This is a genomic window from Phaeobacter sp. 11ANDIMAR09 (assembly GCF_001294455.1).
GTDB lineage: Bacteria > Pseudomonadota > Alphaproteobacteria > Rhodobacterales > Rhodobacteraceae > Pseudophaeobacter.
Genome location: NZ_LIKT01000022.1, coordinates 1 through 82,303 on the forward strand (window position 1 = coordinate 1; position 82,303 = coordinate 82,303).

At 56.4% G+C, this 82,303-nt stretch carries 77 protein-coding genes and 2 tRNA genes; 33 read left to right on the plus strand and 46 right to left on the minus strand.

Annotated elements, in window-relative coordinates:
* Positions 1-395: 395 nt before the first annotated feature.
* On the minus strand, positions 396-782 hold the full coding sequence (locus AN476_RS16670; protein WP_157063787.1) for a helix-turn-helix transcriptional regulator: 387 nt from the start codon (positions 780-782) through the stop codon (positions 396-398).
* 170 nt (positions 783-952) lie between these two features.
* On the opposite strand from AN476_RS16670, the gene AN476_RS23585 reads away from it, so the two are divergent.
* On the plus strand, positions 953-1,159 hold the full coding sequence (locus AN476_RS23585; RefSeq protein ID WP_083464374.1) for a helix-turn-helix domain-containing protein: 207 nt from the start codon (positions 953-955) through the stop codon (positions 1,157-1,159).
* 180 nt (positions 1,160-1,339) lie between these two features.
* On the opposite strand, the gene AN476_RS16675 is transcribed toward AN476_RS23585, so the two are convergent.
* The 3 genes from AN476_RS16675 to AN476_RS16685 all read right to left on the minus strand — a co-directional run bounded on the left by AN476_RS16675 (position 1,340) and on the right by AN476_RS16685 (position 3,763).
* Positions 1,340-2,503 carry a tyrosine-type recombinase/integrase gene (locus AN476_RS16675; protein ID WP_054462740.1) on the minus strand — a complete coding sequence of 388 codons (1,164 nt, stop codon included), beginning with the start codon at positions 2,501-2,503 and terminating at the stop codon, positions 1,340-1,342.
* 487 nt (positions 2,504-2,990) lie between these two features.
* Positions 2,991-3,067: transfer RNA gene (locus tag AN476_RS16680), tRNA-Arg, on the minus strand.
* A 126-nt stretch (positions 3,068-3,193) separates the two neighbouring features.
* Positions 3,194-3,763 (minus strand): DUF882 domain-containing protein, encoded by a 570-nt coding sequence (locus AN476_RS16685; protein ID WP_054462741.1) that lies wholly within the window; start codon positions 3,761-3,763, stop codon positions 3,194-3,196.
* A 357-nt stretch (positions 3,764-4,120) separates the two neighbouring features.
* Here AN476_RS16685 and AN476_RS16690 point away from each other — a divergent pair, with 357 nt between their 5' ends.
* Genes AN476_RS16690 through AN476_RS16705 form a run of 4 tightly spaced genes read left to right on the plus strand, consistent with a single transcriptional unit; the run spans position 4,121 to position 8,412 of the window.
* The gene (locus tag AN476_RS16690) at positions 4,121-5,746 is read left to right on the plus strand and encodes a murein L,D-transpeptidase (protein WP_054462742.1); all 1,626 of its coding nucleotides are present in this window, start codon (positions 4,121-4,123) and stop codon (positions 5,744-5,746) included.
* Between the two features lie 46 nt (positions 5,747-5,792).
* On the plus strand, positions 5,793-6,866 hold the full coding sequence (gene lpxD / locus AN476_RS16695) for a UDP-3-O-(3-hydroxymyristoyl)glucosamine N-acyltransferase (RefSeq protein WP_054462743.1): 1,074 nt from the start codon (positions 5,793-5,795) through the stop codon (positions 6,864-6,866).
* A 48-nt stretch (positions 6,867-6,914) separates the two neighbouring features.
* The gene (locus AN476_RS16700) at positions 6,915-7,172 is read left to right on the plus strand and encodes an acyl carrier protein (RefSeq protein WP_054462744.1); all 258 of its coding nucleotides are present in this window, start codon (positions 6,915-6,917) and stop codon (positions 7,170-7,172) included.
* Between the two features lie 31 nt (positions 7,173-7,203).
* A complete protein-coding gene (locus tag AN476_RS16705; RefSeq protein ID WP_054462745.1) occupies positions 7,204-8,412 on the plus strand; it encodes a beta-ketoacyl synthase in 1,209 nt (402 codons plus the stop codon).
* Positions 8,413-8,550: 138 nt separating this feature from the next.
* Here AN476_RS16705 and AN476_RS16710 read toward each other — a convergent pair whose 3' ends face one another.
* Positions 8,551-9,156, minus strand: a complete 606-nt coding sequence (locus tag AN476_RS16710; protein WP_054462746.1) for an invasion associated locus B family protein — start codon at positions 9,154-9,156, stop codon at positions 8,551-8,553.
* Between the two features lie 618 nt (positions 9,157-9,774).
* Between AN476_RS16710 and AN476_RS16715 the strand changes: the two genes are divergently transcribed.
* On the plus strand, positions 9,775-11,319 hold the full coding sequence (locus tag AN476_RS16715; RefSeq protein WP_054462747.1) for a helicase HerA-like domain-containing protein: 1,545 nt from the start codon (positions 9,775-9,777) through the stop codon (positions 11,317-11,319).
* Between the two features lie 123 nt (positions 11,320-11,442).
* Here the strand turns inward: AN476_RS16715 and AN476_RS16720 are convergent, their stop codons facing one another.
* The 7 genes from AN476_RS16720 to AN476_RS16745 all read right to left on the minus strand — a co-directional run bounded on the left by AN476_RS16720 (position 11,443) and on the right by AN476_RS16745 (position 18,166).
* Positions 11,443-12,765 carry a branched-chain amino acid ABC transporter permease gene (locus AN476_RS16720; protein WP_054462748.1) on the minus strand — a complete coding sequence of 441 codons (1,323 nt, stop codon included), beginning with the start codon at positions 12,763-12,765 and terminating at the stop codon, positions 11,443-11,445.
* On the minus strand, positions 12,762-13,772 hold the full coding sequence (locus AN476_RS16725; RefSeq protein WP_054462749.1) for a branched-chain amino acid ABC transporter permease: 1,011 nt from the start codon (positions 13,770-13,772) through the stop codon (positions 12,762-12,764). The genes AN476_RS16720 and AN476_RS16725 overlap by 4 nt, the downstream gene beginning before the upstream one ends.
* 3 nt (positions 13,773-13,775) lie before the next feature.
* A complete protein-coding gene (locus AN476_RS16730; protein WP_054462750.1) occupies positions 13,776-14,489 on the minus strand; it encodes an ABC transporter ATP-binding protein in 714 nt (237 codons plus the stop codon).
* 87 nt (positions 14,490-14,576) lie between these two features.
* The gene (locus tag AN476_RS16735) at positions 14,577-15,362 is read right to left on the minus strand and encodes an ABC transporter ATP-binding protein (RefSeq protein WP_054462751.1); all 786 of its coding nucleotides are present in this window, start codon (positions 15,360-15,362) and stop codon (positions 14,577-14,579) included.
* A 96-nt stretch (positions 15,363-15,458) separates the two neighbouring features.
* On the minus strand, positions 15,459-16,652 hold the full coding sequence (locus AN476_RS16740) for an ABC transporter substrate-binding protein (protein ID WP_054462752.1): 1,194 nt from the start codon (positions 16,650-16,652) through the stop codon (positions 15,459-15,461).
* 171 nt (positions 16,653-16,823) lie between these two features.
* A complete protein-coding gene (locus tag AN476_RS22900; protein ID WP_157063788.1) occupies positions 16,824-17,003 on the minus strand; it encodes a hypothetical protein in 180 nt (59 codons plus the stop codon).
* A 164-nt stretch (positions 17,004-17,167) separates the two neighbouring features.
* Positions 17,168-18,166, minus strand: a complete 999-nt coding sequence (locus tag AN476_RS16745; RefSeq protein WP_054462753.1) for a GlxA family transcriptional regulator — start codon at positions 18,164-18,166, stop codon at positions 17,168-17,170.
* Between the two features lie 195 nt (positions 18,167-18,361).
* Here AN476_RS16745 and AN476_RS16750 point away from each other — a divergent pair, with 195 nt between their 5' ends.
* Positions 18,362-19,738, plus strand: a complete 1,377-nt coding sequence (locus AN476_RS16750; RefSeq protein WP_054462754.1) for a class II 3-deoxy-7-phosphoheptulonate synthase — start codon at positions 18,362-18,364, stop codon at positions 19,736-19,738.
* Between the two features lie 179 nt (positions 19,739-19,917).
* Here the strand turns inward: AN476_RS16750 and AN476_RS16755 are convergent, their stop codons facing one another.
* Complete coding sequence (locus AN476_RS16755; RefSeq protein ID WP_054462755.1) at positions 19,918-20,733, minus strand: PAS domain-containing protein; 816 nt, start codon at positions 20,731-20,733, stop codon at positions 19,918-19,920.
* Positions 20,734-20,980: 247 nt separating this feature from the next.
* On the opposite strand from AN476_RS16755, the gene AN476_RS16760 reads away from it, so the two are divergent.
* The 10 genes from AN476_RS16760 (at position 20,981) to phoB (ending at position 30,847) form a co-directional block, all read left to right on the plus strand.
* Entirely contained in the window at positions 20,981-21,877 is an 897-nt protein-coding gene (locus AN476_RS16760; RefSeq protein WP_054462756.1) for a YicC/YloC family endoribonuclease, read from the plus strand.
* 19 nt (positions 21,878-21,896) lie between these two features.
* Positions 21,897-22,538, plus strand: coding sequence for a guanylate kinase (gmk, locus tag AN476_RS16765; protein WP_054462757.1), 642 nt, complete (start codon positions 21,897-21,899; stop codon positions 22,536-22,538).
* Positions 22,535-23,056, plus strand: coding sequence for a gamma carbonic anhydrase family protein (locus AN476_RS16770; RefSeq protein WP_054462758.1), 522 nt, complete (start codon positions 22,535-22,537; stop codon positions 23,054-23,056). Before gmk ends, AN476_RS16770 begins: the two co-directional genes overlap by 4 nt.
* Positions 23,057-23,161: 105 nt before the next feature.
* Positions 23,162-24,205: a cell wall metabolism sensor histidine kinase WalK gene (locus AN476_RS16775; protein WP_054462759.1), complete on the plus strand. Its 1,044-nt coding sequence runs from the start codon at positions 23,162-23,164 to the stop codon at positions 24,203-24,205.
* A 414-nt stretch (positions 24,206-24,619) separates the two neighbouring features.
* Entirely contained in the window at positions 24,620-25,675 is a 1,056-nt protein-coding gene (locus AN476_RS16780) for a substrate-binding domain-containing protein (protein WP_054462760.1), read from the plus strand.
* 106 nt (positions 25,676-25,781) lie between these two features.
* Positions 25,782-27,260 (plus strand): phosphate ABC transporter permease subunit PstC, encoded by a 1,479-nt coding sequence (pstC, locus tag AN476_RS16785; RefSeq protein ID WP_054462834.1) that lies wholly within the window; start codon positions 25,782-25,784, stop codon positions 27,258-27,260.
* A complete protein-coding gene (pstA, locus tag AN476_RS16790) occupies positions 27,260-28,612 on the plus strand; it encodes a phosphate ABC transporter permease PstA (RefSeq protein ID WP_054462761.1) in 1,353 nt (450 codons plus the stop codon). Before pstC ends, pstA begins: the two co-directional genes overlap by 1 nt.
* A 14-nt stretch (positions 28,613-28,626) precedes the next feature.
* A complete protein-coding gene (gene pstB, locus AN476_RS16795) occupies positions 28,627-29,424 on the plus strand; it encodes a phosphate ABC transporter ATP-binding protein PstB (protein WP_054462762.1) in 798 nt (265 codons plus the stop codon).
* Positions 29,425-29,443: 19 nt separating this feature from the next.
* A complete protein-coding gene (gene phoU, locus AN476_RS16800; protein ID WP_054462763.1) occupies positions 29,444-30,154 on the plus strand; it encodes a phosphate signaling complex protein PhoU in 711 nt (236 codons plus the stop codon).
* 3 nt (positions 30,155-30,157) lie between these two features.
* Positions 30,158-30,847, plus strand: coding sequence for a phosphate regulon transcriptional regulator PhoB (gene phoB / locus AN476_RS16805; RefSeq protein ID WP_054462764.1), 690 nt, complete (start codon positions 30,158-30,160; stop codon positions 30,845-30,847).
* 94 nt (positions 30,848-30,941) lie between these two features.
* On the opposite strand, the gene AN476_RS16810 is transcribed toward phoB, so the two are convergent.
* Positions 30,942-31,856: a LysR family transcriptional regulator gene (locus AN476_RS16810; protein ID WP_054462765.1), complete on the minus strand. Its 915-nt coding sequence runs from the start codon at positions 31,854-31,856 to the stop codon at positions 30,942-30,944.
* 110 nt (positions 31,857-31,966) lie between these two features.
* Between AN476_RS16810 and AN476_RS16815 the strand changes: the two genes are divergently transcribed.
* The 3 genes from AN476_RS16815 (at position 31,967) to AN476_RS16825 (ending at position 36,692) form a co-directional block, all read left to right on the plus strand.
* Positions 31,967-33,187 carry an acyl-CoA dehydrogenase gene (locus tag AN476_RS16815; protein ID WP_054462766.1) on the plus strand — a complete coding sequence of 407 codons (1,221 nt, stop codon included), beginning with the start codon at positions 31,967-31,969 and terminating at the stop codon, positions 33,185-33,187.
* A 762-nt stretch (positions 33,188-33,949) separates the two neighbouring features.
* On the plus strand, positions 33,950-35,698 hold the full coding sequence (locus AN476_RS16820; protein ID WP_157063789.1) for a SulP family inorganic anion transporter: 1,749 nt from the start codon (positions 33,950-33,952) through the stop codon (positions 35,696-35,698).
* 226 nt (positions 35,699-35,924) lie between these two features.
* The gene (locus AN476_RS16825) at positions 35,925-36,692 is read left to right on the plus strand and encodes an SDR family oxidoreductase (RefSeq protein ID WP_054462767.1); all 768 of its coding nucleotides are present in this window, start codon (positions 35,925-35,927) and stop codon (positions 36,690-36,692) included.
* Positions 36,693-36,725: 33 nt separating this feature from the next.
* On the opposite strand, the gene AN476_RS16830 is transcribed toward AN476_RS16825, so the two are convergent.
* The 10 genes from AN476_RS16830 to AN476_RS16875 all read right to left on the minus strand — a co-directional run bounded on the left by AN476_RS16830 (position 36,726) and on the right by AN476_RS16875 (position 47,610).
* The gene (locus tag AN476_RS16830; protein ID WP_054462768.1) at positions 36,726-37,589 is read right to left on the minus strand and encodes an acyl-CoA thioesterase II; all 864 of its coding nucleotides are present in this window, start codon (positions 37,587-37,589) and stop codon (positions 36,726-36,728) included.
* 19 nt (positions 37,590-37,608) lie between these two features.
* Positions 37,609-39,564, minus strand: coding sequence for an acetoacetate--CoA ligase (locus AN476_RS16835; RefSeq protein WP_054462769.1), 1,956 nt, complete (start codon positions 39,562-39,564; stop codon positions 37,609-37,611).
* On the minus strand, positions 39,561-40,772 hold the full coding sequence (locus AN476_RS16840) for a serine hydrolase (RefSeq protein ID WP_054462770.1): 1,212 nt from the start codon (positions 40,770-40,772) through the stop codon (positions 39,561-39,563). The genes AN476_RS16835 and AN476_RS16840 overlap by 4 nt, the downstream gene beginning before the upstream one ends.
* A gap of 29 nt (positions 40,773-40,801) precedes the next feature.
* A complete protein-coding gene (locus AN476_RS16845) occupies positions 40,802-41,569 on the minus strand; it encodes an enoyl-CoA hydratase/isomerase family protein (RefSeq protein ID WP_054462771.1) in 768 nt (255 codons plus the stop codon).
* A 189-nt stretch (positions 41,570-41,758) separates the two neighbouring features.
* A complete protein-coding gene (locus tag AN476_RS16850) occupies positions 41,759-42,787 on the minus strand; it encodes a phosphotransferase family protein (protein WP_054462772.1) in 1,029 nt (342 codons plus the stop codon).
* Positions 42,788-42,798: 11 nt separating this feature from the next.
* Positions 42,799-43,449 carry a histidine phosphatase family protein gene (locus AN476_RS16855; RefSeq protein WP_054462773.1) on the minus strand — a complete coding sequence of 217 codons (651 nt, stop codon included), beginning with the start codon at positions 43,447-43,449 and terminating at the stop codon, positions 42,799-42,801.
* A gap of 2 nt (positions 43,450-43,451) precedes the next feature.
* A complete protein-coding gene (locus AN476_RS16860) occupies positions 43,452-44,447 on the minus strand; it encodes a nitronate monooxygenase family protein (protein WP_054462774.1) in 996 nt (331 codons plus the stop codon).
* Between the two features lie 44 nt (positions 44,448-44,491).
* A complete protein-coding gene (locus tag AN476_RS16865) occupies positions 44,492-45,307 on the minus strand; it encodes an SDR family NAD(P)-dependent oxidoreductase (RefSeq protein WP_371257361.1) in 816 nt (271 codons plus the stop codon).
* A gap of 12 nt (positions 45,308-45,319) precedes the next feature.
* Positions 45,320-46,435 carry an acyl-CoA dehydrogenase family protein gene (locus AN476_RS16870; RefSeq protein WP_054462776.1) on the minus strand — a complete coding sequence of 372 codons (1,116 nt, stop codon included), beginning with the start codon at positions 46,433-46,435 and terminating at the stop codon, positions 45,320-45,322.
* Positions 46,436-46,440: 5 nt separating this feature from the next.
* Entirely contained in the window at positions 46,441-47,610 is a 1,170-nt protein-coding gene (locus AN476_RS16875; protein ID WP_054462839.1) for an acyl-CoA dehydrogenase family protein, read from the minus strand.
* 171 nt (positions 47,611-47,781) lie between these two features.
* Here AN476_RS16875 and AN476_RS16880 point away from each other — a divergent pair, with 171 nt between their 5' ends.
* The 3 genes from AN476_RS16880 (at position 47,782) to AN476_RS16890 (ending at position 50,146) form a co-directional block, all read left to right on the plus strand.
* Complete coding sequence (locus AN476_RS16880) at positions 47,782-48,777, plus strand: NADPH:quinone oxidoreductase family protein (RefSeq protein WP_054462777.1); 996 nt, start codon at positions 47,782-47,784, stop codon at positions 48,775-48,777.
* A 161-nt stretch (positions 48,778-48,938) separates the two neighbouring features.
* The gene (gene aroQ, locus AN476_RS16885) at positions 48,939-49,391 is read left to right on the plus strand and encodes a type II 3-dehydroquinate dehydratase (RefSeq protein ID WP_054462778.1); all 453 of its coding nucleotides are present in this window, start codon (positions 48,939-48,941) and stop codon (positions 49,389-49,391) included.
* Positions 49,391-50,146 (plus strand): LuxR family transcriptional regulator, encoded by a 756-nt coding sequence (locus tag AN476_RS16890; protein ID WP_054462779.1) that lies wholly within the window; start codon positions 49,391-49,393, stop codon positions 50,144-50,146. Before aroQ ends, AN476_RS16890 begins: the two co-directional genes overlap by 1 nt.
* A gap of 200 nt (positions 50,147-50,346) precedes the next feature.
* Here AN476_RS16890 and AN476_RS22905 read toward each other — a convergent pair whose 3' ends face one another.
* The 6 genes from AN476_RS22905 to AN476_RS16915 form a co-directional block, all read right to left on the minus strand.
* Positions 50,347-50,526 (minus strand): hypothetical protein, encoded by a 180-nt coding sequence (locus tag AN476_RS22905; RefSeq protein WP_157063790.1) that lies wholly within the window; start codon positions 50,524-50,526, stop codon positions 50,347-50,349.
* A 181-nt stretch (positions 50,527-50,707) separates the two neighbouring features.
* Positions 50,708-51,583, minus strand: a complete 876-nt coding sequence (gene tsf / locus AN476_RS16895) for a translation elongation factor Ts (protein WP_054462780.1) — start codon at positions 51,581-51,583, stop codon at positions 50,708-50,710.
* A gap of 90 nt (positions 51,584-51,673) precedes the next feature.
* A complete protein-coding gene (gene rpsB / locus AN476_RS16900; RefSeq protein WP_054462781.1) occupies positions 51,674-52,429 on the minus strand; it encodes a 30S ribosomal protein S2 in 756 nt (251 codons plus the stop codon).
* Between the two features lie 157 nt (positions 52,430-52,586).
* Complete coding sequence (locus tag AN476_RS16905) at positions 52,587-53,414, minus strand: 1-acyl-sn-glycerol-3-phosphate acyltransferase (protein ID WP_054462786.1); 828 nt, start codon at positions 53,412-53,414, stop codon at positions 52,587-52,589.
* Positions 53,415-53,422: 8 nt separating this feature from the next.
* A complete protein-coding gene (locus tag AN476_RS16910; protein WP_054462788.1) occupies positions 53,423-54,178 on the minus strand; it encodes a GNAT family N-acetyltransferase in 756 nt (251 codons plus the stop codon).
* Between the two features lie 107 nt (positions 54,179-54,285).
* On the minus strand, positions 54,286-54,468 hold the full coding sequence (locus tag AN476_RS16915) for a DUF3553 domain-containing protein (RefSeq protein WP_054462790.1): 183 nt from the start codon (positions 54,466-54,468) through the stop codon (positions 54,286-54,288).
* A 27-nt stretch (positions 54,469-54,495) separates the two neighbouring features.
* Between AN476_RS16915 and AN476_RS16920 the strand changes: the two genes are divergently transcribed.
* Positions 54,496-55,092 carry a histidine phosphotransferase family protein gene (locus tag AN476_RS16920; RefSeq protein ID WP_054462792.1) on the plus strand — a complete coding sequence of 199 codons (597 nt, stop codon included), beginning with the start codon at positions 54,496-54,498 and terminating at the stop codon, positions 55,090-55,092.
* Between the two features lie 146 nt (positions 55,093-55,238).
* Here the strand turns inward: AN476_RS16920 and AN476_RS16925 are convergent, their stop codons facing one another.
* From AN476_RS16925 to AN476_RS16955, 7 genes are all read right to left on the minus strand, one after another.
* Positions 55,239-56,504 carry a glutamate-5-semialdehyde dehydrogenase gene (locus AN476_RS16925; RefSeq protein WP_054462796.1) on the minus strand — a complete coding sequence of 422 codons (1,266 nt, stop codon included), beginning with the start codon at positions 56,502-56,504 and terminating at the stop codon, positions 55,239-55,241.
* A gap of 99 nt (positions 56,505-56,603) precedes the next feature.
* Positions 56,604-57,710, minus strand: a complete 1,107-nt coding sequence (gene proB, locus AN476_RS16930) for a glutamate 5-kinase (RefSeq protein ID WP_054462797.1) — start codon at positions 57,708-57,710, stop codon at positions 56,604-56,606.
* Positions 57,698-58,732 carry a GTPase ObgE gene (gene obgE / locus AN476_RS16935; protein ID WP_054462799.1) on the minus strand — a complete coding sequence of 345 codons (1,035 nt, stop codon included), beginning with the start codon at positions 58,730-58,732 and terminating at the stop codon, positions 57,698-57,700. The genes proB and obgE overlap by 13 nt, the downstream gene beginning before the upstream one ends.
* A 126-nt stretch (positions 58,733-58,858) precedes the next feature.
* Positions 58,859-59,395 carry a GNAT family N-acetyltransferase gene (locus AN476_RS16940; protein WP_054462801.1) on the minus strand — a complete coding sequence of 179 codons (537 nt, stop codon included), beginning with the start codon at positions 59,393-59,395 and terminating at the stop codon, positions 58,859-58,861.
* A 255-nt stretch (positions 59,396-59,650) separates the two neighbouring features.
* On the minus strand, positions 59,651-59,920 hold the full coding sequence (gene rpmA / locus AN476_RS16945) for a 50S ribosomal protein L27 (RefSeq protein ID WP_009808305.1): 270 nt from the start codon (positions 59,918-59,920) through the stop codon (positions 59,651-59,653).
* Positions 59,921-59,931: 11 nt separating this feature from the next.
* Entirely contained in the window at positions 59,932-60,486 is a 555-nt protein-coding gene (gene rplU, locus AN476_RS16950; RefSeq protein WP_054462804.1) for a 50S ribosomal protein L21, read from the minus strand.
* Between the two features lie 254 nt (positions 60,487-60,740).
* A complete protein-coding gene (locus AN476_RS16955) occupies positions 60,741-61,571 on the minus strand; it encodes a DUF2059 domain-containing protein (RefSeq protein ID WP_253279922.1) in 831 nt (276 codons plus the stop codon).
* Positions 61,572-61,714: 143 nt separating this feature from the next.
* Between AN476_RS16955 and AN476_RS16960 the strand changes: the two genes are divergently transcribed.
* Positions 61,715-61,804 (plus strand) — tRNA-Ser (locus tag AN476_RS16960).
* A 110-nt stretch (positions 61,805-61,914) separates the two neighbouring features.
* Here the strand turns inward: AN476_RS16960 and AN476_RS16965 are convergent.
* Complete coding sequence (locus AN476_RS16965) at positions 61,915-62,862, minus strand: LysR family transcriptional regulator (protein WP_054462809.1); 948 nt, start codon at positions 62,860-62,862, stop codon at positions 61,915-61,917.
* Positions 62,863-62,963: 101 nt separating this feature from the next.
* On the opposite strand from AN476_RS16965, the gene AN476_RS16970 reads away from it, so the two are divergent.
* Positions 62,964-64,187, plus strand: coding sequence for an NADH:flavin oxidoreductase/NADH oxidase family protein (locus AN476_RS16970; RefSeq protein WP_253279920.1), 1,224 nt, complete (start codon positions 62,964-62,966; stop codon positions 64,185-64,187).
* A 441-nt stretch (positions 64,188-64,628) separates the two neighbouring features.
* Here AN476_RS16970 and AN476_RS16980 read toward each other — a convergent pair whose 3' ends face one another.
* The 3 genes from AN476_RS16980 to AN476_RS16990 are packed head-to-tail and all read right to left on the minus strand — an operon-like array spanning position 64,629 to position 66,946.
* Positions 64,629-65,687 carry a methyltetrahydrofolate cobalamin methyltransferase gene (locus tag AN476_RS16980; protein ID WP_054462813.1) on the minus strand — a complete coding sequence of 353 codons (1,059 nt, stop codon included), beginning with the start codon at positions 65,685-65,687 and terminating at the stop codon, positions 64,629-64,631.
* Positions 65,688-65,690: 3 nt separating this feature from the next.
* Positions 65,691-66,623 (minus strand): methylenetetrahydrofolate reductase, encoded by a 933-nt coding sequence (locus tag AN476_RS16985; protein ID WP_054462845.1) that lies wholly within the window; start codon positions 66,621-66,623, stop codon positions 65,691-65,693.
* A 26-nt stretch (positions 66,624-66,649) separates the two neighbouring features.
* Positions 66,650-66,946 (minus strand): virulence factor, encoded by a 297-nt coding sequence (locus tag AN476_RS16990; protein WP_054462815.1) that lies wholly within the window; start codon positions 66,944-66,946, stop codon positions 66,650-66,652.
* A gap of 311 nt (positions 66,947-67,257) precedes the next feature.
* Here AN476_RS16990 and AN476_RS16995 point away from each other — a divergent pair, with 311 nt between their 5' ends.
* Positions 67,258-68,370, plus strand: coding sequence for a Ppx/GppA phosphatase family protein (locus AN476_RS16995; protein ID WP_054462816.1), 1,113 nt, complete (start codon positions 67,258-67,260; stop codon positions 68,368-68,370).
* Positions 68,371-68,436: 66 nt separating this feature from the next.
* Complete coding sequence (locus AN476_RS17000) at positions 68,437-69,174, plus strand: RlmE family RNA methyltransferase (RefSeq protein ID WP_054462847.1); 738 nt, start codon at positions 68,437-68,439, stop codon at positions 69,172-69,174.
* Positions 69,175-69,182: 8 nt separating this feature from the next.
* On the opposite strand, the gene AN476_RS17005 is transcribed toward AN476_RS17000, so the two are convergent.
* Positions 69,183-69,362, minus strand: coding sequence for a hypothetical protein (locus AN476_RS17005; protein WP_054462817.1), 180 nt, complete (start codon positions 69,360-69,362; stop codon positions 69,183-69,185).
* Between the two features lie 167 nt (positions 69,363-69,529).
* Positions 69,530-70,387 (minus strand): YihY/virulence factor BrkB family protein, encoded by an 858-nt coding sequence (locus tag AN476_RS17010; protein ID WP_054462818.1) that lies wholly within the window; start codon positions 70,385-70,387, stop codon positions 69,530-69,532.
* Positions 70,388-70,558: 171 nt separating this feature from the next.
* Here AN476_RS17010 and AN476_RS17015 point away from each other — a divergent pair, with 171 nt between their 5' ends.
* From AN476_RS17015 to AN476_RS17025, 3 genes are all read left to right on the plus strand, one after another.
* Positions 70,559-71,215, plus strand: coding sequence for an ABC transporter ATP-binding protein (locus AN476_RS17015; protein ID WP_054462819.1), 657 nt, complete (start codon positions 70,559-70,561; stop codon positions 71,213-71,215).
* On the plus strand, positions 71,212-73,644 hold the full coding sequence (locus AN476_RS17020; protein ID WP_054462821.1) for an FtsX-like permease family protein: 2,433 nt from the start codon (positions 71,212-71,214) through the stop codon (positions 73,642-73,644). Before AN476_RS17015 ends, AN476_RS17020 begins: the two co-directional genes overlap by 4 nt.
* Positions 73,645-73,708: 64 nt before the next feature.
* Positions 73,709-74,686 carry a lipocalin-like domain-containing protein gene (locus AN476_RS17025; protein ID WP_083464376.1) on the plus strand — a complete coding sequence of 326 codons (978 nt, stop codon included), beginning with the start codon at positions 73,709-73,711 and terminating at the stop codon, positions 74,684-74,686.
* A 41-nt stretch (positions 74,687-74,727) separates the two neighbouring features.
* Here the strand turns inward: AN476_RS17025 and AN476_RS17030 are convergent, their stop codons facing one another.
* The 3 genes from AN476_RS17030 to AN476_RS17040 form a co-directional block, all read right to left on the minus strand.
* Positions 74,728-75,174, minus strand: coding sequence for a universal stress protein (locus AN476_RS17030; protein ID WP_054462824.1), 447 nt, complete (start codon positions 75,172-75,174; stop codon positions 74,728-74,730).
* Complete coding sequence (locus tag AN476_RS17035) at positions 75,171-78,272, minus strand: TRAP transporter permease (RefSeq protein WP_157063791.1); 3,102 nt, start codon at positions 78,270-78,272, stop codon at positions 75,171-75,173. Before AN476_RS17035 ends, AN476_RS17030 begins: the two co-directional genes overlap by 4 nt.
* A 148-nt stretch (positions 78,273-78,420) precedes the next feature.
* Positions 78,421-79,386, minus strand: coding sequence for a TAXI family TRAP transporter solute-binding subunit (locus AN476_RS17040; protein WP_054462826.1), 966 nt, complete (start codon positions 79,384-79,386; stop codon positions 78,421-78,423).
* A 953-nt stretch (positions 79,387-80,339) separates the two neighbouring features.
* On the opposite strand from AN476_RS17040, the gene mtnA reads away from it, so the two are divergent.
* Positions 80,340-81,455: an S-methyl-5-thioribose-1-phosphate isomerase gene (gene mtnA / locus AN476_RS17050; RefSeq protein WP_054462828.1), complete on the plus strand. Its 1,116-nt coding sequence runs from the start codon at positions 80,340-80,342 to the stop codon at positions 81,453-81,455.
* 4 nt (positions 81,456-81,459) lie between these two features.
* Entirely contained in the window at positions 81,460-82,122 is a 663-nt protein-coding gene (locus AN476_RS17055; protein ID WP_054462833.1) for a class II aldolase/adducin family protein, read from the plus strand.
* Positions 82,123-82,303: the final 181 nt, after the last annotated feature.

An 82,303-nucleotide genomic window follows, 5' to 3' on the forward strand; every position in this document is an offset into this window, starting at 1 on the left:
TGCGCCCAGAAACCGCAACAGCGCGGGGTTCTTGAGTTTGGTGTTCATTGGATGGCTCCCTTGTGGCGGTGATGCCATCCGTTATGTCGGTGTTGGTCGGTGAGGTGTGATAGTCAAAGCGATTGAAAAAATCTCATAAAAAGCAATATCTTATCATTCAAAGATGATGTTTTTCAGAACTGAGAAAAGTAATCATTTTTGAGATTTTTTCTCAGTTTTGTATATGTCGCAACAGCTCCAGCTCCCCCAAGATACCGACATTGGTTCGACCTATTTGATGGTGGATAAAGGACAGGAGCCGCATTCTCGCAGCTGTTCAATTCAGTTTGCGAGGTGTGACATGTCTAAGAACGAGCTTCTGCAAGTACTAGAAAGGCTGAGCGCCATAGAGGCCTTCAGTCTCCATTCTTACCTTCATCAGAAATCTGTAGGTCCGGGAACTTCTCGCGAAGGAAGTCCAGCGCTTCGCGTGCCTGATCTTCCCCCATGCTCTGAACCATCCCAAAAAGATCATTTCGAATAACTGACATGGGGTTTTCAGCATCAAGCATGGCCACGCTGTTTAACCCGAGAACTCGGCAAATGCTTTCAAGAGTGCTGTACTTCGGCTGGGTTTCACTCCGCAAAAGTGTGTTCACCGCATTTTTGCTCAGCCCGGCAGCAAGGGATAGAGGCGAGTCTTTCCACCCCTTGTAGGCCATAATCGCCCTGAGGTTTTGTTTGCGTTTCTTCCAAATGCGTTTTTGCCCCAAATCGTCTGATACGGTCATGGGATCTACCAATTGTTGCTCCTATACCCTTTGTTGGTACAAGGATTGGAGAATTCTGTCTCCTGCAAAATTACCAGAAAAACACATAATTGCATTGCAAATGGGTAAAATACCAATACATTGGTATTAAGCAACCCTAGGTAGATTTCCCTATTCCGATCTTGTCAACGAGAGTCAGGAAAATGAATGCCACAAGTCCCATCCATGAGTTTGAAGGAAAAACCCTAGGACATGCCATCCAAGAGGTTGAACGGCACTACTTCTGTTATTGCCTAAACAAAGCAAATGGAAACAAAGCCAAAGCGGCCCGTGTGGCAGGCCTATCGTACCAAACCTTCATCCGAAAACTCGGATTACTTGAGCTAAGGATAACCTATCATGCAGAGTGAGCGTGAAAAGCGGTTCCGAAAAACCTTGGAAGGGGCAGCTCAACTGGTGGCGCGCTACGGAGACGAGTTCCTGCCGGTCTTTATCCGCCTTGAACAGGAAGTCCAGGAGATGGAAAGACGCAATTCAGCGATGGAGCGGGCGAGGGCGCTTGCCAAGAAACTGGCCGATGAAGAAAGGCCTCAAAGAGCAATCCGCTCCAAGGCCTCGCGGCGGCCCGCCAGTGCGCCACCATCGCCATAGTTCGGGCGTTTGTACTCATGCCCCAGAATGTCAGCGCGGACCCGATCATCCACCTTTGCTTGTAGCAATGCGTTTTCTATGTAGTGCCGGATCGAATAGGCTACGTGTTTAGGTGTCTCTTTCAGGCCATTGTTTTTCATATATTTATTGATCACTGAGGACCAGGAATTTGCCTTGTGGCGATACCGCAGAATGCCACCGCGCTCTGAGATCCTCCGGGCGGCTTCAAGCGAAACGCCGACCAGTGGAATATCCCGTTCGGTATGCTCTACTTTCAGTTCCCGGCCGTTCTCTGTCACCCGTAGAAAGGGGATGTTGTCCGTCAGCACGTAGTCCTCAAGCGCGGCATCGGTGATTTCGCTGGGCCTTAGCCCGGTGTTGATAGTCATCAGGAAGATGTCCCTTGCCTCATCATTCATGCCGTCCAATGCACCGGGGTGCAGGAGGTGGTCTCTGACCCATTCCCGCGAAAACGCCGGTGTCTTGGTCTTGTGTTTGCCACGCACCTCAAAGCGCAGTTTGCGAAACGGGTTTGGTAGATCCACCTCTTTAAGCGTGGTCCAGGTGTTCCACATCTCTGACAGGTGGCCGATGTCCTTGTTTGCCGTGCCTGGGTCCATCCCGTTCTGGACGCGCTCGGCCCACCATTCGCGGAACTTCAGCGCGTCGTTTCGCGTGATCTGGTCAATGGGCATCGGGATCGGGTTTCGGCGCCCGTCTTTGGGGGCCACCAGTTGCAAAAAATTGGCTACGGCCTTGTCGCGCGGGTTCTTCCAGCGCTTCAGTTGTTGAACGGTTTTCTTGGTGTGCCTGGTCCGGGTCAGACTATAGTAGTCGTCTCTAAGTTCGGTGAGGGTCGGCATAGTTTCTGGCACAGTGCCAAGAACAGCTTGGGCGGCCACCTTGCTGGTGAAATTCTCCCCCGTTACCGCAAGCGTGCGTTTAACCAGGTGTTCGGCATCACCAGAAGCAAGCGTCACTACAGCGCGGTAAGGGTATCCTCTGGCCTGCGCCAAGGTCTTTGATGCATCATAGTGGGCGCGGGCGCTCTCATGGTCGCTGGCGGCGAGGGCTTCCCATTCAGCCAGTCGGGCGGCCTCCACCTGGATAGCTTTCGCTTTAGCCTCCGATAGGCTATCCGTGTGTAGAGCTTGACGGACGTGTGTAAGTGGTTTTCCGGTAGCGCCCAAGACGAAACGTGAAAAACGCTTTGGAACACGTTTCACCCAGTAGTATCGGCCACGGTCTAAGGTGATGCCCAATCCATCCCCCTCAATCTTTCAAGCCAAGCAGGTAGAAGACTGCGTGGATTTTTGACCAATACAAGAACCCGCCCACAACTACCATGTAGGCATAACAAAGCGGCGTAACCAAGGGATGCATCCACCGAGGTAGCTGGGGGCCTTCGCCAATCTGGTGTTTCTGGCTCACTACAAATTTCCCACGAAATGTTACGGGATTTGTTACGGGATTTGTTACGGGATACGCCCTTTTAGAGCAAGTTAAAGCACCGCAAACGCTTCAAGGCGTTGAATTTAATAAGTAAAAATGAAAAGGCTCGACGATAAAAACGTCGAGCCTTATGAATTCTGGCGCACCTGAGAGGATTCGAACCTCTGGCCTCTGCCTTCGGAGGGCAGCGCTCTATCCAGCTGAGCTACAGGTGCTGATCTAGGGGCGGTATAGCCGTCAAGCGGCTGAGCTGCAATGGCAAATCTGATCAGTTTGCAAAAATCCATCAGGGCCGAAAAGCAGCGGTTGGTCGGAGGGAAAACCGGCCATCTCCGTGCGGATCACCCGTTCCAACTGCGTACGACACCACAGTCCATGTGAACAAAATTCGAGCCTCGATATTTGCCTACGCCACCTGCGCGGCAGGCTTTGGCGGCATTGGCCATCTGGCTGACTGAGCGGGAGGAAAGGCGCAGATCAGCGGCCTGACCACGCATATGCAGCGAATTCTTTGCGACTCCGCGTGAGCGACTGCGCAGCATGGCGTTGGTCTGTGGGCTGCGATACCCCGACAACATCATGTAGGGTTCGGTCACATCCAACAGGTTGTGCGAGGCCGCCATAATGTCGATGGTGCGCAGATCCATAGATTTGACCTGATCGGTCCGCCAATCGCGCATGAAATAATTGACCTCTTTCACAGCGTCTTTGATGTAGTCGCCGTCGATCCAGTAGATCATATCGATACGTTCGCCCGTACGGCCCGAGAACATGCGGATACGGCGGATATCGCCGCCGCCCCGCAGAAAACCTGCTGCCTTGGAGAAAGTAGGAGCCGCTGCCACAGTCGTTGCTGCGAATGCACCCAAAAGTGCCCGGCGGGTCATGCCCGTCTTTGTAAGTTCTGCCATGTCTTAACTACGCCATCCCGAACGTGTTTAATCCTGCCTATGCCCGATGTTACAGGCCTACTGCGCTTGTTACCTGCCGAAGGTATGGCACAAGGGGAATCAATAACCAAGGTCCGTTTTGCCTGTGTTCAATTTGCCGAGGATTTTCGGCAAAAAACTGCGCAAACGGGGACAAGAGGTTAATTTTTCCCCTAAGAGTAGCGTCGATTACTCTGTTTATGCGACCGCATCGCATCAAAGTCACACTGACATAGCTTGGTTTCGCAAACGTGAATGGACATTATGGATTGTCTTTCATCAATAATTCATAGAGCTGCTAGCATTGTTACCCTTCATCGCCGTTGAGGACTTATAAATATGACCAAAAGCAATTTCCCGAGCCGCGCTGCACGCCTCAAATGCGGGCTTTTTGCCTTGGCCTTGGGGGGACTTGGCTCCTTTGGTTCTGCGGATATGGCCTCTGCGCAATCGACAGCCTTTCGCCAGGCAGTTGCTGAGACCGCTTCGGTTAACGATGATGTTGCGCAATTTTATCGCAATACGACCTATTCCCCTCTTTGGACGGGGGATGACGACACCTCGAGCCTGCGTCGCGCGGCATTGCTGCATGCTCTGGAAGAGGCTTCGGCACATGGTCTGCCCGATCAATCCGGCACCGCAGCTGCCCTGGTAGAGCAGATGCGCAATGCCAAGACTGCGCGTGAATTTGGCAAGGTCGAAGCCGCACTTAGCGCCGCCTTTGTTAACTATGCCGCAATGGTTCAGACGGGCATGTTGACGCCTTCCAGCATTGACAGCGGCATGGTCCGTAAGCGGCGCGATCATGACGGGGCAGCGGCCCTGGCCGGGATGCGCGACAATCAACCCTTTGCCTATCTGCGCACGCTGGTTCCGGCCTCGCCACAATACCGCGCCCTCATGCGGGAAAAGCTGCGGCTTGAGCAGCGGCAAGCGGCGGGTGGCTGGGGACCAACGGTTCCGGGCAAGAAACTGGAACCCGGCGATACCGGCAGCGCCGTTGTCGCCCTGCGGAACAGGCTCATCGCCATGGGCTACATGCAGCGCAGTGCTACGGCCAGCTATGACCGCGATATGGAGCGCGCCGTTGAAAGCTTTCAGTCTGATCACGGGTTGGAAGTTGACGGTGTGGCCGGCGGCGGCACGCTCAAAGAAATCAACCGCCCGGTCCGCGATCGCCTGAAATCCGTGATTGTCGCGCTGGAGCGCGAACGTTGGTTGACGCCAGAGCGCGGAGAACGACACATTCTGGTGAATCAGACCGATTTCACCGCCAAGATCATCGACAACGGCGATGTTACCTTTGAAACCCGGTCGGTTATCGGCAAAAATGTACATGATCGCCGCTCCCCCGAGTTTTCGGATGTCATGGAGCATATGGTCATCAATCCAAGCTGGCATGTCCCACGCTCGATCATCACCAAGGAATATCTGCCTCAGCTGCGCAACAACCCCAATGCGGTGAGCCATATTCAGATTACTGACAGTCGGGGCCGGGTGGTTAATCGCGGGTCGGTTGATTTCTCGCAATACACCGCCCGCAGTTTCCCCTTTGCGATGCGCCAGCCGCCCAGCACCCGTAACGCTTTGGGACTGGTGAAGTTCATCTTCCCCAATAAATACAATATCTATCTGCATGACACGCCGCAAAAGAGTCTGTTCCAACGGGAAGTGCGGGCCTTCTCTCACGGCTGTATCCGTCTGGCTCAGCCCTTTGAGTTCGCCTATGCGCTTTTGGCCAAGCAAACCGAAGATCCCTATGATTTTTTCCACCGGATTTTGAAATCCGGCCAGGAAACCAAGGTAGACCTGATCAAACAAGTGCCTGTTCACATTATCTACCGAACCGCCTATGTGTCCAACAAAGGCCGGGCCGAGTTCCGCCGGGATGTCTATGGACGTGATGCAAAAGTCTGGGCTGCACTGGAGCGGGCCGGCGTATCACTGACTGACGTTCAGGGGTAGAATTCTGGGGCCCGATCAGGAGCTTGAGCCGGAAAGGGTCCCAAATATGTACACAGTTCGCGAGATCGCCGAGGCCATTGGTGTCGAAGCTCAGGGAGACCTGGAGCTGAAGATCGCCCGCGCCGCCGAACCACAGGATGCCGGGCCGCAGGATCTCGCCATGGCCACCTCTGCCAAATATGCAGAAGGGCTGTCCAAAGGAGCAGCACAGGTGGCCTTGCTGTGGGAGGGCGCCGATTGGCAGACCATGGGGCTGAAGGCTGCGCTCTTTGCGCCACGACCGCGCATGGCCTTGGGGAGCGTCTCTGTCCTGTTGGACAAAGGGCAGGGATTTGCTGCTGGCATTCATCCTTCTGCTGTGATTGATCCCAGTGCCGAATTGGGCGAGGGCGTTTCCGTTGGACCGTTGAGCATCATTGCAGCAGGGGCCAAAATTGGCAGGGGTTCGGTGATTGGCCCCCATTGCTACATCGGCGCAGAGGTGGAAATTGGCGCCGAAGCCCAGCTTCGCGAAATGGTTTCAATTGGGGCGCGGGCGCGTATTGGCGACCGGTTTCGAGCGCAGCCCGGTGCCCGTGTCGGCAGCGATGGGTTTTCCTATGTCACCCCAGAGGTTTCCGGCGTGGAAAATGTCCGCAAAACTGTAGGCGATCAGGGCGACGCCAAACGACAAAGCTGGCTGCGCATCCATTCGCTTGGGGCCGTGCGCATCGGCGACGATGTGGAACTGGGCGCCAATTGCACCATCGACAATGGCACCATTCGCGACACCGAGATCGGCTCGGGCAGCAAGTTGGACAATCAGGTGCACGTCGGACACAATACTCGCATCGGGCGCGACTGCCTGCTCTGTGGCCAAAGCGGCCTCTCCGGATCTGTCGAGATTGGCAACAACGTTGTCTTGGGCGGCCAATGTGGCGCAGCCGATAATATCTTTATCGGGGATGGCGTGATTGCCGGCGGCGGCACCAAGATTTTGTCCAATGTGCCAGCGGGGCGGGTTGTGATGGGCTACCCTGCGGTCAAAATGGAAACCAATACTACGATGTACAAAGCCCAGCGGCGCTTGCCGCGTTTGATGAAGGATATCGAAAACCTGAAAAAGGCTGTTTTCAAATAGGGTTTCACCCGCTACATCTGCCGAGACATCACAGATCAGGGGGCCAAAATGAGCACTCAGGACAAGGTCATTGCAATCGTCGCCGAACAGGCGCTGCTTGAGCCATCGGATGTAACCCTAACCAGCACCCTGGAAGATCTTGGGATCGACAGCATGGGGCTGGTGGAGTGCATCTTTGCCATTGAAGAGGAATTTGACATCTCAATTCCTTTCAACTCCAACACACCGGAAGACAGCGATTTCGACATAACGAATGTTGCGACCATCATCGCCGGGATTGACAAACTCGTGTCACAAAACTCGTGATATCTGCGGCTGACTCACTGGGGAAGCATTCATGAAACGCGTTGTCATCACCGGAGCAGGGACCATCAATGCCCTGGGCCATTCCGTTGCCTCAACATTTGAAGCCATGCGCGAGGGGCGCTGCGGGATTGGCAAGCTGGAGTTTCGCGACGTTGAGCGGCTGTCCATTCGCATTGGCGGCCAGGTGCGCGGGTTTGAGGCCGAAGGGCGCTTTAACCGCCAGCAAATGAGCCTCTACGATCGGTTCACCCAGTTCACGTTGATCGCCGCCAAAGAGGCCATTGAGCAGTCAGGGCTCGAATTCCACGGTGAGCTTTCAGCCAAATCCGGTGTTGTCCTAGGCACGGCCGGGGGCGGTGTTTCAACCTGGGATGACAACTATCGCTCGGTCTATGAGGATGGGAAAAACCGGGTGCACCCCTTTGTGGTTCCCAAGCTGATGAACAATGCGGCCGCCAGCCATGTTTCAATGGAGTTCAACCTCAAAGGGCCCAGCTTTACGGTTTCCACTGCCTGTGCTTCATCCAATCACGCCATGGCTCAGGCCTATCAGATGGTGCGTTGTGGCATGAGCCCGGTGATGATCACGGGCGGCTCTGAATCCATGTTATGCTTTGGTGGTGTCAAAGCCTGGGAAGGGTTGCGCGTCATGTCCAAAAAGGCGTGCCGCCCCTTTAGCGCCAACCGCAATGGTATGGTTCAGGGGGAGGGCGCAGGTATCTTTGTCTTTGAAGACTATGATCACGCCCAGGCGCGCGGCGCGGATATCCTGTGTGAAGTCCTGGGCTTTGCCATGTCTTCGGATGCGTCAGATATTGTGATGCCCAGCAAGCAGGGGGCAGCCCGCGCCATCTCGGGCGCTTTGAAGGATGCGGGCATTGACCGGGAGCGGGTCGGCTATATCAACGCCCATGGCACCGGCACGGTTGCCAATGATAAGACGGAATGCGCTGCGGTGGCTGATGTCTTTGGCCCCCATGCGGATCGGCTGATGATGTCTTCAACCAAATCCATGCATGGGCACCTGATTGGCGGCACCGGCGCGGTGGAGCTGCTGGCCTGTATCATGGCGCTCAAAGATGGCGTCATTGCGCCGACCATCGGCTATGAAGAGCCCGATCCGGAATGCGCCCTGGATGTGGTGCCCAATCAGGCGCGCGAAGTGCGGGTCGATGTGGCGCTCTCCAATGCCTTTGCCTTTGGCGGCCTAAATGCTGTGCTGGCTCTGGGCCGGATCTGACCCAAGCGCACTGCGGCATCTCCCAGCACTTTCCAAGTAATATAGAAAAAGGCCACCCCAGGATCTTTTCCTCGGGTGGCCTTTCTAAATTTCAGGGTCTCGGCAGCGCTTGTAGGCCTGCCTATTGGGGACATCCCCTTATTGTTTGACCACATCCACAACGTTGAAGCCGGCGGTAAAGCCTTTGAGCGACATCTTCATTTCAACCAGCTGATCCGGCGCAGGGGCAGGACGCAGGGACAGGGTGGCCTCACCGCCAGCTTTGAAGGTGTCCACATCCGCCTGTGTCAGCCCGATTTGAGCGATACAGCCAAGCGGGTTGCAGAAGGAGTAGTTATAGCGTTTTCCAGGGGCACCATCGACGGAAATGGTCAGCGCTGCTGGTAACAGGGTTTCCAGGGGAACAATAATGGTTGCGCCGGCAACAGCCTGACCACCGGGCTGATCAATCCGGAACAGCGAAACCTCGGCCATCGGGTTGCCCTCTGGATCCGTCAGAATTTGCAGGAGGGAGCAGGGATCGGTTTCAGCTTCGGTTTTGACGCAGGCCAGATCCCAGTCGCCATGGGTTTCCTTTGCATAGCGTTCGCCAAGCTTTGGAGTGCCATCATCAACAGGCTGACCCAGGTCCAATACCTGATCTGCAGTGGGTTCGGTCTGTTCGGTTGTGCTTTCCTGGGCTGACAAAGAGCTCGAAACCGCCAAAAGGGCGGCCAGGGTGAAGGGCGTAAGGGACTTGATCATGAATGCCTCATTATTCTCAGGTCGTTTGCTAAGCCTTTACCATGTTGCCACATGGGTGTCAGGTCACAATCCTATAACGGGCCAGAAATCGGCAAGGAATTGTATGCAAGTTTAGTAACAAGTGAACTGCTTGGAACAAAAGCAAAAAAGGAAGCTCTCCGGCTTCCTTTTTTGTTTGGTTCTCCCCGTCGGACTGGCCGACTTAGTTATTGATTAGGACGTTACGAAAGGCCTGTGCTCGGGTCAACATGGAATAGTAAAAAAATGTGACGCTCCGCGCCTTTACCTGGTTTTTTTTTATTTTGACCCATCGGCAGGCTTTCAAGGGGCGGGTTTGGACCCCTGCAGCGGAGAGGAAGCGTGAAAAACCAGCAAAAAGCGACCTGAGGGCCTTTCAGGGAGGCTGTTAAAAAAAGGGCCGTGCCTAAGGCACGGCCAGTCTGACAGGGAGGAAATGCTCATCACGATCTCGATAAGAGAGGACGAGCATGATATTGATCGCATGTAAAAGTTAATATTCAGTTTTCAAGGGGTCTCCCTGGAAGCCGCAGCATCCGGGGGGATTCCGGGTGAGAGGTTGCCGGGGCCCCTTGTGATTTTGGCGGGCAAAGGAAGACCATGACGGATAAGATTTTTATTGGCGGCGGCGGCGAAGGCTATAGCGAGCCACAGGAGATGAGCTTCAAATACGCCAACCGCCATGGGTTGATCGCTGGGGCCACGGGCACGGGAAAGACGGTGACCCTGCAAATCCTGGCCGAGAGCTTTTCCCAGGCAGGGGTGCCGGTGATCCTGGCGGATGTCAAAGGGGATCTTTCCGGATTGGCTAAGCCCGGAACACCCGACCATAAGCTGCATGATGCCTTTGCGGGACGGGCAGAGACAATCGGCTTTGACTCGTATCACTATCACAGCTGCCCGGTCACGTTTTGGGACCTGTTCGGACAGCAGGGCCACCCGGTTCGTACTACCGTTGCCGAGATGGGACCTTTGTTGCTGGCACAATTGCTGGAGTTGAGCGAGGCCCAGGAAGGGATCCTAAACATCGCCTTTCGACTTGCGGATGAACAGGCCTTGCCCTTGCTGGATCTCAAAGACCTGCAGGCGCTGCTGGTCTGGATTGGCGAAAATCGGGGCGCGCTGTCACTGCGCTACGGCAATGTCTCCCCGGCCTCAGTAGGCGCGATCCAGCGCCGTCTCTTGGTGTTGGAAAACCAGGGAGGGGCAGATCTCTTTGGCGAACCTGCCCTAGCGCTTGAGGATCTGATGCGCCAGGACGGTGACGGGCGGGGCATGATCAATATTCTAGCCTCCGATAAGCTGATGGCCGCGCCGAAGCTCTATGCCACTTTTCTGCTCTGGCTGCTCAGCGAGCTGTTTGAAGAACTGCCTGAGGTTGGTGATCCGGAAAAACCGCGTTTGGTGTTCTTTTTTGACGAGGCGCATTTGCTGTTTGAGGATGCGCCCAATGCGCTGGTCGACAAGGTGGAACAGGTGGCACGGCTGATCCGCTCCAAAGGGGTTGGCATTTATTTCATCACCCAGAACCCTGGTGACGTACCGGAGGATATTCTGGGACAGCTCGGCAATCGCATCCAGCATGCGCTGCGCGCCTTTACCGCACGCGACCGCAAGAACCTGAAACTGGCGGCCGAGACCTACCGCGAAAACCCGCGCTTTTCCACCGAGGACGCCATCCGGGAGGTGGGCGTTGGCGAAGCGGTGACCTCGATGCTGCAAAAGAAAGGCGTGCCGGGCATTGTCGAGCGCACCCTGATCCGCCCGCCCAGCAGCCAGTTGGGGCCTCTGAGCAAGGCGGAACGCGGCGAAATGCTGCGGACATCTGATATGGCAGGGAAATACGACAAACCCATTGATCGCCATTCCGCCTATGAGATTTTGCTGGAACGCACCAGTAAGGCGGCAGAGGAAGCGGAAGCTGCCGAAATCAAGGCGGAAGAGGCACCAGAACCCATGGCACGCGAATTCAATGCTGCGCGGCGCTTTTCCGGCTCCCGCATTCCCCGCTCGTCATCGCGCATACATAGGCCAAGAGACACCTTTGCCTCAGCAATGTCAGAGGCGGTGATCAAAGAACTGAAAGGCACCACGGGGCGACGTCTGGTGCGTGGCATCCTGGGCGGGTTGTTCAAAGGACGGTAACAGAATAGGGGGCTGACAAATGCCAGCCCCCTATGGGTTCCGCCTTCGGCGGGATATTTTTGGCCAAATGAAACGGAGGCCAAACGAGAAGGGCCGCTCAAAATCTTGAGCGGCCCTTTTTGATTACTTTTCCGGGATCAAGCCACGGGGGCTGAAACGCAGCACCAGGAGCAGGATCAATCCCATGGTGAAGAGGCGCATATGGGCCGCATTCTCCATCAGATGGCCGCGCAGGAAACTGCCTTCCTCAAGGCCGGAGGTCAGTAAGGTGATCAGCTCGAGGCTCATGGGTTCAACCTTGATCCAGAGGAACCAGATCAGGAAACCGCCAAGTACCGAGCCAAAGTTGTTGCCGGACCCGCCAACAATGACCATCACCCAGATCAGGAAGGTGAAGCGCAGCGGGTTATAGGTGCCCGGTGTCAATTGCCCATCCAGGGTGGTCATCATGGCGCCAGCAATGCCGCAGATGGCAGAACCAAGTACGAAGATCTGCAAATGGCGCTTGGTGACGTTTTTGCCCATCGCCCGAGCCGCGACCTCATTGTCGCGAATGGCTCGCATCATCCGGCCCCAGGGGCTTTTGAGGGCCATCTGTGCCATCCAGAGAAGTGCGATCAAGACGATCGAAAACAACACTGCATAGCCCAGCTTGACGTAAAGGGTCGAGCCCAGGACCGGATCCATTCCCAGGCTGGCAAACCACTCGACATAGGCCGGGTCGTTTTGCAGATCGACCTCATAGGGCACAGGACGGGGCAGGCCGACGACGTTCTTCACGCCGCGTGACAGCCAGTCCTCGTTCTTGAGGATGGCGATGATGATCTCGGCAATACCAAGTGTGGCAATCGCCAGATAGTCCGACCGCAACCCCAGTGCGGTTTTACCGATCAGCCAAGCGGCGCCAGCTGCGAGTAGGCCTCCAACAGGCCAAGACAGGATCACCGGCCAGCCAAGACCGCCGAGGTTTCCAGAAATCGCCGGAGAGATCTCCTCGATTGCTTCAATTGAGGGATCAAACAGAGCGCGGTAGATCAGGAAACCCACCACAAGAATGGCCAGAACCAAAAAATTGCGCAGGCGGCCTTTGGGAAGGACTCGGGTTACTGCAACGGCAGAGATCACTGTCAGCGCCCCCATGACCATCGCCATCAGCACGCCCGGCCCCCCGGCGCTCCAGGCGCCTGGGGTGGGCGGTGTGGCAGTCAGGACAACAGCCAGGCCGCCAAGAGCGGTGAAACCCATAATGCCCACATTGAACAACCCGGCAAATCCCCACTGCAGATTGACCCCCAGCGCCATGATGGCTGAAATCAACCCCATGTTGAGGATAACCAGAGATGAGTTCCAGGAACCCGAGAAAAAGCTCCAGTCGGTGAGGCCTTCGAGCAGGATCAGCAGCGCAATAGCCGCAAACATCAAGCTGTGTTTCATGGTGTCAGTCATACCGATTTCCCCTTGAAGAGCCCTGTTGGCTTGAACAGGAGGACGATGATCAGGATCGCAAAAGAAACCGCAAATTTATAGTCGGTGCTCATCAATTGTACCAACCCATCCGGGTCGAGATTGTCCGGCATCAAATACCGCAGAACTTTCTTCCAGGCGTAGGTAATCGTGACCTCGGAAAAGGCGATGATAAACCCACCTGCGATGGCGCCCTGAGGGCTGCCCAACCCACCGACGATTGCTGAGGCAAAGATCGGCAGCAGCAGTTGGAAATAGGTAAAGGGCTTAAAGCTCTTGTCGAGCCCGTAGAGCACCCCTGCGATGGTGGCCAGTGTCGCAACGATCAACCATGTATACATCACCACGCGTTCCGGGTTGATGCCAGACAGCAGTGCCAGGTCCTCATTGTCGGAATAGGCGCGCATAGATTTGCCGGTGCGGGTCCGGTTGAGGAACCAAAACAGCAGTGCCACCACCACAATGGCCGTCACCACGGTGATACCTTGAGTGGTCTTGATCGCCAGACCTTCACGCAGGCCGGTCATCTCCTTAAAGGCGCGAGCCTTGATGATGAAGCGCTCACCATCGGCAAAACGCTGATCACCTGGCCCAATGATAAAGCGCACCAAGCCGTTCATCATGAACATCACCCCCAGTGACACCATAACAAAGACCACAGGCTTGGCCTTTTGGTCGCGATAAAACCGATAGACAGTACGGTCGGTTACCAGCACCAATGCCATCGCTGCCAGAATGCCAAAGGGGAGGGCCAGCAGCGCTGTTGGCAGGGGCCCAAAACTGACGCCCCAAGACTGAAACAACCAGGTGAACAGAATGGTCATCATGGTGCCAAAAGCCATGGTATCACCATGGGCAAAGTTGGAAAACCGCAGGATGCTGTAGATCAGCGTCACACCCAGCGCGCCAAGCGCCAGCTGACTACCATAGGCCACGGCCGGAATCATTACAAAGTTGGTAAGCGCCACAATGGCGTTGAGTACATCCATCGGTCAGCCCCCCAAGAAAGATTTGCGGACTTCGGGATCAGCCAAGAGCTCTTGTCCGGTGCCTGTATAGGCATTGCGCCCCTGCACCAAAACATAGCCTTTGTCAGCGATCTCAAGCGCTTGTTTCGCGTTCTGCTCGACCATCAGGATCGGCAGACCCGTACGGGCCACTTCGATGATGCGGTCAAACAGCTCATCCATCACAATGGGGGAGACGCCCGCTGTGGGTTCATCCAGCATCAGCACTTTGGGCTGGGTCATCAGTGCGCGACCTACGGCCACCTGCTGTCGTTGACCACCAGAGAGCTCACCGGCCGGCTGGTTGCGCTTGTCACGCAGGATCGGGAACAAATCATAGACCTGCTCCATGGTGCCCGTGATATCATCGGTGCGAATAAACGCCCCCATCTCCAGGTTCTCTTCCACCGTCATCGAGGTGAAAATATTACTGGTCTGGGGCACAAAACCCATGCCCTTGATCACCCGGTCCTGCGGGCTCAGCTTGGTGATATCTTCACCCCCTAATCGGACCGCGCCCGAGCGCACATTCAACATTCCAAAAACCGCCTTCATGGCGGTAGACTTGCCCGCTCCATTGGGGCCCACAATCACGGCAATCTCGCCGGGATTAACAGCAATGGTACAGTCATGCAGAATATCCGGCCCTTTGCCGTATCCTCCGGTCATGCCGTCACCAATCAAAAACGGTTCAGACATGCGCACCTCCCTGCATCATCTTTCCACAAATATTCCGGGGGAGCCGCGCAGCGGCGGGGGCAGAGCCCCAATTCATAGATGCTGCCATCAGGCCTTCTCCAGCTTGTCTTTGTTTTTCAAGCCGGTCCCCAGATAGGCCTCAATCACCTGTTCATTGGCTTTGATCTCACCCAGGGTGCCTTCGGCCAATTTCTTGCCTTCGGCCATACAGATCACCGGATCACAAAGCCGACCAATGAATTCCATATCATGCTCAATCACCACAAAGGTATAGCCGCGCTCTTCATTCAGGCGCTTAATGGCATCGGCAATGGTATAAAGCAGGGTTCGGTTTACCCCGGCGCCAACCTCGTCCAAAAATACGATCTTGGCATCCACCATCATGGTGCGGCCCAGTTCCAGCAGCTTTTTCTGGCCACCCGACACTTCGCCGGCCCGCAGATCCGCGATATGGCTGATGGTGAGGAACTCCAGAACCTCATCCGCCTTGGCCCGCAGGGCGCGCTCTTCATCGGCAATGCGTTTGCGGCCAAACCAGGTGTTCCACAGGCTTTCACCCGATTGCGCACCCGGCACCATCATCAGGTTCTCGCGGCAGGTCATCGAGGAAAACTCATGCGCGATCTGGAAGGTGCGCAGCAGACCTTTGTGGAACAACTCATGCGGCGGCAGGCCGGTGATGTCTTCACCATCCATAGTCACGCGACCAGAGGTTGGCTCAAGCACGCCAGCAATCACATTGAAAAGAGTAGTTTTTCCGGCACCATTTGGCCCGATCAAACCGGTTATGGACCCCTTGGCGATTTCCAGCGAAGCACCGTCAACCGCATGGAACCCGCCGAAGTGCTTATGCAAATCCTCGACGACGATCATATCATTATCCCCTGCCACTATTTTGCGGCTTTCTGAATTTGGAACAGCCCGGGCAAAACCCGGGCTGATCAGTGTTACATGGATCCGAAGGCCAGATTAGCGGAAACGCACGGTGACGTTTTTGCCGTCCTGAACTTCGATTTCACGATAGGAACCAGCACTTTCACCGGGGCCAATCAGCTCAACGCCGGTGGCACCTTGATAGTTGATGTCCTTGCCGGCTTTGATCAGCTCAAGCGCCTTGCCAAGCTCGCCGGGGTTGATTTCTTCACCAGGCGCATTGGCCACATCCATGATCTTGGCGCCATAATCGGCTGGATCTTTGGAGTTTGCCGCCTGCATCGCCAGCATGATCAGCGCAGCCGCATCATAGGATTCAGCCGAATATGCCGAGGTGCCGTCAAAGCCCAGATCTTTGGCCTGGTTGGCATAGATTTCCGCACCAGCGCTGTCGGAGCCTGCGATCTGGCCGTAGGAGCCGTTCAGGTCGGGACCAACATTGGTGGGCAGGCTGTCGCCAATCATGCCACCGGGCAGACCAAAGGTGTCAAAGGCGCCAGAGTCCAGCGAAGACTGGATGATGCCCAGGCCACCCTGATCCAGATAGCCGGCAACAACCAGCAGATCACCACCAGCTGAGGCCAAGGATGCAACCTCGGCAGAGTAGTCGCCCTTGCCATCTTCATGCGCGGCCACGATGGTCACTTCACCACCCTGTGCTTCAAAAGAGGTTTGGATTGCATCTGCCAAGCCCTTACCAAAATCGTTGTTGGTATAGGTCAGGGCGATGGATTTAATGCCGCGCTCTTTCAGGATTTCCGCCATAACCTGACCTTCACGCGCATCAGAAGGTGCGGTGCGGAAGAACAAGCCGTTGTCTTCCATCGAGGACAGACCAGGCGAAGTGGCGGAAGGCGAAATCATCACCATGCCGTTTGGAATGGCAACATTCTGCAGGATGGCGCCGGTCACACCGGAGCAGTCACCGCCGACGATGCCGTTCACGCCTTCGGCGACCAGTTTTTCGCCATTGGCTACGGCCAGACCATTGTCGATACAGCCAGTGTCAGCACGCACGGGAGTCACAGTGGCGCTGTCGAGAAGCATGCCAGATTTGGTGACTTCTTCCATTGCCAGCTCGGCACCCGAGGCCATGGCAGGGGCCAGAGATTCAATTGGACCGGTGAACCCAAACAGCACGCCAAGCTTGACTTCTTTGCCGTGGCCACCCGCATAGGAGGTGCCGGCTGTCAGAGCGAGGGCTGCAGTGGCCATCATAAGTTTTTTCATCATTTTTCTCCCAGATTATTGGAACAAGTTCTGTTCATAGAGGAACCCTAGGCAAGGTGGTTTAAAAAGAAAAGTCCCCTTGGCCCGTGACATCCTCCCAATGTCCACTTGCTCTGTGTTTTTGGACCTGCGCTGTTTTGCAGGCCAGATGAGGCGGATGCTCTACAGGGTTCAAAGCCCGAGGGAAAGAAACAATGTCGTTTTTGTCGCAGCCTCGCGGCCTTGTTTTTTCGCCAAACTGCGTGCCTCCACCACATAAGTGGCGCGGACGAATTGGGTGCGCAAACCAGGCATTGATACAAGTATTTGAAGCTTAAAGGATTTTTTATTGATAAAAATCTGGCGGTTCAACAGAGCACCAAGCCTAGGTTGGCACAGAGGTCAAAAAGAGACGACACAGTAAATGTTGAACAGGTGGCAGACGAAAGCACGCCGAATGCCGAAAAAGCCAGAAAGCCGATCCGCTAGGGAGAGAATCGCCCAGGAGAATCAGAGACTTTCTAGCAGTTTGAGAATCACTGTTGGCCGGACTTGCTACCGCGTTCGCGATAGGGGGTGGTGTCGTAATGGGCCCGGTAGCATTTGGAAAAATGCGATGGCGAGGCAAAGCCGCAGGCGAGAGCCACATTGATAACGCTCATATCGGTCTGCATGAGGAGGTTTCGCGCCTTTTGCAGCCGCAACTCCATGTAATAGCGCTTGGGGCTCCGGTTCAAATAGCGGCGGAACAGGCGCTCCAACTGACGGGTGGACATGCCGACATCCTGGGCCAGGATCGAGGGGCTGATAGGCTCCTCGATATTGGCTTCCATCATTTGGATGACCATCGACAGTTTTGGATGGCGCACACCGATACGGGTTGGAATAGACAGGCGCTGAGTGTCCTGATCCGTGCGGATGGAGGAATAGATCAGCTGGTCTGCCACCGCATTGGCGAGATCCTCGCCCTGGTCATTGGCCAGAAGTTTTAGCATCAAATCAATCGAGGAGGTGCCACCCGCAGTGGACATTCTATTGTTATCAATCACAAAAACAGATTTTGTGAGGGTGACTTCCTCAAATTCTTCGGCAAAGCTATCGATGTTTTCCCAATGAATTGTCGCCCGCTTCCCATCCAGCAGTCCAGCTTTGGCCAAGACATAAGAGGCCGTGCAGAGACCGCCGATCATTACACCTTTGCGCGCTTCGCGGCGTAGCCAGGCCAAAAGCTTTTTGCTTGTTGCGCCCTGAACGTTCACCCCGGCACAGACCAGAACGGTATCGTCTCGCTGCAGGTCCCCCAGATCTCCGTCAACGGCAAAAGTGGTTCCGGCAGAGCAGGTCACGTTTTCGCCCCCTTCCCCCAGGAGGGTCCAGGAATAGGCTTCACGACCTGCCATACGATTTGCAATCCGCAGACATTCAACAGCTGACGCAAAGGACAACATTGAGAATTTGTCTAGCAAAACAAATACATATCTTTTGGTGGGTCCGGTTTCTTTTGAGAGATCGACCGGTTTTGTGTGGGTTTGCATTGGGCACATCCTTGGCAATATTTGAATGCACCGGGAGAGACTTAACCTTAAGTCAGCCCCGCGTGAGACCTGAAAACCGTGATCATAGGTTTGCGTCGGGGTCAAGAGGGGCAAATCTAAACTGGTCAGCACGAGTGCGTTTTTGTATAGGTGGCATCCGTTCTACTATTAAGACCTCTTATGCGGAGAAAAGCTATGAGTGAGTGGCAAAAAGCAGCCTGGCGCAACAAACCCCGCGTGCAGATGCCCGACTATACCGACGCTGCGGCCCTGGGGGCCGTCGAAGCGCAGCTTTCCAACTATCCGCCGCTGGTCTTTGCTGGTGAAGCACGGCGCTTGAAGCAGCATCTTGCAGCCGCGGGTCGCGGCGAGGCGTTCTTGTTGCAGGGCGGAGACTGCGCCGAAAGCTTTGAACAGTTCAGTGCCGATGCCATTCGTGACACCTTTAAGGTGATGCTGCAGATGGCCATGGTTCTGACCTATGGCGCCAAAGTTCCGGTGGTCAAGGTGGGGCGTATGGCGGGGCAATTTGCTAAACCCCGCAGCGCGCCAACCGAGACCCTGGATGGGGTGGAACTGCCCAGCTACCGCGGGGACATCATCAACGATCTTGGCTTTACTGAAGCCTCGCGTATCCCTGATCCCAAGCGCATGTTGCAAGCCTATACCCAGGCGGCCGCCACAGTGAACCTGCTGCGCGCCTTTTCAACTGGTGGCTATGCAGATGTGAACCAGGTGCATGCCTGGACCCTGGGCTTTACCGAAGGTGAAAAAGCGCAGAAGTACCGTGAGATGGCCAATCGTATCACCGATACGCTTGATTTCATGAAGGCCGCGGGCGTTAACAATGATGCGTCCCATGCGTTGCAAACTGTTGAATTCTACACCAGCCACGAAGGGTTGTTGCTGGAATATGAAGAGGCGCTGACCCGTCTGGATTCGACCTCTGGGAAATGGTTGGCTGGATCCGGCCATATGCTGTGGATTGGGGATCGCACCCGCCAGCCTGATGGCGCCCATGTGGAGTTCTGCCGTGGGGTGCTCAACCCCGTTGGCATGAAATGTGGCCCAACAACCAGTGCCGATGACCTGAAGGTACTGATGAAACGCCTGAACCCGGAGAATGAAGAGGGCCGTCTGACGCTGATCGCGCGCTTTGGCGCCGGTAAAGTGGCTGAGCATCTACCGCGTTTGGTCAAGGCCGTGGAAGAAGAGGGGGCCAAGGTCACTTGGGTCTGTGATCCGATGCACGGTAATACCATCAAATCTTCCACGGGGTACAAAACCCGTCCCTTTGACAGCGTGCTGCGCGAAGTTCAGGATTTCTTTGCGGTACATAGCGCCGAGGGCACCATTCCGGGCGGCGTCCATTTTGAGATGACGGGTCAGGATGTCACCGAATGCACCGGCGGTGTGCGCGCGGTGACGGACGAAAACCTGAGCGATCGCTATCACACCGCTTGTGATCCGCGTCTCAACGCCAGCCAGTCGCTGGAACTGGCGTTTCTGGTGGCCGAAGAGCTGTCGGACCTGCGCAACAAACGCCGGGCACGGAGCGCAGAAGCCAGCTAAGCCATTGCTGAAATAGACAAAACCCGCTCCAGATTTCTGGGGCGGTTTTTCTGTTTGGCGCTATGCTTGCGAACCTTGCGGTGTTCACCGCCCTGACGCATAGGGAAACGCCCCGGGAGTTCTTCCGCGGGGCGTCATTGCTAGACTATGACCAAATAGACTAGAAATAGGCTAAAATTTTAGGAAACGGGCGTGTCATCACGGCTGGAAACCAGGCGCAGATGTGACCCTTTTGATTTACTTTTGGGATCCGAGCGCGCGGTATCACGGGCCGGTTTTGCCGACTTGCGACTGGCCAGATCACGGGCCTCTTGCAAGATGGATGTCTCTGTCGAGATCCGCGACTGCAGCTCCGCAAATTCTGGGTTTGGCGTATTCACATCATCGGTGCCGCGGGATTTGGATTTGAATTCAGTGTCATCCGTAGCTTTGCCAATAGCGCGCATCTCGATCGAAGTGATGGAAAACCGCTGCGAGGTCTTGGTTGGATTGCCTTCCGAGACAAAGACCCCAAGCGCGCGGCTCACATCGCCCAGATCACTGCGCAGGGGCAGCAACAACATACGGGCTTCACGACGGCCCCGCAGGCGGGATCCTTCGGTCTGCATCTCGATTTCGATGATGGCCGGGGCTTCGAACATATGCTCAAGCGCCGCGCTCATTTGCTTGCGGGCGTCCGGGGTGAAAAAGGCGGTGATTGGCATGCCGCGCACTTCCATACCCGCCATTTCATTGACTTTTTGACCGGCCAGACGGAAACGGGCGATGCCGGGGGCAACACGTTCCAGAATGAAGGTCTGGGACAGGATGTTTTCCAACCCGCGCGGATCAATCTGCGAACGGCTGGGAATGTCGTCGCCACGGCGCAGCGCAGTCCAGTAGGCCTCAGCCTGACGCATGGGGGAGACCGGAACGGTGTTGCGGAAATTCGTCATGGGAACCACCTTGTTGTGACCCTTGTCCTGGCTGGTATTCTTGCTGTCGCCAAAAAACATGTGCTTTTCCTTACGTTGTCCGGTGCAAAACCATCTGATACGCAACACGGTCTGTCGACTGCCTTATTCGTACCGTTTAGATGGTTACCTTGCAGTTAACATGCCATAATATTATTCAAATTTGGACTAAAACTTAAAGCAATGGTTAACGCTTCTGGATGAGGACCTATCCTTTTGCGTTTTTCGCCACTACGGACACTGTTTTTGGCTCCATTTCACCGCAATTTGGCTGCATAAGGACAATTTGATGAAAATTCGAAGCATGACGGGCTTTACCTCGGGACAGGGCAGTCTCGGGGCGCATAGTTGGAGCTGGGAAATGCGTTCGGTCAATGCCAAGGGGCTGGATCTGCGGCTGCGGGTGCCCGACTGGCTGGAAGGGCTGGAAGTACATCTACGCAAAGCTCTGGGCAAAGAACTGGCACGGGGCAATGTCTCTTTGGGGCTGCGCATCAGCCGCGGCGAGGAGGGGGCTTCGAAGCTAACCCTGAACAAGCCGCTGCTCGCTTCGGTGCTGACAGCCCTGGCAGAGGCTGAGGCCCTGGCGCAATCTGCAGGGGTGGATCTGTCTGTCACATCCGGCGCAGATCTTTTGTCCATTCGTGGCGTATTGGAGGCCTCGGCAACGGAGGATGACCCAGCGCCACTGGTCGAAGCGCTGAAAAAGGAATTCGAAAGCCTTGTGTCTGATTTCGTTCAAATGCGTGCAGCTGAGGGGGCAGCCCTGGAGAAGGTACTGCGCGATCAGCTGGCCGAAGTGGACCGCCTGACCCGTCTCGCGGCGGAACGGGCCGAAGCCCGCAAGCCGCTGATGGCAGAGGCCCTGAAGGCCAACCTTGCCAAGGTGATGGAAAACACCGAGGGCGCCGATGCCAACCGGGTGGCGCAGGAACTGGCCATGCTGGCCGTGAAATCCGACATCACCGAAGAAATAGACCGGCTCGCAGCCCATGTCAGTGCCGCAGAGGAGCTGTTATCCAGCGGCGGCGCCGTCGGGCGCAAGTTTGACTTCTTGATGCAGGAATTCAACCGCGAGGCAAACACGCTCTGTTCAAAAGCGTTCAACAGTGACTTGACCTCGGTCGGTCTAGAGTTGAAAGCAGTGATCGACCAGATGCGCGAGCAAGTGCAGAATATTGAATAACTCCAAAGGAGAAGACCTGATGGCAGATCGGCGCGGCCTTTTGATCATCCTGTCCTCGCCCTCCGGCGCGGGCAAATCCACCCTGGCCAAGCGGCTGCGCAACTGGGACGACAGTATTTCCTTTTCTGTCTCGGCCACCACCCGCAACCCGCGACCGGGCGAGGTGGATGGGCAGGACTATCATTTTGTCTCGGTGGATGATTTCAAATCCGCCGTCACTGAAAATGATATGCTGGAACATGCCCATGTGTTTGGGAATTTCTACGGCTCGCCAAAAGGGCCTGTACGGGACGCCATTGAAGATGGTCGGGACGTGTTGTTTGACATTGACTGGCAGGGGGCCCAGCAGATCCGCAATTCGGAGCTGGGCCAGCACACGCTCTCGATTTTCCTGCTGCCGCCCTCAATCACCGAGCTGCGCCGCCGGTTGGAAAGTCGGGGCCAAGACGATGCCGATACCATCATGCGGCGGATGGAAAAGAGCTGGGATGAGATCAGCCATTGGGGCAGCTATGATCACGTATTGATCAATGATGATCTGGATGCCACCGAAGACGCGCTGAAAACCATCATCACCTCTACCCGTCTGCGCCGTATTCAGCAGCCGCAGCTGACAGATCACGTGCGCGCGCTGCAAAACGAATTTGAGGACATGTCATGACCCTATATGCTCTTGGAGACAACCAGCCGCAGCTGGATGCCGACACCTGGGTGGCCCCGGATGCCAATCTGATTGGCAAGGTGGTGCTCGAAGCTGGCGCTTCGGTCTGGTTTGGCTGCACCATTCGCGCAGACCATGAAGAAATCCGTATTTGCGAGGGCGCAAATGTGCAGGAAAACGTGGTCATGCATATTGATGCTGGCTATCCGCTGACCGTGGGCAAAAATTGCACCATCGGTCACAAGGTGATGCTGCATGGTTGCACCATTGGCGAAAACAGCCTTGTCGGGATGGGCGCAACCGTGTTGAACGGTGCCAAGATCGGCAAAAACTGTCTCATTGGGGCAGGGGCCTTGATTACGGAAAACAAGGTGATCCCCGACAATTCGCTCGTGATGGGCGCGCCGGGTAAGGTGGTGCGCGAGGTCTCGCCTGAGCAGGCCAAGAACCTGACCCTCAGCGCGCTTCACTATCAGGAGAATATGCGCCGGTTCCGCGATGAGATGCGCCCGGTCTAAGCCTTGCCTGCTCTGGAAACTACTGGACCTGTGGGCGGCTATGGGTGCCATATGGCGTTTACATTCGCCTGTTAGGAGAGCTGAATCACAGGTGGAGGTCCGGGTATGAAACAAGAGGTGATCGCAGGTTTTCTTGAGGCTATGCCTCAGGCGAGTGTCCTGGTGGACCAGACCGAACGGTTCATCGGTGCCAATAGGCTTGCGCTCGAACTGCTTGGCGCCCAGATCATGGGGCGCCATTTTGCCACCATCCTGCGCCAGCCCAATGTGGCCGGAGCCATTGAAAAATGTCTGGAGGATCGCGGCAATCGGACCGCCCGGCATCTGTCCAACGATGGGGCGCAGGATACCACCTATGAGGTGTCACTGCGCTATGTCGGCGGTATTGGCGCGGTTGAGGGAGGGGCGGTGCTGGTCAGCTTCACCGATGTCACCGAACGCGAGCAAGCCAATCAGATGCGCCGGGATTTTGTTGCCAATGTCAGCCATGAATTGCGCACACCGCTCACCGCACTGATGGGATTTATTGAAACCCTACGGGGCGCGGCGCGCGATGATGCTGACGCGCGGGATCGTTTTCTGTCGATCATGGAGGCAGAGGCCAGCCGGATGAATCGCTTAGTGGGCGATCTCTTGTCTCTCAATCGCGTTGAGAGCAAAGAGCGTATTCGCCCGCGCGAAGAGATGGATCTGGTGGCGCATCTGGCCTCGACGCTGAAAACCATGCAGCCGCTTGCCGAAGCGGGCAAAGTCACACTCAAGTTCGCCCCGCCCCTTGATCCAGTTATGATCATCGGTGATCCCGATCAATTGTTGCAGGTCTTTATCAACCTGGTGGAAAACGCGATTAAATATGGCGGCAACGAGGTCGAAATGACCGTGGAACTGCTGGAGCGTGACCCATCCCTGCGTAGCGCAGCGGTTCGGGTTCGGGTCATCGACAATGGCCCCGGTATTGATCCGATTCACTTGCCACGGCTGACAGAGCGGTTTTATCGCGCCGACAGTCACCGCTCGCGTGAGATGGGCGGAACCGGATTGGGGCTGGCCATCGTCAAACATATCATCAATCGCCATCGCGGCCGACTAAAGGTGGAGAGCGAGCTGGGAACGGGAACCTGTTTTGCTGTCACTCTTCCCCTGACCTGATGACTCAGCCTGACTTGGTCGCATCTGACTTGGCTTGACCACGCCCATTTCACATTCCACCTTGAACAAGTGTTGCTGACGGGTGCAGCGCCGATCCCCTGTTCTGACTCAGAAGGCCGCCGGTGTCCTTTGCCAAAATCGCAGATCTTTGAGGTCTCACGCTCAGCGCATCCACCCCCGCAGGCCAAGATGAGCAAATGACCCTGCCAAAGCCCGTTTAGGAACCCCCGGTTTTTTGAGGTTGGCGGCAAAGAGGTTAATATCGGGGCTGGTTTTGTGACAAAATTCGTCATAATCCCCACTTTGTCACACGCCTGTTACATAGGCGTCACAAAAGCCTCATGTCCGCCTCTTAGGAGGAGCGCATGATCATCACGAGATGGTCTCACATCTTAATCTCTCATGGAGACACCCATGTCCTTTGTGAAACTGACCGCTTCTGCCCTGACAATTGCTGCTGCCACTGCGACTGCTGCCACCGCACGTGACCAGGTTCAGGTTGCAGGTTCTTCGACTGTTCTTCCCTATGCTTCCATCGTAGCCGAAGCCTTCGGTGAAAACTTCGACTTCCCAACACCTGTTGTTGAATCCGGCGGCTCTTCTGCTGGTCTGAAGCGTTTCTGTGAAGGCGTTGGCGAAAACACCATCGACGTTGCCAATGCTTCGCGCGCCATAAAGGAAAAAGAAATCAAAGCCTGCGCCGAAAACGGTGTCACCGACATCATCGAAGTGCGCATCGGCTATGATGGCATCGTTTTTGCCTCTGACATCAAGGGCAATGAATTTGCCTATACCCCAACCGACTGGTTCCTGGCTCTGTCCGACGAGATCCTGGTTGACGGCAAAATGGTTCCAAACCCAAACAAGACCTGGGCTGACGTGAACGCGTCCTTCCCCGCTCAGGATATCCAGGCCTTTATCCCAGGCACCAAGCACGGCACCCGTGAAGTGTTTGAAGACAAAGTGATCCTGGCAGGCTGTGAAGCCACCGGCGCATTCGAGCACCTGCTGGCCCATGCCGCTGGTGACACGCCTAAAGCCCAGAAAAAAGCAGCTGAAAAAGCCTGTATCGCTCTGCGCACCGATGGCGTTTCTGTCGACATCGACGGCGACTACACCGAGACCCTGGCCCGCATCGAGAGCAACAAAGACGGTATCGGCGTCTTTGGTCTGGCCTTCTACGAGAACAACACCGACAAACTGCAGGTTGCAACCATGTCCGGTATCGTTCCTTCGACTGAGAGCATCGCCACCGGTGAATACCCTGTGTCGCGTCCACTGTTCTTCTACGTGAAGAAAGCCCACATCGGCGTGATCCCTGGCCTGAAAGAATACGCTGAATTCTTCATCTCTGATGAGGTTGCCGGCCCCGATGGCCCACTGTCCGAATACGGCCTGGTTGCCGACCCAGAACTGAGCCAGACTCAGGACGCGGTTGCCAATGAAGCCACCATGGGCGGCAACTCCTAAGAGCCCCCAGCATATCGCAATTGGCTGGGGCGGATCATCCGCCCCAGTCGTGTTTCTGGACCAGATCCAGCCCGTCTTTTTCGCTGCTGTCACACCGGAGCTTTTGATGCCACTATTCTGGCTTGTCGTTGTTTTGCTGGCGCTTACAGCGCTTGGCTTTTGGTTTGGGCGCCGACGCGCCTTGGCCTCGGCGCAGGGGAACCCGCGCCATTTGCACTCTCTGCCCGTCTACTACGGCGCAAATGTCGCCATGAGCATCGCCATTCCAGCCCTGCTGACGCTGATGGTCTGGCTCCTGGCGCAGCCTCTGCTGATTGAAAACCGGGTTTCCGGTCTGATCCCCCAGGAACTGATCCCCGAGAGCACCAGCGTTGGCTTGGTAATGAGCGATGTACGCCGTCTGGCCGAAGGGTTGGATGAGGCCGTTTTGCAGAACGTTATGACCCAGCAAGAGGCCCGGAGCCTGGACGCGTCGACAAGTGATGTTCGCGCGCTTCTGGGCTCGGTCGGGGTCGCTCTGGGATCCGAAGTCCGCCCTGAAGTTCTGGAGGCCGCGCAGCAATATCGGCAGCTGTCGCGCACAGGGGGCAACGCGATGACCCTTGTTTGCCTGCTTCTGGCTGTGGTCGGCTTTGGCCTGTCCATTCGCCGCACCCACAAGGACTTTCGTGCGCGTAATGTGGTTGAGCGCGGGGTTCTCGCCCTGTTGATCCTGGCCGCCTCCCTGGCGATCCTCACCACAATCGGTATCGTATTGTCGATGCTGTTTGAGACCGTGAATTTCTTTGGCTTGCATGCCTGGACCGATTTCTTCTTTGGCAGCACATGGGCGCCCAACTTCCGCGGCGACAGCGAGCTGTCGATTCTGCCACTGCTTTGGGGAACACTCTATATTTCCGCCATTGCGCTGCTCGTCGCGGTCCCTGTTGGCCTGTTTGCAGCGATCTACCTGTCAGAATACGCCAGCCCAGCGGTGCGCTCCTTTGCCAAACCCTTGCTGGAGATCCTGGCCGGCATTCCGACCATCGTTTATGGTCTCTTTGCACTGCTCACTGTTGGGCCGCTGTTGCTCAAACTTTTTGGTCAGGGTGACAACGGCATTCTGGGGCTTTCCTGGATGACCGGAGCGACCTCGGTGCTGACCGCAGGGGTGGTGATGGGCATCATGCTGATCCCCTTTGTGTCCTCACTGTCGGATGACATCATCAACGCGGTGCCACAGTCTCTGCGCGATGGCTCGCTTGGGCTTGGCGCAACGCCTTCGGAAACCATTCGTCAGGTGGTTCTGCCAGCGGCGCTACCAGGCATCGTTGGAGCCATCCTGCTGGCGGCGTCGCGCGCAATTGGCGAGACGATGATCGTTGTGATGGGGGCCGGGGCGATTGCCAAGTTTTCGGCCAACCCCTTTGAATCAATGACCACAATCACCACACGCGTTGTCAGCCAGTTGACCGGTGACACCGATTTTGCCAGCCCCGAAACGCTGGTTGCCTTTGCCCTCGGGCTTTCCCTCTTTGTCCTCACACTGGGCCTCAATGTCCTGGCGCTCTATATCGTGCGCAAATATCGGGAGCAGTACGACTAATGACCGATTTTAGCCCAACCCCGGATCAACCGGCTGTGGCGCAGAACTCGCTGCTGACCCAGTCCAAAAGAACCATCAAACGTAACTCTGCAGAAGCGCGCTTCAAGGCCTATGGCATTGCCGCCATTGGTATTGGTCTGGTGATGCTTTTGGTGCTGGTCACGACGATCTTTGGCCGTGGCACCGGTGCTTTTCAGCAGACATTCATCACCGTGAATGTCGAACTGCTGGAGAGCAAGCTGGACAAGAATGGTGAGCGGAATATCGAAGACATCAAACGCGTAACCACCTTTGGCTATGCCCCCTTGATCAAATCTGCCATGCAGACGGCCGTTGCGGATCTAGGCATCGAGACCAGCCTCAAATCCAAACATATGGCTGGCCTGTTGTCCAAGAATGCGGTGGCGCAGCTGCGCGCCTATGTTCTGGCCAATCCTGAGAAGATCGGAGAAACGATCGAGTTCCGCTTTCTGGCCCAAAGCCGTGTAGACGGTTACCTCAAAGGTCGGGTCTCGCGGGACAGCATCGAAAACGACAAGAACATCTCGCCAGAGCAATTGGACCTGGTCGATGCGCTGGTTGCCGCCGGTGTGATTGAGAAGACCTTCAATCTTGACTTCATCACTGGTGCTGATGCCTCGGATCAGCGGCCGGAAGCGGCTGGCATGGGGGTTTCCATGCTTGGTTCCTTCTTCATGATGCTGGTTGTCCTGGCGCTGGCGCTGCCTATTGGGGTGGCTGCATCGATCTACCTGGAAGAGTTTGCACCCAAAAACTGGATCACCGATGTGATCGAGGTGAATATTGCAAATCTCGCAGCTGTGCCCTCAATTGTATATGGTATCCTGGGTCTGGCTGTTTTCATCAACTACATGCATCTGCCGATGTCGGCACCTCTGGTTGGTGGCTTGGTTCTGACCTTGATGACACTGCCAACGATCATCATCTCAACCCGGGCAGCCCTAAAGGCGGTTCCACCGTCTATCCGTGACGCGGCTCTGGGGGTAGGGGCCTCCAAGATGCAATCGGTGTTTCACCATGTCCTGCCACTGGCAGCTCCCGGCATTCTCACCGGCACAATCATCGGCCTGGCACAGGCTCTGGGAGAAACCGCGCCGCTGTTGTTAATCGGCATGGTGGGCTTTATCGCCTCTAACGCGCCCTCGACTATCGGTGAAGGGCTTTTGTCGCCAAACTCTGCAATGCCCGCCCAAATCTATGAATGGGCCAAACGTGCCGACCCTGCCTTTTATGAACGCGCCTGGGGCGGGATTATCGTCCTACTTATCTTTCTTGTAACCATGAATACGGTGGCCGTTATACTGCGCCGTCGCTTTGAGCGCCGCTGGTAGCCGGAGGTGAGGAAATGAACACTATGAATATGTTGGATAAAAACTTGGACACCAAGACCACCAAGATCGCTGCACGGGACGTGAACGTCTATTATGGTGACAGTCATGCCATCAAGGACGTGAATGTCGAGATTGACGCCAACACCGTCACGGCCTTTATCGGCCCATCCGGTTGCGGGAAATCCACATTCCTGCGCTGTATCAACCGGATGAACGACACGATTGATGTCTGCCGCGTCACCGGAGATATCCTGCTGGATGGCGAAGACATCTATGACAAACGGGTCGATCCGGTGCAATTGCGGGCCCGCGTTGGAATGGTATTTCAAAAGCCAAATCCCTTCCCCAAGTCGATCTACGACAATGTTGCCTATGGGCCGCGGATCCACGGTCTGTCCCGCAACAAGGCAGAGTTGGATGAAATCGTTGAAAAATCCCTGCGCCGCGCGGCAATCTGGGAAGAGGTGAAGGACAGGCTCCATGCGCCCGGCACTGGCCTTTCTGGCGGCCAACAGCAGCGTCTTTGCATTGCCCGTGCCATTGCCACCGAACCTGAAGTCTTGCTGATGGATGAGCCCTGTTCGGCGCTTGATCCCATCGCCACGGCCCAGGTTGAGGAATTGATCGACGAATTGCGGGCAAACTATTCCGTGGTGATTGTGACCCACTCGATGCAACAGGCGGCGCGTGTCAGTCAGAAAACGGCCTTTTTCCATCTCGGAAATCTGGTTGAATTTGGCCCCACCGGCCAGATCTTTACCAACCCAGACGATCCGCGCACCGAAAGCTATATCACCGGCCGTATCGGCTGATCCCACGAAGGAAAATACCATGGTAGAACAACATATTGCCTCCGCCTTTGATCGGGATCTAGAAGCCATTCAAGCCCAGATCATGAAGATGGGCGGTTTGGTTGAAGCAGCTATCGTCGATTCCGCGCGCGCTTTGGAAACCCGGGACGAGGAGCTGGCGCAACAGGTGCGCAAACGCGATCAGGCCATTGATGGTCTGGAAGAGATGATCAACGAAGACTCCGCCCGCGTTATCGCAACCCGTGCCCCTGCGGCGGTCGATCTGCGGGTGGTGCTTTCGGTGATGAAAATCGCCGGGAACCTGGAGCGTATCGGCGATTACTCCAAAAACATTGCCAAGCGTACCGGCGTCTTGGTCCAATGGCACGATAGCACTGACAGCTCTTCCGCGCTGCGCCGCATGGCCCGCGAAGTTGAGCTGATGCTCAAGGATGCGCTGGATGCCTATATTCAGCGCGATACTGAATTGGCCGCAGATGTGATCATTCGTGACCAAGAAGTCGACCAGATGTATAATGCCCTGTTCCGTGAATTCCTGACCCATATGATGGAAGATCCGCGCAATATCACGGCCTGTATGCACCTGCACTTTATCGCCAAAAATATCGAACGTATGGGAGATCACGTCACCTCCATCGCGGAAGAGCTGATCTACCTGGTCACCGGAAACCGTCCCGAGGACGAACGCCCCAAGGCGGATATGACCTCAACGACGGCCGAGGAGGTTTGATCCATGACTGCTGATCAGCCTACGGTTCTGATCATCGAAGATGAACTGGCTCAGCGTGAAGTGCTCGCCTATAACCTGGAGGCTGATGGCTTTCGTGTTATCCGCGCTGAAAACGGGGAAGAGGGGCTGCTGCTTGTCGAAGAAGATATGCCCGACATCATCGTTCTGGACTGGATGATGCCCAATCTGAGCGGGATTGAGGTGTGTCGCCGTCTCAAGACCCGCGCCGAGACACGCAACATCCCCATCATCATGCTCTCTGCCCGGTCAGAAGAAGTCGACAAGGTGCGCGGGCTGGAGACCGGGGCGGATGACTATGTGGTCAAACCCTATTCCGTGATCGAGCTTATGGCACGGGTCCGGACCCAACTGCGCCGGGTGCGTCCCTCAACCGTTGGGGTTCGTTTGGAGTTTGATGACATCATTTTGGATGCCGAAACCCATAAGGTCAGCCGTTCTGAAAATGCCCTGAAACTGGGACCAACTGAGTTCCGCCTGCTTTCCACCTTTATGGAGAAACCGGGCCGGGTTTGGAGCCGCGAACAATTGCTGGACCGGGTTTGGGGACGCGACATCTATGTCGACACCCGCACGGTTGATGTCCATATCGGCCGTCTGCGCAAGGCCCTGACACAGTTTGGCGGCAGTGATCCCGTGCGAACCGTGCGCGGGGCAGGTTACGCACTGGGCTAGGGCCCCTTGGGTGCCGCCAGCAAGGTTAAGCAAAAGGGCGCCCTCAGGAGGCGCCCTTTTTGTTGTCAGGTTTTCCCAGACCCAGTCAGGCGCGCTAACGCGGCAATGGGTCTTCGGGCTGGGCTTGCCCCTCCAGCCAATGACGGAGTTTTGTCAGCGCCGGATCCCGCGATTTGTTTTTGGGCCAAACCAGGTAGTAGGCGCCTGCGGCCTCGGTTGGCCTGGGCTGCAGGGCGGCCAGTCGTCCGGTGGCGATATCCTGTTCCACCAGATAGTCGGGCATCAAGGCCACCCCAAGCCCGTGTTGCGCCGCCTGAGTAATGGTTGAGAATTGATCATACATTGTTCCGCCCAAAGCCTGCGGGTCGGTCGCGACTCCCTGCATTTCAAACCAATCCTGCCAGGCCTTTGGCCGGGTCTGGATGTGAAGCAGCGGCATGTTCAGGATCTGTTGCGGCGGCAGATAGGTGCCGATCGACACCAATTCCGGGCTGCATACCGGCAGGAGCTGCTCGCTCTTGAGCAGAAGGGAGTCGGTGCCTGGCCAATCGGCGTTTCCAAAATGTATCGCTGCATCAATTGGTTCGCTGCCAAAACTAAAGGTTTGTAACCGGGTGGTCATATTGATGGTGATATCCGGATGACGGCGGGAAAATTCTGGGAGACGTGGCATCAACCAGCGCATCCCAAAGGCCGGCAGTATCGCCAGATTCAGCGTGCCCGCCATCGGAGCGGTTTGCACCCGAAGGGTGGACTGCGTGATCTTCTCCAACGCTTCGCGGATTTCGCCGGCATAGGTTTGGGCCTCTGGTGTGAGATGCAGCTTCTTGCGATCCCGCCGCACCAGAGACACCCCCAGCTGGGCCTCAAGAGATTGCAATTGTCTGCTCACAGCCCCTTGGGTCAGGCATAATTCCTCAGCCGCGGCAGAGGCGCTGCCCAGGCGGTCAAGCGCTTCCAAAGCACGTAAGGCAGAGATCGAGGGCAGGAATCGGCGCGGATGTTGCATGTATGAGGTTTACTCATGTTTGAGTGCCAAAGTCTCGCTGTTTTTTTCGCCCTCCATTGGTTAATCATTGGGCAACATATGCCCTTCCATCCAATGTCGAGGATACAACAATGACTGATAAGCCAAGCCTGCGCGCCAAAGATGCACCTGATCTGGGAAGCTTTACCTGGGAAGATCCTCTGCGCATGGATGATCAGCTTACCGAAGATGAGCGGATGATTACCGCCTCGGCTCGAGCCTATGCGCAGGAAAAGCTGCAGCCCCGGGTGACAGCGGCCTATGAAAACGAAGAAACCGATCCAGAGATTTTTCGGGAAATGGGTGAAATGGGCCTCTTGGGCACCACCATCCCCGAGGAATACGGTGGATTGGGCGGCGGCTATGTCTCCTATGGTCTTGTGGCTCGTGAAGTAGAACGCGTCGACAGCGGTTATCGGTCGATGATGTCGGTCCAAAGCTCGCTGGTGATGTATCCAATCTATGCCTATGGCAGCGAAGAGCAACGCCAGAAATACCTGCCTAAATTGGCCTCGGGCGAATGGATTGGCTGTTTTGGTTTGACCGAGCCCGATGCAGGTTCTGACCCCGCCGGCATGAAAACCCGCGCCGAAAAGACCGCGACCGGCTACAAGCTGACCGGCTCAAAGATGTGGATCTCTAACGCGCCAATCGCGGATGTCTTTGTTGTTTGGGCAAAATCTGACGAACATGGTGGCAAGATCCGTGGCTTTGTGCTGGAAAAAGGCATGAAGGGTCTTTCGGCTCCCAAGATCCAGAACAAAGCGTCGCTGCGCGCCTCGATCACCGGTGAAATCGTCATGGACGGTGTCGAAGTGGGGGACGATGCCCTGCTGCCACATGTTCAGGGGCTAAAAGGTCCCTTTGGCTGTTTGAACCGAGCACGCTATGGCATCAGCTGGGGCGCCATGGGGGCTGCCGAAGCTTGCTGGCACGCGGCGCGCCAATATGGATTGGACCGCACTCAGTTTGGGCGCCCGCTGGCCAACACCCAATTGTTCCAGTTGAAGCTCGCCAATATGCAAACCGAAATCACCCTTGGATTGCAGGCATCGCTGCGAGTAGGCCGCCTGATGGATGAAGCCAACGCGGCACCAGAAATGATTTCCATCGTCAAGCGCAACAACTGTGGCAAAGCCCTGGAAATCGCCCGCAACGCCCGCGACATGCATGGCGGCAATGGCATCAGCCTGGAATTCAACGTCATTCGCCATATGGTGAACCTTGAAACCGTTAACACCTACGAGGGCACACATGACGTCCACGCCTTAATCCTTGGGCGGGCGCAAACCGGTTTGCAGGCGTTTTTCTAAGAAGCGCCGCAAAAAATCTCTAAGGCCAAACCTGTTTTGGTCATAGATCTGGGCGAGGGGGGAGAAAATCCTCTTCGCCCATTTTTGTTTCGAACAGGAATTTCTGCAATACAGTCATGCAATTTTGCATTTCTATGGTTTCCCCTTATCATTAGGGCATGCGTGCAAGGTAAATCGGCACAGATCATGGGTGAAAACACCCTCCTTTGGATCCTAAAGTCTTAACAACTTGCGATCAGTTCTTGGCCCGGCTGCGCTTGGGAAAACGCGAAACAGGTATAAAACAAGTGGGTGAATTGGGTACTCAGCAAGCCAAGCTCTTGACTTGGGCTGTGTTGAAGTCGTTACCGAAGCAAGCATGGGCCCTGCGTTTCTGCAAAGCCCAGGGCTAGTTGTGGTGTGAGTAAAGCAAATTGTGCAAAATCGATTTTGAGGCGGTTTAGGGCAGGGTGTCATGCGCCAGCGCAACGCATCTGGGCAGGCGACTAGGGACCAAGCGTCCTGCGGAGGTTTGCTTTGCAAAAATAGGCCCATGATCCTGCATTTATGCCCACGCAAATTCGCAAGATGAAGGCTCGAACTTCACCTCACCGCCCTACAAAGTCACATGTTTACAGTAATTTAACCCGACTTCTATGGCAGGTAAAGGCTCTTTTAGTAATTGCCAAAGCTCAAGGGGTTTACTCTCCCCAATATACATATACATAAGTGAATATGTAAACATCCGCGGCCCTTTTGGGGATGGAATTTGAGAAGGCTTTGATGATGAAAACACTCTTGGCAAAGCCTCAATGGCAACGACTGTTTCCCATCCTGAACTGGGGCGCCGCATACAATCGCCAGGACCTGGGGGGGGACGTCACCGCTGCGGTGATTGTCACCATCATGCTCATCCCTCAGTCTTTGGCCTACGCTCTGCTTGCGGGCCTTCCCGCAGAGGTTGGGCTCTATGCGTCAATCCTGCCACTTGTCGCCTATGCTATTTTTGGCACCTCGCGGGTCCTGGCCGTAGGGCCTGTTGCAGTTGTCTCGCTAATGTCGGCCTCGGCTTTAGCCAAACTCGGTCTGGAGACGGTATCGGACTATGTCGCGGCCTCCTCGGTTCTGGCCCTCATGTCCGGCATTCTGCTGGTGGCAATGGGGGCGCTGAAACTGGGCGTGATTGCAAACTTGCTGTCCCATCCGGTCATCGCGGGGTTCATCACCGCCTCGGGTGTGTTGATCGCCGTGAGCCAAGCCAAACACATTCTGGGCATCAAAGCTTCGGGTCACACTCTGATCGAAATTCTGGGATCATTGGGGCAGGGGATGGGGCAAGTGAATCTTATCACGCTGCTTCTTGGTCTGGCGGTCCTGGCCTTTTTGTTTTGGCTGCGGCGCGGGCTGTCCGATTTGCTGCAAACCAAGCTGAACATGTCCAAACAGATGGCTGGAACCCTGGTTCGCATCGGTCCGGTCTTTGCGGTCATAGGCACCATTGCACTGTCCTGGGCCGCTGATTTACCCTCTTTTGGGGTTTCCGTGGTGGGTAGGGTTCCTACAGGTTTGCCACCTTTGGGGCTGCCGCAGCTGAACAGTTCATTCTTGACCGCCCTTATTGGACCTGCTGTGTTGATCACCATCATCGGCTATGTCGAAAGCGTCTCTGTGGCCCAGACATTGGCTGCAAAGAGACGTCAGAAAATTGATCCAAACCAGGAGCTTACCGCCCTGGGTGCAGCGAATATCGCCTCTGCCTTGTCCGGGGGCTATGCAGTCACAGGTGGTTTTGCCAGATCCGTGGTAAACTTCGATGCCGGAGCCCGTACGCCAGCCGCGGGCGCGCTCACTGCGATAGGTTTGACTTTTGCCGCTATCTATTTGACACCATACCTATATTTCTTGCCGACAGCCACCCTGGCAGCGACCATTATCGTGGCAGTCCTGTCGCTCGTCGATCTCTCTATCCTTAAAACCGCCTGGGCCTATTCGCGGGCAGATTTTGCTGCGGTCTTTATCACTGTCGTTCTGACCCTGCTGCTTGGGGTGGAAATCGGCGTCGGCGCCGGTGTCGCGACCTCGATTGCACTGTTTCTATGGAAGACCTCACGGCCGCATGTGGCGGAGGTCGGGCAGGTGCCTGGCAGCGAGCATTTCAGAAACATCGATCGCCATCAGGTTCTGACCAATCCGGCACTGGTGACGCTGCGGATTGACGAAAGCCTGTATTTCGCCAATGCACGGCGAATGGAGGAGCTGATCCTGGAACGCGTACATCAGGGCAAAGGTGAACTGCGTCATGTTGTGTTGATGTGTTCCGCTGTGAACGAGATCGACCTCAGCGCTTTGGAATCCCTGGAGGCGATCAATCACCAGCTTTCAGATCTGGGGATCAGGTTGCATCTGTCAGAAGTAAAAGGCCCGGTCATGGACCGACTGAAACGGAGCCATTTGCTGCAAGATCTTACGGGTGAGGTCTTTCTGTCTCAGAACTGTGCCTTCCAAAAACTTACCTCACTGAGCGATCCGTAGTTGGAGACACGACAAGTCTGAGCGATACGATAAGTGCGACTTTCTAGATAAACGACTGTTTCCTAGTAAGAGCCCCAGTTGAGGGTAGCGCGCGCCGGAGGAAATTCCTTTTTCCTATAATATGTATTATGTATTATATTGATATTCCGTTCCGTCACCCTGGATTGGCAGATGCAACAAAGCCAAGTAGCCTTTCCTCAACAAATACAGGGACAAGGCGACAGAAATGGATATCAAAGGCAGTTGTATCGTTGTAACCGGCGCCGCTCATGGCATTGGCAAAGGCCTAGCGCAGAAGTTTGCAGATCTGGGAGCCGCCCATGTGATCTGTGCCGATATTGACTTGGACGCGGCAAAGGTAACGGCTGCGCATATCGGTGGTGTTGCGCTGCATCTGGATGCGCGCAGTGAGGACAGTATCAAGGCGCTGATCGATACCGTCGAGGACAGCATCGCCCCAATCGATCTGTTCTGCTCGAACGCCGGGATACTTACCCTGGGTGGCTTTGAAGTGGCCAATGAGGAATGGCAAAAGATTTGGGATATTAATGTGATGTCTCATGTCTGGGCGGCGCGACATCTGGTTCCCCTGATGATGAAACGTGGTGGCGGCTATATGCTTAACACCGCGTCTGCAGCGGGGCTGCTCAATCAGATTGGCGCCGCGCCTTATGGGGTGACCAAACATGCTGCTGTCGGTTTCGCGGAATGGCTGGCGATCACCTATGGTGATCAAGGGCTTGGGGTTTCCGTCCTTTGCCCCCAGGCGGTGCGATCTGAAATGACCAGAGGTTTTGAAGACAGCGTCGCCAGTTTGGATGGCATGCTGGAACCTGATCTGGTTGCAGACTACTGCGTGAAGGCAATTGAAAACAAAGAGTTCCTCGTTCTACCGCATCCACAGGTAAAAGAATACATGCAGGCCAAGGCATCAAATTATGGGCGTTGGATTGCCGGTATGCAAAAGCTGCGAGAGCGGTTCGGCGGGTTTTAAAGCTGAACCAATACCAAGCCGCCAGATCGCGGCCTATCGTTTGATGGGCCGCATCAGACCTTCCTGCGCGACACTGGCAACCAACTGGCCATCCTGCGTATAGATAGAGCCACGGTTAAAACCACGGCCTCCGCCGCCAAAGGGAGAATCCATCGTATACAGGTGCCATTGATCAAATTGCACCGGAGCATGAAACCACATGGCATGATCCAGGCTCGCCGTCATGGCTTCAGGCTTGTACCAGGTCAGCCCATGCGGACGCAGTGCTGACCCAAGCAGGCCAAAGTCAGAAGCATAGGCCATCAGCACATGTTGCAACTGCGGCCCTGCCCCTTTGGCAGCCTCCATTCTGATCCACATATGATTGATATCACTTGTTTTATCAGGATTGAGCGGATCGCGTGGTTCAATATCACGGATTTCAAAGGGCCGCGGCCGGGTGAATTCAGCCCTGTGCTCCTCTGCGATCCGGTGCACATTTTGCCGATGCACCGCATCGCGGGACAACAAGCCGTCAGGCGGTGGCACGTCAGGCATTTGGTGCTGATGCTCCCAGCCCTGTTCAAGGTGATGAAAGGAGGCCGCCAGGTTCAGGATCTGACGCCCATTCTGGATTGCCGTAACCCGGCGAGTTGTGAAGCTGCCACCATCGCGCGCCGGGTCCACCTCGTAAATGACGGGCTTACTTGGATCCCCTGGCCGGATGAAATAGGCATGCAAGGAGTGACACAAACGGTCTGGAACGCTGGCATAGGCCGCTGTGAGGGCCTGGGCAATGACCTGGCCCCCATAGATACGCATGGGGGTTTCTCCGCCTGATCCAATCCCGCGATAGAGATTGGTATCTAGCTCTTCCAAGTCGAGAAGATTGAGAAGAATGCTCCCGGCGTCAGTCATTTAGCAGATCTTTCTAAGTCTATTTTCGATCATTGGCATAGGCGATGAAGACATCAAAACTATCCGGATTGACCATCGAGTCCCGGTTCACGACCTTTTCAGGATCCCCCCCAAGTAGCAGTTTTTTAACCGGGACTTCCAGCTTTTTGCCAGACAGGGTCCGCGGTACTTCTGCAATTTCGATGATTTCATCCGGAACAAAACGCGCCGAAACAAACTGCCGGATCGAAGATTTGATCCGGTCTTTCAAGGCGTCATTCAGGCCGCCGGGTTCGGTCAGAACCACAAAGAGCGGCATAAAACTGTCCTTGCCGAGAAACTCCAGATCGACAACCAGACTGTCCTGAATTTCCGGAAGCGCCTCAACCGCCTGATAGATTTCCGATGAGCCCAGGCGCAATCCGCGACGGTTGATGGTCGCATCGGATCGGCCATAAATGACCGAGCCGCCTTCGGGGGTGATAGAGATCCAATCCCCGTGCCGCCAGATCCCAGGGTAGGTATCAAAATAGCTGTCATGTAGACGCGATCCGTCTTCATCTCCCCAAAAAAACAAGGGCATAGAGGGTAAAGGTTCGGTGCAAACCAGCTCCCCAACCTCACCCACCAGCTCGGCACCAAAGGGGTCAAAGGACCGGACGGCATTGCCCAGAGCACGGGCCTGCATTTCACCGGCTCGAACCGGTAGCATGACATTGCCCCCAACAAATGCACCGCAAAAATCGGTACCACCTGACAGGGGCGCCAGCCAAATATCTGGGCTGACCGAGCTGTAGACCCAGTCATACCCATCCGAAGTCATCGGCGAGCCCGTTGCGCCAAGGGACACCAAAGCGGAAAGGTCCAAATCTGCCCGCGGCGCAATACCCGCCTTGGCGCAGGCCGTGAAGAACGCAGCTCCGGCGCCAAAATAGGTCATCTTTTCATCTGCTACCCTACGCCAGATATCCAACATATCCGGGTAGTTAGGGGCACGATCATAAAGCATAACCGTCGCGCCCTGCCCCAAGGCCCCCAGCTGCAGGTTCCACATCACCCAGCCAGAGGAGGTCAGCCAGCAAAAACGACTGCCTGGAGACAGATCCAGATGCAGCGATTGCTTGGAACCTTCCAGCAGGATACCGCCATGACCATGTACGATCGGCTTTGGGTTTCCGGTGGTGCCCGAGGAATAGACAATCCAGAGCGGGTGATCAAAATCCACCTGAGCAAAGCGCAACTCTGCCGGGCGGTCCAGCAGCTGCTCCCAGGCAACAGCCCCCTTGGGGCCTGGATCTTCACCGGAGTGGACATAGATACTCTGTTCAAGGCTGGGCAGATCCGCCACGACCCTGGCCATCTCCTCGCGGCGGCTGATGCATTTGCCGCCATGCAGATAGCTATCCTGATAAATCAGAACCTTGGGTTTGATCTGGCGAAACCGGTCCAAAATGGCGACATGCCCCATATCCGGCGCGCAGAGCGACCAGATCGCCCCAAGACTGGTCGCGGCCAGACAGGCGATGATGGCGGATTCAGTATTGGGCAGAATGGCCGCGACCCGATCCCCCTGCCCGACACCCATATCACGCAGATGCGCCGCCAGGCTGGCGACCTGTGCGCGCAGCTCCTGCCAGCTCATCTCGGTGCGGCCAAAAGTTTCGGAATGAACGATAAGGGCCTGATTTTTCTCCTCAACCCCGCGACCGGTCAGGATGTTCTCAGCCCAGTTGAGCCTGGCCCCCGGAAACCATTTGGCCCCCGGCATCTTGCGTTCCACCAAGACAGTGGAAGCCTCGGCCGAAAACTCGATGTCGAAGTATTCACAGATTGACTGCCAAAAAGTTTCAAGCTCGGTGGTGCTCCAGGTCCAAAGCGCTGTGTAGTCGTCAAACGCCAGGCCCTTAGTCTGTTTCAACCAGGCCTGATAGGCCGCCAGTTGACTGGTCTGGGCGCGTTCAGGACTTGGGGTCCAGAGAATTGGATGTTCGTTCATGTCAATACTGCTCCATGCACCAGCGCTTTGAGTTCGGCACGGGCCGGATAGGAACTGGAGGGCGCCAGCTGTGTGAAGAAAACCACCGAAAGATCCTGCACGGGATCCACCCAGAAGAAGGTTGACGCCATGCCGCCCCAGCTGAAGTCACCGATGGATCCAGGGCACCGCGCACGTGCCGGATCCAGCACAACCGCGCCGCCCAGACCAAAGCCCATGCCCTCCATAGGTTGTTCAGCAAAACTCTGCGGTCCCATGGAGGCAATATCGCCAGGAAGGTGGTTTTGTGTCATGAAATCAATAATTTTCGGAGAAAGGATAAATCCATCTTTGCCACGCCCACCTTGCCGGATCATCTCGGCAAACAGCATATAGTCATCAATGGTGCCAACCAGCCCCCCTCCACCGGACATCATGTCAGCGGTTTCAAAGGGCGATCCACCATGAAGATCAGTTAGGCGCAGCGTTTCACCGCCCGTCTTGGCCGAGTTCAGGGCCATGGCGTCTCCTGACAGCGGCGTATAAAGCGAGGCAAAGCGATTGCCTGCCCCTCGGGGCACCCGAAACCCGGTTTCTGCCATCCCGAGCGGTTGGAAGATTTCAGTTTCAAAAAACGCGGCAAGGGATTGACCTGAAACAACTTCTACCACGCGTCCAAGCACATCTATGGCGACGGAGTATTCCCAGCGGCTGCCTGGTTGGAAGGCCAAAGGATAGCTTGCGAGATGCGCAACCATCCTCCCCAAATCGCCCTGATTGGGTTTAAACATCAGCTGTTCCTTATCCATCGCCTGCGACAGAACACCAGGATTAAAGGGATAGCTAAGACCGGCAGTATGGGTCAGCAACTCGTGCAAAGTCGGGGATCGCGAGGGCTCGGTCTGGTCAATCGAGGTGGCGCCGGGGATCAGCGCCTGCATCTCGGAAAACTCTGGAATAAAATCTGACACAGGTGCGTCCAGATGAAAGAGCCCCTTTTCTGCCAAAATCATCAGCGCGACCGAAGTCACTGGCTTGGTCATGGAGTAGATACGCACCAAGGTATCACGGGTGAAGTCGAGGTTTTCTTCGAGGTTTCGACGCCCCGCCGCATGAAAAAACTGCTCTTGCCCCCTCTGTTTGATCAGTAGCGAGCTTCCTGCATATTTTCTTTCATCCACATAGCGTTGCTGCCAATGCTTCAAGTTTTCCAGCCGGGTCTTGTCCATGCCCTCTGCCCTCCCCTTTGGTCCTGTCCTTATGAGCCCTGTTCGAGCATGCGCTGCATAGCTGCCTTGGTCTGACTGTTGAACCAGCCCCCATTTGGCCTGTTGCCACCGGCCTCCAACGCCGCTTTGATCTTTGCAATGGTGTCGCCCCGGAGCTGCTGCTTGATCGAGGCATAGGCAAGGAATGGCAGTTCTGCCAGCTTGCGGGCCTCAGACAAGGAATAGGCCTGCAGGTCTTCCAGGTCTTCGGCGATGATATCGATAAAGCCAAAGTTGCGCGCTGCAATGCAGCCGATGGGCTGGCCCGTCAGCATCAGGCGGCGCTGGCTATCACAACTCAACGTCGCCTTGGCAATTTCCAGCGGGCCCACCGGGAAGTCGGCCCCGACGCGCACCTCTGCCAGACCAAAGGAAGATTTAGTCATGGCCACCCGGCGATCACTGGCCAGAACAAAGAACAAGCCACCGGCAATGGCAGCTCCGGCGACCGAGGCAACAACCGGTTTGGGACAAGCATAGAGCGCCAGAAAGCCCTCATTTAGGCCGCGCACGATGGCATGTTGCTCGTCAAGGTCAAAATTCTGTGCTTCCTTCAGGTCAAGCCCGGCGGAAAACACCTTGAACGGACTGGAAAGAATGATGGCGCGCACGCTGTCATCCTCTCCCAGCTGGGTGACCAATTCTGCAAAGGCCATCAGAAAACCCGCACTCAGCGCATTGACGGGACCACGGCCGAGTTGCAGCTCAATAATCCCATCTCCAAGATCGCGCGTGCTGAGGTTGTCGTGGTCGGTCATCGCCGCTCTCCTTTGCTTTGAATCTGCCCTCTGTTGCCGAAGGCTTTGAGTGATATATTGCACAGCCCTGCCGCTCTGGGTCGAGAGCAAAGAGCTACGTAGAACCACGCATAGTGGATGCAGAGTTTGGTTTAGCCAAGAGAGGTAAACAAATGCAGCCCGATCTGACCTGCATTTGCTGTGGAGAAACTATTTTCCGAGCGCATCCAAACCGCTACGCGCAAAGAGTGATACAAATCCCCCGAGCTTAACGGCCCGTTCCGGATTGGAAGCATTGCCATCTAGGGCACGTTTCAATACGCCCTGCAGGATGCCGCCCATGCGAAAGAAACTGAACGAGAGATAGAAGCCAAAGTCATCAATCCCGGTCAATCCGCGCCGTTTGCAATAGCTTTCAATAAAGGCCTGGTCACTGGGTAGCCCCAGTGCTGTACGATCCACTCCGGCAAGGCCACGGCCTTCGGCACCGGGGGGCATTTGCCACTGCATGATGACCCCGGCAAGATCCGCATAGGGATGCCCAATGGTGGACAGCTCCCAATCGAGCACAGCCCGACAATCAGTGCCTTGACTGGCAAAAATCATATTGTCGATCCGGTAATCCCCATGCACCAATCCACGCTGGCCGTCGTCTTTTGGCATTGCTTTTTCAAGCGCTTGGATCAATTCGTTCATCTCGGGGATGGCCTCGGTTTCCGAGGCGCGATACTGTTTGGTCCATCGCGCCAACTGACGCTCAAAATAGTTTCCGGGCGGTCCATAATCTGCGAGGCCAATTGCTTCGACATCAACCTGATGCAGCGAAGAAAGCACACGGTTCATTTCATCCATCACCCCTGCGCGAGCCTGAGCATCCAAATCCTTCATACGCGGATCGGTGATATTGCGCCCCTCGACGTGATCCATCACATAGAAAGAAGATCCAAGGATATCATCATCTTCGCACAGAAGATGCATCTTGGCGACCGGGACATCCGTACCGGCCAAAGCCTTTTGCACGCGAAACTCACGATCCACGGCATGGGCGGATTTCAGCAATACCCCCGGCGGTTTGCGCCGTAACACATAATTCCCCGCCTTTGTCTTCAACATGAAGGTGGGGTTTGATTGTCCAGTTTCGAACTTCACCACTTCAAAATCACTGTCAAACCCGGGCAGGCGCCCGCGAAGATAGGCAGCTACGGCCTCTCGATCCAGGGTCTGGGTCTTTGTGCTCATCTTCTGCTCCCTCAGCTATAGGTCAAAAGCTCCGCACGTTCCTGATTATGGAAGTGCGGCACTGAATTGAATTCATGGAGAAAGAACTTCTCTCCTGAGAATACGAAACGGCTGGTCGAGGTGTTTTTGATCTGAAGATTCAAGGCTATCATCTGATCATTCGGTATTGCCAGGCTTGCGGCGACAAGCCGTGCAATGACACCCCCAGAACTTACAACTAGAACCCGCTCGGCCTGGACCGAGATCGCATCAACACGGGCCTGTTCGATCCGTTCGCAGAACTGTACCCAGCTCTCGCGGGCTTGGGAAATACCGCCCTTTTGCCAGTCGGCAAGCGTGTCCTTCAAGGCGCGAAAATGGGTTTTGCGATCGGTGATCACATCTCGCGGCGCCCGACCGCCAAACCGACTGTGTAGCAGGTCGTGAAAATCATATTCGTTCCAGCCTCTATGTTCCCCAACGGGCCCTGCAAACCCCATCTCCTCCAGGGTTTGCTTTTGACGAGACAGGCTACCGGTGATCATCCGGTCAGGGACCCAGCCAAGCCCACGCAACGTGTCACCCAGGGCGCGCGATTGTTGCCGCCCCAGGTCGCTCAGCTCATCATAGTTGTCGGCCCCAAAAGAGGCCTGCCCATGGCGAACGATCAGCAGTTCCGCCATGATCAGCTGTTGAACTCGCGGGCCAGTTTCTGGCCCGCGGCTTTGTATTCATCGGCAATGCGATCGACCAATTCGCCCGCTGTGCAAATGGAGTCGACAGCGCCAATCCCCTGGCCTGAGCCCCAGATCTCTTTCCAAGCCTTTGGTTTGGACGAGCCACTGCCAAAATTCATAGAAGAAGAATCTGCGCTTTCCAAATTGTCTGGGTCCAGGCCGGCATTGACGATAGATTTCTTCAGGTAGTTACCGGAAACACCTGTGAACAAAGACGAATACACGATGTCATCAGCGCCGCTGTCGACGATCATCTGCTTGTATTCAGGCTGGGCGTTTGCCTCATGCGTGGCGATAAAGGGCGAACCCGCATAGCCAAAATCCGCCCCCAAAGCACGGGCCGCAAGCAAGGATTCACCACAGGCAATGGCCCCGGACAGGGCAACAGGCCCATCAAACCAGCTACGAATTTCGCGGATCAGTGCAAAGGGAGACTGCTGGCCGGCATGGCCGCCTGCCCCTGCAGCCACAGCAATCAGACCGTCAGCCCCTTTTTCAATGGCCTTTTTGGCAAAGGTATTGTTTATCACATCATGCAGCACAACTCCGCCGCAGGAATGAGCCGCTTCATTGACCTCGGGACGCGCCCCAAGAGATGTGATCCAGATTGGCACATTCCAGCGGTGGCAAATCTCCAGATCCCGCTCCAATCGTGTGTTTGAGCGGTGAACGATCTGGTTCACGGCAAAAGGCGCAGCTGGCTGGTCCGGGTTCTCTTGATTGTGGCGATCCAGCTCTTCGGTGATCTGCTTGAGCCAGGCTTCAAGCAGGATCGGATCCCCTTCGCCCTCGCGCGCATTCAGCGCCGGGAAAGAGCCAACGATCCCGGCCTTGCACTGGGCAATGACCAGTTCTGGAACCGAAATGATAAACAGCGGCGACCCGATCAGCGGAATGCGCAGACCCTGCAGCGCCTTTGGCAGGCGTTGATTGGTTGAAGACATATTTTCGTCCTTATTTCAGTATTCTACCGGGCTTTTATAACCCGTTATTCCATTGCACTGGCAAAGAGGTTATGCCCCGACATGACATTAATGCCGCCAGAAATTGGGATCACGGCCCCGGTAACATAGGCGCCACCCTTACCGCTCAGGAACAGGACCGAACCTGCGATATCCTCGTAAGCGCCAACCCGGCCAAGCGGAACATCCTTGCCAACCTTATTGCGCTTTTCTTCGTCTCCTGTGGCAAAGGCAGTCATTTTGGAAACAAAGGGGCCAGGAGCCAAAGAGTTTACCGTAACCTGGTTGTGCGCCAGTTCTTTCGCCAGAATTTTGGACATGTGGATGACAGCCGCCTTGGAAGCCGCATAGCTGTAGGCCCCATCCCCCATGGGGATTTCCCCCATGACGGAGGCCACATTGATCACGCGGGCTGGATCCCCCAGTTCGCCGCGGCTTATCAGCATTGGCAACAAACGCCGTGTCAGATCAAAAACGCCGGTCACATTGACATTCATCACCTTTTCCCAAGCGGCGTGGGGGAAGTCCTTGAACTCAGCCCCCCAGGTAATGCCTGCATTATTCATCAGAATGTCAAGATGTTCCGTGCGAGACTTCACCTCGCCGACCAGAGCTTCGATACCCGATTCGCTGCCAACATCTCCGGCAAAGCCTTCCGCCGAACCTGCTGCGTCTAACGCGTTTAACTCTGCGGCCACCGCCTCGCAGGCATGGCCCTTACGCGAGGCAATCAAGACGCGTGCGCCGGCCCGTATCATGGCTTCGGCTGCCATACGGCCAATGCCGGTGGCGGCGCCGGTAATCAATGCGGTCTTTCCGCTCAGTGAAAACAAATCCTGCATCTCAATTCCTCCTCAGAATCCGCGCAATTTGGCGACCTGCCCGGCGTGATAGCCGTAGTCTCCCAGCCATTCGGCCGCGACCCGGGCGCGTTTCATATAAAAACCCATGTCAAAGGCATCGGTCATGCCAATACCCCCATGCATCTGCACGCCCTCTTGCACCGATTTCTGCGCCGTATCAGTGGCGCGGGCCTTGGCAACCGAGACGGCCAGCCCGGCGTCATTGGGGCTTTGGTCCAGAATACGGCCCGCATTCAGCACCGCCGATTGGGTCAATTCGATTTCGCAACACAGATGCGCGGCGCGATGTTGCAGGGCCTGAAAGCTGCCAATGGTGATGCCAAACTGTTTGCGTTCTTTCAGGTAGTCTGTGGTCATGGCAAAGGCGGCCTCGGCTAGGCCGGCGGTTTCAGCTGCCAAGGCCGCTTGCCCAGCCTCAAGCGCAGGCTTCAACAAATCAAAACCGGCGCCCGGCTCACCCAGCAGGGCCTCTCCGGAGACTTCGACATCATCAAAGACCAGATCAGCCGCATCCCGACTGTCGATCATGTCCAGCGGATCCTGCGTCAATCCCTTGTTGGAATTGGCCAGATCAAACAGGCACAGCCCCTCTTCGCTTTTGGCCAGAACCAGAATGCGATCTGCCTCACAACCGTCTACGACAAAACGCTTTTTCCCGTTCAAAAGGTACCCGTTCCCACGTTTTTCAGCCGTCATTTCAACGCTTTGAGGCGCAAACTTGGCCCCTTCATCCAGGGCAAAGGCATAGGTGAGCCCGCCAGCTGATATCTGGCTTAGCTTTTGCCGCGTCGCAGGATCGTCAAATTGGCGCAACAGGGTTGCCGCCATGACGGCGGTGCTCAGAAAGGGGCTGACCGTGAGATTGCGCCCCATCGCGCGGGCCAGAACATGGGCAGCAGCATGACCCATATCAGACCCATCAGCCGCTTCGGGAACCAGAACTCCGGCCCAACCAGCTGCGGCCATTTCTTGCCAAAGATCCGGGTCAGACGACTTGCCGCCATCGCGCATTTCGCGCAACCGTGACACTGGAGAAGATTTGGAGAGGAACCCTTTGGCTGCCTCTGCCAAGAGGTTTTCTTCCTCTGTTTGTATGAGTTTAGCCATGGTTCTTATCCTGGAAGGTTCAAAATGCGACGACTGATAATAGAGAGCATCACCTCGGATGTGCCCCCCTCGATCGAGTTGGCCTTGGTTCGCAACCAAGAGGAAGCAGGTGTTTCCCCCCAGGTCAGCGCTGCAGCGCCATCTGCCGCCATGATCAGTTCCAAACGTTTCTTGTTCAGCTCGGTGCCCATGTATTTCAACATGGCAGAGGCATCGCCGACACCCTGGCCGCCTTCGGCCTGATCCTTGTAGCGCTCCAGCGTCATTTCCAGGGCCAGACTGTCGATTTCGGCACGCATGGCCTCGCCACGCAGCACCGGGTCGCTCTGCCCGGTTTCTGCCTCGGCCAAAACTGCTCCCAGGGCACGGCCAGATCCCATGACATTGCCACCGTTGCTGATCATCTCACGCTCGTGCGTCAACAGATATTTGGCCACATCCCAGCCTCGGTTGATGGTGCCCACCACCTGATGTTTAGGAACTTCGACATCCTCAAAGAAGGTCTCGCAAAAGGGCGAGGCGCCGGAGATCAACCGGATCGGCCGCGTGGTGATACCTTTGCTGCGCATATCCATGAGAACAAAGGAAATTCCCAAATGCTTCTTGGCCTCGCGGTCGGTCCTGAGCAGGGCAAAGATCCAATCCGCCCGATCCGCATAGGAGGTCCAGATCTTTTGACCATTCACCAGCCAGCTGTCGCCCTGATCGGCGGCATGAGTTTGGACCCCGGCAAGATCGGACCCGGCACCGGGTTCGGAATAGCCCTGACACCAGCGGATCTCACCGCGGGCAATGGGCGGCAGGAACTGCAGTTTTTGCTCTTCACTGCCGAATTTCAACAAAGCTGGCCCCAGCATCCAGATGCCAAAGCTGTCCAGAGGCGAACGCGCGCCAAGCGCCTGCATTTCCTCTTTCAGGATCTTGTCTTCATCACGGCTCAGACCTGCGCCACCATAGGCTTTGGGCCAGGTGGGCACGGTATAGCCCACTTCGGCGCAACGCTCTAACCAGATCTTCTGTGCCTCGCAGGTGAAAACCCAGGTGGTTCCGCCCCAACAGATCGCCTCTTCGCCACCAGCGCCATCGCGCATCTCTGACGGACAATTGGCCTCCAGCCAATCGCGAATACCGCTGCGAAACGCGACCAGATCACGTCCCTCGTCTACTTCAGCCATCGTCATTCTCTCCCCTCAACCCCGCCATCCAGTGCCTCCCGTGGCGTCAGGCGTTTCACAATGTAGAATTACATTTCGCTATGCCATTGACAACGCAACTGAGCAGCAGAAGACTTTACGTAATTTTAGGAAACACTAGGCGGCCTGCACGCTGCCAGAAGGGCGACAACGATGAAATCAATGCTAAGCACCACTCCCGGTGGTCCGGAAACGCTTGTTTGGACTGAACAGCCAGACCTCTCCCCCGGCAAAGGCGAGCTGTTGGTGGATATTCAGGCGGCGGGTGTGAATTTCCCCGATACCTTGATCATTCGTGATCTCTATCAAATGAAACCGCCCCGCCCCTTTGCTCCCGGCGGTGAAATTGCCGGCGTTGTTGCAGCCCTGGGGGAAGGGGTAAGTGGATATGAGATTGGTGACCGCATTCTCGCGTTGACCGGTCACGGTGGGTTTGCCACCCAGATCTGTGTGGCGGCCAATCAGGCCGTCAAATTCCCCGAGGCAATGCCCTTTGACCATGCTGCGGGTTTTGTCTTTACCTACGGCACCTCTTATCACGCCCTGAAGGACCGAGCACAGCTGAAGCCCGGCGAGAGCCTGCTGATCCTGGGCGCGGCCGGCGGGGTTGGCGCTGCTGCGATCGAATTGGGAAAATACATGGGAGCCAAGGTCATCGCCGCCGTCTCCTCGCCGGACAAGGCGGCGTTTTGTAGCGCAATTGGCGCGGATGAAACCCTGGTCTACAACCGTGACATGACCCGCAAAGACCAGAGGGAATTTTCAAAACAAATCAAAGAACTATCTGGCAGATCTGGAGTCGATGTCGTCTATGACGCCGTAGGCGGCATGTATGCAGAACCGGCCCTGCGCGCGATGGCTTGGTTGGGGCGCTACCTCGTTGTGGGGTTCCCAGCGGGCATCCCAGATCTACCGCTGAACCTGCCATTGCTGAAAGGCTGCGATATTCGCGGTGTTTTTTGGGGAGCATCCGTGTTCCGCGACCCAAAGGGGCACGCCGAAAACATGGCTGAGCTGCAAGAGCTCTATGCCGCGGGGAAGGTCAAACCACAGATCTGCGAGGTCTTTCCAATGACCGAGGCGGCGAAAGCGCTTGAAATGATGCAGGATCGGCGTGTTATGGGAAAAGTCATCCTTACCAATACGTAATCCTAGCATCAAAGAGACAGGCAAGGCGGGGGCTATACCGGGCTCCCGCCTTTTATCGTGAGAAATTAGCAACATACTGCGTGTAAAACCGATCTCTTTGGCTTTGCTTACGCTGTGCAAAGCGACTGTTTCAGCCTAAACCAGAAGTTGGGAGACGAGAAATGCAGAGCTTATTGATACTGAACGGACCCAACCTCAACCTATTAGGGACCCGACAACCCGAAGTCTACGGTGCGGGAACTCTGGAGAAGCTGGAACGGGACTGCATCGCGCATGCTCAGACCCAGGGTTTTGAGGCCGAATGTGTGCAATCGAACCACGAGGGCACCATGCTGGACGCCATCCATGCTGCTCGTGGCAAACATTCTGGGATCGTAGTGAATGCTGGTGCCTATACGCATACCTCTATTGCGTTGATGGATGCGATCCTATCGGTGGAGATCCCAACTGTAGAGGTGCATCTTTCCAATATTCACGCCCGGGAGAGCTTTCGGCATCAATCCTATATTGCTCGTGCAGCCATTGGCCAAATCTGCGGTTTTGGGCGCCAAGGCTATCTGATGGCGATCGACGCATTAGCGGTAAGGCTGTCGCAATCTGGCGATGTAACCTGATGACTTTGCTGGACTATCTTCATTTTGTTGCCGGAGCTAAAAGCCTAGAAGAGCTGTGGCATACCCATGTCCTAAAGATGGAAGAATACGGCTTTGACCGTCTGATCTATGGCTATACCCGCTTCAAGACCGAAACCTCGCTGGGGGATCCTGATGATTTTGTCATTCTGACCAATCACGATCAGAAGTACATTTCTGGGTTCATGGATCAGGGGCTCTACCGTCAGGCCCCAATGGTGCTTTGGGCGCTGGAAAATGAAGGTGCAAAAAGCTGGAAGATGATCCGCGAACTCATTGAAAACGGGCAGTTGAGCGCAGGCGCTCAGCAGGTGATTGATTTCAACGAGCGTATGCAACTGACGGCCGGCTATACCGTCAGCTTCTTTTCCGCTTCCAAGCGCTACAAAGGCGCCATTTCCCTGGCCGGCAAGCCAGGTAGCTGCCAAAGCGCATTGGACGATATGTGGGAAGAGCATGGCGAGGATATCATCTTGATGAACAATGTCGTTCATCTCAAGATCCTGACCCTGCCCTATGATCCGCCGAATCGCAGCCTAACCCGCCGCCAGCGCGAAGCCCTTGAATGGGTCGGAGACGGCAAGACAACCCAAGATATTGCCCTGCTCATGGGACTCACCCCTGCCACGGTGGAAAAACACCTGAGATTGGCAAGAAATTCCCTATCGGTGGAGACCAGCGCACAGGCAGTGCTGAAGGCTGCGCTTCAGAATCAAATGTATATTTTTGAAAACTAACGCCGTATTGCCAGCCACACCATTGTATTCAATTTGCAAAATACAAAACTCTCCCTTTAGGAGATGTTTACCCTAGGGTAGGTTTCGTAATTCGGGTAAGGAAAACACTACTGTCATCCTCATCCAATTTCGGGCAAAATCTGGGCGTTCCGTGAGTGGTGGCTTTAGCCTGGGAACTTTGGGAAACGATCCTTGCAATATCAAGGCTCTCGGACCTGTACGGTATCTGGCGTGTATTTTTCCGCGCCGGAGCCGTGAGAAAGAGGGGCCCCATCCATCCCCATCAATGGGGCCTCTCCGACTTCTCTCAACTCACCAGCCCCCAAAATGACATCGCCAGTCTGGCGCGACACATCCCCATGCGGAAATGCATTTTCCACAAAATGCGCTTCCGAAGATTAGTCCGGTTACAACGCTTTAGTTTCGGGGACTGAAAGTCCCCTGCCTGTTTGTAAGCGGCGATTGAAACCATCAGGCCTATTGGCACTGACTCAGCGGCAGAATCAAAAAAGGGGCCGACGGAAAACCGCCAGCCCCTCAATTTGATAGCTGTGGGAAAGCTTAGCCCTGGGCTGCTTTTGCAACTTCAGCGGCGAAGTCTTCTTTTTCGACTTCGATGCCTTCGCCAACTTCCAGACGGACAAAACCGGTGATGGTGGCGCCGGCTTCTTTGGCCGCCGCTTCAACGGTCAGGTCTGGGTTCACAACAAAGGCCTGGTTCAGCAGAGTGGCTTCGGCTACGAATTTCTTCATGCGACCAACGATCATCTTTTCGATGACCGCCTCAGGCTTGCCGGATTCGCGCGCGATATCCATCTGAACCTGCTTTTCTTTCTCAACAACCGAAGCATCCATGTCGGCCTCAGAGAAAGCGGCAGGGTTCACAGCAGCAATGTGCATAGCAACCTGTTTGCCAAAGGCTTCGTCGCCGCCGGTCATTGCAACCAACACGCCGATTTTGCCCATGCCAGCAGTTGCGGCATTGTGGACATAAGAGATCACGGTCTCGCCTTCCAGCGCGGCCATGCGGCGCACAGACATGTTCTCACCGATGGTGGCGATCTTGTCGGTGATCACGGCCTCAACGGATTTGCCGCCCATGTCAGCCGCTTTCAGCGCGTCGACATCTGCAACACCCAGTGCGGTATTAGCGATGCCGCCAACCATTTCCTGGAATTCGGCGTTTTTACCAACAAAGTCAGTTTCGGAGTTCACTTCAACCGCAACACCTTTGCCGCCATCCACAACAACGGCCACCAGGCCTTCTGCTGCGGTACGACCGGATTTTTTGGCCGCTTTGGCCAGACCTTTGGTGCGCAGCCAGTCAACGGCAGCTTCCATGTCGCCATTGGTTTCGGTCAACGCTTTTTTGGCGTCCATCATGCCGGCGCCGGTGGAGTCGCGCAGTTCTTTAACGAGTGCAGCTGTGATTGCCATCTTTAGGCTCTCCTCAAATCAAAACGGAATTGGGGCAGGTGATACCCTGCCCCGCATGTCAAATCTGTGACAGGTAGTGAGGCCGGGTGCTTATTCAGCAACAGCTTCTTCTACGGGCGCATCTTCCAGGGCGCCGAGATCAACACCGGCAGCACCCAGCTGAGCGGACATGCCGTCCAGAGCGGCACGTGCAACCAGATCACAGTACAGGGAAATGGCGCGCGAAGCGTCATCGTTGCCTGGGATCACAAAGTCAACGCCGTCAGGGGAGCAGTTGGTGTCGACAACAGCCACAACTGGGATACCCAGTTTTTTGGCTTCTGCGATGGCCAGAGCTTCTTTTTTAACGTCGATGACGAAGAGCAGGTCAGGAACACCGCCCATTTCGGAGATGCCACCAAGCGAAGCTTGCAGCTTCTGCTGGTCGCGCTCCATGCCCAGACGCTCTTTCTTGGTCAGGCCTTCGGCGCCGCCCTCGAGCTTCTCGTTGATTTCGTTCAAACGTTTGATCGACTGGGAAACGGTTTTCCAGTTGGTCAAGGTGCCGCCCAACCAGCGGTGGTTCATGAAGTACTGAGCGGATTTCTCAGCAGCTTCGGCGATGGGGCCAGTGGCCTGACGCTTGGTACCAACAAAAAGAACGCGACCGCCTTTGGCAACGGTGTCACGGACGATCTGCAGAGCCTGGTCCAGCATTGGAACGGTCTGGGTCAGGTCCATGATGTGGATGCCGTTACGCGCACCATAGATATAGGGTGCCATGCGTGGGTTCCAGCGCTGTGTCTGGTGACCAAAGTGTACGCCTGCTTCCAGCAGCTGGCGCATGGTGAACTCGGGAAGAGCCATGCTAATATTCCTTGTTTCCGGTTTCAGTCCTCGGCGGGGGTTTAGAGCAGCTGCTCCAACCGGCGGCCCATTTGGGGATTTCTCCCCCAGACAGGCCAAACCCCACCTGCGGGTTTGATGGCGCGCGTATAGGCTAGGATCGCCAGCGCTGCAAGCGCTATTTGCGCATCTCACGATGCCCTTGCCGCACCACGCGTTCACATTCAGCCGCCAGCGCCTTGCGATTGGCAAAATCACTGACCCTCAGCGGGCTATGATAGGTCAGCTCGACGCGTCCCTGATGGTGCGAGGCCAGGGTTTTCAGCAGATGCGGTCCAAACTCCATATCCCCCCACCAGCCATAAAACCGCGCTTCGGCACCTTTGGGGGCATGGAAAACCGCCGAGACTGGCTGAATGTAACAGGTCTCGCGCAGGTGATCGCCAAAGAAAGACTGAAACAGCGTTGTTTTAAAAGGCAGAACTCGCATTCCATCGGTGGAGGTGCCTTCCGGGAAAAACAGCAGTTTATGCCCGGCCATCAAACGTGCTTCAAACAGTTCGGTCTGTTCTTTCGCCCGCGCCGGATTGCGTTCAATGAACACGGTTCCGGTGGCCCGCGCCAGCCAGCCGATCCCGGGCCAGCCGGCCACCTCGGCCTTAGAGACAAAATAGATCCGCTTTTTGGCGTTCAGCGCAAAGATATCCAACCAAGAGGTATGATTGGCAACCACGGCGCCGCGCTGGGTCATCAGGTTGCCATGGGTGGAGAAACCGATTCCGAGCACCCGAAAGGCGTTGCGGCAAACAAACTGGGTAATAAAGGGGGTTACGGGGCGGTGTAGCCCACAAAGCGGTCTCTCAATCAGGCGTAGCAGCAGCAGAATCAACAATCCGCCAAACACCAAGCCGCCCAGAACACTGGCGCGCAGCAGGATGAGCAGCCAGCCAAATGCATCAATGCGCAGAGGCTCTGGGGGATCGCCCTCGTTCCAAGTCGCAGACATCTGTATTCTTAAGCCTTGTTACTGTTGTAAAGTCGCTTTTGGCGCGCGGACATCCGGGCCGTGTCCAGGATCATCAGCACATCCGTGGTGTTGAACCCATGATCCACAAAAGCGCCATCCCCCACCATGCCGCCAAGACGTAAGTAAGCCTTGATCAAGGCCGGACAATCAACCATGGCCTGCTTGCGATCAACCGCAGCGACCGGCAGCAGGTCCATCGGCTGATAGTTACGTGATCTGCACCGCAGGGGTTCTGGTGCCTGGTAGTTTTGGTTCAAAAGGGTCAAAGGACCCGCCAGGGTGTTTAGGTCGGTTCCGGCAAAACTGGCAGTGCCAAACAGGACCTCGATGTCGTGTTCAACCACATAGTCATTCAGACCAGACCAGAGGTAAAACAGCGCTTTTCCGCCACGAAACTCCGGGTGCAAACAGGACCGCCCCAGCTCTAAGAGCCGCCGCCCTGAGCCCGTCAGGGGGGCCAAATCGTATTCTGTTTCGGAGTAAAACCCGCCGGCATGGCGCGCTTGATCATCGCGCATCAGCCGGTACACGCCCACCAACGTGCCCGTGGCCTTTTCCCGGATGATCATATGATCGCAATAATGGTCAAACCTGTCCTTTTCCAGGCCGGCGCTATGATCAACCTGCGCACCATTCGCCCCCATTTCCTTGACAAAGACCGCATAGCGCAGCGCCTGCGCTTCCTGCAGGTCTTGGTCACTGACGGCCAGGGATACGGTGAATTCTGTTGGGCTTTCAGCCATGTAATAGGGCTTTCATTGATCCGTTCGCAGAGCTGATAGACCGCCAGAGCGGCCTGACGCAAGGTTTTCGTAAAACTCCCCGGGGTTCCTTAACCTTTCATAAACCGTTAAGCCTCATTCACTAGAATCAAGGGGACACGCGCCCCATCGAAGACCAGTTTTCCCTGGTCTGGAAAATTGACAGTTATTTTGCCACCCGCGTTGGACTGGACTTCCCCCGGTCCCCACTCGGGGAAGTCCGGATGTGTCACGCGCATGCCGGGGGCGAGAAAAGCATTGAGGTCGATCATTTGGTTGGCCCAATTCGGAGGAATGTTATGGCCGTAGATACCCCCAATTTGGCCGCTTTGATAGGGTCCAGGATCTGCCACGATTTGATCAGCCCGGTTGGTGCAATCAACAACGGGCTGGAGCTGTTGGCGATGTCCGGGGCCATGGCCGGTCCCGAGCTGGAATTGATTTCCGACAGCGTATTGAATGCCAATGCGCGTATTCGGTTTTTCCGGGTCGCTTTTGGCGCCGCCGGCGACCAGCAGATGGGCCGGGCCGAAATCGTTTCGGTGCTGGACGACATCAGTAAAGCTGGCCGGATGAAATACCAATGGACACTCACCGAAGGAAGCAGCCGCAATGACGTGCGCATGGCCTTTCTCGCGGCGCTGTGCCTGGAAACGGCCCTGCCCTACGGCGGCCTGATCACCATGACCTATGAGGGCGGAAAATGGACCGTGACCGGAGAAGGCCGCAAGATCAATGTCGAGTCACCTCTCTGGGGCCATCTCGATCGCAGCGACGCCTCGGCCAGCCTGACTCCGGCCCAGGTCCAATTTGGCCTGCTCCCCTCCGCTGCCCAAGAAGCCGACCGCAAAGTCGGCTTTGATCAGACCGAAGAAAAGATCACAGTCTGGTTTTAATGGTCTGGTTGCGACAGCCCGCTTCAGACTGCGGTGCTTGGCCTCTGCCACCGGCGCCCTGTCTGGAACCAATGCCAGGCAGGTCCTAAATGACAAAACCCCCAATCGATTGATTGGGGGTTTCCTTTATTTAAGGCTGCAAAAAATCAGGACCTGACGGTTCCATTGCCACGCACCAGATATTTGAAACTGGTCAACTGCGCCGCCCCAACCGGGCCGCGGGCATGCATCTTTCCTGTCGCGATGCCGATCTCAGCCCCCATGCCAAATTCGCCGCCATCGGCAAACTGGGTGGAGGCATTATGCATCAGGATGGCACTGTCGAGCTCGGAAAAAAACTGGCTCACAGCCGCCTCATCCTCGGTGATGATGCAATCGGTATGCTGAGAGTGGTATTTGCGGATATGTCCGATCGCCGCCTCAATATCCGCAACCGGCTTTGCAGCAATCACGGCATCCAGGTATTCCTTGCCCCAATCCTCGTCCTGAGCCGGGATCATCCCGTCAGGACCAGACAGGCCTTCTGCCGCATGAATTTCAACCCCAGCAGCGGCGAGGGCGGTCAAGACATCACGGCCAATGGTATCGACGATATCCCGGTGGATTAGCAGACATTCCGCTGCGCCGCAGATGCCGGTGCGACGGGTTTTTGCGTTCAATACCACCTCTAGCGCCTTTTGTGGATCAGCGGCTTTGTCCAGATAGATATGCACGATACCTTCCAGATGCGCAAAGACGGGTACCCGGGCTTCGCGCTGCACCAGCCCCACCAGCCCTTTGCCGCCGCGGGGAACGATAACATCGACGAAACTGGTCATGGTCAGCAGTTCCTGCACCGCAGCGCGGTCGCGCGTCGGCACCAGTTGCACTGCCTCTTCGGGCAGGCCAGCACCACGCAGCCCCTCGGCCAGGCAGGCATGAATAGCCTGACTGGAATGGAAGCTCTCGGAGCCGCCCCGCAGGATCACGGCATTGCCGGATTTAAGACAGAGCGCGCCTGCATCCGCCGTCACATTGGGGCGGCTTTCGTAGATCACCCCAATGACACCAAGAGGCGTTCGAACCCGTTGGATGTTCAGCCCTGAAGGCTGCTCCCAGTCCGCCAGAACCTCGCCCACGGGGTCGGGTTGCTCTGCCACAGCGCGCAGCCCGTCTATGATGCTTTGTATGCGGCTCTCATCCAGCATCAGCCGGTCCATCATGGCTGGGGACAGGCCTTTGGAGGCACCATACTCCAGATCTTTGGCATTGGCTGCGATGATCTCAGCCCGGTGGGTCCAGACGGCCTCTGCAGCGCCAATCAGGGCGGCATGTTTGCGCTCGGCACTGGCTGTGGCCAGAGTTTGTGCGGCCTGCTTTGCGCGAATGCCAAGCTCCTGCATCAGCGCAGGGATATTTTGAATGTCGTTCATCGGTCTCTTCTAAGCCTTTTCGGATTGAGGCTGGTGCCGTTCAATTGCCGCCAAGATAGAAGAGGCAGCCATCGGGTTTCCAGCCCCAAAGTAGAGGGGTCAGAGCGCCATATCGTCCCGGTGGATCAAGGCGGCGCGGCCGGGATAGCCCAGCGTCGCTTCGATCTCGGCGGATTGGCGCCCCTGAATGGCACGGGCTTCGTCACCAGTGTAGCGTGACAGCCCCTGCCCCAGTTTGCGCCCCTCCGGACCGAGGATGGCCAGGGGATCCCCCCGGCCAAAGTCACCCTCCACATGACAGACCCCTGCGGGCAATAGGCTGTTGCCATTGGCCAGCGCACGCGCGGCGCCGGCATCGACGGATAGGACCCCACGTGGCTTCATCGCCGCGATCCAGCGCTTGCGGGCCACCTGCGGATCATCCTGTGCGGTGAACCAGGTACAGGTCGCACCATCATTCAATGTTTTCAACGGGTTCAAAGGCGACCCTTCCGTGATCACCAGAGCACATCCAGCGGCGGTCGCCATCTTGGCCGCCAGAACTTTGGTGATCATGCCGCCCTTGGACAGCCCAGACACACCATCGCCGGCCATGGCTTCGATCTCGGGCGTGATCGCGTCGATCTGGTCATAACGCTTGGCCTCAGGGTCCAACGCCGGGTTGGCGCTGTAGAACCCATCCACATCCGAGAGAAGAACCAGCGTATCGGCGCCCACCGTGACGGCAACCTGAGCCGCCAACCGGTCATTGTCGCCATAACGGATTTCATCCGTGGCTATGGTGTCATTTTCATTGACGATGGGCACGGCTCCCAGACCAATCAGGGTCTCCAGCGTAGCGCGGGCATTCAGATAGCGGCGACGATCAGCACTGTCCTCCAGGGTCACCAGCACCTGCGCCGTAGTGATCTGATGTGGGGCCAGAGCCTCTTCGTAGGCGCGCGCCAGCCGGATCTGCCCCACGGCAGCTGCGGCCTGGGACTTCTCCAGTGGCAGATCAGCGCGGGGCAACCCCAGGACTTCGCGCCCCAAGGCGATAGACCCCGAGGAAACCAGGATCACATCCTTGCCTTGGGCCTTGAGCCAGGCCACGTCATTGGCAAGCGAATGCAGCCAGCCTGAGCGCAATTGTCCGGTCTTGCGATCGACCAGCAAGGCCGAGCCGATCTTGACAACAATGCGCTTGGCGTCGGTCAGGGCCGCCAAGGTTCTTGCTCCTCAACGGGTTTTTGCCGGATGCGGTCATCGTCGATTTCAGCCCGCACGGCGCGCAACACCTCGTTGAGCCCCTCGCGGCTGACACCGGACATCACCAGAACCTTGCCGCCGACAGCCTCTTCCAAGGCAGCCAGAGCCTCGGCGCGTTCTTCGTCATCCAGAGCATCGACCTTGTTCAGGGCAGTGACCCGGGGCTTGTTGGCCAGCTCGCCACCATAGGCTTCCAGCTCATTGATAATGGTCTGATAATCACCTGCCACATCCTCGGAGGTGCCATCAACCAGATGCAACAACACAGCGCAACGCTCAACATGGCCCAAAAAGCGATCCCCGATCCCTTTGCCCTCATGGGCGCCAGCGATCAGGCCGGGAATATCCGCCATGACAAATTCAGTGTTATCAATGCCAACCACCCCGAGGTTCGGATGCAGCGTGGTAAAGGGGTAATCAGCAATCTTGGGGCGCGCATTGGAGGTGGAGGCCAGGAAAGTAGATTTGCCAGCGTTGGGCAGCCCCAGCAGGCCGGAGTCTGCGATCAGTTTCAGCCGCAGCCAGATTGTGCGATCAACCCCTTCCTGCCCGGGATTGGCGCGCCGTGGCGCCTGGTTGGTGGAGGATTTGAAATGCAGGTTGCCAAAACCGCCATTGCCGCCCTTGGCGAGCTGAACGCGTTGGCCGATTTCGGTCATATCGGCCAGCACGGTTTCCTGATCCTCGTCCAGGATTTCGGTGCCAACAGGAACACGTAGAATGATCTCTTCGCCGTCTTTACCGGTGCGCTGGCGCCCCATACCCGATTGGCCGTTATTGGCAAAGAAATGCTGCTGATAGCGGAAATCAATCAGGGTATTCAGGCCGTCTACCGCCACAGCCCAAACCGAGCCGCCCTTGCCGCCATCGCCGCCGTCTGGCCCACCGTATTCGATGTATTTCTCACGGCGAAAGCTCACGCAGCCGTTACCACCGCCACCAGAGCGGACATAGACCTTTGCCAGATCGAGGAATTTCATGGTGGCTCCTTAGCTGCGCGGCACCCCGGTAAGGCGCTGCGCGGAAATACGATGGGATCAACGCGCCCCTTTAGGGTGCGTCACTGTGTTGAGATGTGCCTTACCTGAAAGCGCTGGCCGCGCCAATCACAGTTTTCGGCTATAGGTCCAGGTGGGCACAGTTGCATTGCGACTGACAGAAAAGCTTTCGGCATCGCCCAGGTAGTCAAATCCGCAATGGATCAGAACCCGCGCCGAGGCTGGATTGTCCTGAAAGACCGAGGCAAACATGGCCACATTGTTCAACGGATTGGCCTCGACCAGCGCCTTCACCGCCTCAGAGGCAAGACCAGTGTTCCAAAACAGTGGCGCGATCCAGAAACTCACTTCGGACTGATCGCGGTCCATCTGCTTGAGGGCGATAATCCCCTTGAGCTCTTCGCCGCCGTCCGGCGTGCCGTCGATGGCCCAGATATCCTCTTCGCGGGTTTGAGATGTCGCACGGGCGACATAGGCCTCGACCGCACCGGGGGGCATTGGATGAGGAATGGCGGGGGTCATGCGCGCCACGCGTTCATCGCCAGTGTAATGAGCGATCAGGCCGCTATCGGATTCCCGCAATGGGCGCAGCACAAATCGGCTGGTTTCAATAACCTGCTGATCCTTCACATTATCCAAACTCATATCTCTGCTCCTTTTCGCAAAGAAATCGGAAACGCAGCTGCCCTTGACCAAATATAAGAAGCAGATCTGCGGATTCCAGAGCCCCCTAATTCACGGGTCTGCGACGCCGGAGTATGAACCTCCAAATCCCAAACCTGCGAGGGCCAGCCTCTTTCCAGGAGGCCAAAACAAAAACCAAAGCGCGGTATGCGCCAAATAAAAAAGGGGACCGGCTGTTGCCGATCCCCTCATTGTTCAAAACCTTGTGGGTTCGGTTTACTCAGCGGCCTCCGCCACTGGGAGAACCGATACAAAGGTGCGGCCCTTGAGGCCTTTGTGGAAGGTGACAGCACCGTCAGTCACAGCATAGATCGTGTGATCTTTGCCCAGACCTACGCCTTCGCCCGGCCAAAACTTGGTGCCGCGCTGACGAATGATGATGTTGCCCGAGATGGCCGCTTGGCCACCATAGAGTTTCACACCGAGGCGGCGACCCGCTGAGTCGCGGCCGTTACGGGAGGAACCACCAGCTTTTTTATGTGCCATTCTGTCTCTCCTTAGCCTTTAGCCAGATCTTTGGCCTGTGCAACCCACTCGGGTTTCACTTTGACCGCGTCAATACCAGCAATGTCGTCTTCGGACAAGGCTGCGATCTGGGCAAAGCTGGTCAGACCGGCTTCGTTCAGCTTTTTGGCGGCGGCAGGGCCTACACCGGTCAGCTGAGTCAGATCGTCGCCAGCAGCGGCTTTAGCAGCAGGAGCGGCTTTGGCAGCGGCTTTTGGGGCAGCTTTGGTTGCACCCGAGGCAAGGATCTCGGTGATCTTGATCAGGGTCAGTTTCTGACGGTGACCTTTGGTGCGCTTGGAAGAGTGCTTACGACGACGCTTCACAAAGTGAATGAGCTTTTCGCCTTTGATCTGGTCGATCACTTCTGCCTTAACAGCAGCGCCATCAACCAGGGGAGCACCAACCACGGGAGCGTCGCCACCGAGCATCAGAACTTCGTCGAACTGGATTGTTTCGCCAGCATCAGCAGCCAATTTTTCAACACGGAGGATATCACCCGCCTGAACTTTGTACTGCTTGCCGCCAGTCTTGAGGACCGCAAACATCTGCGTATTTCCTTTTTCAACCGCGTCCTTTGGTCCCCTACAGGGCGTTTTGATCAGGTTTCAAACCCCGACCACCTCGAACAGCGCGCCCTGCAAAGGGCGTATTACAAAATGAGCCCGGCACAGAGAATCCGGGCCGGGATGGCGCATTTGCCCGAAGGCGGCGTAATCTGTCAAGCTATCTTTGCGCCCCAACCGCGAATTGCCCCAAAAAGTACTAGGGACGGTAGGGCCACGACCATCTGAGGCAGAGATCAGAGTTCCTCGCCCTGCCCCAGTTCCTTCATACGATAGGCAAGCGCCTCAAACCGATTGGCGGTGATCTCGAATTGCACCGCATTCAACAGCTCGTAGACCTCCTGCATCAACGGCGTCTCCAGCGCTTCGACATAGGCCTCGATTTCCGCCTCGCTGAACCCCTGGTAGGTATAGGCCGAGGCCGCAAGATTGGAGGCCCGCAGCGCCATGCGCATTTCGCCCTCCTGATCCCGTTGCAGCGCCCGCAGCCCATCTGCGTCAAGCTGCAGCTCAATTACACCGGCCGCACTGGCGGCCATCAAGAAGCGAAACTGGATTTGCTGAATGAAGCGCAGGCCAGAACCGGCTGCATCAATTGCCTGTCCCATTCTGTGATACAGCGCGACACGATTGCTGTCAGCCTTTACCAGATCTGCAATGATCCGCTGGCCAGCCGCCTGTTTGGTGTCATCCTCTTCCACCAGATGCGAGGCATTTTCGGCCATAACCAGGCGTTGCCCCAGGTCGCTGGCATAAAAGGCGGCGGCGTGGCTCAGAGCGTCCTCTTCCAGCGTTTCAGTCAGGATATCCAGCGCCAGTTCGCGCATTTTGGTGCGATCAAACACCGATTGCGACAGCCGCGTCCACTCCGAGCCAAAATCTCCGGCCGAAAGCCCCAACATATTTGGCGCATCACTGGCAGAGAGCGCGATACTATCCAGGGCCACGTCAAACCCTGTGACCTCAAGAAAAGCCTGGACTTTGCCACGTTCAGCGGCCTGGGCTGAGCCAGCCGACAATAATGCCAGACAGGCGCAAGAAAAGACAAAGCGAGCCAGATGGAACATGTGAAGTGATATGTGTCTCATACCCAAAATCTAGGCGAAAATTACGGCCAAACAATGAAAAAATGCCTTTCTCAAAAGAAGTTCAAAAACCCTCTTGCGCTGCGGAGCGTTCCCCCTTAAACGCTCCTCCACCAGACCCCCGCGGAGAGGTGCCGGAGTGGTCGAACGGGGCGGTCTCGAAAACCGTTGTCCCTTCACGGGGACCCAGGGTTCGAATCCCTGTCTCTCCGCCATTCACTTGCAGTAGCAATCGTTTTGGATCTTTGATGCTCAACGGACCACGGCCCTAGGTCTTGGCAACCGCCCGCCGTCCAGGACCGCTTTTGCTTGCTGCCCCCATCCCCTATGGGCCCTTTTGCGGATAATGCCCGTTGGAGCAACAGACCAGGGCTTTCGCTTCAATCTCATTGAAGCCCTCCGCCAGAAAATCTATCAAAATCCGCAGCCGACGCGGCACTAGGGCGGCCTCTGGTCGGAGCGCAACAATCTCGCCCCCGGCCTCTGCCTCAAGATGCCCCGTGAGCACCGGCGTCAGCGTCTCCTTATTCAGGTCATCTGCGACGAGAAACTCGGGCAACCAGGCAATACCCTGCCCGGCACGACAGGCGGCATGCAGCGCATCAAGACTGTTGCAAGAAAAACCAGCCCCAAGCCGGGTCGGGCGGCTGCCCAGTCCCGGCCTCACTCCCCAGTCAGAGAGCTGCCTTTCCTGCCCCAGCCGCAAGCATCTGTGTGAGCTGAGGTCTTCAGGCTGTTGAGGAGCCCCCCGTTGGTTGAGATAAGCTGGCGCAGCGCAGAGCAGGCGTCTGTTGCCCATCAATTTGCGCGCCACAAGGCTGGAGTCGGGCAAAACTCCACTGCGGACCCCCAGATCAAAGCCCTTTCCAACCAGATCGATGACCTTGTCCGTCAGCAGCAAGTCGATCTCGACCTCTGGGTGTCGTTCCATGAAGGCCAGAACCAAGGGCACGACATGGAGCCGACCAAGCGCTGCCGAGCTGGTCAGTCTGATCGTGCCACGCAGGGTACCCGCATCCTCAGCAATGCCTTCTTCCAATGCGTTCAGGCGGGACAATAACTCCCGAGCCCCCTCCACATATCGCTGCCCGGCCTCGGTCAAAGCCATGCGCCGGGTCGACCGAACCAATAGCGACACGCGCAGCCGCTCCTCCAACTGAAACACCCGCTTGCCAACTGCAGATGGCGTGTATCCCAAGACCCTGCCAGCAGCCGAGAAACTGCCGTGATCAACCACGGCCAGGAGGATTTCTAATTCTGATCTTTGCGACATCTGATCCCAATACTATTAAATCCTGATCCCAAACACAGTATTTTCAAATCAGTTAATCCAAAGTATCTCAGATATAGATCAATTCCCCAAGGAGAACTGCCTTGCACCGCGCCACAAATGCCAAACTTTTTTCACCCATGACACTGCCCAACGGCCAGGTGTTGAAGAACCGGATCATCAAATCGGCCATGTCAGATTCACTGGCGGATGGTACAGGCAACCCGACCCCGACACAGATCCGCCTCTATGAACGTTGGGCCCAAGGGGGGCTGGCGGCGTCAATCGTGGGGGAGGTGCAGGGCGATCCGTTTTATCCTGAAAAACCGGGGAACCTGGTACTAGACGCGGGTGCAGATTTTCCAGCCTTCCGAGAGCTCGCACGGCGCGGATCCTGCGGCGGCGCCCACCTCTGGCTGCAGCTAGGTCATGCCGGCGCCCTGTCCCACCTCCCGATCAGCCAGCCAAAGGGGCCAAGCCGCATAGACTTCCCGGATTTTCAAAGCGAGGCCATGACGCCTGCCGAGATATGCGCTGTTCCCCAGGGCTTTGCCGATACCGCCCGACGCGCGGCAGAATTGGGGTTCGGGGGCGTCCAGATCCATGCGGCGCATGGGTTCTTACTGAGCCAGTTCCTTTCCCCCCTCTTTAACCGTCGCACCGATATCTATGGCGGCTCGATCCAGGCGCGGATGCGCCTGCTGGTTGAAACAGTTGAGGCCGTACGCGCCGCTGTCCCCGCCGGATTTGTAGTTTCGGTTAAACTCAATGCAAGCGACCAACTCGACGGAGGGCTAACCGAGACAGAGGCACTACAGGTGGTTGCAGGGCTCGACGGCAAAGGCGTGGATCTACTCGACATCAGCGGCGGAACCTATTTCCCCGGCGCGCCATCTAGCTCAGAACGCGCGAGCAAGGGCCCGTATTTCCTCGATTTTGCCCACTCCGCCCGCGCAGTGACCTCAACCCCTCTGATGGTCACGGGCGGGTTTAAACACCTGGAGGAAGCAGCAGCAGCGATAAATTCTGGCGATGTGGATGCCGTCGGGCTGGCGCGCAGCTTGGTCCTGGATCCGGCCCTGCCTGCAACATGGCTGGGAAATGGGAGTGACCCCGTTTTCCCCCGCTTTTCCAGCCTGCCGCCCGGCGGCATGACAGCATGGTTTACCCTGCGCATGACCGACCTAGGAGAGGATCAGGACGGCCTGCAAGATCGGAGTCTGACGGATGCAATTGCCCAATATGAAGCGCGCGACGAGCACCGTTCAACACTTTGGAAGGAGTGGTTTTCACAAGTAAGGAAAGGGGATGGCACCCAGAGTGGCTAAATTGAATTTAAAGGGGGGACCGCAAAAGCTGTTTCTTCCCTGCAGTGCACCAATGCTTTCACGCTAGGTGGAATTTCTAACGATGCGCCATGACCGTTTTTTCGATGAACAGCCGCCGGACACAGTCGACCCGGTCAAGCCAACGGGCGTGAATGGGCGCGCGCAGATCTTGGTCGGGCTGTTCGACCTCTTCGCCATCCTCGCCCCCAACGGATATGGTTCCGCCAGCCTTGTTTCAGATAGGACCAGGCGTGAGGGCGTTTTTAGACAGGAAGTTGGTAAAACAAACCCTGTTCTTAAACCCTTGCTCTGCGCCCCGCCCCGCCCCCCCCCTCTAGGCCAGCTTTGCTGCGGCTGCTCCGTTAGCTTCAGGATCCCCCGCGCCACAAAAAAGGCCGGGTTTCCCCGGCCTTTCCTAAAACAAGTTGGCTGCAGGTGCCTTTAACCCCGACGGCGACGTCCGCCGCGACCACCCCGGCCCCGTCCCTCTTCGCCTTCTTTGGCGGGGGCTTTGTTGAATTTGATCCATTCGCCACCGTGCGGATCATTGTTGGTGAGGAAGTTGGCAGCACGGATGGCTTCCATTTCCTTGCCCGCCCGCGGTTTCATCGAGCCAAGGCCAAACATGGTGACAAAGGTTTCGTCATCCATGCCTTCGGGCAGAATGATGCCAGAGGCCGCAACCTCTTCCTTCTTGGCGGCCAGCGCCTTTTGTGTCACGGGCAGACCAACCGGGTTCATGATCGCAGAGGTCATGCCGGCGCCCATGGCCATCGGCAGGAAGGCATTGTTGATGCCGTGGCGGTTGGGTAGGCCAAAAGAGATGTTTGACGCGCCACAGGTGGTGTTTACGCCCAGCTCTTCACGCAGACGGCGCACCAGAGCAAAGACCTGCAGGCCAGCTGTTCCCATGGCACCTACGGGCATCACCAGCGGGTCAACCACGATGTCATGCGCTGGAATGCCAAAGTCAGCCGCGCGCTGGACGATCTTTTTCGCCACTTCAAAACGCACATCGGGATCTTCGGAAATCCCGGTGTCGTCGTTGGAGATCGCAACAACCGGCACGTTGTATTTTTTGACCAGCGGCAGGATCTCTTCCAGGCGCTCTTCTTCGCCAGTAACAGAGTTCAGCAGCGGACGGCCTTCGCAGACTTCCAGACCGGCCTCAAGCGCGCCAGGCACAGAGGAATCGATGCACAAAGGCACATCAACAAGCCCCTGAACCAGCTCAACAATCTTCCGCATCAAGGGCGGCTCGGTCTCGTTGGGGTTGGGGTTGGAGTTGTAGACAACACCGGCGTTGATATCGAGCACAGTTGCGCCCGCCAGAACCTGGGCCACCGCGTCTTTTTCAACGGTGGAAAAATCACCGGCTTCCAGCTCCGCTGCGAGTTTTTTACGGCCGGTGGGATTGATCCGTTCGCCAATAACACAGAATGGCTCATCAAAGCCCATAACAGCGGTTTTTGTTTTAGATTCTATAACCGTACGGGTCATTGTTTATCCTTGCGGGTTGACGGGCTGCGCGGATGCGCCGCCGTTGTTGATGGCCCAGGTGGCGTTGGTCTTGATGCCACCCAGCGGGAAGAAATGCACCTTGGTGATGTTAAAGTCCGGGTTTGCCGCCTTGTGCGCCGCCAGATCCGCCAGAACTTCGCCGGGTTCATGTGGCAACAGCAGTTTGGTCACATCCTTGGCGCGCTTTTGCAGCACTTTCAGGGAGGGACCAACACCACAGGCAATGGCAAATTTGATCATGGTCTGCAGCTTCGCCGGACCTGCGATGCCGATGTGGACAGGCAGGTTCATGCCGCGTTCGCTCAGCTCGTTGACCCAGTCAATAACGGGCTGCGCTTCAAAGCAGAACTGGGTGGCCAGAGCCATTTCGGCATCAGTGCGCTTGGAGAATTCCTGTTTCCAGTCCAGCGCGGCATAGGTGTTCGCGCGGCCGCCAGTTGGATCGATGTCGAGGTTAGGCTCTGGATGGCCCGCAACGTTTAGGTTGGTAAATCCTGCCTTGTCGAACAGGCCGGTTTCCAACAGCTGCATCGAGGAGTGGAAATCGCCTTTGGGCTCGGCAACGCCACCGGCCAGCAACAGCGCTTGTTTGACGCCGGCTTCGCCCTGGTAGCGGGCAATCCAATCGCCCAATGTGGCCTCGTCCTTGATAATGCGCGCTGGGAAATGCGGCATGACATCAAAGCCTTCATCGGCAATGCGTTTGGCGGTCGAAACCATGTCTTCGATCGGGGTGCCATCGATATGGGCGATATAAACGCGGGTACCAGCGGGCAGCAGCGCGCGGAAGTCATCGACTTTGGCCGCGGTACGCGGCATCACTTCGATGGAATAGCCCTTCAGAAAGGCCTCCATTTCAGGAGTGACGGGCTGATCCGCGCCAGAGTCGCGTTTTTTAAAGTTCAACAAAGCCATCACGGCCTCCCATAGTGGTGTCAGGCTCACGCCCATCCGTCATTTGCGATCAGTGCTTTGAGGCGTTCCTGATCGTACTCCGCTTCCAGACGTTTGGCCTCGGCCTCGGCAACCTCGCCAGCATCGCCTTCCAGAGCATAGGGCGCGGCTTTGCGCCATTCTGCCAGGTAGGCATCACTGTCCTTGGCATTGACCTTCATGGCTGCCCGGTCGATGGCCTGTTCAAACCGTTCCTCTAATTGACGCTTTGAGCCGCGACGACCTTTGCCCACGATGACCTGCGCGGGGATATCGCGCCAGTAAACGATTGTAACATCCACCATAGCCTGTCCTCCTGAGACGTCTGATAATTTTTGTTTCTAGAGCGTCCCGTTTGACGGAGTACGCCGGATTTCGACACCACTTGGGTTTTGAGCGACGTTTTTCCTTTCTCCTGAATACAAAGCCACCCCGGGTCTGGCCACAGCTGGCCCTTGTCAAAATATTCATCAAACTTATGAGTTTGTCGCAAGCCACCGCCCCCATTTCCCAGACTTGCCTTGGGGCAGTACCGGGAATAGCGCTCAGATGCCCTTGCGCAGCGGGAAGTTGCTCCATAGTCTAGGGGTAACACGATAATCGGAGGGCGTGAATCATGGCGCCCAGGCGTTCCAAAGGTGCAGGCGCGTTTCCCAAAGCGGTTGAAACCCCTGCACCAGCCCGTCCGGATCCCGACGCTCTTTATGCGGCGCTGGATCTTGGCACTAACAGTTGCCGCATGCTGATTGCTCAACCAAAGGGCAGCGGCTTTCATGTGGTGGACAGCTTTTCCAAGTCTGTGCAATTGGGCACAGGGCTTGAACGAACCGGCCGCTTGTCCCGTTCGTCCATGTCGCGCACCATTCAGGCATTGCGGATCTGTCAGCAAAAGCTCAAACGCAACCGCGTCAAACGTATGCGCCTGGTCACCACCGAGGCCTGTCGGCGGGCCAAAAACGCGCGCGATTTCATCCGTCAGGTCAAACGCGAAACCGGGCTGCTGCTGGAAATTATCCAACCCGAAGAGGAAGCGCGCCTGGCGGTGATCTCCTGCGCGCCTTTGGTATCCACAAAAACCGAGCAGCTCCTGGTGGTGGATATCGGAGGTGGCTCGACGGAACTGGTCTGGATTGATCTGTCCTCTGTTCCCAAACGGGACCGGCCCGCCGCCATCATGCGGTTGCATGCCGGTTTTCACACCACCGACAGCCCCTTTCCTTCGGCCAAGGTGGTGGATTGGATCTCGGTGCCGCTGGGGGTGGCCACTCTGCGGGACCAGTTCAACGATGTGGAAGATGACTCGGCACGTTTTGCCTTGATGAGCTGGTTCTTTGAGGAACATCTGGCAGATTTTGCTCCCTACAAGGATGAGCAGGCCCGCGAAGGCTTTCAGATCGTTGGCACCTCAGGTACGGTGACCACTGTTGCTGCCTCGCATCTTGGGTTAAAGCGCTATGACCGCACCAAGGTGGACGGGCTGCGGATGACCAGTGACCAGATCGACAAGGTCATTCGGGGCTATCTGGAGCTGGGGCCATTGGGACGACGACGCGATCCCCGGATCGGCGAAGATCGCCAGGCCCTAATCATGTCCGGGTCCGCCATCCTGCAGGCGCTCTTGCGTTGCTGGCCCACGGATCGGTTGTCTGTTGCGGATCGCGGTCTGCGCGAAGGCCTGCTCTATGCGCAGATGAGCGCGGATGGTGTTTTGGAAGACGGGCCCTTCTGAGGCGCGTAAATGTAATTCACGCCCAGCCCTTCGCTTTTGAAGGCCGCGGCGAAAACGGTGAAGATGATGGCAAAAACGCCTACTGGAAAGACCCCCACTGGCAAGAACACCTCTGGTCGCGGTCAACGAGACCTGAAGGTCAAAGTGAAATCCGCGCGCGGACGCCGATTGAGCTCGACCCGCTGGTTGCAACGTCAGCTAAATGACCCCTATGTCAAACGCGCCCAAGCCGAAGGGTATCGAGGCCGCGCGGCCTATAAGATCATGGAAGTAGACGATAAGTATCGCTTCCTGTTGCCCGGTGCGCGGGTGGTTGACCTGGGCTGTGCCCCCGGTGGATGGGCGCAGGTTGCGGTGAAACGCATCAATGTGATGGGCGAAAAACGCGGTAAGGCCCAGGGACGCATCATCGGTGTTGATCTTCAGGAAATGGAGCCTATGGCCGGCGCCGAATTCCACCAGCTGGATTTCATGGACGAAGGGGCCGATGATCAAGTGAAGGAATGGCTTGGGGGCAAAGCGGATGTTGTGATGTCCGATATGGCGGCCTCCAGCTCTGGTCACAAACAAACCGACCACCTCAAGATTATCGCCCTATGTGAGGCTGCGGCCTATTTTGCCTTTGATGTGCTGGAAGAAGGCGGCACTTTTGTCGCCAAGGTTCTGGCTGGCGGTGCCGAGGGTGAGTTGCAAAAACTGCTGAAAAACAAATTTACTAAGGTGGCCAACGTCAAACCACCGTCATCTCGATCGGACAGCTCGGAAAAATTCGTGGTGGCACTGGGATATAAGGGCGAAGTCTAAAGCGTTCCTCAGTGTTGCCCCATCAGAGAGCGAGAGGCGAGTTCACGCAGCTTTAGAACCTCTTCGCCCTCGCCTTCGCTTTGCAAGGACACCCTCAGTTTTTGTGAGATCTGCTTGGAGACCCTCGCCTTAACCAGAACCTGTTTCGCCAATTCTGCAAGCCGCGGCTCGAAGTCAACACGTGTCATCTTTGTCTTCCTGTTCGTCTACCCTGTGATGTCAGGATAAGAACTGGGTAAGATCGGACCGGGGCCAAAATGTGGCAAGTCTGCCCCATTGTTTCCAATCCGGAAACATGTGCCATTTTTGCACTTCTGTATCTTGCCCTGCCGGAAGAGCCCGTCTGAAGTGGCGGCTATGCCTCTTTGCGCAGATCAATCAGCGCGCTATTGAATTCAGCGCCCAGGATCAAAATCGCCGCATTCACATACAGAAAAATCATCGCTGCCATGGCGCCGGCAAGCCCGGCATAGGTCGCAGAATATTGTGCAATTGACCCCACATAAAAGGCAAAGCCAATCCCAGCGCCCCACCACAGGGCCACCGTAAGGAACGTGCCCGGCAGGATATGAGATAGACGGTGAATGTGCCCAGGCAACAGGAGATGGCATAGAAGCACGGCCACCAGGGGCAACAGCGTTGCCACCAGCCCATGCAGGCCTGAGGTCACATATCCGGAAAGATCCACATCGGGGAAGAATTCAGCAAAATAGGCTAGATAGAGCGGCAATATCACCTCGAACAGGGCGGCAAAGAGGATCCCGCCGCCGCCCAGAATGACAAACCCCAGGCAAAGCAGACGCGACAGCCAAAAAGGACGCAGATCCTCATCGTGATAGGCCTGCACCATGGCCAGCCGAACCGCATTGACGCCATTGGAGGCAAAATAGAGCGCAAAGACGCCGCCGACGGTTATTAATCCCGTGCTCGAGGTCGCGAGTACCGCGTTCAACTCGGCAAGGATCGGCGTTGCGACGGGCTCGGGCCACCCGCCAAAAACCAGATCCACCAATTTGTCCAGCTCAACCCTTTGAGAAAAAACACTGGCCAGAGTGCCCGCGAGAGCAACCGTAAACAATACAAAAGGAAACAGAGCCAGCATCAGCGACATCGCGATATGACTGCTCATCACCCAGCCATTCTTTTTGTTGAACTGCGCAACCGCCTGCCAGAGAGACTTGACCCAAATATTTGAGAAGACGCCAATTTCCATTTCAGAAGACTTTCAATGCCCGTTCGAAATTTTCACTACAATAGGACAAAATACGCTGACATGACAGCTCGGTGCTGGACAGTCCGCGCCCAGGGGTATTGACTAAGAAAAAGCGCACACCCCGCCCTTGCTCACCTGCTGCCGACGATCGACTGGGACCCTGACGCACCAATGGTTTTATCCGTAACCGATGTCACCAAGACAATTCCCCAAAGCGGTCTGGACAGACCAATTCTGGATCGCGTTTCGCTACAGTTACAGGCGGGTCAATCCCTGGCGCTCACCGGTGAGAGTGGCTCGGGAAAAAGTACACTCCTCCATCTTGTTGGGGCGCTGGACGGATTCGACAGTGGAGAGATTGAAGTCGATGGAACCTCACTCAGCTCTCTGGATGAACCTGCGCGCGCCCTGCTGCGTCGCAGCAGTGTATCCGTTATTTTTCAGCAGTTTAACATCATTCCTTCACTTGACGTTTCCGCCAATATCTCGCTGCATGCAAAACTTGCAAACCGCCATGACCCCGCCTGGGAAGCCCAATTGGCGCAACGGCTGGGACTGGAACCACTTTTGTCTCGGTATCCCGAACAGCTGTCAGGCGGGCAACAGCAACGGGTGGCCATCGCGCGCTCCCTTGCCATGCGGCCCAAGCTTCTTTTGGCGGATGAACCAACCGGCAACCTAGATGAAGCCACCGGTGACGCAGTCCTGGGCTTGATGTTGGAACTGGTTCAGGAAAGCCAGACTGCGCTGTTTCTCGTCACCCATTCCCCGACAATTGCCGCCTCTCTCAATCGGCGCTTGCACCTTAGCAATGGCGGATTGACGTGATCGGGCCTGCGCTTTTTACCCTGCTGTCACATTGGCGTCAGCATCGCTTTCAATTGGCTGCTCTCGTTATCGGTTTGGCCCTGGCCACGGCGCTTTGGATGGCCGTCCAGGCGATCAACACCCAGGCCAAGGCCAGCTATGCTGAGGCCGAAGGCTACCTGCAACGCTTTGACCAAGACGCCCTGACCGCTCCGCAGGACAACCTTACGGTCACCGATTATGTAGGGCTTAAACGCAGCGGCTGGCCGCTCTCTCCGGTTCTTGAAGGGCGCATCAGATTGGGTGGCCACAACATTGATATCATTGGGATCGACCTGCTCTCGGCACCCCCAATCACCAGCACCAGCACCAGCACCAGCCCTCAAAGCTCAGAGTCAGATCAAGGTGCCTTTCTGATCTCACTGCTACGGGCGCCAGGCGGTTTGATCCTGCATCCGCAAAGTGCCGCTCCTCTGTCGGAGCGGACAGAAGTCGAAATCCACGCTTCCACAGATGTGCCCCCCGGGCTTGCGATCGGTGACATCGCGACCGTCAGCCGCCTTTTGGCGGAGCCTCACAGGCTGACTCGGCTGATCTACCTGGCGCCAAACGCGCCATCCGCTCGGGCGCTTGCCGCGCTGCCCTCCCATATCACATTCACGCCCGGAAACAGCAGTCGGATCGCTCCGGGGACCCTGACCCAGAGCTTTCATCTGAACCTGACGGCCTTTGGGTTTTTGTCCTTTGTGGTTGGCTTGTTTATCGTGCAGGGCACCATCGGCCTGGCCATGGAGCAGCGGCGCGGGCTGTTCCGGACCCTGCGCTGTTTGGGGGTCCCTATTCGACACCTCATCCTATTGCTGCTGATCGAGACGGCGGCGCTTGCCTTTGCTGCTGCCGCTATTGGACTGATATTAGGATACTTTATCGCAGCAGCCCTACTGCCAGGCGTGGCCGTGACCCTGTCGGGGCTTTATGGTGTGGAAATAGACAATGGGCTGGCGCTCCGTTCTTCATGGATCCTGTCAGGATTTGCCATGACCCTGCTAGGCGCGAGCATTGCCAGCGCTTTTGCGTTTTACTCCCTTTGGAAGCTCCCCATTCTCCAGGCCGCCTCAACTCAGGCCAGAGGCCAGCGTATTCTAAAAAACTTTGCCACCTGGGCGCAGGTCGCCGCTTTCATTTTTGTGACAGGGTGCCTTGCCTACCTTGCTCTCTCTGGGTTGGCTGGTGGCTTTGTTCTTTTGGGCAGCGTCATGTTGTCGGCAGCGCTGTTGCTTCCCCTGTGTCTTTGGCACCTCCTCCTGGCCGGTCAGAGAAAGGCATCCAGCCCGTTGGCACAATGGCTGTGGTCCGATGCACGGGCCCAACTGCCGGGCTTGTCGCTTTCGCTCATGGCATTGATGCTGGCCTTGGCGACAAATATAGGTGTAGGAACAATGGTTTCCAGCTTCAGGTTGACCTTTGATGGTTGGCTCGATCAACGGCTGTCGTCAGAGCTCTATGTGACAGCGCGGGATGATGCGCAGGGAACCCAGCTGCAGCAATGGTTGGAGGAAAAAGGCATCCGCGTTTTGCCAATCCGATTTGATGTGCTGCAACAAAGATCCGGCCAGATCACCATCTACGGGGTGCGAGATGACGCCACTTACCGGGACAACTGGCCGATGCTTGATGCCCTCCCCAGGGCCTGGGATCGATTGTCGGATGGCCAGGGGATTTTGATCAGCGAGCAATTGGCGCGCCGTCAAGGGCTCGAAGCCGGTGACACTATTGCACTGCCTCCAGGTTGGCCGAACAAAATCCTCGGCATCTATGCGGATTATGGCAACCCGCATGGACAGGCGATTGTCTCGATGGCTGCACTGTTGCGCAACGCGCCAGATGCCACCAACCAGCGGTTCGGGCTGCGTCTGGACGCTAGCGAAACTCCTGCACTCATCAAAGAAATCCAGGAAGAATTTGATCTGGAAAGAGAAAACATCACTGAACAAGAAAAGATCAAAGCCGCCTCCCGCCGTATTTTCAACCAGACCTTCCGCGTCACGGACAGTCTGAAACTGCTCACGCTTGGGGTTGCCAGTTTTGCCATGTTCATCAGCCTGGTCACACTCTGGAGCCAGCGTCTGCCTCAGTTGGGGCCGGTATGGGCCATGGGGGTCAGCCGCAAGACCCTTGCCTTGATCGACATTCTGCGCAGTCTCCTGATGGCGGGTCTGACCGCGCTGCTGGCCCTGCCACTGGGACTGTTCCTGTCCTGGACACTATTGGTCGTGATCAATACCGAAGCCTTTGGCTGGCGTCTTCCCCTCTATCTGTTCCCGCTAGATTGGCTCTGGCTGGTCCTTCTCTCCTTGCTGGCGGCTTTGCTGGCGGCGCTGCTGCCGGCCTGGCGCTTGTTCCACCTACACCCCAGTGAGTTACTAAAGGTGTTTTCCAGTGAGCGTTAACCGGTTCCTTTTGTGTCTGAGCCTCCTTGTCCCCAGCTCTTGCTTTGCCCAGGGGTTTGCTGGCTTGGGAACCCAAGCCGATGGCTTTGCCATCCCGGAGCCAAATTACCGTTTCCAGTTCCCCGCAGATCACGGCGCCCATCCAAATTTTCGCATTGAATGGTGGTATTTGACCGCTAATCTTAAAGACGAAATGGGGGAGGAATACGGGGTTCAATGGACCCTGTTCCGCAGCGCTCTTGCCCCCGGCGAAGCCGAGGGCTGGCAAAGCCCCCAGATCTGGATGGGTCATGCGGGCCTCACCAGCGCCTCTGCGCATTTCTCGGCAGAGCGCCTTGCCCGTGGCGGCATTGGGCAGGCGGGCGTCACCCTCGCCCCATTTGAGGCCTGGATTGATGACTGGAAAATGACGGGAGCCGAGGATCTGTCTCAATTGGATCTGGCAGCAACCGGGGGTGATTTCTCCTATGCTCTCAAGGCTCAGGCCGAGGGCCCCCTGGTTTTTCAAGGGGATCGCGGCTATTCAATAAAATCCCCCGAGGGCCAGGCCAGCTATTACTACTCGCAACCCAATTACCGGATGGAAGGGACACTCACCCTGCCCTCTGGCCCCGTGTCAGTTCGAGGTAACGGCTGGCTGGACCGGGAATGGTCAAGCCAGCCCCTGTCTGAAAATCAGAGCGGTTGGGACTGGTTTTCGCTCCGCTTTGACAGCGGCGACAAGCTCATGGGTTTTGTGTTGCGAGGCAAAAACGGGATCGAAGATTTCCGCTCTGGCACCTGGATTTCTGCCTCTGGCGCAGTGGAGCCCTTGGCGCCAGGCGCCTTTGAGGCAGCGCCGCTGGAATGGGAGGAAGTTGCTCAGCGTCAGGTTCCGGTTCGATGGCGGGTGAAACTGCCAGAACGCGGTGTTTCCGTTACAGTAGAGGCTCTTAACCGACAAAGCTGGATGGATGTTGCCTTTGCCTATTGGGAAGGTCCGGTCACGGTTTCCGGCAGCCACAATGGCACAGGCTATTTAGAGATGACTGGATACCAGTAGGAAAATGGCAAAAGGGGCGCCCGTGAGCGCCCCTTTGATTATCACGCGCCCTTAGGACCGCGAACTACAAAGACCGAACATTCTGAATGCCGGGTAACCCGGGCCGCGTTGGGCCCGAGCAGATAGTCCTTGAGATCCGGCTTATGCGCGCCGATCACAATGAGGTCGCTGCCAGCGGCCTCGGCCACCTTCAGGATCTCTTGATAGGCTGTGCCGGTCGCCACCACATGGCGGACCTTTGCATTTTGGTCCTCGCCGAGAATTTCAGCGCAAACCGATTTGAGCCGAGCGGTGGTGTCCTCCACCGCCTTCTCATGGTGATGGCTTTCAAAGAACCCCGAAACCCAGCTCTCGCCAAAATCAGGCAGGACATTGACCACATCCAGTTGAGCCCCGTCCAGATCGGCCAGTTTCGCCGCCTGTTCAAGAACCAATCGGTCGGTTTCCTTGTCGCTCAGCTCAACCGCACAAAGTACAGATTTTATCATGCTGTGACTTCCTCTCTGCGGGCACGGCCGCGTTGCATCATAGCGATCAGACCCAGCAACAAAAGCGCTGGAATGAACACCAACTCCTTAGGCATCTGGTCCGCTGGGGCTAGGATTTCTTTCACAAAAACAGGGCTATCCCCGTAAAAGTCAAAGCTGCCCAGATCCTGTTCCGCAGGCGTTCCAAAGCCTGGTGCATCCAGGTTCATCTGATCCGCCTCTGGCAAAAGAACCAGCCCCGCTTTCTCTGCCATGGCAGCGCCATCCAAACCCTCCAGAACCTCAACAACCAGAGTGGTTGAGGCGATTTCACCGGTGTCAAAGTCCGGGCCTTCAATCGTCAGGCGCAGTTCCTGCCCTGCCTCTGCCGTCCCAAGCACCTGAACCAGTTCGGTTGGGGCAACTTGCGAGTGGGGCGGCATGATCCGGTTCATGAAGAAATCGGGCCGGAACAGCGCAAAGGCGACAAAGACCAAAAGGAAGCTCTCATAGAGCCTGCTGCGGGTGACAAAATAGCCCATGGTGCCAGCGGTAAAGACCAGGATGGCGATGGTTGCTGATATGGCAACCAATATGCCTTGGGTCCAGGTGACATCTATCAACAACAGGTCTGTGTTGAAGATAAAGACAAAGGGCAAAGCCACTGTTCGCAAACTATAAAAGAAGGCGACAAAGCCGGTTCGGATGGCGTCACCGCCCGATACAGCGGCAGCGGCAAAGCTGGCAAGCCCTACCGGTGGCGTCACATCAGCCATGATCCCAAAGTAGAAGACAAAGAGATGCACAGCGATCAGCGGCACGATCAGACCGGACTGCGCGCCCAGTTCGACCACAACCCCCGCCATCAACGAGCTGACAACGATATAGTTAGCGGTGGTCGGCAGCCCCATGCCCAGAACCAGTGACAACAAACCAACGCAGAGCAGAACAAAGACCAAAATGGTCCCGGTCATATCTGCCGCGCGCTCCGCCACGGTGCCCTGGAAACTGGTGATGCCAACCAGATCAGTTAGCGGGCTAATAGCATGCACGACAACTGCGCTCAGATAGGTGAGCCCATAGGCCATGGTTTCCACCAGATCCGCCATGACTTGACCAACACCGGTCAGCGTCACAGTACCGACGATTACCCCGGCAGTGGCCGTGGCCAGGGCGATCCCGATCATATTGCGCGAGCCATCAATCAAGCCGCTCCACAGATCATGACATCCATCAGCAAAGGTCGACAGCATGTTGCTTTGATTGCGGAAAAACGCCTTGATCGGTTTCTGGGTCAACAGGATCACAAAGAGCAGCGCCGTGGCCCAGAAGGCCGACAGCCCAGGGGATTTCTGTTCGATCATCAGGAAATAGACCAGCACCACAATGGGAAGCAGATAGTGCAGGCCGGCCTTGTAGATCTTGGAGATATCCGGCAGTTCCACTTCTTTTGCATTGGGATCATCAGGTTCCAGATCCGGAATGCCTGCGGCCAGAGCGACCAGCGCCACATAGATGGCAAAGACCACGCCAAACATCAGAACTCCGGCAAAGCTCGGCACCCATCTATAGGCCGCTTCCACCGGGAACTGGCTGCCATAGCAAAGCCCCGCAAAGACTGCAAAGAAGCTGGCCATGCCGAGAATGGTACGTGCCATATGGACTTCGCGGTTGCCCAGGGTGGGCATGTTCCGCTTCACCGCCTCCAGATGTACGATATAGACCAAAGCGATGTATGAAATCGCCGCTGGCAGAAAGGCATGGGTGATCACCTCAACGTAGGAAATGCCCACATATTCCACCATCAAGAAAGCCGCAGCCCCCATGACGGGTGGCATAATCTGACCATTGACCGAGGAAGCAACTTCTACCGAGCCGGCCTGTTCCGAAGAAAACCCGACACGTTTCATCAGCGGGATGGTAAAGGTGCCGGTGGTGACAACATTGGCAATCGAGGAGCCTGAGATAAGACCCGTTGCAGCGGAGCCAACAACAGCTGCCTTAGCCGGACCACCGCGCAGGTGCCCCAGGGCACCAAAGGCCATCTTGATGAAGTAGTTCCCAGCGCCTGCCTTATCAAGAAGAGCGCCGAAGAGCACAAAAAGAAAGACAAATTTTGTTGAGACCCCAAGAGCGATACCAAAGACCCCTTCGGAGGTGATCCACATATGGCTCATCGCTTTTTTCAGGCTGGCACCTTTCCAGCGGATGACTTCCGGCACCCAGTCAGAGGACCCAAAGAAGACATAGGCCAGGAAGATCGTGGCGATGATTGCCATCGCCGGACCAAGAGCGCGACGCGCCGCTTCAAACAGGATCAACAGGCCAGCCAGCGCGTAGAACTTGTCGATATCATCCGCCAGGCCGCCACTGTCGACGATCTTTTGATAGTTGAGGAAACCATAGATGGCGACAAAGACACCTGCCCCGGCCAAGGCCCAATCCTGTACCGGAACAAAATCGCTCTCAGGTTCCGAGGATTGCTTCAGATAGGAGAGCACAAACCAGGCAGCAACCGCCAGGCCAAGCAGCAAAGCGACCATCTGCAGGGGGCTGCTCCAGCCGCCCAACAGATATTGGCCAAATACCGCAAATGCGCTGTAGGACAGGGTTGCAATGGCAGCAAACATGCCAATGGCACTGGCGACCCGTTCAATACCGGTGGCAATGCCACTGCCATTCAGATAGGTCGGTGCGACCAGGGCCAGCGCAACGAGCGCGCCCACCAGAACGGCGCTATTCATCGACAGTTCAGGGGACAGGGTTACCATGACCGCCACAGTGAAAGCGCCCAGCCCGAGGACGGTTCCTAGATGGCCAAGCGCAAAGGAAATCAGGTTCCGGCTTTCGCGCCCCATGGCGGGATAGGCCATAAAGCCAAGCATCAGCGCAAAGGCCAGATGGATCAGACGCGAGTTGTTATTGACCGCACCGGGCAACAGGTAGTTTGCCAAGGGTGAGGCCAGAATGACTTGGAAAACAGACCAGCTGACAGCGATGACGGCAAGGGATAGGCCCACAGCTCCAACCGGGTTGCGCGCACCCGCATCAGAGGAGGCAACCAGATCCTGCAGTTCATCTTCGCTAAGCGGTCGATTTCCCTGAACATCGGATGTCATGGATAATCTCCCATACAGACCAAGGCCATCGTTTGGGGAATAAGTCCTCAGTCACGGACCCTGTCTGACATTTTTGGTTTTGGGGGGCAGCCCCTCTTAAATGGAAAGGGGCACGAAACCGCGCCCCTCTCTCATGTCGTTGGATCTATTACTCGATCCAGCCTTGTTCACGGTAGTATTTGGCGGCGCCGTCATGCAGCGGAGCCGAGAGACCATCGGCGATCATTTCCTCGGGCTTCAGGTTCGCAAAAGCTGGGTGCAGCTTACGGAAAGCGTCGAAGTTTTCAAAAACCGATTTAACAACCGCATAGACAGCCTCTTCGGGAACATCGGTCGAGGACACAAAGGTCGCGCCCACACCAAAGGTCTGGGTGTCTGCGTCCGAACCACGATACATGCCGCCGGGGATGGTGGCGGTGCGATAGAAGGCATTGTCAGCAACCAAGGTGTCGACGGCTTCGCCATCAACGGTGACCAAAACGGAGTCACAGGCGGTGGTGGCTTCCTGGATCGAACCCGATGGGTGGCCAACGGTGTAGATCATTGCATCGATCTGGTTGTCACACAGAGCTGCAGACTGTTCGGCGGCTTTCAGCTCGGTTGCCAGAGCAAAATCTTCCATGCCCCAGCCCTTGGCGCCCATCAGAACTTCCATGGTGCCGCGCTGACCGGACCCAGGGTTGCCGATGTTGACGCGCTTGCCTTTCAGGTCGTCAAAGCTGGCAATGCCTGCATCGGCACGGGCTACAACCGTAAAGGGTTCAGGGTGCACAGAAAAGACTGCGCGCAGGCCTTCATAGGCGCCCTTGTCTTCAAACTTGGAGGTGCCATGGTAGGCATGGTGCTGCCAATCGGACTGAGCAACGCCAAACTGCAGCTCGCCTTCGCGGATGGTATTGATGTTGTAGACCGACCCACCAGTGGATTCGACGGCGCATTTGAAACCGTGCTCTTTGCGGCTCTTGTTCACCAGACGGCAGATCGCACCACCCGTTGGGTAATACACACCCGTCACACCGCCGGTACCGATTGTGATGTATTCCTGCGCCTGCACAGCTGGTGCCATGAAGGCCGCAGCAACAATGGCGCCAACGGTAAGTTTTGTATGTTTCATGTTAGATCTCTCCCACGATATTTTATTCATGAAATCACGCCGCTCTACGTTGGAGCGACGATGGCTACACGCACCCTTTTCACCGACAGCCGATTGGCCAAGGCGATGACAAAGAGGTGATCTGATCGCACTATCCAAGCTAGTCCCCAGCGGTCCCGGCCTGTCAAGCGCTTCAAATTCAAGCTAAGTGGATGTGACGGCACTTTCCTCGCATGTGACAAAAGCCCGCCAAATTTCCCCTGCGCTCTCCCCCTAAAGAGTCGCCGCACTGTGTCAGATTGTCGCAATGTTGCGCAAGAGGCTTCTCGACTTGCCCGATGGTTTGAAGTTGGTTTTTCGAATTTTCCCGCAGAAATCAGGGGAAATATCTTGAATACTCAAATGGAATAATGACAGGAGTTCAAAAACAACCTAAGTTCCCGCGAAAAACAAAAACAACCCAAGCGCGAGTCGCTTTTGTGTCCACAAGGGGAATGAAGCTTGATTCTACTCAGCGAGCTGGTCGCCAACAACCCGATGGTTCAGGATTTCTGGTCCCTGGAAAGATGCGTCTCTGCGGCGGCGCGACATATGCCTGAACAGCAGGAACCGACAGAACTTTCGCTCCGTTTAGATGTGGAGCCCGAATTCAGATCAACCCCGCGCAAATGGCAATTGATCCTCCAGGCTGCCCACGAACGCGGTTTGCGGGCAAGACAGGCAGCCCAATAGGCAACCGGTCTGCACCGCTATTGATGGACATATCTGCCCGTGGTGTGATCAAGTATGGGGCCAATCTCTGCGGCAGGTCAGGAGACGTCACAGCCTCTGCTATTCGGTTTTTTCACCATCTCTCGCCTTCCTGGCATGACATCTGTCATATAGGTATGATCAAAGCTGGCTAAGCTAGCAGAAAAAACCTCACTCGACCCGCCCCCTAATTTTGCAGGTCGCGGCCCTTGCGGAGATTTCTCATGAAAGTTGACGGCACCCCCTATCGCTCCCTTTGGTGGGACGCTGACGCCGATGCCCTGCACATTATTGACCAACGCTGGCTACCGCATGACTTTCGCATCGAACAGCTGGACAGCCTGGCAGATTATGCCAATGCTATCAAAGATATGCATGTACGCGGAGCACCGTTGATTGGCGCCACCGCAGCCTATGGGATGGCGCTGGCCATGCGGCAGGACCCCAGTGATGGCAACCTGTCAAGCACCTGGGACATGCTGAACCAAACTCGGCCCACTGCCATCAATCTGCGCTGGGCCCTGAACCGCTGCCGCGATCTCTTGCTGGGGTTGCCTGTGTCCCAGCGCGGCCAGGCAGCGCTTACCCTGGCGCATGAGATTGCCGAGGAAGACGTCGACATCAACCGACGCATCGGTCTGCACGGGCTGGAATTGATCCAGGAAATCGCCGCCCAGAAAGCAGATGGCAACCCTGTACGGCTGTTAACCCACTGTAATGCAGGCTGGATTGCCACCGTCGACTGGGGCACAGCCACCAGCCCGATGTATCATGCTCATGATGCGGGTATTCCCCTGCATGTCTGGGTGGATGAGACTCGCCCTCGCAATCAAGGCGCCCTCACCGCCTGGGAGTTGGGCAGCCATGGCATCAGCCACAGCTATATCACGGACAACGCCGGCGGCCATCTGATGCAGCATGGGCTGGTCGACATGGTGATCACCGGGACAGATCGCACCACCCGCCAGGGCGATGTTTGCAATAAGATCGGCACCTATCTCAAAGCCCTGGCAGCGCGGGACAACGAAATCCCCTTTTATGTCGCCCTGCCCTCGCCCACAATCGATTGGACCGTGCTGAATGGCCTCAAGGAAATCCCGATCGAAGACCGCGCCGCGGAGGAAATCAGCCATGTGCAGGGGCGAACCGAGGATGGACGCATCGCGACCCTGCAGGTGACACCGCTGGGCACACCCACCGCCAACCCAGCCTTTGATGTCACCCCCAATCACTTGGTGACCGGGCTCATCACCGAGCGGGGCGTTTGTGAGGCCTCCGAGGCGGGCTTGTCGGCGCTGTTCCCTGAGAAATCTGCCGCGACTTCTGCGACAAAGGGCTGATCAGATGACCTCAGAATACTCCGACACAACCGAGACCCGGCAAGCAATCATTGAGGCCTGCCTTTCTATGCAGGCGGCAGGTGTAAACCAGGGCGTGTCCGGCAATATCTCTTTGCGCACCACAGAGGGCATGTTGATCACGCCCTCGGGTCTGGATTACGACAAGATGCAGGCGGACATGCTGGTCCTGATGCCGCTGGATGGCACGCCAATCCGCCCTGGTCAGATGAAACCATCCTCCGAGTGGCAATTTCACCGGGACATATTATTGGCCAAACCTGGCGAGATGGCCGTTGTTCACGCCCATCCCGTTTACTGCACTGCGCTGGCCATGAACCGCCAGCCAATTCCGGCCTGCCACTACATGGTGGCGGCCTTTGGCGGGAATGATATTCCCGTCGCCGACTATGCGCTGTTTGGCAGTCAGGCGCTCTCAGATCAGGTGCTTCATGCATTGAAGCACCGGTCCGGCTGTCTCATGGCAAACCATGGCGCTGTGGTGACCGGCGACACGCTCGCGCGGGCGTTGTGGCGCATGGTGGAACTCGAAACTCTGGCCAAGGGCTACGTTACGTCTCTGAGCATCGGAACCCCAAAGGTTCTGAATGCCGGGCAAATGACTGAGGTAAAAAAAGCCTTTGCGGATTACGGACTTAAAACCACGTAGTCACGGGCTTCAGACGCATGACAGGGGAAGATAGGCTGCCGCTGTCGTCCCTAAACAAGCCCTATTTGGGCAGAATACATAAAGAGAGGATTGCTCTGATCCTAGGATCATGACTCATAGCCAATAAATGACTAGGGCTGCGAAGGCTATGGTGGACAGGAAAACCTTGAGACAGCGTCAT

Bases quoted from the DNA above. Each gene is read 5' to 3' on its own strand.
- AN476_RS23585 (WP_083464374.1), top strand. From the start codon at position 953: ATGAATGCCACAAGTCCCATCCATGAGTTTGAAGGAAAAACCCTAGGA.
- AN476_RS16685 (WP_054462741.1), bottom strand. From the start codon at position 3,763: ATGGCAGAACTTACAAAGACGGGCATGACCCGCCGGGCACTTTTGGGT.
- AN476_RS16690 (WP_054462742.1), top strand. From the start codon at position 4,121: ATGACCAAAAGCAATTTCCCGAGCCGCGCTGCACGCCTCAAATGCGGG.
- lpxD (WP_054462743.1), top strand. From the start codon at position 5,793: ATGTACACAGTTCGCGAGATCGCCGAGGCCATTGGTGTCGAAGCTCAG.
- AN476_RS16700 (WP_054462744.1), top strand. From the start codon at position 6,915: ATGAGCACTCAGGACAAGGTCATTGCAATCGTCGCCGAACAGGCGCTG.
- AN476_RS16705 (WP_054462745.1), top strand. From the start codon at position 7,204: ATGAAACGCGTTGTCATCACCGGAGCAGGGACCATCAATGCCCTGGGC.
- AN476_RS16710 (WP_054462746.1), bottom strand. From the start codon at position 9,156: ATGATCAAGTCCCTTACGCCCTTCACCCTGGCCGCCCTTTTGGCGGTT.
- AN476_RS16715 (WP_054462747.1), top strand. From the start codon at position 9,775: ATGACGGATAAGATTTTTATTGGCGGCGGCGGCGAAGGCTATAGCGAG.
- AN476_RS16720 (WP_054462748.1), bottom strand. From the start codon at position 12,765: ATGACTGACACCATGAAACACAGCTTGATGTTTGCGGCTATTGCGCTG.
- AN476_RS16725 (WP_054462749.1), bottom strand. From the start codon at position 13,772: ATGGATGTACTCAACGCCATTGTGGCGCTTACCAACTTTGTAATGATT.
- AN476_RS16730 (WP_054462750.1), bottom strand. From the start codon at position 14,489: ATGTCTGAACCGTTTTTGATTGGTGACGGCATGACCGGAGGATACGGC.
- AN476_RS16735 (WP_054462751.1), bottom strand. From the start codon at position 15,362: ATGATCGTCGTCGAGGATTTGCATAAGCACTTCGGCGGGTTCCATGCG.
- AN476_RS16740 (WP_054462752.1), bottom strand. From the start codon at position 16,652: ATGAAAAAACTTATGATGGCCACTGCAGCCCTCGCTCTGACAGCCGGC.
- AN476_RS16745 (WP_054462753.1), bottom strand. From the start codon at position 18,166: ATGCAAACCCACACAAAACCGGTCGATCTCTCAAAAGAAACCGGACCC.
- AN476_RS16750 (WP_054462754.1), top strand. From the start codon at position 18,362: ATGAGTGAGTGGCAAAAAGCAGCCTGGCGCAACAAACCCCGCGTGCAG.
- AN476_RS16755 (WP_054462755.1), bottom strand. From the start codon at position 20,733: ATGTTTTTTGGCGACAGCAAGAATACCAGCCAGGACAAGGGTCACAAC.
- AN476_RS16760 (WP_054462756.1), top strand. From the start codon at position 20,981: ATGAAAATTCGAAGCATGACGGGCTTTACCTCGGGACAGGGCAGTCTC.
- gmk (WP_054462757.1), top strand. From the start codon at position 21,897: ATGGCAGATCGGCGCGGCCTTTTGATCATCCTGTCCTCGCCCTCCGGC.
- AN476_RS16770 (WP_054462758.1), top strand. From the start codon at position 22,535: ATGACCCTATATGCTCTTGGAGACAACCAGCCGCAGCTGGATGCCGAC.
- AN476_RS16775 (WP_054462759.1), top strand. From the start codon at position 23,162: ATGAAACAAGAGGTGATCGCAGGTTTTCTTGAGGCTATGCCTCAGGCG.
- AN476_RS16780 (WP_054462760.1), top strand. From the start codon at position 24,620: ATGTCCTTTGTGAAACTGACCGCTTCTGCCCTGACAATTGCTGCTGCC.
- pstC (WP_054462834.1), top strand. From the start codon at position 25,782: ATGCCACTATTCTGGCTTGTCGTTGTTTTGCTGGCGCTTACAGCGCTT.
- pstA (WP_054462761.1), top strand. From the start codon at position 27,260: ATGACCGATTTTAGCCCAACCCCGGATCAACCGGCTGTGGCGCAGAAC.
- pstB (WP_054462762.1), top strand. From the start codon at position 28,627: ATGAACACTATGAATATGTTGGATAAAAACTTGGACACCAAGACCACC.
- phoU (WP_054462763.1), top strand. From the start codon at position 29,444: ATGGTAGAACAACATATTGCCTCCGCCTTTGATCGGGATCTAGAAGCC.
- phoB (WP_054462764.1), top strand. From the start codon at position 30,158: ATGACTGCTGATCAGCCTACGGTTCTGATCATCGAAGATGAACTGGCT.
- AN476_RS16810 (WP_054462765.1), bottom strand. From the start codon at position 31,856: ATGCAACATCCGCGCCGATTCCTGCCCTCGATCTCTGCCTTACGTGCT.
- AN476_RS16815 (WP_054462766.1), top strand. From the start codon at position 31,967: ATGACTGATAAGCCAAGCCTGCGCGCCAAAGATGCACCTGATCTGGGA.
- AN476_RS16820 (WP_157063789.1), top strand. From the start codon at position 33,950: ATGATGAAAACACTCTTGGCAAAGCCTCAATGGCAACGACTGTTTCCC.
- AN476_RS16825 (WP_054462767.1), top strand. From the start codon at position 35,925: ATGGATATCAAAGGCAGTTGTATCGTTGTAACCGGCGCCGCTCATGGC.
- AN476_RS16830 (WP_054462768.1), bottom strand. From the start codon at position 37,589: ATGACTGACGCCGGGAGCATTCTTCTCAATCTTCTCGACTTGGAAGAG.
- AN476_RS16835 (WP_054462769.1), bottom strand. From the start codon at position 39,564: ATGAACGAACATCCAATTCTCTGGACCCCAAGTCCTGAACGCGCCCAG.
- AN476_RS16840 (WP_054462770.1), bottom strand. From the start codon at position 40,772: ATGGACAAGACCCGGCTGGAAAACTTGAAGCATTGGCAGCAACGCTAT.
- AN476_RS16845 (WP_054462771.1), bottom strand. From the start codon at position 41,569: ATGACCGACCACGACAACCTCAGCACGCGCGATCTTGGAGATGGGATT.
- AN476_RS16850 (WP_054462772.1), bottom strand. From the start codon at position 42,787: ATGAGCACAAAGACCCAGACCCTGGATCGAGAGGCCGTAGCTGCCTAT.
- AN476_RS16855 (WP_054462773.1), bottom strand. From the start codon at position 43,449: ATGGCGGAACTGCTGATCGTTCGCCATGGGCAGGCCTCTTTTGGGGCC.
- AN476_RS16860 (WP_054462774.1), bottom strand. From the start codon at position 44,447: ATGTCTTCAACCAATCAACGCCTGCCAAAGGCGCTGCAGGGTCTGCGC.
- AN476_RS16865 (WP_371257361.1), bottom strand. From the start codon at position 45,307: ATGCAGGATTTGTTTTCACTGAGCGGAAAGACCGCATTGATTACCGGC.
- AN476_RS16870 (WP_054462776.1), bottom strand. From the start codon at position 46,435: ATGGCTAAACTCATACAAACAGAGGAAGAAAACCTCTTGGCAGAGGCA.
- AN476_RS16875 (WP_054462839.1), bottom strand. From the start codon at position 47,610: ATGGCTGAAGTAGACGAGGGACGTGATCTGGTCGCGTTTCGCAGCGGT.
- AN476_RS16880 (WP_054462777.1), top strand. From the start codon at position 47,782: ATGAAATCAATGCTAAGCACCACTCCCGGTGGTCCGGAAACGCTTGTT.
- aroQ (WP_054462778.1), top strand. From the start codon at position 48,939: ATGCAGAGCTTATTGATACTGAACGGACCCAACCTCAACCTATTAGGG.
- AN476_RS16890 (WP_054462779.1), top strand. From the start codon at position 49,391: ATGACTTTGCTGGACTATCTTCATTTTGTTGCCGGAGCTAAAAGCCTA.
- tsf (WP_054462780.1), bottom strand. From the start codon at position 51,583: ATGGCAATCACAGCTGCACTCGTTAAAGAACTGCGCGACTCCACCGGC.
- rpsB (WP_054462781.1), bottom strand. From the start codon at position 52,429: ATGGCTCTTCCCGAGTTCACCATGCGCCAGCTGCTGGAAGCAGGCGTA.
- AN476_RS16905 (WP_054462786.1), bottom strand. From the start codon at position 53,414: ATGTCTGCGACTTGGAACGAGGGCGATCCCCCAGAGCCTCTGCGCATT.
- AN476_RS16910 (WP_054462788.1), bottom strand. From the start codon at position 54,178: ATGGCTGAAAGCCCAACAGAATTCACCGTATCCCTGGCCGTCAGTGAC.
- AN476_RS16915 (WP_054462790.1), bottom strand. From the start codon at position 54,468: ATGATCGACCTCAATGCTTTTCTCGCCCCCGGCATGCGCGTGACACAT.
- AN476_RS16920 (WP_054462792.1), top strand. From the start codon at position 54,496: ATGGCCGTAGATACCCCCAATTTGGCCGCTTTGATAGGGTCCAGGATC.
- AN476_RS16925 (WP_054462796.1), bottom strand. From the start codon at position 56,504: ATGAACGACATTCAAAATATCCCTGCGCTGATGCAGGAGCTTGGCATT.
- obgE (WP_054462799.1), bottom strand. From the start codon at position 58,732: ATGAAATTCCTCGATCTGGCAAAGGTCTATGTCCGCTCTGGTGGCGGT.
- AN476_RS16940 (WP_054462801.1), bottom strand. From the start codon at position 59,395: ATGAGTTTGGATAATGTGAAGGATCAGCAGGTTATTGAAACCAGCCGA.
- rpmA (WP_009808305.1), bottom strand. From the start codon at position 59,920: ATGGCACATAAAAAAGCTGGTGGTTCCTCCCGTAACGGCCGCGACTCA.
- rplU (WP_054462804.1), bottom strand. From the start codon at position 60,486: ATGTTTGCGGTCCTCAAGACTGGCGGCAAGCAGTACAAAGTTCAGGCG.
- AN476_RS16955 (WP_253279922.1), bottom strand. From the start codon at position 61,571: ATGTTCCATCTGGCTCGCTTTGTCTTTTCTTGCGCCTGTCTGGCATTA.
- AN476_RS16965 (WP_054462809.1), bottom strand. From the start codon at position 62,862: ATGTCGCAAAGATCAGAATTAGAAATCCTCCTGGCCGTGGTTGATCAC.
- AN476_RS16980 (WP_054462813.1), bottom strand. From the start codon at position 65,687: ATGACCCGTACGGTTATAGAATCTAAAACAAAAACCGCTGTTATGGGC.
- AN476_RS16985 (WP_054462845.1), bottom strand. From the start codon at position 66,623: ATGGCTTTGTTGAACTTTAAAAAACGCGACTCTGGCGCGGATCAGCCC.
- AN476_RS16990 (WP_054462815.1), bottom strand. From the start codon at position 66,946: ATGGTGGATGTTACAATCGTTTACTGGCGCGATATCCCCGCGCAGGTC.
- AN476_RS16995 (WP_054462816.1), top strand. From the start codon at position 67,258: ATGGCGCCCAGGCGTTCCAAAGGTGCAGGCGCGTTTCCCAAAGCGGTT.
- AN476_RS17000 (WP_054462847.1), top strand. From the start codon at position 68,437: ATGGCAAAAACGCCTACTGGAAAGACCCCCACTGGCAAGAACACCTCT.
- AN476_RS17005 (WP_054462817.1), bottom strand. From the start codon at position 69,362: ATGACACGTGTTGACTTCGAGCCGCGGCTTGCAGAATTGGCGAAACAG.
- AN476_RS17010 (WP_054462818.1), bottom strand. From the start codon at position 70,387: ATGGAAATTGGCGTCTTCTCAAATATTTGGGTCAAGTCTCTCTGGCAG.
- AN476_RS17015 (WP_054462819.1), top strand. From the start codon at position 70,559: ATGGTTTTATCCGTAACCGATGTCACCAAGACAATTCCCCAAAGCGGT.
- AN476_RS17030 (WP_054462824.1), bottom strand. From the start codon at position 75,174: ATGATAAAATCTGTACTTTGTGCGGTTGAGCTGAGCGACAAGGAAACC.
- AN476_RS17035 (WP_157063791.1), bottom strand. From the start codon at position 78,272: ATGACATCCGATGTTCAGGGAAATCGACCGCTTAGCGAAGATGAACTG.
- AN476_RS17040 (WP_054462826.1), bottom strand. From the start codon at position 79,386: ATGAAACATACAAAACTTACCGTTGGCGCCATTGTTGCTGCGGCCTTC.
- mtnA (WP_054462828.1), top strand. From the start codon at position 80,340: ATGAAAGTTGACGGCACCCCCTATCGCTCCCTTTGGTGGGACGCTGAC.
- AN476_RS17055 (WP_054462833.1), top strand. From the start codon at position 81,460: ATGACCTCAGAATACTCCGACACAACCGAGACCCGGCAAGCAATCATT.